The organism is Photobacterium frigidiphilum, from assembly GCF_003025615.1.
GTDB lineage: Bacteria > Pseudomonadota > Gammaproteobacteria > Enterobacterales > Vibrionaceae > Photobacterium > Photobacterium frigidiphilum.
The window spans coordinates 1-115,343 of sequence record NZ_PYMJ01000013.1 but is presented as its reverse complement, the minus strand read 5'-3'; the positions used below and the strand labels follow the sequence as shown (position 1 = coordinate 115,343).

At 40.5% G+C, this 115,343-nt stretch carries 105 protein-coding genes and 6 tRNA genes (1 of these 111 running past the window's edge); 48 read left to right on the top strand and 63 right to left on the bottom strand.

The genetic code is table 11. The features are described 5' to 3' along the window. The 4 genes from C9J12_RS14500 to C9J12_RS14485 all read right to left on the bottom strand — a co-directional run. A protein-coding gene (locus C9J12_RS14500; protein WP_107243365.1) for a cation:proton antiporter crosses the window boundary here: on the bottom strand, positions 1-352 show its start. It extends 821 nt beyond the left edge of the window; the window shows 352 of its 1,173 coding nt (coding positions 1-352); it begins with the start codon at positions 350-352; the stop codon falls past the left edge of the window. 92 nt (positions 353-444) lie between these two features. Further along, positions 445-1,368, bottom strand: coding sequence for an agmatinase (gene speB / locus C9J12_RS14495; protein WP_107243364.1), 924 nt, complete (start codon positions 1,366-1,368; stop codon positions 445-447). Between the two features lie 97 nt (positions 1,369-1,465). Next, positions 1,466-3,388: a biosynthetic arginine decarboxylase gene (gene speA, locus C9J12_RS14490; protein WP_107243381.1), complete on the bottom strand. Its 1,923-nt coding sequence runs from the start codon at positions 3,386-3,388 to the stop codon at positions 1,466-1,468. A gap of 471 nt (positions 3,389-3,859) precedes the next feature. Next, positions 3,860-4,804: a LysR substrate-binding domain-containing protein gene (locus C9J12_RS14485; protein WP_107243363.1), complete on the bottom strand. Its 945-nt coding sequence runs from the start codon at positions 4,802-4,804 to the stop codon at positions 3,860-3,862. 116 nt (positions 4,805-4,920) lie between these two features. Here C9J12_RS14485 and C9J12_RS14480 point away from each other — a divergent pair, with 116 nt between their 5' ends. Together C9J12_RS14480 and C9J12_RS14475 are read left to right on the top strand one after the other, a co-directional pair. Further along, a complete protein-coding gene (locus C9J12_RS14480; RefSeq protein WP_107243362.1) occupies positions 4,921-6,177 on the top strand; it encodes a D-amino acid dehydrogenase in 1,257 nt (418 codons plus the stop codon). 393 nt (positions 6,178-6,570) lie between these two features. Then, a complete protein-coding gene (locus C9J12_RS14475) occupies positions 6,571-7,989 on the top strand; it encodes an aminotransferase-like domain-containing protein (RefSeq protein ID WP_107243361.1) in 1,419 nt (472 codons plus the stop codon). A 314-nt stretch (positions 7,990-8,303) separates the two neighbouring features. Here C9J12_RS14475 and C9J12_RS14470 read toward each other — a convergent pair whose 3' ends face one another. After that, complete coding sequence (locus C9J12_RS14470) at positions 8,304-9,425, bottom strand: helix-turn-helix transcriptional regulator (protein ID WP_107243360.1); 1,122 nt, start codon at positions 9,423-9,425, stop codon at positions 8,304-8,306. 398 nt (positions 9,426-9,823) lie between these two features. Between C9J12_RS14470 and C9J12_RS14465 the strand changes: the two genes are divergently transcribed. Continuing rightward, entirely contained in the window at positions 9,824-10,729 is a 906-nt protein-coding gene (locus tag C9J12_RS14465) for a DUF808 domain-containing protein (RefSeq protein WP_107243359.1), read from the top strand. A 566-nt stretch (positions 10,730-11,295) separates the two neighbouring features. Then, positions 11,296-12,864 (top strand): S8 family serine peptidase, encoded by a 1,569-nt coding sequence (locus C9J12_RS14460; protein WP_107243358.1) that lies wholly within the window; start codon positions 11,296-11,298, stop codon positions 12,862-12,864. Between the two features lie 240 nt (positions 12,865-13,104). Here the strand turns inward: C9J12_RS14460 and C9J12_RS14455 are convergent, their stop codons facing one another. Genes C9J12_RS14455 through C9J12_RS14445 form a run of 3 tightly spaced genes read right to left on the bottom strand, consistent with a single transcriptional unit; the run spans position 13,105 to position 16,483 of the window. Continuing rightward, positions 13,105-14,346 carry an ABC transporter substrate-binding protein gene (locus C9J12_RS14455; RefSeq protein WP_107243357.1) on the bottom strand — a complete coding sequence of 414 codons (1,242 nt, stop codon included), beginning with the start codon at positions 14,344-14,346 and terminating at the stop codon, positions 13,105-13,107. Positions 14,347-14,349: 3 nt separating this feature from the next. Beyond that, on the bottom strand, positions 14,350-15,786 hold the full coding sequence (locus C9J12_RS14450; protein WP_107243356.1) for an ATP-binding protein: 1,437 nt from the start codon (positions 15,784-15,786) through the stop codon (positions 14,350-14,352). Further along, on the bottom strand, positions 15,776-16,483 hold the full coding sequence (locus tag C9J12_RS14445; protein WP_107243355.1) for a response regulator: 708 nt from the start codon (positions 16,481-16,483) through the stop codon (positions 15,776-15,778). The genes C9J12_RS14450 and C9J12_RS14445 overlap by 11 nt, the downstream gene beginning before the upstream one ends. Before the next feature lie 278 nt (positions 16,484-16,761). Here C9J12_RS14445 and ptsG point away from each other — a divergent pair, with 278 nt between their 5' ends. Both ptsG and C9J12_RS14435 read left to right on the top strand, forming a co-directional pair. Beyond that, positions 16,762-18,204 carry a glucose-specific PTS transporter subunit IIBC gene (ptsG, locus tag C9J12_RS14440; RefSeq protein ID WP_107243354.1) on the top strand — a complete coding sequence of 481 codons (1,443 nt, stop codon included), beginning with the start codon at positions 16,762-16,764 and terminating at the stop codon, positions 18,202-18,204. Positions 18,205-18,370: 166 nt separating this feature from the next. Then, positions 18,371-19,030: a PAS and helix-turn-helix domain-containing protein gene (locus C9J12_RS14435; RefSeq protein WP_107243353.1), complete on the top strand. Its 660-nt coding sequence runs from the start codon at positions 18,371-18,373 to the stop codon at positions 19,028-19,030. Between the two features lie 89 nt (positions 19,031-19,119). On the opposite strand, the gene C9J12_RS14430 is transcribed toward C9J12_RS14435, so the two are convergent. Continuing rightward, on the bottom strand, positions 19,120-19,842 hold the full coding sequence (locus C9J12_RS14430; RefSeq protein WP_107243352.1) for a YebC/PmpR family DNA-binding transcriptional regulator: 723 nt from the start codon (positions 19,840-19,842) through the stop codon (positions 19,120-19,122). Between the two features lie 433 nt (positions 19,843-20,275). Here C9J12_RS14430 and C9J12_RS14425 point away from each other — a divergent pair. Both C9J12_RS14425 and C9J12_RS14420 read left to right on the top strand, forming a co-directional pair. Further along, positions 20,276-20,366: transfer RNA gene (locus C9J12_RS14425), tRNA-Ser, on the top strand. Between the two features lie 41 nt (positions 20,367-20,407). Beyond that, positions 20,408-20,484, top strand: a tRNA-Asp gene (locus tag C9J12_RS14420). A gap of 189 nt (positions 20,485-20,673) precedes the next feature. Here C9J12_RS14420 and C9J12_RS14415 read toward each other — a convergent pair. Next, on the bottom strand, positions 20,674-21,570 hold the full coding sequence (locus C9J12_RS14415) for a LysR family transcriptional regulator (protein ID WP_107243351.1): 897 nt from the start codon (positions 21,568-21,570) through the stop codon (positions 20,674-20,676). A gap of 179 nt (positions 21,571-21,749) precedes the next feature. Between C9J12_RS14415 and C9J12_RS14410 the strand changes: the two genes are divergently transcribed. Beyond that, complete coding sequence (locus tag C9J12_RS14410; protein WP_107243350.1) at positions 21,750-22,190, top strand: carboxymuconolactone decarboxylase family protein; 441 nt, start codon at positions 21,750-21,752, stop codon at positions 22,188-22,190. Between the two features lie 92 nt (positions 22,191-22,282). Here C9J12_RS14410 and C9J12_RS14405 read toward each other — a convergent pair whose 3' ends face one another. The 3 genes from C9J12_RS14405 to cfa form a co-directional block, all read right to left on the bottom strand. Beyond that, the gene (locus C9J12_RS14405) at positions 22,283-22,729 is read right to left on the bottom strand and encodes a hypothetical protein (RefSeq protein WP_107243349.1); all 447 of its coding nucleotides are present in this window, start codon (positions 22,727-22,729) and stop codon (positions 22,283-22,285) included. Between the two features lie 185 nt (positions 22,730-22,914). After that, positions 22,915-23,418 (bottom strand): hypothetical protein, encoded by a 504-nt coding sequence (locus C9J12_RS14400; RefSeq protein WP_107243348.1) that lies wholly within the window; start codon positions 23,416-23,418, stop codon positions 22,915-22,917. Positions 23,419-23,701: 283 nt separating this feature from the next. Beyond that, positions 23,702-24,844: a cyclopropane fatty acyl phospholipid synthase gene (cfa, locus tag C9J12_RS14395; RefSeq protein WP_107243347.1), complete on the bottom strand. Its 1,143-nt coding sequence runs from the start codon at positions 24,842-24,844 to the stop codon at positions 23,702-23,704. Between the two features lie 620 nt (positions 24,845-25,464). Here cfa and C9J12_RS14390 point away from each other — a divergent pair. The 3 genes from C9J12_RS14390 to gfa all read left to right on the top strand — a co-directional run bounded on the left by C9J12_RS14390 (position 25,465) and on the right by gfa (position 26,933). Continuing rightward, entirely contained in the window at positions 25,465-25,776 is a 312-nt protein-coding gene (locus C9J12_RS14390; protein ID WP_107243346.1) for a hypothetical protein, read from the top strand. Positions 25,777-25,918: 142 nt separating this feature from the next. Then, positions 25,919-26,311: a cupin domain-containing protein gene (locus C9J12_RS14385; protein WP_107243345.1), complete on the top strand. Its 393-nt coding sequence runs from the start codon at positions 25,919-25,921 to the stop codon at positions 26,309-26,311. A 16-nt stretch (positions 26,312-26,327) separates the two neighbouring features. Next, a complete protein-coding gene (gfa, locus tag C9J12_RS14380; protein WP_107243344.1) occupies positions 26,328-26,933 on the top strand; it encodes an S-(hydroxymethyl)glutathione synthase in 606 nt (201 codons plus the stop codon). Between the two features lie 49 nt (positions 26,934-26,982). On the opposite strand, the gene C9J12_RS14375 is transcribed toward gfa, so the two are convergent. Then, a complete protein-coding gene (locus C9J12_RS14375; RefSeq protein ID WP_107243343.1) occupies positions 26,983-27,852 on the bottom strand; it encodes a LysR substrate-binding domain-containing protein in 870 nt (289 codons plus the stop codon). Positions 27,853-28,185: 333 nt separating this feature from the next. On the opposite strand from C9J12_RS14375, the gene fghA reads away from it, so the two are divergent. Both fghA and C9J12_RS14365 read left to right on the top strand, forming a co-directional pair. Further along, positions 28,186-29,025, top strand: coding sequence for an S-formylglutathione hydrolase (fghA, locus tag C9J12_RS14370; RefSeq protein ID WP_107243342.1), 840 nt, complete (start codon positions 28,186-28,188; stop codon positions 29,023-29,025). Between the two features lie 269 nt (positions 29,026-29,294). Further along, positions 29,295-30,527: an NAD(P)/FAD-dependent oxidoreductase gene (locus C9J12_RS14365; protein ID WP_107243380.1), complete on the top strand. Its 1,233-nt coding sequence runs from the start codon at positions 29,295-29,297 to the stop codon at positions 30,525-30,527. A 69-nt stretch (positions 30,528-30,596) separates the two neighbouring features. On the opposite strand, the gene C9J12_RS14360 is transcribed toward C9J12_RS14365, so the two are convergent. Next, positions 30,597-31,565 (bottom strand): LysR family transcriptional regulator, encoded by a 969-nt coding sequence (locus tag C9J12_RS14360; RefSeq protein WP_107243341.1) that lies wholly within the window; start codon positions 31,563-31,565, stop codon positions 30,597-30,599. A 289-nt stretch (positions 31,566-31,854) separates the two neighbouring features. On the opposite strand from C9J12_RS14360, the gene fabG reads away from it, so the two are divergent. Then, the gene (fabG, locus tag C9J12_RS14355) at positions 31,855-32,589 is read left to right on the top strand and encodes a 3-oxoacyl-ACP reductase FabG (protein WP_006229088.1); all 735 of its coding nucleotides are present in this window, start codon (positions 31,855-31,857) and stop codon (positions 32,587-32,589) included. Between the two features lie 119 nt (positions 32,590-32,708). Here fabG and C9J12_RS14350 read toward each other — a convergent pair whose 3' ends face one another. The 6 genes from C9J12_RS14350 to rbsD form a co-directional block, all read right to left on the bottom strand. Beyond that, a complete protein-coding gene (locus C9J12_RS14350; protein ID WP_107243340.1) occupies positions 32,709-33,710 on the bottom strand; it encodes a substrate-binding domain-containing protein in 1,002 nt (333 codons plus the stop codon). Positions 33,711-33,852: 142 nt separating this feature from the next. Continuing rightward, positions 33,853-34,773 carry a ribokinase gene (gene rbsK, locus C9J12_RS14345; RefSeq protein WP_107243339.1) on the bottom strand — a complete coding sequence of 307 codons (921 nt, stop codon included), beginning with the start codon at positions 34,771-34,773 and terminating at the stop codon, positions 33,853-33,855. A 155-nt stretch (positions 34,774-34,928) separates the two neighbouring features. Then, on the bottom strand, positions 34,929-35,807 hold the full coding sequence (gene rbsB / locus C9J12_RS14340; RefSeq protein ID WP_107243338.1) for a ribose ABC transporter substrate-binding protein RbsB: 879 nt from the start codon (positions 35,805-35,807) through the stop codon (positions 34,929-34,931). 99 nt (positions 35,808-35,906) lie between these two features. After that, positions 35,907-36,899 (bottom strand): ribose ABC transporter permease, encoded by a 993-nt coding sequence (rbsC, locus tag C9J12_RS14335; protein ID WP_107243337.1) that lies wholly within the window; start codon positions 36,897-36,899, stop codon positions 35,907-35,909. Next, positions 36,896-38,410, bottom strand: coding sequence for a ribose ABC transporter ATP-binding protein RbsA (gene rbsA / locus C9J12_RS14330; protein WP_107243336.1), 1,515 nt, complete (start codon positions 38,408-38,410; stop codon positions 36,896-36,898). Before rbsA ends, rbsC begins: the two co-directional genes overlap by 4 nt. A gap of 35 nt (positions 38,411-38,445) precedes the next feature. Then, a complete protein-coding gene (gene rbsD / locus C9J12_RS14325) occupies positions 38,446-38,865 on the bottom strand; it encodes a D-ribose pyranase (protein ID WP_107243335.1) in 420 nt (139 codons plus the stop codon). A gap of 473 nt (positions 38,866-39,338) precedes the next feature. On the opposite strand from rbsD, the gene C9J12_RS30960 reads away from it, so the two are divergent. Then, positions 39,339-39,602, top strand: a complete 264-nt coding sequence (locus tag C9J12_RS30960; RefSeq protein ID WP_193944671.1) for a hypothetical protein — start codon at positions 39,339-39,341, stop codon at positions 39,600-39,602. A gap of 34 nt (positions 39,603-39,636) precedes the next feature. Here C9J12_RS30960 and C9J12_RS14315 read toward each other — a convergent pair whose 3' ends face one another. Beyond that, positions 39,637-40,428 carry a TOBE domain-containing protein gene (locus C9J12_RS14315; RefSeq protein WP_107243334.1) on the bottom strand — a complete coding sequence of 264 codons (792 nt, stop codon included), beginning with the start codon at positions 40,426-40,428 and terminating at the stop codon, positions 39,637-39,639. Positions 40,429-40,563: 135 nt separating this feature from the next. Between C9J12_RS14315 and C9J12_RS14310 the strand changes: the two genes are divergently transcribed. Beyond that, positions 40,564-40,920: a DsrE/DsrF/TusD sulfur relay family protein gene (locus C9J12_RS14310; protein WP_107243333.1), complete on the top strand. Its 357-nt coding sequence runs from the start codon at positions 40,564-40,566 to the stop codon at positions 40,918-40,920. A 210-nt stretch (positions 40,921-41,130) separates the two neighbouring features. Here C9J12_RS14310 and C9J12_RS14305 read toward each other — a convergent pair whose 3' ends face one another. Then, on the bottom strand, positions 41,131-42,543 hold the full coding sequence (locus C9J12_RS14305; protein ID WP_107243332.1) for an aminopeptidase: 1,413 nt from the start codon (positions 42,541-42,543) through the stop codon (positions 41,131-41,133). Positions 42,544-43,527: 984 nt separating this feature from the next. On the opposite strand from C9J12_RS14305, the gene trxB reads away from it, so the two are divergent. The 9 genes from trxB (at position 43,528) to C9J12_RS14260 (ending at position 52,849) form a co-directional block, all read left to right on the top strand. After that, entirely contained in the window at positions 43,528-44,739 is a 1,212-nt protein-coding gene (gene trxB / locus C9J12_RS14300) for a thioredoxin-disulfide reductase (RefSeq protein ID WP_107243331.1), read from the top strand. A gap of 9 nt (positions 44,740-44,748) precedes the next feature. Beyond that, positions 44,749-45,075: a thioredoxin TrxA gene (gene trxA, locus C9J12_RS14295; RefSeq protein ID WP_107243330.1), complete on the top strand. Its 327-nt coding sequence runs from the start codon at positions 44,749-44,751 to the stop codon at positions 45,073-45,075. A 100-nt stretch (positions 45,076-45,175) separates the two neighbouring features. Beyond that, on the top strand, positions 45,176-45,661 hold the full coding sequence (gene grdA / locus C9J12_RS14290; protein WP_081450071.1) for a glycine/sarcosine/betaine reductase complex selenoprotein A: 486 nt from the start codon (positions 45,176-45,178) through the stop codon (positions 45,659-45,661). Positions 45,662-45,675: 14 nt separating this feature from the next. Next, entirely contained in the window at positions 45,676-46,140 is a 465-nt protein-coding gene (gene grdA, locus C9J12_RS14285; RefSeq protein ID WP_081450095.1) for a glycine/sarcosine/betaine reductase complex selenoprotein A, read from the top strand. Between the two features lie 105 nt (positions 46,141-46,245). After that, positions 46,246-47,781 (top strand): glycine/sarcosine/betaine reductase complex component C subunit beta, encoded by a 1,536-nt coding sequence (gene grdC / locus C9J12_RS14280; RefSeq protein WP_107243329.1) that lies wholly within the window; start codon positions 46,246-46,248, stop codon positions 47,779-47,781. Between the two features lie 12 nt (positions 47,782-47,793). Further along, positions 47,794-48,990 (top strand): glycine/sarcosine/betaine reductase complex component C subunit alpha, encoded by a 1,197-nt coding sequence (grdD, locus tag C9J12_RS14275; RefSeq protein WP_107243328.1) that lies wholly within the window; start codon positions 47,794-47,796, stop codon positions 48,988-48,990. 135 nt (positions 48,991-49,125) lie between these two features. Continuing rightward, positions 49,126-50,172, top strand: a complete 1,047-nt coding sequence (gene selD, locus C9J12_RS14270; protein WP_107243327.1) for a selenide, water dikinase SelD — start codon at positions 49,126-49,128, stop codon at positions 50,170-50,172. Positions 50,173-50,244: 72 nt separating this feature from the next. Next, entirely contained in the window at positions 50,245-51,537 is a 1,293-nt protein-coding gene (locus C9J12_RS14265) for a glycine/sarcosine/betaine reductase component B subunit (protein ID WP_107243326.1), read from the top strand. A gap of 13 nt (positions 51,538-51,550) precedes the next feature. After that, positions 51,551-52,849 (top strand): glycine/betaine/sarcosine/D-proline family reductase selenoprotein B, encoded by a 1,299-nt coding sequence (locus C9J12_RS14260; protein WP_107243325.1) that lies wholly within the window; start codon positions 51,551-51,553, stop codon positions 52,847-52,849. A gap of 103 nt (positions 52,850-52,952) precedes the next feature. Here C9J12_RS14260 and C9J12_RS14255 read toward each other — a convergent pair whose 3' ends face one another. Continuing rightward, a complete protein-coding gene (locus C9J12_RS14255) occupies positions 52,953-53,375 on the bottom strand; it encodes a GrdX family protein (protein WP_107243324.1) in 423 nt (140 codons plus the stop codon). A gap of 346 nt (positions 53,376-53,721) precedes the next feature. On the opposite strand from C9J12_RS14255, the gene C9J12_RS14250 reads away from it, so the two are divergent. From C9J12_RS14250 to selB, 3 genes are all read left to right on the top strand, one after another. Continuing rightward, a tRNA-Sec gene (locus C9J12_RS14250) sits at positions 53,722-53,813 on the top strand. A 329-nt stretch (positions 53,814-54,142) separates the two neighbouring features. After that, positions 54,143-55,570: an L-seryl-tRNA(Sec) selenium transferase gene (selA, locus tag C9J12_RS14245; protein WP_107243323.1), complete on the top strand. Its 1,428-nt coding sequence runs from the start codon at positions 54,143-54,145 to the stop codon at positions 55,568-55,570. Then, complete coding sequence (gene selB / locus C9J12_RS14240) at positions 55,567-57,387, top strand: selenocysteine-specific translation elongation factor (protein ID WP_107243322.1); 1,821 nt, start codon at positions 55,567-55,569, stop codon at positions 57,385-57,387. Before selA ends, selB begins: the two co-directional genes overlap by 4 nt. 79 nt (positions 57,388-57,466) lie before the next feature. Here selB and C9J12_RS14235 read toward each other — a convergent pair whose 3' ends face one another. Further along, the gene (locus C9J12_RS14235; protein ID WP_107243321.1) at positions 57,467-58,024 is read right to left on the bottom strand and encodes a TetR/AcrR family transcriptional regulator; all 558 of its coding nucleotides are present in this window, start codon (positions 58,022-58,024) and stop codon (positions 57,467-57,469) included. 146 nt (positions 58,025-58,170) lie between these two features. Here C9J12_RS14235 and C9J12_RS14230 point away from each other — a divergent pair, with 146 nt between their 5' ends. Further along, positions 58,171-58,764 carry a hypothetical protein gene (locus C9J12_RS14230; RefSeq protein WP_107243320.1) on the top strand — a complete coding sequence of 198 codons (594 nt, stop codon included), beginning with the start codon at positions 58,171-58,173 and terminating at the stop codon, positions 58,762-58,764. Between the two features lie 21 nt (positions 58,765-58,785). Beyond that, entirely contained in the window at positions 58,786-59,649 is an 864-nt protein-coding gene (locus C9J12_RS14225; RefSeq protein ID WP_107243319.1) for an SDR family oxidoreductase, read from the top strand. 141 nt (positions 59,650-59,790) lie between these two features. Here the strand turns inward: C9J12_RS14225 and C9J12_RS14220 are convergent, their stop codons facing one another. The 11 genes from C9J12_RS14220 to C9J12_RS14170 all read right to left on the bottom strand — a co-directional run bounded on the left by C9J12_RS14220 (position 59,791) and on the right by C9J12_RS14170 (position 72,994). Beyond that, on the bottom strand, positions 59,791-62,097 hold the full coding sequence (locus tag C9J12_RS14220; RefSeq protein WP_107243318.1) for an efflux RND transporter permease subunit: 2,307 nt from the start codon (positions 62,095-62,097) through the stop codon (positions 59,791-59,793). 5 nt (positions 62,098-62,102) lie between these two features. Continuing rightward, complete coding sequence (locus C9J12_RS14215; RefSeq protein WP_107243317.1) at positions 62,103-63,017, bottom strand: hypothetical protein; 915 nt, start codon at positions 63,015-63,017, stop codon at positions 62,103-62,105. A 12-nt stretch (positions 63,018-63,029) separates the two neighbouring features. Next, a complete protein-coding gene (locus tag C9J12_RS14210; protein WP_107243316.1) occupies positions 63,030-63,797 on the bottom strand; it encodes an SDR family NAD(P)-dependent oxidoreductase in 768 nt (255 codons plus the stop codon). Continuing rightward, positions 63,784-64,521: an AfsA-related hotdog domain-containing protein gene (locus C9J12_RS14205; protein WP_170111787.1), complete on the bottom strand. Its 738-nt coding sequence runs from the start codon at positions 64,519-64,521 to the stop codon at positions 63,784-63,786. Before C9J12_RS14205 ends, C9J12_RS14210 begins: the two co-directional genes overlap by 14 nt. A gap of 20 nt (positions 64,522-64,541) precedes the next feature. After that, a complete protein-coding gene (locus tag C9J12_RS14200) occupies positions 64,542-65,720 on the bottom strand; it encodes a hypothetical protein (RefSeq protein ID WP_107243314.1) in 1,179 nt (392 codons plus the stop codon). Positions 65,721-65,729: 9 nt separating this feature from the next. Next, on the bottom strand, positions 65,730-66,515 hold the full coding sequence (locus C9J12_RS14195) for an outer membrane lipoprotein-sorting protein (RefSeq protein ID WP_107243313.1): 786 nt from the start codon (positions 66,513-66,515) through the stop codon (positions 65,730-65,732). A gap of 38 nt (positions 66,516-66,553) precedes the next feature. Beyond that, entirely contained in the window at positions 66,554-67,261 is a 708-nt protein-coding gene (locus tag C9J12_RS14190; RefSeq protein WP_170111786.1) for a TetR/AcrR family transcriptional regulator, read from the bottom strand. Positions 67,262-68,111: 850 nt separating this feature from the next. Continuing rightward, on the bottom strand, positions 68,112-69,419 hold the full coding sequence (locus C9J12_RS14185; RefSeq protein WP_107243311.1) for a YjiH family protein: 1,308 nt from the start codon (positions 69,417-69,419) through the stop codon (positions 68,112-68,114). 265 nt (positions 69,420-69,684) lie between these two features. Further along, on the bottom strand, positions 69,685-70,782 hold the full coding sequence (locus C9J12_RS14180) for a protein kinase family protein (protein ID WP_107243310.1): 1,098 nt from the start codon (positions 70,780-70,782) through the stop codon (positions 69,685-69,687). Between the two features lie 159 nt (positions 70,783-70,941). Then, positions 70,942-71,718 carry an isochorismatase family protein gene (locus C9J12_RS14175; protein ID WP_227876366.1) on the bottom strand — a complete coding sequence of 259 codons (777 nt, stop codon included), beginning with the start codon at positions 71,716-71,718 and terminating at the stop codon, positions 70,942-70,944. A gap of 646 nt (positions 71,719-72,364) precedes the next feature. Beyond that, the gene (locus C9J12_RS14170) at positions 72,365-72,994 is read right to left on the bottom strand and encodes a hypothetical protein (protein WP_107243309.1); all 630 of its coding nucleotides are present in this window, start codon (positions 72,992-72,994) and stop codon (positions 72,365-72,367) included. An 80-nt stretch (positions 72,995-73,074) separates the two neighbouring features. Between C9J12_RS14170 and C9J12_RS30705 the strand changes: the two genes are divergently transcribed. Beyond that, a complete protein-coding gene (locus tag C9J12_RS30705) occupies positions 73,075-73,218 on the top strand; it encodes a hypothetical protein (RefSeq protein ID WP_170111785.1) in 144 nt (47 codons plus the stop codon). A 79-nt stretch (positions 73,219-73,297) separates the two neighbouring features. Here the strand turns inward: C9J12_RS30705 and C9J12_RS14165 are convergent, their stop codons facing one another. Further along, a complete protein-coding gene (locus C9J12_RS14165) occupies positions 73,298-73,720 on the bottom strand; it encodes a TIR domain-containing protein (RefSeq protein ID WP_107243308.1) in 423 nt (140 codons plus the stop codon). A 591-nt stretch (positions 73,721-74,311) separates the two neighbouring features. Between C9J12_RS14165 and C9J12_RS14160 the strand changes: the two genes are divergently transcribed. Both C9J12_RS14160 and C9J12_RS14155 read left to right on the top strand, forming a co-directional pair. Then, positions 74,312-74,626 (top strand): hypothetical protein, encoded by a 315-nt coding sequence (locus tag C9J12_RS14160; protein WP_107243307.1) that lies wholly within the window; start codon positions 74,312-74,314, stop codon positions 74,624-74,626. Between the two features lie 89 nt (positions 74,627-74,715). Further along, positions 74,716-76,791, top strand: coding sequence for an AAA family ATPase (locus C9J12_RS14155; RefSeq protein ID WP_170111784.1), 2,076 nt, complete (start codon positions 74,716-74,718; stop codon positions 76,789-76,791). Positions 76,792-77,330: 539 nt separating this feature from the next. Here C9J12_RS14155 and C9J12_RS14150 read toward each other — a convergent pair. The 7 genes from C9J12_RS14150 to C9J12_RS14120 all read right to left on the bottom strand — a co-directional run bounded on the left by C9J12_RS14150 (position 77,331) and on the right by C9J12_RS14120 (position 83,519). Then, on the bottom strand, positions 77,331-79,241 hold the full coding sequence (locus C9J12_RS14150; protein ID WP_170111788.1) for a PhoX family protein: 1,911 nt from the start codon (positions 79,239-79,241) through the stop codon (positions 77,331-77,333). A gap of 264 nt (positions 79,242-79,505) precedes the next feature. Continuing rightward, a tRNA-Gly gene (locus C9J12_RS14145) sits at positions 79,506-79,580 on the bottom strand. A gap of 8 nt (positions 79,581-79,588) precedes the next feature. Next, a tRNA-Thr gene (locus tag C9J12_RS14140) sits at positions 79,589-79,664 on the bottom strand. A 45-nt stretch (positions 79,665-79,709) separates the two neighbouring features. Then, positions 79,710-79,800 (bottom strand) — tRNA-Ser (locus C9J12_RS14135). A gap of 156 nt (positions 79,801-79,956) precedes the next feature. Further along, positions 79,957-80,745: a RecX family transcriptional regulator gene (locus C9J12_RS14130; protein ID WP_107243304.1), complete on the bottom strand. Its 789-nt coding sequence runs from the start codon at positions 80,743-80,745 to the stop codon at positions 79,957-79,959. Positions 80,746-81,034: 289 nt separating this feature from the next. Further along, positions 81,035-82,156, bottom strand: coding sequence for a permease (locus tag C9J12_RS14125; RefSeq protein WP_107243303.1), 1,122 nt, complete (start codon positions 82,154-82,156; stop codon positions 81,035-81,037). 163 nt (positions 82,157-82,319) lie between these two features. Next, complete coding sequence (locus C9J12_RS14120) at positions 82,320-83,519, bottom strand: MFS transporter (protein WP_107243302.1); 1,200 nt, start codon at positions 83,517-83,519, stop codon at positions 82,320-82,322. An 88-nt stretch (positions 83,520-83,607) separates the two neighbouring features. Between C9J12_RS14120 and soxR the strand changes: the two genes are divergently transcribed. Further along, positions 83,608-84,042: a redox-sensitive transcriptional activator SoxR gene (gene soxR / locus C9J12_RS14115; protein ID WP_107243301.1), complete on the top strand. Its 435-nt coding sequence runs from the start codon at positions 83,608-83,610 to the stop codon at positions 84,040-84,042. Between the two features lie 32 nt (positions 84,043-84,074). On the opposite strand, the gene C9J12_RS14110 is transcribed toward soxR, so the two are convergent. The 4 genes from C9J12_RS14110 to C9J12_RS14095 all read right to left on the bottom strand — a co-directional run bounded on the left by C9J12_RS14110 (position 84,075) and on the right by C9J12_RS14095 (position 86,762). Beyond that, the gene (locus C9J12_RS14110) at positions 84,075-84,374 is read right to left on the bottom strand and encodes a hypothetical protein (RefSeq protein WP_107243300.1); all 300 of its coding nucleotides are present in this window, start codon (positions 84,372-84,374) and stop codon (positions 84,075-84,077) included. Between the two features lie 332 nt (positions 84,375-84,706). Beyond that, entirely contained in the window at positions 84,707-85,057 is a 351-nt protein-coding gene (locus tag C9J12_RS14105; RefSeq protein WP_107243299.1) for a nucleotide pyrophosphohydrolase, read from the bottom strand. Between the two features lie 47 nt (positions 85,058-85,104). Continuing rightward, positions 85,105-86,007: an EamA family transporter RarD gene (rarD, locus tag C9J12_RS14100; protein ID WP_107243298.1), complete on the bottom strand. Its 903-nt coding sequence runs from the start codon at positions 86,005-86,007 to the stop codon at positions 85,105-85,107. Between the two features lie 152 nt (positions 86,008-86,159). Beyond that, complete coding sequence (locus C9J12_RS14095) at positions 86,160-86,762, bottom strand: class I SAM-dependent methyltransferase (protein ID WP_107243297.1); 603 nt, start codon at positions 86,760-86,762, stop codon at positions 86,160-86,162. A 339-nt stretch (positions 86,763-87,101) separates the two neighbouring features. Here C9J12_RS14095 and C9J12_RS14090 point away from each other — a divergent pair, with 339 nt between their 5' ends. From C9J12_RS14090 to C9J12_RS14070, 5 genes are all read left to right on the top strand, one after another. Next, positions 87,102-87,455 carry a DUF2750 domain-containing protein gene (locus C9J12_RS14090; protein WP_107243296.1) on the top strand — a complete coding sequence of 118 codons (354 nt, stop codon included), beginning with the start codon at positions 87,102-87,104 and terminating at the stop codon, positions 87,453-87,455. Positions 87,456-87,683: 228 nt separating this feature from the next. Beyond that, on the top strand, positions 87,684-87,932 hold the full coding sequence (locus C9J12_RS14085; RefSeq protein WP_107243295.1) for a hypothetical protein: 249 nt from the start codon (positions 87,684-87,686) through the stop codon (positions 87,930-87,932). 150 nt (positions 87,933-88,082) lie between these two features. Continuing rightward, the gene (locus tag C9J12_RS14080) at positions 88,083-88,433 is read left to right on the top strand and encodes a hypothetical protein (protein ID WP_107243294.1); all 351 of its coding nucleotides are present in this window, start codon (positions 88,083-88,085) and stop codon (positions 88,431-88,433) included. A gap of 216 nt (positions 88,434-88,649) precedes the next feature. Continuing rightward, positions 88,650-89,243: a TetR/AcrR family transcriptional regulator gene (locus C9J12_RS14075; protein WP_107243293.1), complete on the top strand. Its 594-nt coding sequence runs from the start codon at positions 88,650-88,652 to the stop codon at positions 89,241-89,243. A 73-nt stretch (positions 89,244-89,316) separates the two neighbouring features. Continuing rightward, complete coding sequence (locus tag C9J12_RS14070; RefSeq protein ID WP_107243292.1) at positions 89,317-90,171, top strand: alpha/beta hydrolase; 855 nt, start codon at positions 89,317-89,319, stop codon at positions 90,169-90,171. 79 nt (positions 90,172-90,250) lie between these two features. On the opposite strand, the gene C9J12_RS14065 is transcribed toward C9J12_RS14070, so the two are convergent. Together C9J12_RS14065 and C9J12_RS14060 are read right to left on the bottom strand one after the other, a co-directional pair. Then, on the bottom strand, positions 90,251-90,952 hold the full coding sequence (locus tag C9J12_RS14065) for a 1-acylglycerol-3-phosphate O-acyltransferase (RefSeq protein WP_407675682.1): 702 nt from the start codon (positions 90,950-90,952) through the stop codon (positions 90,251-90,253). 521 nt (positions 90,953-91,473) lie between these two features. Then, entirely contained in the window at positions 91,474-91,953 is a 480-nt protein-coding gene (locus C9J12_RS14060; protein ID WP_170111783.1) for a GNAT family N-acetyltransferase, read from the bottom strand. Positions 91,954-92,127: 174 nt separating this feature from the next. On the opposite strand from C9J12_RS14060, the gene C9J12_RS14055 reads away from it, so the two are divergent. Beyond that, positions 92,128-92,598, top strand: coding sequence for an NlpC/P60 family protein (locus C9J12_RS14055; protein WP_193944673.1), 471 nt, complete (start codon positions 92,128-92,130; stop codon positions 92,596-92,598). Between the two features lie 202 nt (positions 92,599-92,800). Continuing rightward, the gene (locus C9J12_RS14050; protein ID WP_107243290.1) at positions 92,801-93,319 is read left to right on the top strand and encodes an aminoacyl-tRNA deacylase; all 519 of its coding nucleotides are present in this window, start codon (positions 92,801-92,803) and stop codon (positions 93,317-93,319) included. 129 nt (positions 93,320-93,448) lie between these two features. Here the strand turns inward: C9J12_RS14050 and C9J12_RS14045 are convergent, their stop codons facing one another. From C9J12_RS14045 to C9J12_RS14035, 3 genes are all read right to left on the bottom strand, one after another. Next, on the bottom strand, positions 93,449-94,018 hold the full coding sequence (locus C9J12_RS14045) for a protein disulfide oxidoreductase (protein WP_193944670.1): 570 nt from the start codon (positions 94,016-94,018) through the stop codon (positions 93,449-93,451). Positions 94,019-94,028: 10 nt separating this feature from the next. Beyond that, a complete protein-coding gene (locus tag C9J12_RS14040; RefSeq protein ID WP_107243289.1) occupies positions 94,029-96,164 on the bottom strand; it encodes a protein-disulfide reductase DsbD family protein in 2,136 nt (711 codons plus the stop codon). A 68-nt stretch (positions 96,165-96,232) separates the two neighbouring features. After that, complete coding sequence (locus C9J12_RS14035) at positions 96,233-96,601, bottom strand: hypothetical protein (protein WP_107243374.1); 369 nt, start codon at positions 96,599-96,601, stop codon at positions 96,233-96,235. 800 nt (positions 96,602-97,401) lie between these two features. On the opposite strand from C9J12_RS14035, the gene C9J12_RS14030 reads away from it, so the two are divergent. Continuing rightward, positions 97,402-99,246 (top strand): lipoxygenase family protein, encoded by a 1,845-nt coding sequence (locus tag C9J12_RS14030; RefSeq protein WP_107243288.1) that lies wholly within the window; start codon positions 97,402-97,404, stop codon positions 99,244-99,246. Positions 99,247-99,386: 140 nt separating this feature from the next. Here C9J12_RS14030 and C9J12_RS14025 read toward each other — a convergent pair whose 3' ends face one another. From C9J12_RS14025 to maoP, 7 genes are all read right to left on the bottom strand, one after another. Further along, on the bottom strand, positions 99,387-100,805 hold the full coding sequence (locus C9J12_RS14025) for an aspartate kinase (RefSeq protein WP_107243287.1): 1,419 nt from the start codon (positions 100,803-100,805) through the stop codon (positions 99,387-99,389). 68 nt (positions 100,806-100,873) lie between these two features. Further along, complete coding sequence (locus tag C9J12_RS14020; RefSeq protein ID WP_107243286.1) at positions 100,874-101,260, bottom strand: ectoine synthase; 387 nt, start codon at positions 101,258-101,260, stop codon at positions 100,874-100,876. 11 nt (positions 101,261-101,271) lie between these two features. Then, positions 101,272-102,537, bottom strand: a complete 1,266-nt coding sequence (gene ectB / locus C9J12_RS14015; RefSeq protein WP_107243285.1) for a diaminobutyrate--2-oxoglutarate transaminase — start codon at positions 102,535-102,537, stop codon at positions 101,272-101,274. A gap of 23 nt (positions 102,538-102,560) precedes the next feature. After that, entirely contained in the window at positions 102,561-103,103 is a 543-nt protein-coding gene (gene ectA / locus C9J12_RS14010) for a diaminobutyrate acetyltransferase (RefSeq protein ID WP_107243284.1), read from the bottom strand. Positions 103,104-103,534: 431 nt separating this feature from the next. Continuing rightward, positions 103,535-105,517 carry a flavohemoglobin expression-modulating QEGLA motif protein gene (locus tag C9J12_RS14005; protein WP_107243283.1) on the bottom strand — a complete coding sequence of 661 codons (1,983 nt, stop codon included), beginning with the start codon at positions 105,515-105,517 and terminating at the stop codon, positions 103,535-103,537. Continuing rightward, positions 105,501-106,529, bottom strand: coding sequence for a glutathione synthase (gene gshB, locus C9J12_RS14000; RefSeq protein ID WP_107243282.1), 1,029 nt, complete (start codon positions 106,527-106,529; stop codon positions 105,501-105,503). Before gshB ends, C9J12_RS14005 begins: the two co-directional genes overlap by 17 nt. A 123-nt stretch (positions 106,530-106,652) precedes the next feature. Beyond that, the gene (gene maoP / locus C9J12_RS13995) at positions 106,653-107,003 is read right to left on the bottom strand and encodes a DUF413 domain-containing protein (RefSeq protein WP_107243281.1); all 351 of its coding nucleotides are present in this window, start codon (positions 107,001-107,003) and stop codon (positions 106,653-106,655) included. A 165-nt stretch (positions 107,004-107,168) separates the two neighbouring features. Between maoP and hdfR the strand changes: the two genes are divergently transcribed. Continuing rightward, entirely contained in the window at positions 107,169-108,029 is an 861-nt protein-coding gene (hdfR, locus tag C9J12_RS13990) for an HTH-type transcriptional regulator HdfR (protein WP_107243280.1), read from the top strand. Between the two features lie 316 nt (positions 108,030-108,345). Further along, positions 108,346-108,507 carry a hypothetical protein gene (locus C9J12_RS30700; protein ID WP_170111781.1) on the top strand — a complete coding sequence of 54 codons (162 nt, stop codon included), beginning with the start codon at positions 108,346-108,348 and terminating at the stop codon, positions 108,505-108,507. 344 nt (positions 108,508-108,851) lie between these two features. Here the strand turns inward: C9J12_RS30700 and C9J12_RS13985 are convergent, their stop codons facing one another. Then, the gene (locus C9J12_RS13985) at positions 108,852-109,415 is read right to left on the bottom strand and encodes a cysteine hydrolase family protein (protein WP_107243279.1); all 564 of its coding nucleotides are present in this window, start codon (positions 109,413-109,415) and stop codon (positions 108,852-108,854) included. Between the two features lie 98 nt (positions 109,416-109,513). On the opposite strand from C9J12_RS13985, the gene C9J12_RS13980 reads away from it, so the two are divergent. After that, entirely contained in the window at positions 109,514-110,437 is a 924-nt protein-coding gene (locus C9J12_RS13980; RefSeq protein WP_107243278.1) for a GlxA family transcriptional regulator, read from the top strand. Between the two features lie 165 nt (positions 110,438-110,602). On the opposite strand, the gene C9J12_RS13975 is transcribed toward C9J12_RS13980, so the two are convergent. After that, positions 110,603-111,751 carry a chemotaxis protein gene (locus C9J12_RS13975; RefSeq protein ID WP_107243277.1) on the bottom strand — a complete coding sequence of 383 codons (1,149 nt, stop codon included), beginning with the start codon at positions 111,749-111,751 and terminating at the stop codon, positions 110,603-110,605. A gap of 288 nt (positions 111,752-112,039) precedes the next feature. On the opposite strand from C9J12_RS13975, the gene C9J12_RS13970 reads away from it, so the two are divergent. Together C9J12_RS13970 and C9J12_RS13965 are read left to right on the top strand one after the other, a co-directional pair. Then, positions 112,040-112,345, top strand: a complete 306-nt coding sequence (locus C9J12_RS13970) for a DUF6916 family protein (protein ID WP_227876365.1) — start codon at positions 112,040-112,042, stop codon at positions 112,343-112,345. A gap of 164 nt (positions 112,346-112,509) precedes the next feature. Beyond that, on the top strand, positions 112,510-112,689 hold the full coding sequence (locus C9J12_RS13965; RefSeq protein WP_107243275.1) for a restriction endonuclease subunit S domain-containing protein: 180 nt from the start codon (positions 112,510-112,512) through the stop codon (positions 112,687-112,689). 618 nt (positions 112,690-113,307) lie between these two features. Here C9J12_RS13965 and brnQ read toward each other — a convergent pair. After that, entirely contained in the window at positions 113,308-114,624 is a 1,317-nt protein-coding gene (brnQ, locus tag C9J12_RS13960; RefSeq protein WP_107243274.1) for a branched-chain amino acid transport system II carrier protein, read from the bottom strand. Positions 114,625-115,343: the final 719 nt, after the last annotated feature.

The following is a 115,343-nucleotide window of genomic DNA, read 5'->3' as shown; positions in this document are numbered from 1 at the left end:
CATCATGAAGAGCGAGCTGAATGGCTAAACCAAAACCCAAAGTGCATAAAAAGAAAAAACTACACGTACCTAATGTCACCATGGCACTTTCTTTAAATAGACGAATTAACTTTCTAGGTTGAAGATTAAGCCCAAGTAAGAAAAGCAGCAAAATGACGCCAAGGTGCCCGATTTGACTCACATTTTCAGCATTATGAATCCACTCAAGCCCATGAGGTCCAATTAGCATACCCGCGGCAATATACGCCAAAATGATCGGCTGTCGGGCGTAAAGAAACACGGTGCCTAATATCGCCGTACTTATTACGATGGCACATAATTCAAAGATGATTGTATCGAGGTTGACCTGCATATCCCTCATATCCGTGGTATCGGACTCTTTAAAGGATAATACTGATCGAGATAATTAGCAGGGAAGTTGAGGCTTCCCCGCAGAAGTTGACATTAGTTTTTGTTTTGATTACTTGCCCAAAGGTGCAATAAGTCAGTGGCAATGGTTGCCGCAGCGAGCGCGGTTATTTCTGCGTGATCATAGGCAGGTGCCACTTCCACTACATCCATACCGATTAAATTAATACCGACTAGGCCTCTTAATATCTTCAGTACTTTATCAGTACTTAACCCGCCACATACTGGCGTACCAGTACCCGGTGCGTAAGCGGGATCTAAACAGTCAATATCAAAGGTAAGGTAAACAGGGCGTTCACCGACTGTTTCTTTGATTTGCTGAATAATAGATTCAACTGTTCGATCATTAGCACTTGCTGCATCAATAACGTTAAAACCGAGTGTATGGCTGTGTTCAGTACGAATACCAATCTGAACCGAATGTTTAGGATCGATTAACCCTTCATTCGGTGCATAGTAAAACATCGTACCGTGATCATACTTGCTGCCCATGTCGTAAGTATCGGTATGCGCATCAAAATGGATTAATGCCATTTCACCGTATTTTTTTGCATGTGCGCGCAATAAAGGCAAGGTAACGAAATGATCACCACCAAAACTCAGTAAGGTTTTCCCTTGCAGTATTAAGCTACTGGCATGTGCTTCAAGCCGTTCACTCATTTGGGCGGGATCACCACAATCGAAAACCAGATCACCACAATCTTCAATTTTAATGGTGTTGGTTAAGTTGAACGTCCACGGCCAGCACTTTCCTTCCCATGCAAGATTGATCGATGCTTGACGAATAGCGCCGGGACCCATTCGGCTACCTGAACGTCCTGTTGTAGCAAGGTCAAAAGGCACACCTGTAATGATCACATCAGCATCAGATTGCTGTGGTGTAAAATTTAATGGCTGCCGTAAGAACCCAAATGCATTGGAATATAATGAGTAGTCGGCGTAATTGGCGATTGTTGCCATTGTTGTCTCCTGGCAATACCCGATAGTCGGTCGGCCTAGTGGTGACTGACTATCTCGGTTTCAAAGTATGATATTGAAATATAATATGCAGTAACGACTATTTGTTGTTACGCATATCTTCTAAATAGGTATATCCGTTTAGCCCTTCAGCCAATTCACCAAGGATATCAGCGTGCTCAGATTCAGGCAGGTTCGCCTTTGCCATTAGCTCATATTGATGTAAAAATTCACGAGCATCTAAGTGTACGTAGCGCAATACATCACCGACTGAATCACCGCGTTCGATATGCTCGATTTCGTAGTGACCAGCGCCATCACATCGTACAACTGCTGTATCAGTGTCACCAAATAAATTATGCATATCGCCTAGAATTTCTTGATATGCACCGACTAAAAAGAACCCGACACGATAGGGATTTTCATCATCCCATTTTGGTACGGCTAACGTACTTTCAATGCCTTGGCCTTCAACATATTGATCGATAGCACCATCAGAATCACAGGTGATGTCTAAAATAACTGCGCGACTTTCAGGTGCTTTATCCAATTGCGATAGAGGCAATACAGGGAAAACCTGATCGATTCCCCAAGCATCAGGTAATGATTGAAAAAGCGAAAAATTCACAAATAATTTATCGGCTAAGCGTTCATGTAATTCATCTAATAAAGGACGATGTGCACGGTTCTTGGCTGATAATAGTTTTTCTAATTGATAGCACAGGCGTAAGCTAACTTGCTCTGCCCAAGCGCGATCAATGAAGCTGATTAATCCCATGCTGAAAGACGTATGTACTTCAGATAAATCACTTTGGCTATCATGGAAAATTTCCACCAGTGAACGATGATCACTTGATTCCGATAGCTCTTTCCAAGAGCGCCACATATTATGCAAGATCTGTGGTGCGTCGTCTGTTGGTGCTGAAATATCTTCAGCTTTATAGCCTTCAACACCAATCACATCGGTAATTAATACAGCATGATGGGCTGTTAGGTTGCGCCCCGATTCTGAAATAATACGTGGCATCGCAATGTCGTATTCGACACAAACATCGCCCAAGGTGTAAACCACATTATTAGCGTATTCACTCAGGCTGTAATTCATCGAGCAACTGCTTTGGCTACGTGTACCCTCGTAGTCAATCGCTAAACCACCGCCTACATCGACCGTTGTAATACCCACACCCATTTTTTTGAGCTCGGCATAGATACGACCTGCTTCACCTACGCCATTTCTCACATCACGAATGTTGGCTAGCTGAGAGCCAAGGTGAAAGTGCAACAATTGCAGGCATCCCAACATGTCGCGTTCACGTAACGATTCAATTACGGTTAAGACTTGTGAAGCACATAAGCCGAATTTGGATTTTTCACCACCGCTTGATTGCCACTTACCTTTGCCTTGAGAGGCTAAACGTGCACGTAAGCCTAAACGCGGAGTGACACCAAGTTGTTTCGCTTCTTCAAGAATAATGTTCAGCTCAGACATTTTTTCAAGCACGATATATACTTCGTGGCCAAGCTTTTCACCAATAAGCGCAAGACGAATATATTCGCGGTCTTTATAGCCATTACACACAATCACTGAGCTGGCTTCTTGCGCCATGGCTAATACGGCCATGAGTTCTGGTTTACTGCCAGCTTCTAAGCCCAGTTGACGCTGTTGTTTGGCGTATTGGCTTTTTAGAATTTCACTGACAACGGCTTGCTGTTGGTTCACTTTAATCGGATAAACAGCAAGGTAACCATTTTGATAATCATAAGATTCGATCGACTGATTAAATGCGCTGCAAAGGCTGTCTACGCGATTTTGCAGAATATCAGGGAATCGAACCAGTACAGGTAGCGAAGCTCCTGCAGCAATTAACTCATCGGCTAATTTAGACAGAACAATGGCATTCGTTGGGTCATTTTTATCTGGGCAAGCAACAACAGAACCTTGCGCATTAATATCGAAGTAACCTTGGCTCCAGTAAGGCGTGTTATACATTTCACGCGCATCATGAATTGACCAATTACTCATTCTCACATCACTCTTTTGATGATAACGACTATTACTGTGGGGCCACAGCAACACTTTTATATAAGCCAAGGCGTTGAAAATACATTCAACTTCGTCAATCTGCGTTAGAGCAGACACCGTTTTGTGCAGCATCAATAATTTGCTGACAACCTTGGTAATACACGGATTTAAAAGGTTTTCTTTTTATCTAGGAGATATAAAGAAAGGTCGTAGATGTGTGGCTTGCTGGGCAGTATTAGCGACGGTATTCCTAGTGTTATTTATGGAATATAAGCACGTAAAGGGTTCATGACTGATAACGTACTTATTAAGTGTTGGGTGAATTAAACAATTGATGGATCGTCTTTGCAAATAAAAAAGTTTTATCGTGAAGTGAAGTATTTCTTGTTGGAAATATAATGATGAAAGTGATAACTGGCATTGTTGGGGGTTTATCACTTTCATCTACTGCTTATGCCTGTTGCGTTTCTTTTATGTGTTAGAGGTATTAATTTGCTGCCTTAACCATGCTTTAAAGCATTCAATGGCGGGAGAGTGGTGGTGCTGTATTAGGTAATAGCCCGCCTTTGCATCAAGGGGCTCGAAAGGTGAAACTAGATTGCCTTTCGAAAAGTCTTCTTCCACAAGTGCACAGCGAGCCAAAGCAACACCTAACCCTGCTGCTGCGGCAGCCATCGCCATGTCGGTACGATTAAAATAATGCCCATGCTGACGACTCGTGTTTAAGTTGAGTGGCGTTAACCCATTTTCCTTAAACCAAAAACACCATTCATCATCTTTAGCAGCATGTCGCCATGGCATTGCATCGTGAAGTAATCTGACTTTTTCCCAGATATTTTGACTTGTATCTTGTGGGTTATTCCAGTCAAACTTTTTCATGTAATCAGGGCTCATTACGGGCAGGAGTTTTTCTGCCATTAATAATGAGATCTGGCTTTTATTACGTGTTTGTATATAGGGGGTTTGCCCATAATCAATTGCTAAATCAAAATTGGTATCGTTGTGATCGACAAGTGCCCCTTCAGCGAAGGTATGTATTTTAATATCGGGGTATTGAGTATAGAAATCGTGAAGGCGAGGCACTAACCACTTAAAAGCAAATGAAGGGGTCAGCTTTAGGTGTATTTCACCATCTGCATGATGCGCTTTTTGAATTTGATTAATCACATCCCTAATATCAGCCAGACTTTGGTTTACTACGCGATAAAGTTGGTTACCTTCATTGGTTAAACGAATTCCTCGAGAGTGTCTTTCAAACAGCACAAAGCTTAGCTCTTGTTCTAAATGACTGATTTGTTGGCTAATCGCACCTGTTGTAATGTGCAGGTGTTCGGCAGCTTGTGTAAAGCTACCAAAACGCGCGACTGTTTCAAATGTAGCTAACCCTGCTAATACATTACCTTTTAATCGAATCATGCTTTTGACCAGTCTTTAGAAATACTAAACACAGATATTAATATTTATCGATTGTTAAGCAAATGTAAATCGCACATTCTGCACGTATTATTTTATTATCAATAAAGTCAGTATGTATGGAAGTTATCGTATTAGGTTGTGGTGTGATTGGATTAACGTCAGCTTGGTATCTTGCTGAGGCGGGTCATGATGTTACCGTTATTGATCGCCAGCCAAAAAGTGCAGAAGAAACGAGTTTTGCGAATGCTGGGCAAATATCATATGGGTATTCATCGCCATGGGCAGCCCCCGGTATTCCAGTTAAAGCATTAAAATGGCTAGCGCAAAAACATGCACCTTTAAAAATTAAACCAAGTTTGTCGCCCGATCTGTATGTATGGGCATCGAAAATGCTGGCGAACTGCAATCAAGAACGTTACCAAGTGAATAAAGCACGTATGTTACGCGTGGCGAATTATAGCCGCGATTGTTTAATTGATTTGAGAAAGCATCAGCCCATCAATTATGAAGGGCGTCAGCAGGGTACATTGCAAGTATTTAGAAATGCAGCACAAATCGAAGCTGTCGTAAAAGACATTCAAGTTTTAGCAGAAAGTGGTACACGGTATGAAGAACTAGACGTGGCAGGTTGTATTGCAGCCGAGCCGGGTTTAGAAAATGTAAAAGATAAGCTTGTAGGCGGGTTGCGACTACCCGATGATGAAACGGGTGATTGTTATCAGTTTTGCCAGCAACTTACTGAATTAGCGATAAAGGCAGGCGTGAAATTTCATTTCAATGTTGACGTACAGAAGCTAAACCAGACGCAGGGTAAAGTTAGCTCTGTATCAACCAGCATGGGGGAGTTGAAAGCCGATGCGTACGTAATGGCAATGGGGTCTTACTCTTCTTCGTTGCTCTCACCATTGGGGTTATCTATTCCTGTTTATCCAGTAAAAGGCTACTCATTAACGATACCAGTGACCGACGAGACACAAGCGCCGGTTTCAACGGTAATGGATGAGACCTATAAAGTGGCTATGACACGCTTTGATCAACGTATTCGTGTAGCAGGAACCGCTGAGCTCGCTGGTTATGATTTAGATTTAAGTGAGCAACGCAAAGCAACTATCGCTATGGTGGTGCAAGATTTATTTCCAAATGGCGGTGATATGAGTAAGGCGGAATACTGGACAGGGCTGCGTCCAATGACACCCGATGGTACGCCGATTATTGGAAAAACCCCTTTTTCTAATTTATTCACAAATACTGGGCATGGGACGTTAGGCTGGACAATGGCTTGTGGCTCTGCACGATTACTCGCTGATGTCATCAGTGGTGTAACACCGGATATTGATCCTGATGGATTAAGCATAGCTCGTTACCATGCCTAAAGTTTTTTGTAACCTCAGATCGAAAGGCTGGGGTCATCGATAACAATAGTACAATTTCCACTTTTTTATCATTTATGGTAACTGTTACAGCCTGTAAGTCTGCTGGTTGTATTACCCTGTAAGTGTCTTAGCCGTGTTCAAATTAGCCTTAGTTAAATCGTATTAAGATGAACGTAAGGCGGAAAAATGAATATCAAACAATTAACAGAAGATCAAAAGTGCCTAAGCTTTGCCGTGTGCATGGTATTGGGAATTGAAGGCTATATTTTCTTTTGGGCAAGTAGCATTATTTTTCAAGGGTAGGCCGTTATTTAAACAACATAACATTAACCTGAATTAGGTATAATCTCTTCAGACAAGATAATATTTCTATTCTTTAAGGTTGATGGAAAAATGGCACCCCAACAGACTCGCTACCATGCTGTAGCAACGGAAATACAACAGCAAATAGAACAGCGAATTTGGTTGCCTGGCGATCGTATCCCTTCCATTCGAGCCATGAGTAAGAAACACAGTATTAGTCCTATGACTGTGCTTAAAGCCTATGAGTTGTTAGAAACAGAAGGGTGGATTTATGCCAAACCTAAATCAGGTTATTTTGTTACTGCTCATTTAAATCGTTTAGCTGAACCACAGCAAATGATGCCTCAAGTTGTGAATCGCTCAATTAAAATAAACGCACATATCTTTGATGTACTAACGGCTTGTAAGCGACCTGATGTGATGCCATTTGGATCGGCTTTTCCAGACCCTGATTTATTTCCTCTTAAACAACTTGGTCGAGCATTGGCACAAACCATGAAAACAATGCCCGCACAGAGTACTGTGACAGATTTGCCGCCGGGTAATATTGCGTTACGTCGTGCGATTGCCAAACGTTACATTCGAGATGGTATTGATGTATCGATCAATGACATTGTGATCACTTCTGGTGCTATGGAGTCATTAGGATTGAGTTTGATGGCAGTAACGCAACCCGGCGATACTGTGGCGATTGAATCGCCCGCTTTTTATGGTGCCCTACAAGCAGTAGAACGGTTACGTTTAAAAGCGGTAGAAATAGCGACACACCCCCGAACGGGGATGTCAGTTAATGCATTAGAAGCTGCAATCAAAACACACGATATTAAAGCCTGCTGGTTGATGAGCAAATATCAAAACCCGCTAGGGGCTTCGATGCCAGATGAAAATAAGATCGCGATTAATAACCTGCTGATGAAAAACACGATTCCGCTCATTGAAGATGATGTGTATAACGAGCTGTATTTTTCAGAGTCGAAACCAACACCGATTAAAGCCTATGACAATAGAAGGATGGTCCTGCATTGTGGATCATTTTCTAAATGCTTAGCCCCAGGTTTTCGAGTGGGCTGGGTAGTGGCGGGTCAATATGCCAAGCAAATTGAGCAGCTTCAATTAATGTCGACTTTATCTACTGCGGTTCCTAATCAGTTAGCACTCGCACAATATGTCTTACATGGTGGTTATGATATTCATTTACGACGATTAAGACGCCAGTTGAAAGCACGACAACAACAAATGTTAGATGCCATTGAGCAATATTTCCCACGGGAAACACAGATTACCCGACCAGAAGGCGGGTACTTTTTATGGGTAGTATTACCAAAGCACATTAATACGTCTGATTTACTTCAACAGTTATTGGATGTGCATAATATAAGTATTGCGCCGGGGTCATTATTTGCGAGTGATGATAGGTATAAAAACTGTATGCGAATTAATTGCTCATATCCGTGGAATGAACGGACTCAGCAGGCATTAAAAACGGTAGCCAATTGTATTAAAGCATAAAAAAAGGCCACTTTACGTGGCCATAAAATCCGCACCAATCATGGCTCGTGCGAAATTATCGGATGTCACAAAAAAAATTTGAGATGATATTAGCTTCTTTTCTTCGTATTCATTAAGTCTATGTATAGTCATAAATCAATATCAAATAAATCAACCACCTAGCCAGGTTACGTTGTTTGAATATTAATGGGACGTCAAATAGAGACTAATTTAAGTCACTCAATTTATATGCTGTAGATTAATTGAATTGACAGAAAATAAATGTCCCCATTTGGGGACACTAAGATGCTTTTGTAGACTAGCTTACACTTTATTTATACCTTTGAAGGCGAAGTGATAGGGTAAAAAGCAGGGCTGGACATTAATTTAGCAACCAGTTCATTTTGTCGGCTAGTCTGTGTTTTTTTCATTATGCGCTTAATATAGGTTCTAACTGTCTCGTATGAGAGGTAGTGTAAATCAGCAATTTCAGCGGGAGATCGTCCATTGACTAATTCACAACAGACCTTTCCTTCTTTGTCAGATAAATTAAATAAGTCATGCAATATTTGTAAATCAAGGTTAGGTGCTTGTTCACTATTGTAAATAAAAATAGCGATACCATCTTCAATGCTGTTATTTTCTTTAACCAAAGGAGCAAAAGTAAGTGCCAATACGTGGTTATCTTTCGTTTTAATATGGACTGTTTGTGTGCTTTTATTTGTTCTACACGCATTAATAGCCAGATCAATTTCAGTATTTTTATTCGTTTTAATACTTTGAAGTTTTCTATTTATGATTTTTAATGGCATGCTTTTAGATAAAAACGCATTCGCTTTTTGGTTACAGTGGCAAACATTATTGGCGTTATCTAACAGAATGACAGGCTGCTGTATTTGATCAAATAAAAGCTGTGAAAGTAAGCGCTGCTTATCTTGATCCACCTTTATATGATGTAGGTGCATAGCATGCTGCATGTGGGGAATAAGCTGTTTCAGCATATCCATTTCATCAGGTAAAAACATGCCTTGATCATGGCGTCGTTGAAACACCATTTGGCTAACCCAACCATCTTCAATGGTTAATACCGCACCAGCCGCGTAATGAATATCAAGCTCGCAAATCCAATCATGATAGAATTCGGGTTCATTAATTCTGGCGTCTTCTCGCGTTGCATCTCCTGCGATGATTAACGAACCAGGAGCTGCTTTCACTAATTTTTCGATTAATGGGTCTTTACGATCTAAACGCTCCATGAATAATTGAAGGTTTTCTAGTTCAAGGCCTTCCATCCAGATGATATTTACATCTCTTGTCTCCATATTCGCCATGATTAAAGCACCAGAGCGAAAATTACATTGTTCTATGAGTTTTGATAAAAAAGGCTTAAATCCATCAGGATCAATCAAAGAGCCATAAAGTGATTTTATTAAATCGTCAAAATTAAACTTGGTCATGCTTGTCCGTTATTATTTATATTATAAGCCTCGTTAAAAACGATGCTTAATCAAATTTTGTCTGTAAAATTGGACATACGTACCAATGAAATAATCAATACACCTCCCGAATCTACTACATATAGGCACAATGTTGATATAAGAAACTAGTTGAATCCAATGAATTGGTCAATAATATTGGTTTTATGATTAAATGGTAATGGGAAATATCTCTATTTTTGATTGAAATTCGCTAAAATGTGTAAGGCATTAGGTGATGCAGAATGTACATTATATAACCATTTGTATGATTTTCTTGTCAAGAGTATAGGTGCTAGGAGCTGAAGCGGTAAATCTAGGTCTATGCTGGAAAGATGTTCTTATTTATTCGCCGTTGAATCTTTACAAGGAGTGTTCTAGTGGCTGGTGCAAGTTTATTGACCTTACTTGACGATATAGCAACCGTTTTAGATGACGTTGCCTTGATGACAAAAGTTGCGGCACGAAAAACGGCAGGGGTGCTTGGTGATGATCTAGCGTTGAATGCACAGCAGGTCTCAGGTGTACGGGCTGAACGTGAAATCCCTGTGGTGTGGGCCGTTGCAAAAGGGTCGTTTAAAAATAAGCTAATTTTAGTCCCCGCGGCATTATTAATCAGTGCCGTTGCGCCTTGGCTAATTACCCCAATGCTTTTACTCGGTGGATTATTTTTGTGTTTTGAAGGTGCAGAAAAGATCACTCATAAGTTCTTACACGATAAAGAGGAATTAGAAACACCAGAGCTGCTGGAAGATGAAAATATTGATTTAGTTGCGTTTGAGCAAGAAAAAATAAAAGGGGCAATACGCACAGATTTTATTCTATCTGCTGAAATTATTGTCATTGCTTTAGGCACAGTACAAACCCACCCATTTCCCACCCAATTAATGGTAGTCAGTTTGATTGCAGTGGTAATGACGGCCGGTGTTTATGGGCTGGTGGCGGGCATTGTGAAATTGGACGATGCAGGTTTGTATTTGGTAAGAAACAGTGAAGAAAAAACCATTAAACGTGCATTTGGCACTTTTCTTGTGAATGCAGCCCCTTATTTAATGAAATTTTTAGCAGTGGTTGGCACGATAGCAATGTTCTTAGTCGGGGGAGGTATTGTTGTTCATAGCGTACCGAACTCTCACGATATAGTGCATGCGATTACAGAGTCGGTCGCCACTATTCCTACCGCTGATGTAATAGCGCCTACTTTGTTTAACGGTGTAGTTGGAGTTGTGGCTGGTGTGATTGTTTTAGTGGTAGTCACTGCCGTACAGAAAGTACGTGGTAAATAGCGAGTAAGCTAACTTTTTACTATATCTGATCTCGCATTATTATAGTCTTGCACATATTACCCTTGTCTACGACGAGGGCTTTTTCTATCTAATTAATTACCTGAAGACGCAATTGCAATCATGCGTCGAATTATCGCTTTGCTGTCAAGGGGGGGAGAACAGATGGAAAAGTTCGTTATTGATAGCTTGTTGCGCTTTATTAAATTTACTTCGAAATGTTTTATCAGCAAGTGTATAGCTTATCATTCGATGTGAATAACAATTTCCGCATCCGCATCCGCATCCGCATCCGCATCCGCATCCGCAAAATGGTTCTCTAATGTCTGACATACCGCATTAATATCATGTATTTTTTGTCTCTGGCCAGCCCTCATATAATGCAATAAGTATTAATTATTTCCTTCTAAAGAACTATCGATCGCACGAATGAAAGAAGGTTGTGTACATAAGAATTCTATATGATACAAGGTTCTTATTGGCATCTCAGTGAAATGAGTTTGCTCGTCATACTTCATGTTATTAAGTGTCGTAACCCATAAGCGTCAATAATAAAGAAGGAATAATAAATGAAGCATATTCAACGTTCATTCATGTGTTTAGGGATAGTTACAGCATTGAGCTTTAACTGTGCTTTGGCAAATCAAGTTGATGAAAATGAAAATAATAATTTCATCGAAACCAACCGAGTTATTATCAAATATAAACCCGTTAAACGTGATGTGTTAAATATTGACATGCAAGAATTTAGGCAACTAGATACTGCAGCAGTATTAAGTTCAGCGACAGGAAGTAAGAGCAAATATATTCGTACTCTTTCAACCGGAGAAGAAGTTTACGAACTTGATGAGTGGAAAAATAGTGAAGAGTTGGACTTGATTCTAAACAGTTTAGAAGGCGATCCTCAGGTAGAGTATGCTGAACCAGATTTGATTCTACACCCATTAGAAATGCCAAATGACACTCGTATTTCTGAACTATGGGGAGTTGGTAAACATTATGCAGGAATAAATGTTGCGGCAGTTTGGCCAAAATACAGTGGTAAAAGTACGACAGTAGCGGTGGTTGATACGGGTTACGCGCTTCATTCTGATCTAGAATCAAATATGCTACCAGGTTGGGATTTTATTACAGATCCAATGATGGGAAATGATGGCGATGGTCGTGATAATGATGCGTCTGATCCTGGTGATTGGGTACTAAAAAACCAGTGTAAACAGAATTCACCAGCACGTAATTCATCGTGGCATGGTACTCATGTTGCTGGAACAATTGCTGCTGTTGCCAATAATAGTAAAGGGATTGCTGGGGTCGCATATGACGCAAAAGTTGTTCCAGTTAGAGTGCTAGGGCGCTGTGGTGGATATACTTCTGATATCGCTGATGGAATCATCTGGGCATCTGGTGGCGATGTACCTGGGGCGAATATTAATCGTAATCCTGCACAGGTGATTAATATGTCTTTAGGTGGTCAAGGTAGCTGTTCTCGTACGACTCAAAATGCAATTGACCTTGCCCGATCAAATGGTTCTACGATTGTAGTAGCGGCAGGAAATAGTAATCGTAATGCCTATAATTACACTCCTGCCAGTTGCGCTAATGTTATTACCGTCGCAGCGGTTAATAATGTCGGTAGTCGTTCTTATTATTCAAATTTCGGTGCTGTGGTTGATATAGCAGCTCCCGGAGGTGAATACACTCAAGTTGGGAAAACAGCGGCGATTCTGTCTACCATTAACAATGGTCAAAAACAGCCGACAACTGAGGGGTATGGGTATTATCAAGGAACAAGCATGGCAGCTCCTCATGTCGCAGGGCTTGCCGCTCTATTATACCAAGCGGATCCTATGATCACCCCAGAGAAAGTAGAAAAAATTATTAAGCAGTCTTCACGCCAATTTCCGAATCCAAACCAATGTATAGGTTGTGGTTCTGGGTTGGCTGATGCTGACGCCGCAATTAAGTTGCTTCAAATAGGAGAGCTACCGAAACCTATATTAGAGCAATGGAATGCAAGTAAAGTATATTTAAAAGGTGATGAAGTCTCATATAACAATCTTCGATTCTTAGCAAAATGGTGGAATACGAATGAAGAACCTGGAAAGGATCAATGGGGGCCTTGGCAGGAAAGTAAATAACCCTTAAACATGATGAACTCATGTTGGGTTTAATGCTCACCATTAACTTGAAGGTGTAGGCTTGATATCTGAAAGTTATCGTTAGGATTGTGTCGCAGCTGAGTGATGACTTTCAGCAGCACTCCAGTTTGCGACACAGCCGTTAAATATCCCACAGCCGTTAAATACCCCAATACTTCTTGGTGGGTTATTTTATGTTTTGAAGGTACCGAAAAAATCACTCATCATTAAAATATCCAATTAATTATCTGAAGACGCAATTGCAATAATGCGTCGAATTACTGCCTTACTGTCAATGGAATCATTTTTAAAAAATTGAAACAGTTCGTTATTAATTGCTTGCTGTTTTATGGGGTTGACCGCCATGGAATCTGTCATGCTTGGAACTGCTAATTTATGAATCAGCGCAAACTCTAAATCTTGACTAGCTTGTTGTTGGCATACATTAAAGCCCGATAAATCAATATCATTGCGTACAGGGATAGCCCCTTTTACTTTATTAAATTGACTTTGAAATGTTTTATCGGCCAATACGTTGGCGAGGTCATTAGCTTGTTGAACGGTGAAATCAGGGCGAGACATAAAAATGAAACTGTCCATATTATAAAGAAAAACGCCTTGAGTTTGCGGTGCAACATAGCACCCAATTTTTTTGGGGACATCAATATTCAGAGCGATTAATTCACCCAAAATCCAATCTCCTCCGATTTGAAATAAGGCTTTATCTTGTGCTAAATATTGAGTTGCAGTTTCCCATTTATGATCCGCTAATTGCTCTCCTACCAATAGACTAAGACGGCGGAATTGTTTGAATATCTCCTGCATTTCCTGTGATGAGATGGCCGTTTTATCTAAGTTCACCATGGCTTGTTGGTAAAAATCGACACCGCCATAGGCAATAACAAGGCTTTCAAAAAGTTGAGCTATTTGCCACGGTTGTTTTCCTATTGCTAATGGTTCTATGTGGTGGCGCTTTGCTTTATCCATCGCAATAAATAATTCAGGCCACGTAACAGGTACATCTAATGCAAGCTGTGTTAATAGGTCATGATTTACCCAAAGCCAATTCATCCTATGTAAAGTAAGAGGGAGGGCCACGTAACCATTTTCAGTTTGATTGATTTCTTTAGCCAAAGGATTAAGTGTCTCATTCCATTGGTGTTTTTTTGCGGTGTTATTCAAATTATGTAAAATCCCTATTGCATCCCAAGCTTTAATACTTGGTCCTTCAATTTGTGCAATGTTTGGGGTGTTTCCGGCGAGAGCTCTGGCTTGCAATACGGTTGTTGCGGTGTCACCACCACCGCCTATAACTGAGGTGCTGACCATCTGATAATCATGATCATTTAGTTGTTTTTTAATTGTGTTAAGCGCCTTTATTTCACCTTTCGATGTCCACCAATGTAGTAGTTCAATCTCGGCCCTTACTGGAGTGAAATGTAATAATGTTGTGAGCAGCGCTGTTTTTATAATCCAATGCATAACTTAATCTCTAGGAAAAATGAGCAACGCACACAGCCCACCAGTATCGGTTATTGAAAGCTCTAATTTACCGCCGTGTGCTTTAGCGATACTTTGTGAGATGGTTAGGCCAAGCCCATTACCTTGTATTTCATTGTTTGGATTCATTCTGAAATACGGTTCAAATAATTTATCTAAGGTTTCTTTATCAACGCCTTCGCCGTGATCAGTAATGGCAAGTTGTAAGCATTCTGGGTTATCAAATAATTCAATATCCACTTTGTTTCCATATTTAATGCCGTTATCTATTAGATTTTGAATGCAACGTTTTATTGCCAAAGGTTTACCGATATACGGTTGGCTTTGAGTATTAATAAGGGTGATGCGATCACTTGGGCCGCCGAAGGCCGTTTTGGTGTGCTCAAGTAATGCAATGATATCAATCGGTTCTATTTCTTCATGAATATCCGTTTCTTTGATGCACTGTAATGCCCCTTTTACCATAAGATCTAAATCGTTAATTATTCGAGTAAAGCGTTCGCGTTCGTTATCGTCATCAAGCATTTCAGCTCGAAGTTTTAAACAAGCAATGGGGGTTTTCAGATCGTGAGAAATTGCACCAAACAGCATTTCTCTGTCATTAATGTGGCTTTTAATTCGACGATTCATTTTATTAAACGCGTGAATGGCTGCGCGTAATTCAGCACTGCCTTCTTCTTTCACTTCAGGCACTTTTAAACGGCTGGTCATTAATGTTGCGGCTTTAGCTAAATTGCGAATAGGACGAATTTCTTTTCTTACAATCAGGCTGGTACAAGCTAATAGAAACAGAGCAGAAAAAAACAATGTTACCCATTCACGTAAATCAAAATAACTGGTTTCTAAATTGACATAGGGTGCAGGCAGCACCGCTGCAAGGTAAAACCACTCATCTTGAGCGACTTCAATTTGCATAACTAAAATAGGTGGATTTAAATCGCCTAGCGAGAGGGAGTAATGTGCCCACAACAAAGGCAACTCATCAATAGAGAGTTCTTTGTTAAAGACTTTGAGATCTTTTCTTAAGGTAAAATCGACATCCATATTTGGCAATGTACCGAGCTCTTTTTCAAGTACGCTCGTGACTTCATTGATGACCAAATTTTTACGTTCACTATTAGGTAAGGTGTTAAGTGTGATCTTATGACTATTGAGTGAAACAAAAAAACGGGTGCCTCCCATACTTCGTAGTTGATTGAGTATCAAATGTCGATATTCTGAAGGTAGAGTTTGAAAGAAAGCAACCGTTGAAGAGGCGCTCATGGCAAGGCTATTGACACTGGTAATAAGCCCTTGCTTGTCTTTTTCACTCGAATGTTGATACCAAATAAAGCCTGAAAGTAGCTGAGCAAGCATGATCACCATTAATAAAAATAGACTGGTGCGAGCAGCTAATGAGGTTGGCCACAGTTTAACGTTCATATTGAACGCCTGTGGTTAGCATATATCCTTGATTTCTTACGGTAAGGATCAAGGTGCGATCTTTGTCTTCAAGATGGTGGCGTAAACGGCTTATTTGAACGTCGATCCCTCTTTCAAATGGATCGGCCTCTCTTCCCCAAATCTCACGGGCGATATCATCACGGCTTAAAATGGATTCGGCTTTGGTAATGAATAAAGCCAGTAAAGATAAATCTGAGCCAGATAGTTGTTTCGTTGTTTTAGATGGAAGGTGTGTCAACTGACGGGTAACCGTATCTAGCTGCCATTCCCCTAGTGTGACTTTTCTCGCTAATTGAGTGGAATGGGATGAGTGGCTGCGTCTTAAAATGGTTTTTATACGAGCAAGCAACTCCCTAGGGCTAAAGGATTTTGTTATGTAATCATCAGCCCCCATTTCTAACCCTGCGACTCTGTCTGCTTCTTCTGTGACAGCAGTAAGCATGATGATGGGGGTATCAGAGGTACGGCGCAATTTTTGGCATAAGGTAAAGCCATCATCACCCGGCATCATAATGTCTAAAATAATGAGATCAGGGCTATTAAATTCAAGCAATTTCCACATTGCTACCCCGTTTTCTGCGCCGATAACGCTAAATCCTGCACGCCCTAGATATTCAGTTAATGCATCACGTAATTCAAAGTTATCATCCACCACTAAAATCTGTTTTTGTTCCATGGTCATCCTTCCTCTTTTTATCCTAGCTATTTTTATCCTTTATAGCTGCTAGTTATGATGCGCTTTTCTTTATAGAGGCACAATTCAGCCATTCGTAATTTGTCGCTTACAAAGGTGTTTTTTTGTAAGTGAATTCTTACAAAGTCATTGCCATTTGTAACCTTGAGCTTTGCAATAAAGAATAATCTAAATGGGATTTAATTTTAAGCGAAACGAGAAGCGACTTTGGTGCAAATCAGAGTAAATAATCAAAAACCATTCTCCAATTAGGAGGGAATATGTTTGGTAAAGCATTTGGACAATTACAAAAAATAGGCCGCTCATTAATGTTGCCTGTAGCAGTGTTACCTGTTGCTGGGTTGATGCTCGGTTTGGGTAATGCAGGGTTTGCTTTCATACCTGAAGCCTTAAGTAAGGTGATGCTTGCTGCGGGTGATGGTGTCTTTAGCAATATGCAGTTAATGTTTGCTGTTGGTGTTGCACTAGGGCTATCAAAAGGAAATGACGGTGCGGCGGCACTGGCTGGGGTTGTGGGCTTAATTATCATGAACGCATCATTAGGGGTTGTAACAGGGCTACGCGGCTTTGAAACTGATGCGACAATCATGGGGGTGAATACACTGCAAACGGGTGTATTTGGAGGGATCATTATGGGTGCGGTTGCAGCTCTAATGTTTAACCGATTTTACAATATACGTTTGCCAGAATATTTAGGGTTCTTTGCCGGTAAACGATTTGTGCCAATCATCACAGGGCTCCTTGCTATTGTTGTTGGGGCTTTCTTAGCGTTTGCATGGCCACCTGTAGGGCAATTATTGGATGCCTTCTCTCATTGGGCCGCTTACCAAAATCCTGTACTTGCATGGTCTATTTATGGTGCGGGTGAGCGTTCGTTACTTCCTGTTGGTCTTCATCATATTTGGAACGCGCCATTCTTTTTCGAAGTGGGTAGTTATACTGATCCTGAAACAGGAAAAGTAATCACCGGCGAGTTAAGCCGATTCTTTGCTGGAGACAAAACAGCAGGTTATCTCTCTGGTGGCTTTATGTATTCAATGTGGGCATTGCCTGCGGCTGCATTAGCGATTTACCATTGTGCTACGCCTTCTCGTAAAAAAGTGGTAGGTGGTTTAATGGCTTCAGCGGCATTAACCTCTTGGCTAACAGGCATCACAGAACCGATTGAATTTACTTTCTTATTTGTTGCTCCAGTGCTGTATGTGATTCATGTGTTTTTAACCGGGATTGCCTTTGCGATTACTGCTTTTCTGGATATTAAACACAGTACAGACTTTGCGCACGGGGCGATTCAATTCTTCCTATATTACCCAATGTCGAATAACGCATGGATGTTCGTTATTATCGGCCCAATTTGGGCGGCTCTGTACTATGGTTTATTCCGCTTCTTAATTGTGAAATTAGATCTTAAAACGCCAGGGCGTGAGAGTGACCCTGTTAAGGTTGAAATGGCAGGAGCGCCAGATGAAATAGCAACGGATATTGTGATGGCACTTGGTGGGAAGCCAAACATTAAATCAGTGGATGCGTGTATTACACGATTAAGAGTGACAGTAAAAGATATCAATGAGGTAGACATTGTAAAGCTTAAACAGCTAGGTGCCCATGATGTGTTGGTGATTGGCGATAACCTACAAGCTATTTTTGGTACTCAATCCGATAATATTAAAACAGAAATTAATGGTGTGTTAGCGACGATTTAACTTTATCTCCCCCCTATGCAGAATAAGTATGCCAACTCTATAGTGGAGTTGGCTTTATTTAAATAACGACTAAAAGGGTAGTTTCTACTACTTTTTTAGCATGACTATTTGTTAAACTAGCGGCGTGAATTTAGATCAAACTACATACTTATCCGTCCTAATTCACATGCTAGACACAACCCCGACTCCAGCAGGCCTTAAATCTAAAGGTGGGCAATTTGTTTTTGCGAATGAAGCCTATCGACAGTTGGTGAATGCTCCGAAGGAGATAGAGGGGCTATTTGATTGTGACCTACCATGTGACACAGCCCAATTTGCATCCATCTTTGCCCAACAAGATAGACATGTAATGCTAAGTAATAAGACAGTTAGCACCATCGATATTCATAACTATGCGCATGGTTACGATGCATTTTCATTCAATAAGCGACCAGTTGTCATTAACGGTGAAACGTGGGGAGTGCAATTTAATGCAGTTAATCTTAAAGAACTGATCTGTGTCGAAGCTTTTGCTGAAATCATGACGTTCGACAAATCCCATAAATCATTTAGTTCTGTACGGCTGGGGGAAATGCAACTTACACCTTCTCAGGAAATTGTACTGTTTTGGTTGCTACGTGGTCGCCAGACAAAGCAAATTGCGTTGATGATCCATCGCACACCCAAAGCGGTAGAAAAGCAAATTGCTAATCTAATCGTCCGGTTTGCCATATTTGGTGTCACTAATCGTGCGTCGCTGATTGATTATGCCCGCTGTAACGGATGGCTATCAGTTATTCCTGATCAGCTATTAAAGCAACCAGTCTCGATTATGATTAATGAATAACGACGAGTAAAAAAAGTACTGGGTCCAGAAAACAAAAAGCCCTGAATCAGTAATGATTCAGGGCTTTTAAATGCAATGAATAAAATGGATTATTCAGCAATTTCCGCATTGTGGTAAATATTCTGTACATCATCACAGTCATTTAACACGTCTAAGAATTTCTCGAATGCAGCTACGTCGTCGCCGCTGATTTCAGTCATTGTTTGAGGAACAAAAGAAATTTCTTCAACGTCAACAGCTACATCTGGCATCGTTGCTGCAAGTGCATTTTTCACTTTGAAAAATTCTGTATGAGGAGCATAAACGGTAATAATGCCGTCTTCGCACTCGATGTCAGTTACGTCAACATCTTCCATCATTAGGTTTTCAAGAACCATTTCTTCGTCGTCACCAGCGAACTGGAATACAGCTTGGTGTTCGAACATGTGACCAACAGTACCTGGTCCACCGATTTTCGCATGGTTCTTAACAAACGCTTGGCGAACATCCATGAAAGTACGGTTGTTGTTGTCTGTTAAACAGTCAACGATAACCATGCAGTTTCCTGGTCCAAAACCTTCGTAGCGCGCAGTAGCAAAATCTTCACCGGCACCACCTTTGGCCTTATCGATCGCTTTCTCGATGACATGGCTTGGCACCTGATCTTTTTTTGCTTTTTCGATCAAGCGCTTGAGTGAAAGGTTGCTGTCTGGGTCTAGACTACCGTTCTTAGCACAGACGTAGATCTCTTTACCGTATTTTGAGTAAACCTTGATCTTTGCGCCAGCCGTTTTTGCCATCGACAATTTGCGTACTTCGAATTTTCTTCCCATGAGGAATCACTCTCTTTAATCAGTGTTTGGGGCTTTGATGGTCCGAATTTTACCAGTTAGCAGGGTATGTAGGCTAGTGTCATCTTGTTGTCTTTTGTCTGAATACTCGACATTTATGGGTTTATTTTCTTTTTTTAACATCGATAACGACATTCTGAGTCACTCTCTTAACGGCTATCTTACCTTTTGTATAAATAATCTGATTGTATCCATTAATGGCAGCTTTATGAAATTTTCATGGAAAGCGTATTCTTTAACACGTCAATCTGACTGCGATTATGATGAATAATGAGCATATCGGTTAATAAATATCACCTGTTTACTACTGATTTCATTAGAAATAAAAAAACATGACGATTTAGGTCAAAAAACAAGCATTCGATGCAGTTTAGGGTTTACAGTCGAATCTCCGATGCGTATTATTCACCGCACTGGAGAGATGGCTGAGTGGTCGAAAGCACCGGTCTTGAAAACCGGCAAGGGTTTATAGCCCTTCTAGGGTTCAAATCCCTATCTCTCCGCCATATTCTAGATATTTGATTTACTTCGAATGTCATACAGAATTGGAGCGGTAGTTCAGTTGGTTAGAATACCGGCCTGTCACGCCGGGGGTCGCGGGTTCGAGTCCCGTCCGCTCCGCCAACACAACGAAGCCTCAGCAGAAATGCTGGGGCTTTTTTGCATCTGCAGTTTGCCAAACTTGTTAATCAAGAATATGAACAAAAGGAAAACAATGTACCAATTAATGATCTCTGATCTTGATGGCACCTTGTGAAGATGAAGTTGTTGCTTTATATATTTCGGATCGTGCTCACTACATGCCGCGCACGGTCATTGAGCAGCAATATGATCCACTAGATAATCTATAAAAGCCCTGAGCTGTGGTTTGGGGTATTTGCCACCACGATAAACGGCATAAATCTCAATACCTGCATGTTCATGTGGTGAAGCAGTCCAATCTGGCAATACTTTTTGTAGTTCCCCATCTTTTATAGAGTCAGATACCATCCAGCTTGAAAGTAGCAATAGGCCTGTCCCGCCCAGTGCTGCAGACATTAATGGAGACCCGCCTCTTGAATATAAATTCCCCTTAACTGCAACTTTCTTGTGCTGTTTCTTATTGGAAAAATGCCAGTAGTTACGTTTTCTGTCACGGCTTAGTAGCAAGCAGTTGTGTTGGCTTACTTCTTCTGGAGTAGTCGGTGTACCGCAACGCTCAAGGTAGCTTGGAGAAGCACACAGAATTGTATGGTTCGGCATCAGCATTCTAGCATTCAGGCTGCTATCGGCAGGGCGGCCAATTCGGATACCTAAGTCGATATTCTCAGCATTCATATCGACCATTCTATCGTCTAGTTCAATATCAACGGTAACGTTAGGGTAGCGTTTGAGAAAGTCAGGCAAAATAGGGTTGATACACAGGTTTCCGAAGCTTTCGAAAACAGAGATCCGCAAGGTGCCACTCGGTACATCGTTTGTTTTATCCATAGAACGAATGAGTTGATCGGCATCTTCCATTAGCTTACTGGCACCAACAAGGAAATACTGACCCTCTTCGGTGAGTAATAATTGGCGTGTACTGCGCTTAAATAGGGTTACTCGAAGCTGTTTTTCAAGATTATCGATATTTCTGGCCACAGAAGAGGGTGCCATGTGCAGAGCATGCCCCGCCTTAGAGAAACTGCCGGACTCAACGACCTGGGTAAACACTCGTACAAGATCTAACATTCAGCTCACCTTTGCATTTTACGCAAAACTATTGCAGATAATAGCGGCATTCTATCTCTCAGTCGAATTCTGCACAATGTCCTTATTGAATCAGCAGGGGAGCTCAACAAGAGGCCTGTCTGCGAAAATATTTGACCGTTTACATATCTAAAAGAGTGTAACCAATTGAGGAGATAAGAATGCAAAAGCGTATTGATATTAGTGGATTACAAACAAAAGCAATTGAAGCGATGATGGGGTTAGAAAACTATGTGTCAGGCTCTGAACTGCCTACTACCTTGAAAGAACTGATTAAACTGCGCACATCGATGATCAATAACTGCGCCTATTGTATTCAAATGCACACTCCTGTTGCTCAAAAAAGTGGTATCGACGTACAGCGTTTAATGGCATTAGCCGCATGGCAAGAATCGCCGTTGTTTAGTGATGTAGAATGTGCGGTATTGGCAATGACTGACGAGATGACGTTAATTGCCGATCAGGGTTTGCCTGAAGCTACTTATAATCGCTGTATTGAATTACTGGGCGAGACTGCGACCGCACAGTGTATGATGCAAATTGTCACTATCAATGCTTGGAACCGAATAGCGATATCGACCAAGATGGAGCATGCCAGCTGAGTTTCTTTCACCTTGATGAAGAATTTACAATATTTTCCACCATGATAAATGGCTCACCAATCTTTATTAGTAAGCCATGAGAAAGCCTTGAATCAGTAATGGTTTGAGGCTTTTTCGATATGACCGACTAAGTGACTAACGCAACCAAGAGGGCGAGCTTGTGTCGATTCACCAATAACTGCTTTTTTAATTCGTGAATATTCCCGGATTCGATTATGCGCTCTATTAATCTTTCCGGGTAATGGTCGCGCTGCACGGTATGGTCGTGTGCCCCAATAAAATTCGTAGAAGGTTTCAAAACACCTTGCTAGTTTATTGCTGGTTGATTCCTTGCGACAGCCTTGTACCACCTTGAATGCTAGTCCGTTAGGGTTTAAAGATGGTAACATTTTGATGAAATAAGCTTCTAACCAGCGCCCTCGGTTAAGCGGTTTATTCAGACTGACTCCGATGGCAGCATGAGACAAGATGCTCATCAACTCGTCGGTATTCGCATCTATGTCTTGCTGCGTTTCTAAAATTATTATTAAAGGGCTCATTGTTCGCGTCCTCATTGTGGCATTTTCCCAAAGGGGGGCGATGCTCCGTTTGGATAATGAATGTCAGCTGATGAACTAATCTCTACTTCTTTTATTTTCAATTTTGATCGCCACGCTGGCAGCAATAATGATGAAAAAGGCAGCCATTAAAAAGTAATGCATTACGTCCATAAACGAATGGAAAGTCATACGATAACCCTCGCCGTCATATAGACACTAGAGAACTCATTGAGCTCGATCTCTGATGGCATTTTCTCAGTTTCTTTATCTATAAGAGTTATTTCGAAGTCTTTAATGTCTGGTTTATGTGTTCTAAGCGACATCAGGGCAATATCTCGGGCTTTTACCGCGTGACTCGCTGAGTACTCATGGCCGACACCAGCGACCTCGACATAGTAAGAGAACCCGTGCTTATTACGTTCGGCTTCAACAGCGACATCAATGAATGCAGGAAGATAACTAACATAGATTGTAAATTCAGTATGATCGCCTGATTGCTCTCGGACTTGGATATCCTTAAGAATCACTGAGCCTTTCGCGGCAATGTTGCTTAATGTTAGTAATTCATCGATAGCGCTATAGCGGGACTGTTTTAAATGAGTATTAAGCTTGTGGGTTCTAGTACTCACATTCGTTGAATAAATCGCTGAGTTTCCTAGCTCGACTAACAGTACAACGGTCGATTCCATGGCGTTTCTTCCTCAAATTTATTATTTAGGCAGGGCTTCTGTGAGGCGACAACGCATCGAACCGACACACTTAATAGCAATATTAAGGTTTACTGTTAGCGTTTTTCGCCCCTTTTTCTCTTATACCAATCTAGACAAGTATCTGATCATTCTTGCTGGTTAAAACTGCTTCTAACTACGTTAGAAATTTTATAATTAGAATAACTAGTTACTTCAATTTCTGCCTTGTTATTATCAATTTTTCCTGCGCAATTATCTGACCATTTACTTATCCAGAATGGTATTACACGGCTCTGGCGTATTGCGGTAATTCGGCCCCTTCTTTCGTTAAGACCATTTGCCATACACTTAAGCTACGGCTACGGAACGCCCCCGCACACGATAGTAAGTAGTAACGCCACATTCGATAGAATGTTTCATCGTACCTATGTGAAATTTCTCCCCATCTTTCTTCAAAGTTATGGCACCAAGCGACCAATGTTTTATCATAGTCAGGCCCTATGTTGTGCAAGTCTTCAACGTTAAACTTATTTTCCATAGCGGAACTTAATTGAGTGATTGATGGGATCACGCCATTGGGAAATATGTACTTATCAATCCAAGGATCCGTTTCGTTTTGAGATTTTGGGGTGCCGATGGTATGGAGTAAGAATGCTCCGTCGTCTTTAAGGAATCGGTTTGCACACGTGAAAAATTCTTTGTAATTCTCAGGGCCGACATGCTCAATCATGCCAATAGACACAACACGATCGTATGAAATGTCTGGCGAGTAGGTTCGGTAATCTTGAAGAATGAAATTAACAGGCAATCGCTTGTCACGTACCTTTTTCATACCCAGAACCATTTGTTCTTTAGAAAGGGTTAAACCATGGCATATAACACCATAATGCTCAGCGGCGTAGTTCATGAAGCTTCCCCACCCACAACCAATGTCTAATACATGCATACCAGGTTCTAGCCCCATTTTACGGCAAACCAAATCGAGCTTCGATTCTTGGGCTTCGTTGAGATCTTCCGCATGTTTCCAGTAACCGCACGTGTACGTCATTCGATCATCTAACATCGTTTGGAATAAATCATTGCCTAGGTCATAATGAAAGGGCACATCTTTACTACATCGCGTTACACTTTGCTTATTAAATAAACTTACAACCTTATTTCGCCCAAGATGAGCACCTAGCCATAGCTTGGCTTTAAGGCCTAATTTACCTTCTAAATCGTGCTTGGTGATACGACTGATTAATTCATCAATTTTGTCGCAATCCCATAAACCATCCATGTAAGTTTCACCTAACCCTAATGAACCATCCACAAGAATCCTATCTAGTGCAGCCTCGTCATGAAGCCTGATATCCCAATCACGTTTACCGTTGATTTGAATATCGGCTGGGCTTAATAGTTCATTGAAAAGTTTTAAATTGGACATAACTTACCTGCTATATAAAACAAGAAACACTTCGAGACCTAAAAAAAATAGCACTTTATGGAATGACATTATGTTCATTTTTATTAAACACCATGCTTAGAATTATTAACGTGAAAAGTTTGATGTTTTGTGTATAGGAAGCACGTTCTTAATATTAGAGATAGAATTGAACGAAATTTATACTGCGATTTAACAATGTTATTATTTGTCGTAGTTTGTTGCTCTCTTTACTGCTTTGTGCTGCCGAAAGTTAAATTTTTTATTACATGCAGCTATTAATAATGATGCTGATGAATGATTTTGTACTATTTGAATGTTTCGCTATATAGGCTAAGTCTGTGTTTATCACCATGTTTATCGACATTATTACATTATGGTAAAAGTCATTTATCTAAAAGGTAGATTATCACTAATGATGGAATGAAGCATAATCGCTCCATCAAAACGAAGAGCATAAATAAACGCTCTGATGTTTATTTAATAGTAATGCAATATGCATATTAATTCTGTCTACTGTAATGCTGAACAAGATCGACAAATTCTATGATATATAGATTTGATGTCGAAGGTGATTCGTAATGCATTAAGTGCTAGACACCACTTTATAATTAAGGTAAATAATGAAAAAGTTAAATGTTTCTATTTCTACGTTGTTGGTTTTATTTTCAGCGGCAACGTTAGCTGATATTAATATCGTAGATACAAAAAATGGTTCGTGGGTTACGGTATCTAAAAATGGTGTAGCAGAAGAGAATGCAGTAGTTACAACTCCTAAGTTGACTCAACTAAATCAATCATTTAGCACTGATGAAAATGGGCGTGTATTTATTCCATTACCATTAAATAGCTCACGTTCTATTCAATATAAAGCTGTAACCGTTGATGGTGCTGAATTTTCACGCAGTGCGTTCCACGGTGTGAGTAATCGCTAAAGATTACGTACTTATACCCAAGTTAAAAGTATTGCTCAATATTTGAATAGTGTTCCGTTTAGGGACTTCATGAAAATACCAATCACATAATATTATTATTTTTCTCTATGGTTGGTATAAAGCATAAATAAAGGAACAAAAAATGACGGCTCTATCTGATAAACCGGGTATCACTCTATTAAAATCAGGTTCATTTAAACTGAATGATTTAAGTAAACTTCTTGAAGTTGATGGCTTAAAAAGCGAAATGGCTGAAGTTGCAGTGACAAATAACTCAAATGCATTAACGATTGGTCACTTCATTATGGAACCAGGCATTGAGTTTGAATATCTTTATGATTCTGTAGAATATAAAGTGGTCACAAAAGGCAAAATTGTAATGCGTGATCAACAAGGTAATAAATATATTGCTGAAGTTGGTGATGTTATTTTATTTTCTCCTAATGTATCTGTTATTTTTGACGCTGAAAGTGATGGTGAAGCAATTTATACCGCTCACCGAAAAGCAGCTCCTGAATTTGCACCACAAGCATAATATTTAAGGTATTACCATGATAAATAAAATAGTTAATAAATATAAAGCGGCATTCTGCTCTTCGAATGGTGTGCATATTCATCCTAATGTTGATAACGGCATCCAACCAACATCAGATAATTTTGAGGGCGGCGTTTTAAAATGCCATTGTCGTTCAAATACAGTTACTGTTGAGATAAAAGGGCAAAGTGCTCATAACCATGTTTGTGGTTGCTCTAAGTGTTGGAAGCCTAACGATAGTTTGTTCTCACAGGTTGCAGTAATACCAAGAGATAACCTGAAAGTGACCAATAATGAGTCGAAACTTCAGGTTGTTGACGAGAGTGCAGCCATTAAGCGATTTGCTTGTAAGGATTGTGGTGTGCACATGTATGGTCGAATTGACAATACCGATCACCCGTTCTTTGGCTTAGACTTTATTCATACTGAACTATCAGCAGAAAAAGGTTGGTCAGCACCTGAGTTCGCAGCGTTTGTATCATCAATTATAGAAACAGGAACAAACCCTGAAGATATGGGGGCAATACGTAAGCAATTACAATCGCAAGGTTTAGAACCTTATGATTGTCTTTCTCCTGTATTAATGGATGCAATCGCAACACATATTGCGAATAGCAAATAATAAAAAAGGCTCTTTGGAGCCTTTTTTTGATTAGTCCAATTTTACGCTGTTAGTTTAGTTGCTCGCTCAGGAAATCAACCAGCATACGTACTTTAGGTGATAGGTGACGGTTATGTGGGTAGAGCGCCCAGATCCCATCATCACTCTCGGTAAATTGGGTCAACAATGGTATGAGCTGTTGATTGTCGATATATTCTTGTACGTAATAGTCAGGCAGTTGAACAATACCAAGTCCTTTTAGGGCTGCATCAGTTAGTGCATGGCCACTGTTACAACGAAGGTTGCCTTTAATTCGAATATTACGGTGTTTGCCATTTTCTTGAAAACGCCAATAGTCGAGTGTTCCTTGAAGGCAATTATGATGATTGAGTTCAGATAATGAATAAGGGACACCATGGGTCGAGAGATATTTTTCTGAAGCACAAACATATTGGGTACGAGATCCCAGCCTTTTGGCCATCATAGAAGAATTTTCCAGTTGACCAAGGCGAATCGCTAAATCATATCCTTCGTCGATTAAGTCAACTTTTTGATTTGATAGTTGTAGGTTAACCTCAAGATCGGGATATTGAAGAGTGAAATCGTTTATTAACGGTGCAACAGTACCTTCACCATAGGTAATGGGAGCCGTAATTTTTAATTTCCCTTGAGGCGAGCTTTGCAAATTACTGATTGCTCTTTCAGCTTCATCTAACCCGTCTAGAACTTGTCGACAGTGCTGGTAATAAACGCGACCAACATCGGTTACAGACACTTTTCGGGTAGTACGGTAAAACAGTTTAGCAGATAATCTTTTTTCTAACGCACTGATTTGACGACTAACTTGGGCTGTTGAAATCCCCAGTCGTTTTGATGCTGCGGTAAAGCTTTCAGTCTCAGTAACAGCGACAAACTCACTGACTCCTTCCCAGTTAAACATTATTACTACCACGTAAAAATAATTCAATATTGATTGGATTATCGTCTTCATTGAAATAAAAGCAAGCAATTTTACGCGGAAAAATTACTGAAGCGGATCGTTCTCCTTGTTCAAACTGTGAAGATAAAACCAGTTATTATTATTACCTGATAGTAAAAGTAATTTGTTTTTTTAGCCGATTATCATCTTTAGTGAAAGTAATATAATGAGTCCTATTGAAACAGGACATATAACTTCCTTTGAATTCACATCGGTAAAGTAACCGCTTTTGGTTTTTAAGTTCCTTTTACTCTATGAGACGAGAGGGACAACTCAGTGCAAAGAGATAGAAAAATGACAATTGAAAATATTAGTGTAAATAAGTCTTTTGGTGGTTGGCATAAACAATACAGCCATTACTCAAATATCTTAAATTGCACTATGCAGTTTGCCATTTTTTTGCCACCACAGGTTGTATGTGGAAAAAAGGTACCAGTGATTTACTGGCTTTCTGATGTGTCCTGCACTGACGAAAATTTTATGCAAAAAGCGGGTGTACAGCGCCTTGCTGCCGAACTTGGGGTCGCCATTGTGGCACCGGATACGAGCCCAAGAGGTGATGATATTGTCGATGATGTAGATCATGGCTTAGGTCAGGGGGCTGGCTTTTATGTTAACGCAACGCAGGCACCATGGAATCGACATTATCAGATGTATGATTATGTGGTTGATGAACTGCCAGAATTGATTGAAACACATTTTCCGATAAATGAAAAAAGTGCGATTTCCGGTCACTCAATGGGAGGGCATGGAGCACTGGTAATAGCAATGCGCAATCCAGAACGCTATCAGTCAGTATCTGCATTTAGTCCGATCAGTAACCCGATGGATGTGCCTTGGGGACAAAAAGCATTTACGGCTTATCTTGGTCAAGATCGTGAAAGCTGGGCGAGCTATGATACTTGTGCTTTGATGCGTAAAGCCAAACATTTTGTGCCAGCACGGGTTGACCAAGGCGAGAGCGATGGCTTCCTTGACGATCAGCTCACGTCCAAGAAATTGTCTGATGCCGCTAAAGCAAGTGGATACCCACTAGAGTTAAATCAACATGTAGACTATGACCATAGTTACTACTTGATCAGTAGCTTTATTGAACAGCATTTACGTTTTCATGCGAGTCACCTAAATCAGTAAAGCCTTTCATATTGCTATGTACTAACTTTTATCCCGCCGGGTGTATGCCCGGCGGGATTTTTTATTTGTATTTCTATTTATTGCTGATTGCTTTTTATACTTTGTTCTTTAGCATTGTTTCATTTTGGTAATAGTCATTTGATGAAACAGCGGATTATCATTTCATTTGGTATCAATATAATACCCACATCACATAATTGCTCGTTGTTATGACGAGTTATCAGATTTCCAAACGCCAACAGACTGGCGTTAAAATGGTAGAGCATACTATGTCAAAAATTGTTGTTGTGGGAGGCGGTGCCGCAGGTCTAGAGCTGGTAACTCGTCTAGGTAGAAGCTTTGGTCGTCGCGATACTCATGAAATTATTCTGGTTGAACCTTCCACTCACCACTATTGGAAGCCTCGTCTACATGAAATCGCTGCGGGTACCTTTGATGCTGAACTGGATGCGGTAAGTTACTTACAGCATGCCCGTTGTAATGACTATCAGTATGTTCAAGCTGCGATGTCAAGTTTAGACCGAACAACGAAGACACTCCAATTACGCAATGAAAATGGTGCAGAATCTTTGCTTGATTATGATTATCTAGTGATTGCTGTTGGGGCTGTGAGTAACGACTTTAAAACACCAGGTGTAAGTGATCACTGTCTGTTTCTTGATTCCTCGTTGCAAGCTCAACTTGCTTGGGAGCAAATTAATCCGTTACTCAGGGCGGAAGGTAAGCACCATTTATCTATTGTTGGTGCGGGTGCTACAGGGGTGGAGCTAGCGGCAGAGTTGGCTAAAGTCAGTGCTAAGTTGCAACGCTATCGTCATGGCTCAGAGCTAGCTATTACCTTAATAGAAGCATCTGATCGAGTATTGCCTGCTGGTCCTGAATGTATGTCAGAAAAAGTGCAAAAAGCGCTCGAAAAGCAAGGGATAACAGTGCGTACTAATACCCGAGTGCAACGTGCAGAAGCTGGAAAATTAGTGACTGCAGAAGGGGAAATAATTGTCGCTGATCTACAAATGTGGGCGGCAGGGATCAAGTGTGCTGAGTGGTTAACTCAGTTAGATGGACTCGAAACCAATCGCTTAAATCAGCTCAAAGTTGATGCTAACCTGCAATCGACACTTGATGATGCAATCTTCGTGTTGGGTGATAGTGCGGAATGTCCACAAGCGGATGGCTCGTTTGTACCACCACGAGCACAGGCAGCGAATCAAGCTGCAGGACATCTGGCACGCCAGTTTAAGCGTTTATTAAAAGGGAAGGCGCTAAAACCTTTTATTTTTAACGATGGTGGTATGGTGATTGCGGTAGGGCACGATTACGCCGTGGGCAGCTTGATGAATAATAAACTGATCTTACGTGGCCGATTTGTTCGCAATCTTTACGATACGATTTTCCGCCTGCACCAACAGATCTTATTTGGCTGGGGGCGTGTAACGGCTTTAGTTTTACTAAAACGTATCAAGTGCGCGTTGAATCCTTATTACAAAGGAAATATTTCCTAAGGCTACTTTAATACTGCTTTAATTATTGATGGCAGCGTCTAAAAGCCAGAATACGTCATTCTGGCTTTCTCATATAATCTGTGTGCTTAAACTGCAGTTTGACTCTGCTTTCTTATTTGCTTCCTTTTCTTTCTTTTCGAGAGAGATCTCTTCAACTCGTTGAATCAAAAAATCTTTAAAGTTTGCACAACGGGCGGGCATATGCTTTCTGGGTTTAAAATATAAACTTAATTCAAATTCGCTGCTGATATAATTATTCAAAATGGGGACTAACTTTCCCTGTGCAACAGAACGCTGAATTAGGCTGTAAGGTAAATACGCAATTCCTCCGCCTGCGAGTGCAATATTTTTAAGTATTTCGCTGTCGTCAGCTTCTACTGTTTGCGATATTTCAACCGTGTTATATTCCCCATCTTGTTCAAAAAACCATTTATTACCCCCTACTAGCGTGGTGGCATACAAGCATAAATGTTTTGTTAAATCATGGGGGTAAATAGGTTCGCCGTACTTTTTGATATAGCTTGGAGAGCAACAAACGGTAAGAGGTTCACGTAATAAGGTGCGTTTAACCAGTAAACTATCTTTATTTTGAAAGCCACGATAAGTTGCGTTTGCACGAATCGCGAAATCGACATCATGTACATGATCGACATCGAAAGCTGTTTCAATTACAACAAAATTAATAAAAGGGTTCTCATGAACATATTCACCAATAATCTGGCTTAAAAAATGTTTTGCAAATAGGGGAGTACTTGCAATTTTAATTGTCCCTTTATCTTCATTACTTAAATTTTGAACTTCATTGAAAACATCATTAATTTGGTTGTTTATGGTGCTAAATTGCTCAAACAAGTGCAGACCTGCCTGAGTTGGGCTTATTTTTCGTGTAGTACGTTTTACTAAGCCTACGCCCATTTTTTCTTCGAGTTCATTTAACCATCGGCTTCCTGCTGATGCTGAAATACCATACTGCTTTGCCGCTTCACTTAGTGACCCACTTCTGACGACATGCAAAAAAAAGACAACCTTGTTGAGCATTTAACATCCTGTTTAGTAATGGTACTGAGATCAATTTATTTGTATGTACTATGTATATACTTATATCAAATTTATTCTATGCACGCTATTGCAGATGTGTTGCGCTATTCAGTTTCGATATTGCAAAGCAGTTTTGCACCTTTGGTGGTAATCATTTGGATTTAATCATTTAAAATGAACCAAAAGGATCTTTAGTGCATAGGCACTTACTGTGTTGTTAGATTTCGTTGTGTATACCAAAGTGTGCATCAACAATGCTTTTTGATTGATATTAAAAGGGAATAAAATCATGTTAACTAATAAAGTTTGTATAGTGACTGGTGGTGCTCAAGGAATTGGACGTAGTATTGTAGAAACCTTCGCACAAAATGATGCAAAAATGGTTTTTGCATGCGATATGAATGCGTCAGTAATGGCAGATCTTGAATCAGCATACAACAATGTGCGTGCTTTAGAGCTCAATGTATGTGATAGAAAATCTATCGGTGTGGCAATAGCAAGTATTAAGGCCGAATTTGGTCATATTGATGTGCTGGTAAATAATGCAGGTATAACGCGTGATAACCTTATTGATAAAATGACCGAAGAAGAATGGGATATGGTGGCTGATGTGAACCTGAAAGGGGTTTTCAATATGACACAAGCTATTGCGCCCATTATGATTGAAAATGGTATTGGTTCTATTATTACTATGTCTTCAGTTGTGGGTACTGATGGCAATATTGGTCAGAGTAACTATGCGGCAACCAAAGGTGGTGTTATCGCCATGACGAAAGGTTGGTCGAAAGAATTTTCTCGTAAAGGGGCTCAGGTTCGCGCTAACTGCATAGCACCTGGCTTTATCGAAACGCCAATGACCAAAGATTTACCAGAAAAAGTCTTGGATTACATGACAAATAAAACGCCACTTAAACGAATGGGCAAACCAACAGATATAGCGGAAGGGGCATTGTTCCTTGCGAGTGAACGTTCATCATTTATCACAGGGCAAACCTTGAAGATCGATGGTGGCCTAGTGATTTAATAATAATAAAAGTAACGATGTGCTAAAACTTTAAGCAGGCTTATCACCATAAACCTGCTTTTTTTATATCTAAAAAATGAAGAATATACTATTTGTTACTAATCATAAGCAGAAACTGGCTACATCTTTTTGACACTGTCTCGTTCTACTAATGTGGGCTCAAGTTGGATAATTAGGTTAGTTTCACGTTGGCTTTGAATTTTATCAAGTAACGTATCGACGGCTTGTTGACCCAACCGGTGCTTGGGCTGATGAATAGTTGTTAACGATGGCGTTATGTATTTAGCCAGCTTGATATCATCGTAACCCACAATGGAGATATCGCTAGGTACAGAAATACCTTTTTTATTGGCAGTATTAATGACGCCCATTGCCATCATATCGTTACAAACGAAAAGTGCTGTCGGTAAACGGCCTCTTGCGTAGAGATCTTCAAATGCTTTTTCACCACCTTCACATTCGAAATTACCCGATGCTATCCAACTTTTGTTGATTGTTAATCCAGCTTCTTCCATTGCTTGAACAAAACCAGACAAGCGTTGCTGAGCCGGTAATTTGTCTAATGGGCCGGTTAAACAGCCAATTTGAGTGTGACCTTGAGCAATAAGATGACGGGTTGCTAAATAGCCACCGTGATGTGAGTTGTCTTGAATTTTATCACTTGGAAAATCAATAGGGCCCCAGTCCATGACAACGGTCGGTACTGGCTGGTGACGAGCGAATAAATTGAATTCTTCATTGTCGACTTCGCTGCACATTAAAAGCAGACCATCTACCCGCTTTTGTAGCAGGGTATCAAGGTTGGAATGCATGCGAGCTATATCGCCTTCGGTATTACAGAGAATCAGGTTATAGCCGTGTTCATAGCACCGACGTTCAACACCTTTGACTACTTCACCAAAAAATGGATTTGTTGAGGTGGTGACGAGCATACCAAAAGTACGTGTATTTTTTACTTTTAAACTACGAGCCAGCGCAGAAGGTGCGTAGTTCAGCTCGTCTACTGCGGCTAATACGCGAGTCGATATATCTTCACTGACAAAGCGTGTTTTGTTGAGTACGTGGCTGACTGTTGAAGTAGAAACCCCCACATGTTTTGCAACATCTTTAATTGTCGCCATTAAACTCTCCCTGACTCAATGTCTGATCGCAGCTTACTACTTAAAACATAAACTTAACGTAATACCAACCTAAATAAGTTTATGAGCATTTACTTATCCAAGTTGGTATAAATACGCGCTGCGATTCAGATTTAATTGCTATTTAGCTGTGCTCAGTAAGAAATCGTTCTACTTCACTTAAGTGTGGAATAGATGTTTGAGCACCCATACGTGTTACTGAAATTGCAGCGGCTGCATGTGCAAAACGGATTGCGTCATCCATTTTACGACCTGCTTGTAAACCAGTTAATAAAGCACCATTGAATGTATCGCCAGCACCAGTTGTATCTGTAGCATCAACACGGAAACCTTCAACTTGTTGGCCTTTACCGTCTTGGCTAATCCAAACCCCTTTACTGCCCAATGTGATCATTACACATTTGATCCCTTTGGCATGAAGTGCATCAGCCGCTTGTTGCGCAGATGCCATGTCTTCGACTTTTATGCCTGTTAGCAGTTCAGCTTCAGTTTCATTGGGCGTAATCATATCAACAAGTTGCAATAAGTCATCTGTTAATGGTTGCGCTGGTGCAGGGTTTAATACTACTTTTGTACCAGATTGTTTCGCAATTGTGGCTGCAGCTTCAATGGTTTCTATTGGTGTTTCTAATTGCATGAGTAACGTATTAGCATTGGCAATTAAGGCGTGATGAGGCTTAATACGTTCAGCGGTTAAGCACGCATTTGCTTCAGCTGAAATACAAATGCTGTTCTCACCCGTAGCTGCAACTTGAATCATCGCAATACCTGTCGGCATGTTTTCTTCAACCATTACTGCTTCGGTATTCATCCCTTCATTGGCAAATGCTTCTAACATTTGGTGACCAAAACTGTCGTCACCGACACTCGCGATAAAGGCAATGTCTGCGCCTAAACGAGCAGCAGCAACGGCTTGGTTTGCCCCTTTGCCGCCAGGAATAACACAATAGCTGTGACCGTGTAACGTTTCGCCTGGGCGAGGAAAAGAAGCAACCTGAAGAACATGATCAGCGTTAACGCTACCTAGAACAACTAACTTATTCATACAAAACCTTTCTTATTGTGTTCTTTACCAAAATATATGGGTTAATACTGCAATATCAGGCAGACATTAAACGATGTATTCTGTTCTGTGGGGAAGTAAGTGTAAGAAAGAAGAGTATCTAGAAACGCATTCCTAGATACTCACCATGGTATTGATTACTCAGTAATCACTTTTAGAGGTACAGGAATGCTTTTCTCAACTGATTCCCCTTTTAGTACCTTGACGGCTGTTTCGACACCAAGAGCACCAATTAGACTTGGCTGTTGGGCAATTGTCGCGCCAAGCATTCCGCGTTTAACCGCAGCAAGGCCATCTTCAGTACCATCAAAACCAACAATCAGGATATCTTTACCAGACGCTTGAACAGCACGCAGTGCACCGAGTGCCATTTCATCATTTTGTGCAAATACCGCTTGAACATCAGGGTTTGCTGCTAGCAAGTTTTCCATAACGTTAAGACCTTTAGTACGGTCAAAATCAGCAGGCTGGCTACTTAGCAGATCCATTTTGTAGGTATCTACAGCTTGCATGAAGCCTTGACCACGTTCACGTGCTGCAGACGTACCAGCGATGCCTTCAAGTTGGATAACGCGCGCTTTTTCGCCCACTTTTTCCATGATGTATTTACCCGCCATTTCACCACCAGCAACGTTATCAGATGCAATGTGGCTTACGACTTCACCACGGCTTGCACCACGGTCAAGTGTTAGTACTGGGATATTTGAACGGTTCGCCATACGAATCGCGTTCGATACAGCATCTGAATCGGTTGGGTTAATCAAAATGGCTTTCACGCCACGAACCGTCAGATCTTCAACGTTAGACAGTTCTTTGCTTGGGTCATTCTGAGAATCAAGAACAATCAGGTTGTAGCCCAGCTCTTTTGCTTTCGCTTCAGCGCCTTCTTTCATGGTGACGAAAAATGGGTTATTAAGCGTAGAAACAACCATTGCCATAGTGTCTTGCGCAGATGCAGTCGTACTGAAAGAGGCCGAAAGAACAGCAGCAGAGATTAGGGTTGCTAACTTTTTCATTCTATATTCCTTATATATTTCGGGTCAGTTTGTTAGGCACAATAAACAAAGGGTTGGGGGTGTTTATTGTGCCAATACTCAGAGGTTTATGTTTTCGAATTACTTATTTTTATTATCTACCAGTACCGCAAGCAAGATTACCACTGCTTTTGCAATCATTTGGTAGTATGAAGACACGTCTAACAGGTTTAGTGCATTGTTTAAGAAGCCGATAATAAGCGCACCAACCAGTGTGCCCATAATGCGACCTTTACCACCAGCAAGGCTGGTACCACCCAATACTACAGCAGCAATCGCATCCAGTTCGTATCCCATGCCAGCGGTTGGCTGAGCAGATGAAAGACGAGAGGTTACAATGATGCCAGCAAGGGCTGCTAACAGGCCACAGATAGCGTAGACGCCAATCTTGACGCGATCTACGTTAATGCCTGATAAGCGAGTTGCTGATTCATTACCGCCCAGTGCGTAGATGTAACGACCGAAGCGAGTGTGATTCAATAAATACCAGATTGAAGCGAATACAATAACCATTAGCCAGATAGGAACAGGAATACCCATTGCGTAACCTGTACCGAACCATGCAAAGCCATCTGCTACCTCTGTAAAGCCAGTAGAAATAGGGCGACCATCGGTGTAAACCATGGTGACACCACGCAGTAATGTCATGGTTACTAAGGTGGCAATAAACGCTTGTACCTTACCTTTGGCTATAATGACCCCGCTGATAGCACCTAAAGCAGCACCTGCTAGTAGGGCTGTAGGTACAGCAATGATGGCTGGAATTTCAAGACCAATCATAGTGGCGGCAAATGCACCACAAAGTGCTAATACAGACCCCACACTGAGGTCGATACCTGCGGTCAAAATAACCAGCGTCATACCTACTGCGATAATGGCATTGACTGAGGTTTGGCGAAGAATATTTAAAATGTTGTCGACAGTAAAGAAGTTGGGGTTAAGAAAAGACACAACAACAATCAATAAGATCAATGCGATCAGTGACTTTTGTTCAATTAACCATTCTTTAGTGAACAGCTTTTTACCTAGTTTGTTTTTTGGATCGTCTGTTTTGGTCATCGCGTTGCTGCTCATGCTGCTACCTCGTTGTTCTGCTCGATGGTTTTACCTACCGCGCAGGCCAGTAATTTTTCTTGATCGGCATCGGTTGCCATAAATTCACCGCTGATACGGCCTTCATGCATCACCATGATGCGGTCACTCATTCCCAGTACTTCTGGCATTTCAGAAGAAACTAAGATGATGCTCATGCCTTCAGCTTTAAATTGGTTGATGAGTTGATAAATCTCTTTCTTTGCCCCTACATCAACACCACGGGTTGGCTCATCCAAAATTAAGACTTTCGGACGGGTCATTAACCCTTTGGCGATGGCGACTTTCTGTTGGTTACCACCAGAGAGGTTGCCAATGATTTGATCACGGGTTGGGGTTTTGATGTTGAATAAGCGGATGAAATCTTCCACCGCTGTCACTTCTTCGTAATGATTCAGCTGAACACCTTTAGAGAGCTGCTCGAGTGAACATAACGACATGTTCTCTTTTACCGATAATCCAAGTACCAGCCCATCACCTTTACGGTCTTCCGATATATACGCAATTCCGTTCGCTAAGCCATCTTGTGGGGTTACAGGGTTAATGGTTTTACCGTTAAGTTTTATATCGCCTGATTCTCGCTTTAGGGCACCGTAAATCACTTTCATTAATTCGGTACGACCGGCACCCATTAAGCCTGATACACCTAAAATTTCACCGCGATCCAGTTTGAAGCTGACATTATTGACACCAGCACCAGTCAGATTTGTTACTTCAAGGCAGGTTTCACCGTGGCGCACATCAATACGAGGGTATTGCTCATCTAAGCGACGGCCTACCATCATTTCGATCAAGCCATCTTCATCGGTATCGGCTACAGCGCGTTCACCAATGAATTTTCCGTCTCGTAATACGGTAATGTCGTCGCAGATTTCGAAGATTTCTTTTAAGCGGTGCGAGATATAGACAATGCCACAACCTTCGTCACGCAACTCATTAATCACTTTAAACAGCGATTCAGTTTCGGTATCTGTTAGTGCATCGGTTGGCTCATCCATAATGATGACTTGAGATTTGAAAGATAAGGCTTTCGCAATCTCGACCATTTGCTGCTCACCAAGGCTTAACTCTCCCAATAACTGGCGGGAGTGGTGTTTTACGTTCAAGCGCTTAAGTAGAGCATCGGCTTCACTGAACATTTCTGTCCATTTAATGCCACCAAATGCATTGGTTTTTTCTCGGCCAAGAAAGATATTCTCAGCAATGGTTAATTCAGGGATCAGGTTTAGTTCTTGGTGAATAATACTGATACCAGCTTCTTGAGAGTGGCGAGGACCATCAAAGTTAACGACTTTTCCTTGATAGCGAATTTCACCCGCATCCATCGCATAGATTCCAGTTAAGGACTTCATAAGCGTCGACTTACCGGCACCATTTTCACCCATTAAAGCCATTACCTTGCCTGGGTAAACATTCAAACAAGCATTATCTAGCGCTTTTACACCAGGGAATGCTTTTTCAATGCCTTTAAGTTCTAAAATTGGCTGGTTCATGTCAGTTCCTTGCGATTATTCCGAGAGTAGGTGTGTTAAAAGACAACACCTGATTGGAAAATTACGTTCGCATAAGGTGTACATTCACCTGTGCGAATTACAGCTTTACTATCTTGCGTATGCACTTTAAATGCTTCGTGGCTCACGTAAGACAAGGTGATTTTTTTACCGCATAACAATTCTTCATTACGAATCAGTGTAACCAAGGCTTGGTGTAGGTCTGGGCTTACTTGAGCAAATTCTTCGGCCATAACAACGCCTTCGATTTGCATTTCGCCCAATACCGCCTTAACGGTATCGATGAAAGTTGGCACGCCAGGTATTAAAGCCAAATCGATACGCTGCGCTTCATCAGGAATCGGTAAGCCAGCATCACAAATTGTGATCTCATCAGTATGGCCGAGAGTGGCAACAACGTAAGACAATTCAGCGTTGATGAGTGCGTTTTTTTTCATGGGTTACGCCTTAATTATTCGTCATGGTGATGCTTAAAGTATGTTGCCAGCCTTGGCGGTAAATCCTTTTCAATCGCGTTTTTTGTTCATCGAAACGATTACGCAAACGTTTCGATGAGTGAAATGTAGAGTTAAATTGGATGTTTTGCACTTTTGTTTGTTACAAAATGTGATTCAGATCAGAACAAATATGCTTAAACTGAATAAATGGAGTTATGGATCACACGCGTTGATTCTGTAAGGGGAGATAAGTGCATCAGAAATGGCTATAACGGGTTATTAGATCGGTTTTATATCAAATGAGGTATGGTCAAAAGAAGAACGGAAGTTGTCACTATTACGTTACAAGATGGCGATGAATGTAGATTCATCTTTGTCAGTGTTTTGTAAAGCTTTGCAAAAAAACACGAATACCTTTGAATTCATAGATGGAAAAGACTTACCATCACAATCCTTAACAGTTCTTGAATGGAATGCAGTTTGTCATGATCGCTTTGTCGATGAATACATGGTTTTTTCTATTATCGCTTGCTCCTGTGTCTGTCATCGCATTTTTATTCTCGTTGAAGACAAAAAAGAAATGGTTAATGCGCATTTCTATGGTCGGTATGCTTATCTCTGTGGTGCTGTTAGGTATTTTGCAATATGAAGACTACAAGCATTTTACCGACTGCCTATTGGAAGGCAAAAACTACAGCCCACCGTTGCAAATGTGTGTTTTAGAGTTCCCTAATTAATACCAAGCTGGATAAGTTAATGCTCCACTGAGCATTAACACATGGTGGCAATAATCACTTGAGTTGAATGGAAGCATGCATAGATCTGCGTATTGATGTTTGTGTTTGTTTCAATGAGGTTATCATTATCGACTAATGCACATACTTCATCAGACTCACCTAAACCAACCGTAATTTCTGCTGATGTCTTATCCCGGTTAATCGCTTTTATAGTGCCTTTCAACTGATTATCGTAATCAAGTTTTGATGCTTGCTCGTTAAAAACAGTGATGGATGGCCCCTTGATCAGCGCAACCACATCTTTCCCAATAGCTAACTGTAGCCTCACTGTACTGCCATGCGTGATCGTGGCAGAAATACGATGCTTACCAGCGAGTTGAATAATGACTAAATCATGTAATTCATAGCGTTGAATATCACAGATTGTGCCAAACAATTGATTTCGAGCGCTCGTTTGCAAAGAAAACTTCGACATAATACCCAGCAAACTATGGAGTGGGGCATTTTCATCGTTGAGTGCTTTTAAGCCCATATCTTGAATCTTATCGAGCAACTCATACATTTGTACTAATCGTTCTCCAAAATGCGTTAAGGCAGCCCCACCACCACCTTTTCCCCCTTTCTCACTGGTGACCAGTGGTTCTTGCGATCGACTATTCATGTCTTTAATCGCATCGAAAGCGGCTTTATAACTGATACCTGCTTGTTTAGCTCCTTGGCTAATTGAACCTGTAGCGTGCACTGCCTTGAGCAAAGCCACACGTCGGGGATTGGCAAAGGTTTTACCGTTTGTAGAAAGGGTAAGAAGCGCGTCAAAATCCATCATTGCTAAATGTGTACCTTTGATTAAAAACTAGAGCTAAATCAGAACGCTAAGGTTCAACTTGGCGTAAAGTATACCGCACAATGTATAAAGCAATTATTGTTTTATGTCTAAGCTACCTTTTAGCGAGTAACAACCATGCAAAATATTCTCTTTATTCTGAATGAAGCGCCGTACGGTTCAGAACGTTCTTTCAATGCATTACGGTTAGCAATCAATTTAAACGAACAAGAGTATGAAGCAATACAATTGCAGATTTTTCTTATGTCAGATTCTGTAAGCTGCGCGTTAGTGAAGCAGAAGCCAAGTGAAGGTTACAATATTCAGCAAATGCTGGATATTTTATTGGCGCAAGGTGCACAAGTAAAACTGTGTAAAACATGTACCGATGCGCGTGGTATGACTGATTTACCTTTGCTCGAAGGGGCAGAAATTGGCACGCTGGATGATTTGTCTTTATGGACATTGAATGCCGATAAAGTGGTTAGTTTTTAAAAGAAAAGCCTCAAAGCATTTTGCAATGCAATGAGGCTATCTTTTTAGCTTCTTGTTTCTAATTATGTTTTTGTTTACTTTTTTGAGCGTGACTTTATTTTTCTTATCAATTACTTGCTTATCAATTTACCGCTTATCAATTCTTCTTTTATCAATTCACTGTTTATTAATAGATTAGTAGGCACCTTGGCTTAACAATCTATGTCATTTTTAATATTCAGTTGGCTTTATTGAATCAATAAAGAAAACTTTATAGGCTTTGTAGAGCTCATGAATGTCAAACTTAGAGGAAAGTTCAAACGGTGAATGCATTGAAAGCAGTGCCGCTCCTGCATCTATGGTATTAATGCCATAATGCGCCAGATATTTAGCCACGGTACCGCCACCACCTTCGTCGACTTTGCCTAATAAGCCTGATTGCCACTTGATTTCTTTATCATCAAACATGCGGCGTAATGCAGCGACATACTCGGCATCAGCATCGTTTGAACCCGCTTTACCACCGTGACCTGTGTATTTGGTTAAAACCAAGCCATAGCCTAGCTTCGAGGCATTTTGTACATCATGAACCGATTCAAATAATGGATTTAAGCCAGCATTTACATCTGAAGAAAGAGCATAAGATTGCCATAAACAACGACGCATCATTTGATCGTTATATTGATTACCAAGTTGGCGTATAAGAAGTTCGCCAGTAAAGTATTCAAGATAGCGAGATTCGAGCCCTGTTGAACCTGACGAGCCAATTTCTTCTTTATCCACTAAGAAGCAGACTGCAGTTTGTTCTGGTACTGCAATATCGAAAATCGCTTCTAATGATGTAAAAGCACAAATACGATCATCTTGGCCGTACGCGCCTAATAAGCCCCCATCGATACCGACATCGCGAGCTTCACCTGCGGGTACAAGCATTAGTTCAGCAGAGATAAAATCTGGTTCTGAAATTTCATATTTTTCAAATAACTTGGTTAAAATATGATGCTTCACTTTGTCTTTAATTTTGTCGTCATTCACTTCCATTGGTATAGAACCAACAATAATCTGCAGTTCTTCACCTTTTAGGACTTCTGCTGCTGTACGCTCGCGCTGTACTTTTTTATCGAGGTGAGGCAATAAATCTGGAATGGTAAAGACAGGATCTTGAGGATCCTCACCGATGACGATATCGACATTTCGTCCTGACTTGGTTGCAACAATGCCATGCAATGCAAGAGGGCGTGAGGCCCATTGGTATTTCTTGATCCCGCCATAATAATGGGTACGCATTAACGCGAGTTCACTCTTTTCATATATCGGGCTAGGTTTTAAATCTAAACGAGGTGAATCAATATGAGAAACTACATAACGAATACCATCACTGATTGGTTGTTTACCTACAACAACTAATGCGACGTTCTTTTTACGGTTTACGAAGTAGACTTTATCGCCAGGGTTTAATTGTTTGAATTCAGAGATGGGACGAAATCCCTTTTCTTCGGCCTGTTTAACACAGAGTGCGACGCATTGACGCTCAGTTTTTCCTTTATTCAGGAAATGTTTATAGTCTTCACAAAATTGATTGATCTCATTAATACGATCTTCATTGAGGTTAAGCCAGCCATTGGTATATTGCAGCGTTTCCATTGCTTCACTCCGAAAGTTATCGATGTTTTCGGTGGGGAGGTTAGCATTAAGGAATAAATTTAAAGTGTGAGCATTATCGTTTTATTTAATAAAAAAGCACACTTTTAAAGTGACTTGTTTATCAATAGTGAAATATTGCTTTTTATAACCAGGTTAATTAAAGCTTAAGCTTTTAATTTACATCCAAATAGATATTTACAAGCATTAACTGCGCTGTGAATAAGGCATTTATTGGAATGTTGACAGCGTAAAGATGTACATCAAGTCTGATCAATATCATGAGTTATGATGATGTTTTAATCTTTTATTTCATGTTTCACTGGTTTTTATTTTCCTCTCTATATCTCTTTTTATATTAGGGTATATTTTTTAATTTTTGGTATTAGTAAATCTAATCCAAAAGTGTGAGGTTTTAATTTTGGACATTAAAAATTAGTAAGCTTAAAAAAACAAACAAAGTCATTTCTAATTTTAGAATTATATTCTATCGCATTTATGCATAAACCCATTAACAAAAATAACACATAACTAACTATAAATTAAGGGGTTATGAAACATATAGTGTGAAGGTATGTATATCGTTATGCGCTGAATGTCATATTTTTTGTCTTTTTATAGGGTTTTATTCTGGAGTCGGATTTTGGTCACAAAAAAACAGTGATTACTATTTATAATCACAATTCTTGGTAAGAGGTTGGTGTGTAGTCAATAAAATCGATACGAAATTAATATTAAAGCTAGAGGGATATCGTTAGGTGTTAGTAACGTTTTCTTATGTGTATTGAATATTATTCTTCGTTTTGAATATTGTGTGAAATATTATTCACCAGTTTTAATTTCGGGTTGTATTTAATGGTTAGCTTAATGTCATGTCGAATGCTACTACCAATACTTATTTTTTTGATGATCGAATTCGGTGAAGTCATTAAGCAAAAAACTTAATGCTTCTATTAAATTAGGCTTTAAATTAAAACCGGTGAAGGTATGTCTGAGCTTTATGATGTAATTATTATTGGCGGTGGTGCTGGCGGAATGTCAGCCGGTGTTTATGCTGCTCGTGGCAAAATGAAAACGCTTATTATTGAAGAAAAACGTAAAGCGGGTGGTCAAGCAGCAACAACTGATGAGGTGGAAAACTATCCGGGTATTCTGTCTGCTACGGGCCCAGAGTTAATGGATGCATTCCGTGCTCACTGTGACAAATTCGGCGTTGAATTCACTAAAGGTATTGTGAATAAAATTGACGTTGCTGATGATGGTTACCTAAAAACCTTAACCACCACTAAGGGTGAAGTATTTCAGGCAAAAAGCATCATTATTGCCACTGGTGCCTCGCCATTGATTCTTGGTGTACCGGGTGAAAATGAATTCCGTGGTAAAGGTGTATCGTATTGCGCAACCTGTGATGCTGACTTCTTCGAAGAACTGGATATTGTGGTTGTTGGCTCGGGTAATACCGCTGTTGAAGAATCCCTTTTCCTCACCAAGTTTGTCAATAAAATCACCATGATTGTACGTCGTGATCACGGTATTTTAGCAGCAGATCGCACCGCTCAAGAACAAGCTTTTGCTAACGATAAAATCAATTTTGTATGGAATTCAGTATTAGACGAAATCACTGGCGACGAGCTAGTGAATGGCGTCAATGTGAAGAACATTAAAACTGGTGAGATCAGCCATATCGAATCTGATGGTGTATTCATGTTTGTCGGTACAGTGCCTAAAACTGACTTCATTAAAGGGCAGGTTGACTTGAATTCTCATGGTTACATTGTGACCAATGATAAGCAAGAGACCAATATTCCCGGTATTTATGCTGTCGGTGATGTGACTGAAAAATTCTTGCGACAGGTCGTTACTGCTGCGGGTGATGGTGCAGTAGCTGCTGTTGCTGCCGACCGTTACATTGAAGAAGAAGATAACTGGCGTAAAGCAGTTGTCGATTTTGATGGCACCGCATTGGTTGCATTCTGGGCGCCACAAAACCAAGACAGTATTGATGTTATCAATCAGCTAGAGACACACAATAAAGGTCAAGCTGGTAAGAACGTTGTCACAATCGATATCTTCAAAAATCAGAAAATTGCTAAGCAGTTTAATGTATCTGAAATACCGGTTGTTATTCGATTCGACGCTGGGCAGGAAGCCAAGCGTGTAAATGTTAAGGATCTAAATGAGTTAGAAACTTTGTATTAAGGAAAAGCAATGATCGAACTTACCAAAGAGAATTTCGATTCTGAAGTCAATGTCGATGGCATTGTGATGGTCGATTTCTGGAGCGAAAGCTGCGTACGTTGTAAAGAGCTAATGCCCGATGTGGTTGAAATGGAAGCGAAATACAGCGAGCAAATGAAGTTCTGTAAATTGAACATTCAAGGTAATCGTCGTTTGGCTATGGCACAGAAAGTGATGGGTTTACCTTCGTTTGTGTTTTACAAAAATGGTGAGAAACAAACGCACCTTTCTGGTGAAGAATTAGAAGTTGAAGATATTGTGAATGCTATTGAAAGCTTTGTTTGTGAACAAGCATAGTCAGTAATAACTCATAAAATCAGCAGCTTGTAAAAATGGGGTTGTATCAAGCAATTGACTACAACGTAAGTTAGTAATCTGTAATCCTTCGGAGTTAACGATGCTCAAAGATAAGAAAGTTATTATCTTAGGAGACAGAGATGGAATACCAGGACAGGCAATCGAAGCTTGTATTAAGTCTGCTGGTGCCCATGTTTTGTTCTCTACTACCGAGTGTTTCGTCTGAACCAGCGCAGGTGCTATGGATCTGGAAAACCAGAAGAGGATCAAAGGTTTTGCTGAAGAGTTTGGTGCAGAAAATATTCTCATCGTACTTGGCGGCGCAGAAGCGGAAGCTTCAGGCCTTGCTTGTGAAACCGTAACCAACGGTGATCCTACTTTTGCCGGTCCGTTAGCCGGAGTCCAGTTAGGACTCTCTTGTTATCATGTGGTTGAGCCGGAAATAAAAAATAATGTTGATGCTGACGTCTATGACGAGCAGATAGGCATGATGGAAATGGTACTTGATGTTGATGCAATCATTGCAGAGATCAAAGGGTATCGTGAGCAATTTGGGAAGTATGTTTTAGCAGAAGCTGAGGTGTAATTGTGAATAAAGAAGTGTTTGCTACCAAAACAGCGATCATTCTTGGAGACCGCGACGGCATACCTGGTCAAGCAATTGAAGCTTGTATAAAGACCACCGGTGCTCATGTTGCTTTCTCTACAACAGAATGTTTCGTCTGAACTAGCGCAGGCGCAATGGATCTTGAAAATCAAAAACGGATTAAAGCACTCGCCGACGAGTTCGGCGCCGAGAATGTAATAGTTATTCTTGGTGGTGCAGAAGCAGAAGCTTCTGGGCTCGCGTGTGAAACTGTCACCACAGGTGATCCGACTTTTGCAGGACCATTGGCGGGAGTCCAGTTAGGACTTTCTTGTTACCACGTGGTTGAAGACGCAATAAAAGAAGCTGTCGACCCAGCTGTTTATGAAGAACAGATTGGGATGATGGAAATGGTACTGGATGTAGATGCGATTAAAGCGGAAATGCAACAATACCGCGAAGAACCCGTAGAAGCATAAAGGCCACATCGAGCTGATAAGTCAGCTTGATATCTTCTCATCAATACCGATTCGAGTCTGACGACAGGCTCGAATCTCATATCCGGCTCGGATGCAGGAGTGACAATGGGATACGCAGTTATTAAAGGGGTGAGCTATGTATTGGCTCATACACCTGATATCTTGATTAACAATGGCTCAGCACAAGTTGCTGCTCGTGCTAAAAATGATCCTCAAGATAATTATTTAACCAATATAGGTACACACCTTCGTCCATTTTCTGACGTCGTGAGTTACCCCGCAAACCAATGTTATATCGGCAATATTACTCCCCAACAATTATCTGATTTACCTCAGCCTTGGTTTGATATTAAAGAATCAACAGCTGCAGAAGGCAAATACGGCGAAATTTACTCGCAAGAACATTTCTACGCCATGTTAAGCCACGTTGATGTGTTTAATTTGGTGTGCTTTACCGCTGAATTTATTGAAAAGTACCACAGCCAAGTTTGTCATCACGCCTTATACGGCGATACTGATTTATTAGCGGGTCATCAGCTGATTACGCGTGATGAAGTACTTGCTTTACATGAATCTCACCAAGCTGAAGTGTTAATGCTTAATGGTGAAATTATCGGTTGTGTGAAAGCTGCACACGATGAAGATGAAAACCTTTCTGCCCATATCATGCTTGAAAATCTATGTACCAAAGCATCAGGTGTCATGTCTGCAATGAACCTGAAACGCCAAGGCATTGATGTGGCTGACATCGACTACATTATCGAATGTTCAGAAGAAGCATGTGGCGATATCAACCAACGTGGTGGCGGTAACTTTGCTAAAGCGATTGGTGAAAGCGCGGGTTGTGTTTTGGCAACGGGCTCAGATGTGCGTGGTTTCTGCGCAGCACCTGCTCATGCAATGACATTGGCCGCTGCACTCGTGAAAGCGGGTATTTTCAAAAATGTCATGGTTGTTGCTGGTGGTGCTGTTGCCAAATTGGGCATGAACGGCCGTGACCATGTGAAAAATAACATGCCAGTGCTAGAAGATTGCCTTGCCGGTTTTGCTTGTGTCGTCAGTGAAAATGACGGTGTTAGCCCAATGATCAATACCGACATTGTTGGTCGCCATCAGATTGGTACGGGTTCATCACCGCAAGCTGTGATGACTGCATTGATTGCTAAACCGTTGAAAGATGCGGGCATGGCAATGACAGATATCGATAAATATTCTGTTGAAATGCAAAACCCAGAAATTACCAAACCCGCAGGCGCAGGTAATGTACCTGAGTCTAATTACAAAATGATTGCCGCGTTAGCTGTGAAAGAAGGACAGCTAGAGCGTACGCAGTTACTTGATTTTGTAAAAGAGCATGGCATGACAGGTTTCGCACCTACACAAGGTCATATTCCATCGGGCGTGCCTTTCTTAGGCTTCGGTCGTGACATGATCATGAGCGGCGAAATTAATAACTTCATGATGGTTGGTAAAGGTAGCTTGTTCTTAGGTCGTATGACCAACTTGTTCGATGGCTTGAGCTTTGTGGTTCAGAAAAACACTGGCAAACAAGCTGCGCAATTCGATGAAGCACAAGTGAAGCAAATTGTGGCGCAAGCAATGCGTGACGTTGCAGAAAACTTACTTAACGCTAATAAGTGATTGGAGGTTGTTATGCAAAATGCCAATCAACAAGGCAATCAAAACATAAACCAACAACTTTCCGATACCTTTAGTGCGATGGCTGATGGCTTATTGTCTGGGCAATGTGATCGTAAAACCCGTATTGGCTTAACGCTTATTGGTAGCGAGTTAGGTGAAGCTGAATTGCTTCATGGTGCGCAACTTGTATCACGTCAATATAGCGATATCGAGCTTGTCTTAATTGGTGGTGATCAAGCGGGTGCGTTTGAACATCATCCAGCAAGTAATTTAACTGAATGTCATCAAGTGATGGAACAGTTATTTAGCGATAAACAAATTGATGGTTGTGTGACGCTTCATTATGCCTTCCCGTTAGGGGTGAGCACGATGGGCAAAGTTGTTACACCTGGTACTGGTCGTGAAATGTTTATCGCTTCAACTACCGGTACATCAGACACGAATCGCCAAGCTGCGTTGTTAAAAAATACTATTTACGGTATTGCATTAGCGAAAGCGAGTGGTATTGAAAAACCAAGTGTTGGTGTGTTGAATATTGACGGTGCAGCCCAGTGTGAACGTGGCTTAAAAGAGCTGCAACAGGCTGGTTATGATATTCATTTTGCTGACTCGTCTAGGGCTGATGGTGGTATTGCAATGCGTGGTAATGATTTATTACGCGGCACACCGGATGTCATGGTTACAGACAGCTTAACCGGCAACTTACTGATGAAGATGTTCTCATCTTTTACCACTGGCGGTAGCTTTGAAGCTTCTGGCTTTGGTTATGGACCAGGGCTGAGCAAAGATGGCTGTGCTGATGGGCAATTAGTTAGCATTATTTCACGCGCTTCTGGTGCTCCTGTTGTTGCTGGCGCAATCCGCTTATGCGCAGATGCAGCAAAGGGAGAGGTAATGAAGCGAGTGAATGAGGAATGGGAAGCTGCATCATTAGCTGGCATTAATAACTTAGTTAATAAATACAAGCAACCTGTTGCTACTGACACTAAATCAGATGTTAAGGCTGATGTTATTGCCCCACCTGAAAAAGTGACAGATACCGATATTGGCGGCATTGATATTTTAGAGATTGAAGATGCTTGTCAGGTGTTATGGAAAATGAACATTTTTGCCCGTACGGGTATGGGATGTACAGGCCCCATTATTCTGGTCGCCAAAGAAGATAAAGAAGCCGCTAAAGCCAAATTGGTAGAAGCGAAATATTTATAAGGCTTTATTTAGCGATAAACACACTAGATAAAGCATTAGATAAAACGCGATAAGAATCAAAACATACGCTGAGCGCAAAACATTGATTGAATTAACGGTATGCGCTCTTACCGTCCACTTCTAAGGAAATTAGAGATGACAGATAAAGCTGTGCGTCTAACGCAGATGACCAAAAAAGCAGGGTGAGCGGCCAAAATAGGCCCTAAGGCCATGGCGCAGGTTCTGCAGACCATTTCACCCCTGTTTCCCGAACAAGATTACCCTAACTTAATGGTTGGGCTGGCGGTAAGTGACGATGCTGCCGTTTATAAAATCAACGATGATGTTGCGGTTATTCAAACATTGGATTTCTTTACTCCAATTGTTGATGACCCTTACGACTTTGGTGCGATTGCTGCGGCAAATGCATTAAGTGATGTGTACGCCATGGGCGGACAAGTAACATTAGCGATGAATATTTTTTGCGTCCCAGTCGATCTTCCACAAGAGGTTGTTGGCCAGATACTGAAAGGCGGTGCGGATAAAGTCCGTGAAGCTGGAGCAGTACTGGTTGGTGGCCACACAGTGGAAGACGATGAACCAAAATTTGGTTTATCGGTTATGGGTATGATTCATCCATCAAAAGTGCAAACCAAAGCCGCTGTTGAAAGCGGAGATGTATTAGTACTGACGAAACCTTTAGGTACTGGCGTAATTTCTACCGCAGCCAAACGAGGCAAAGCGAGCCAAGAGTCGATTCAAACGTCAACCGACAGTATGAAAAAACTCAATCGCAATGCGGCTCAGATTTTTGTTAAGTACCCGATTAAAGCATGTACTGATATAACCGGTTATTCATTGCTAGGCCACGCCCTAGAAATGGCAGAAAAAAGCGATGTATGCATGCATTTCATTGCTGACCAAGTGCCGTTTTTATTGGGGGCAGAAGATTACGCAGCACAAGGTATTTTCCCTGGTGGCGCTAACCGTAACCTTGAAGCCTATAAAGATGATATTGAGTTTGCACCTGAATTAGATGAAAGCTGGCAACAAAAATTATGCTGCCCAGAAACCTCTGGCGGTTTGCTAGCAACAGTACCCAAAGATTGTCTCGAATCCTTATTACTTGAATTTAGCAATACTGGAGAATCATGTTGGGTGGTTGGATACGCCGAATCAGGAAGTGGCATCAAAGTTTCTTGATGTACCGCTTTTTGATACACAGATTGTGAAGGCGACAGACTTCCCCCAATGGACGCTTGTTTGGAGAAACAAATGAAACTCGAATTAGGCAATATTAATATTCGCGATTTGGCTTTTGGGTCAACCAGTGAAATTAAAGAAAACACGGTCGTAATTGATGAGCACGCACTGAAAGGTTACTTGTGTGAATTAGACCACCGTATTCGTTCTATAGAGCTAAGCATTGCAAAACCTGGTGATAGTACCCGTATTATGCCAGTGAAAGATGCCATTGAACCTCGTGTAAAAGTGTCTGGCGGTGGTGAGATTTTCCCAGGTCGTCATCTGGGTGAAGAAACCATGGTTGGTGAAGGTCGTACCCATGTATTAAAAGGTATGGCAGTGGTAACAACGGGTGAAATCGTTGGTTTCCAAGAAGGCATCATCGACATGAGCGGTCCGGGTGCAGAATTCACCCCTTTCTCAAGAACATTGAACCTAGTTATTCAATGTGAAGTGGAAGAAAGCTGTAACCAGTATGATCATGAAGCCGTTGTTCGTCTTGTTGGGTTAGAAGCAGGGCGTTGGATTGGTAAGTTGGGTGAGCACATTACACCTGATGAAATCGAAACGTACGAAACCAAGCCATTGCTAGAGCAAGCGGCACAACATCCTACATTGCCTAAAGTCGGTTACGTGTACATGCTACAAAGCCAAGGCTTACTGCATGATACCTACTACTACGGCGTAGATGTGAAAGGTATTTTACCAACATTGATGTACCCAACTGAAGTCATGGATGGGGCAATCATCAGCGGTAACTGTGTATCGGCTTGTGATAAAAACACCAGTTATGTACACCAGAACAGCCCAGTAATTTATGATTTATATCGCCACCATGGTGTTGATTACAACTTCATGGGTGTGATTGTGACTAACGAAAATGTCACATTACGTGACAAAGAACGCTCCTCTAACTTTGTGGTTAAGCTTGCTAAGCAAATGGGTTGGGATGCAGCAATCGTCAGTGAAGAAGGCTTTGGTAACCCAGATGCTGACTTAATGATGAACTGTTCAAAACTTGAAGCAGCAGGAATCCAAACTGTACTGTTAACCGATGAATACGCAGGACAAAACGGTGAAAGCCAATCACTTGCTGATTCACATAAGAGTGCAGATGCTGTTATAACAAACGGTAATGCTAACCAGCTAATTACGTTGCCAGCGATGAACCGTGTTATCGGTTATGATCGCTATGCAGATATCGTTGCTGGTGGCTTTAACGGAAGCTTACAAGAAGATGGTTCGATTACGGTTGAACTTCAAGCCATTATCGGCGCGACAAGCGAGTTAGGTTTCCATTTCCTAACAACCAAAGCCTGTTAAAGAGGATAGTCAGATGACACTTAGAGTTGTTTATTATTTGAACCAGTTTTTTGCCCAAAAGGGTGGCGAAGAAATGGCCCACATTCCAATGGAAGTGGTTGAAGGTTCTGTGGGTGTTGGTTCTCAAATCAATACGATGTTGAAAGACAAAGCAGAAGTCACGCATACCATTATTTGCGGTGATTCATACCTAAACGAAAATGAAAGCCTTTGCTGCCACAGCTTGAAAGAAATTTTGACGCAACTAAAGCCAGATCTTGTTGTTGCTGGTCCTGCCTTTAACGCCGGTCGTTATGGTATGGCTTGTGGTACGGTAGCGAAAGTTGCTCATGAAATGGGTATAAAAACTATTTCAGGCATGTACGTTGAAAACCCAGGCTACGAGTTATTTGGTCAATATGCTTATATTGCGGAAACAGGTAACAGCGCAGCAAGTATGCGCCAAGCTATTCCTGCAATGGTGAAATTGATCAATCGCTTTATTGAAACCGACGGTGAGTTAGGCGATCCTGCGGATGAAGGCTACATGCCTCGCGGTATTCGTGTGAACTACTTTGCTGAAAAGCGTGGTGCAACGCGAGCGGTTGATTTATTGATTGCTAAACTTGCGGGTCCTGAGTTTACGACAGAATACCCAATGCCGGTATTCGACCGTGTAGACCCTCAACCAGCAATTGGGCTATTAAGCCAAGCTAAAATTGCCTTGGTGACATCGGGTGGTGTGGTACCAAAAGGTAACCCTGACCATATCGAATCATCAAGTGCATCAAAGTACGGTGAGTACAGCATTGAAGGGTTAGACACAATAACGTGTGCAACACATGAAACAGCACATGGTGGTTATGACCCTGTTGCATGTAACGATAACCCGAACCGTGTTTTACCTGTTGATGTATTACGCGATATGGAACGCGAAGGTGTTATTGGTAGCCTGCACAACATATTCTACAGCACCGTCGGTAACGGTACTGCGGTTGCTAAGTCAAAAGAATATGGCGCAGAAATTGCGATGAAACTACAACAAGCAGGGGTGACTGCCGCTATATTCACCTCCACTTGAGGCACTTGCACACGTTGCGGCGCAACGATGGTTAAAGAAATCGAAAAAGTAATGCCTGTAGTTCACATAGCAACAGTAGTTCCTATCTCTAAAACAGTAGGTGCTAACCGTATTGTTCCAGCAATTGCGATCCCATATCCATTGGGTAACCCAGCGATGCAACCTGAAGAAGAGTTGTATAATCGCCGTCAAATTGTTGAGAAATCATTAGTGGCACTTCAAACTGAGATTTCAGAACAAACTGTGTTCTAAGTAAATGTAAATTATACAGTAGATAAAAAAAGACCTGCAGCTGCAGGTCTTTTTGTAGGTGTAGATTAAGAAAAAAAACATTCAAATCATAAAATGAAAAGACTTAGTCCAGATGTAAACCAAATGAACTCAAGCTTGATTTGATCAGCTGGCAATCAATAAGCTGGAAATCATTGCGTTTCTTTTCCTCGTAACGCTCAACAATGTTTGCTGATGTCTGTGTTAAATGATCGGGGTTGTTTTTACACAGCACTTGGTAGCGCTCAATCGCTTGTTCAAGCGTATTCAGTGATTGGAAATCAAGTTCGTCACTGGAATTACTTAATATAATACTTCGATAAGGCGTTTCATGCGGCTTTACGCTGCCAGCTAATGGGTGTGAAATTATTTTGGCACCAAGATGAATACGATCTCTAGCGACAGTTAACACATCATACAATGTGTTTTCTTGAGTATGATTGATACGACTGATCGTTTTGCAAACTAAAGGGTTGTTCGTAATTATTTCAAACTTATCTAATCGCAAGATTATACTCCTAATATATAAGTAACTTACCTTTAATTATAAAATATACGACGAGATATGTTGTGTTGTCATGTCTTGTTTTATATAAAATCGACGGATTTACACGCTGTTTTTTTAATGTGGTAACTATAATGATTGCTATGTGTTAATGGCTTGTTTTTGACAGTTTAAATCGGTGTTTATATGCAATGGCGAGTACATTAAGTCGCACATTAAAAATGTTACTCAGTAGGCTAAAATAGAAATAAAATCAGGCATTTACTATCTTTGGCTATGAAGTCACGGTTTTGTGTTTTATATCTTCTAAATCATCAGCTTAGTCTGTATATTTACCTCATCGAAATACGGAAGTGGATGGGGTCTGGTGGCCCTCCCGGTCTTCAAAACCGACGTGAGCTGAATAGGCTTTGGCAGGTTCGATTCCTGCTCCTTCCGCCAAATTTTTATAGTTTTAATTTTTACTATTTAAATAAAAAACCAATCAATTATTAAAATACGCATAGAGTAAAAATTATGTATATTTTATTCTTCCTAAAGAGGAGAGGTGGCATGGTGTAGTCTTAAATGACACCGTTCACAGTCTTCGATTCAGTATTATATCGTCTATTTTAAATACTGTTTTCTTCGCTTCTGTCTTCGCACCGATTATGAATTACTTCATATAAAAATACCTATTAACATTTAAGGCTAGGTTAATGTTTGTTCAGTGAGTCTTATTAAATAACTATCAATAGTTATTTAATGTGATTAATGAAACAGGTTTAATTATGACTATAAACGCCTTATCTGCGATACCTCAAATTGGTAAAATGTTAGAGCAACCCTTTCTATCGCCATATATCGAGCGCTTGAGTCAACCTGTTGTGGCTGACCTTGTCAGAGAGCAAGTAAATGGATATAAAAAAGACCATTTACGTAATCCTGAACACGTCCCTTTTTCTCTTGAAACCCTTTATAGCCGAATTGAACGTGCATGCTGGCAAGTTAATCAGCAGCGTTTACAGCGTGTTATTAATGGTACGGGTGTGATTGTTCACACAAACTTAGGGCGTTCGCCGCTAGATGCTGATGTATGGCAAGCGGTAACCGAAGTGAATACGCATTATAGTAATTTAGAAATAGATTTAACCACGGGTAAGCGCGGTAAACGTAAAGGGCTTTTGCAGCAATTAATGCACTATTTAGTCAAAGGTGAAGATACGTTAGTCGTTAATAACAATGCGTCTTCCATTTATTTAATGTTGCATGAAATAGCGAAAGGCAAAGAAGTTATTGTGTCACGTGGTGAGCAAATTCAAATAGGTGGCGGTTTTCGTATTCCCGATATTCTAGCGCTATCGGGTGCCAAGCTGGTGGAAGTGGGTACAACCAATATCACCACTGTTGATGATTACCTTGATGCAGTGACAGAGAATACCGCGATGGTGCTCATTGTTCATACTTCCAACTTTAAGATCCGTGGTTTTACACAGTCGCCAGACATTAAAGATCTTGCCGATCTGCTACCTGATCATGTGGTACTAGCCGTTGATCAGGGATCAGGTACCACAACAGAAAACTTGCCCGATGAACCCAGCGTGATGAGCTACATAAAAGCGGGGGCTGATTTAGTTTGTTTCTCTGGCGATAAAATTATTGGTGGTCCACAAGCGGGTATGGTCACAGGTAAGCAATCGTTAATTAAACGTCTAGAGAAAAACCCGATGATGCGTGCTTTCAGACCAAGCCGTATCGTCTATTCCTTGTTAGAAGAACTGGCTGTACGTAAATTAAATCAGCTTAAAACGGGTCAAGGTATTGCTGAACGCTCTATTACCCAAGCAGAAGTTACGCTTGACAATAAAGCCCAACAGTTGGCGGAAGGTTTTGGTGAACGATTACGTATAGTGCGATCTGAAATGACGGTTGGCGGGGGATCGTTACCTGATCAACAAAGCCCATCGTCGTCGGTAGAAGTGAATGCGCTCAGCTTATCTGCTGATAAATTGTTAGAGATTATGCGTAATTGGCCACTGCCTGTCATCGGGGTTATTAAGCACGATAGGGTACAACTAAATCTTGCCACAATCAGTGATGATGAAATCACATATCTTCGTCAGCAATTAGCGGCACTGTTCGATCTTCAGCTCGAGATGGATCTAAGAGGATCTTGCTCTAACGTAACAGATGCGAAGAAAGTGGAGGCTGCAATATGAGTTATGTCGTAGGTACTGCTGGCCATGTCGATCATGGTAAATCAGCACTGATCAAAGCCCTTACTGGTATTGAAACGGCCCATTTACCGCAAGAAAAGAAACGCGGTATGACTATCGATCTCGGCTTTGCTTTTTTCAAGCATAATAATGGTGAAGCAGTTGGGGTTATTGATGTTCCGGGTCATGAACGTTTTATCCGCAACATGGTAGCAGGTGTGTGGAGCCTAGACATGGTGCTGTTTGTTGTGGCTGCCGATGAAGGCTGGATGCCAATGTCGACTGATCACCTTAAAGTTATTACCGCAATGGGGATAGACAATGTCACCCTTGTGATAACCAAGTCTGATTTAGTCGATAAAGATATGCTCGCGTTAGTGGAAGAAGAAGCGTTAGAGCAGTTTTTAGACATTGGTGGCTTCATTCCTGATTCACTCAGTGTGTCGGCCCACCAATCACTGGGTATCGATGCGCTTAAGCACCATATTTGCAAAAAATTAGACACGCTTTCTCGCCCTGTTTTAGATTCATCAGCTACAGCGCTTCAAGATCGCCAGCAGAACGTGAGCCAGCAACAAGCAGGGCGCCTCTACATTGACCGTGTATTTACCGTTAATGGTGTGGGTACAACGGTAACAGGCAGTTTGTGTGGTGGCGAATTTCATGTGGGCCAAAAATTGGTCATGCAGCCGTCTGGCACTGAAGTACAAGTGAAGAGCTTGCAGTCATACCATCAGAATATCCAAACGGCATCTCCTGTATCACGTGTCGCGATTGGCTTGAAAGGAATAAAGAAAAAGGATGTACAACGCGGTTTCTGTTTATTGGAATCTAAAGAAGGTGCCTTTGTTGCCGATGAACTCATTGTTCGGTTAGACGCATTACCTGAACGCGGGAAATGTCGAAACAACAGCGAAGTGGAAGTCGCATTTGGTACGTTTAATACGTTAGCCACCATCTTCGTATTTAAAGGAACAAACCTTGCGCGGTTACGCTTAAAAGACCCCGCTTGCTGTTTTTGGAATCAACGTTTATTGCTGATCCAACATGGCGGCAGTAATATTGTAAATAGTGGCGGAATTTTATGGACAGGAGCAGTTTCTAAACCACTACGTAATAAGCTCTATGACTTACTGATGAACTTACCTGAAAACCCAGAATGGCGTGATTATGTCACACTCAACATGGCACTTTACGGGTATGCGAAAAAGGGCGGTCTAGCAGATAAAGAGCAATATCAAATATGTGGCGAATGGCTATTTACGCAAGAGTGTTATCAAAGCAGTTTCGAGCATATTGTTGCGACCCTTGAACACGAGAAAATCGATCTATCGGTAAATGAACTCAGTGGTAAAGTGCAGATGTCAGTGCCTGTTCTTAGTGACTTGTTAAAGCAATTAGTTGTCGATGGTAAGTTAAGACAAAATGACGATCTGTATTCACTAGGCAACGGGCGTAATGAAGCCGAGCTTTCTTCTATTGCTAAACAGATCTTAAATAAGATGGTGGAAGCCCAAAAACAAGGCTTTGAAGCGGAAAAAGAAAAATTACCAGGCGCTCAGAAAGAGCTACGCAATCTGGTTCGATTAGGTTTTGCAGTACCATTAGAAGGTAAAATCTATTTTGAAAAAAACTTATACGACAGTTTAGTGACGGGCATTATTCAAGGTCGCCAAATTGATGATCGCTTCGATATTGCAGAAGCAAGAGAGTGTGCGGGCTTATCCAGAAAATACATGATTCCAGTATTGAATCGGATGGAATCTGATGGCTGGATTAAGCGTGACAACAACGTGCGCCAAGTACTTCGGTTGCAATAGTTCTGCAGCAGTAACGATATCAACAAAAAAGTATATGCAGGGCTTACTAGACATAGTGAGCCCTTTCTCTTAGTCGATTTTACTGATGGGGTTCACCCAAATATCTCTTAACCTGTGCTGACACATATTCCTTGCCTAGTTCTTTTCCCATCATAAGCTGATGGCTTAGCAACCCAAGCATAAGTGTATATAGTTCACAGCTATGGTCGGCAGAGACATAGCTAGCTAGCATCACCGTATATTTTTGATTGGCGAGCACCATACAAGGATCATCGGCGATATTCTCTAAGCCAATGACTTGGATATAGTCTGAGACTAGCTGCATTTCTTGAAAATATCGTGGCGCCACTTGTTGAAAAATCAAAACAAAGTTCTCGACTCGTTGCTCGAATGAAGCCTCAGCAACTAAGGGCTGGTGTGCAAGAGCGCCTGCATCGAAGTTAACAATAGCCTCAGTCGCGGCACGAAATAGTTCATCTTTACTTTTGTAGTAATAATAAACCGCACTTTTACTCATTCCGAGTTGCTCGCAAAGCTGCCTCATACCGACATTCTTATAGCCATATTCAAGAAAAACCTCTGTTGCCTTCAGGGCAATCTCTTCACGTCTTTTATCGTGATCAACGATCTTTGGCATGTCACTTTCTCTGCTGTACCCAATAGTGTGGACAGAATTATATCACAAGAACCTCTATATAGACCAAGTGGACTAAAAAAGTCTTTACCTCTAAATAAAAGCACGCTACCTTAAAAGACCAACTGGTCGGAAAAGAAGTGTTAGCTATGAAAATTGATTGGAATATACCACCTGCAAGAAAGGGATTCTTTTATGGGATTGATAAGCTAATTGGTCCGGGGGCAACCAAAGCGGAGAAAAACTTACAGCTCTATATACCGTTTATTGCTGGTTTTATCATGGTTGCTTATGCGTACTATTGGCAGCTTGGCTGGGGATGGGCGCAATACCTTATTGCGGGATTGCTAACGGTGGATATCGTTGGTGGCATTATCACTAACTCGACGTCCAGTGCCAAAAGATGGTTCCACCGTGAAGGGCAAGGATTTAAGCAACACATGGGCTTTATTGGCACGCACTTTGTTCAGCTATCGCTGTTTAGCTGGGCGTTTCTTGATTTCGACATGATGTGGATTGTATTAGTTGGCGGCTACATGGTGGTTGCTTGTGTAACTATTCTTCAAACGCCGCTCTATTTACAGCGGCCAGTTGCCATAACGTTCTATGCATTGAGCATTGTTCTTGCCACTTATTCTTTTGAAGCTCCACAAGGATTGGATTGGTTTTTGCCGTTATTCTATCTAAAACTATTGATTAGTCATGTCTTACGTGAAGAGCCATATCGACCAGAATACGAATAGACCATGAGAGAGGTACATCAAATGAAAACACGCCCTCGCATCTTAATTGCTGGTTCAACGGGCTATCTTGGCTCGCACATTGTTAAGAAATTGATGACAGAGAACGTTGCGTTTAAGGCAATAGCAAGAAACAAACCTAAGTTGCTTTCTCTTGGTGCTAGTGACGATCAGGTTATCGAAGCGCAGGTGACTGAACCTGAGGAGTTACACGGCATCTGCGATGAGATTGATGTTGTGATCTCATGCTTGGGTATCACCAGACAGCGTGACGGATTGGGTTACATGGACGTTGATTACCAAGCCAACCTTAATTTACTGCAAGAGGCAGAACGAGCAGGTGTTAGTAAATTTATTTATGTCTCTGCGTTTAGTGCTGATAAGTACCCTTCTGTTAGGCTGTTAAAAGCGAAAGAGCGTTTCGCTCTGCGTTTGTTGGGTTCAGAAAATCTCACACCTTGTGTGATAAGACCAAATGGATTTTTCTCAGACTTAGAGGAGATTTATCAGATGGCAAAATCTGGACGAGTCTATTTGTTTGGGGCTGGCGACGTCAAAATGAACCCGATTCACGGCGAAGATCTTGCCAAGTTCTGCCTTGAGGCGATAGATAGGGATGAACGGGAACTCGATGTGGGTGGGCCGGAGGTTCTATCAGGCAAGGACATTGCGAAGCTCGCCTTTCTTGCGCAAAACAAACCAGAGAAAATCACCTGTTTACCTGATTTGCTGCGAGGTTTGATACTGAGTGTTGTAAAAAGACTTCCTGAAAAATGGGGTGGTCCTGCGGAGTTTTTTTTAACGGTCATGGGGGAGGATGCTATTGCTCCTAGGTATGGCATAAATAGGCTCGGGGACTACTTTGCGAAGTTGACGGATAATAGATAAGAGTGAATTTTTGCAATAACCCCATAATTAATGGAATTGGTATTATTAATCTCAGATAAATATAAAATATTGGCAAAACAGATTTCCCTAGTTATCAAGATCGACTAGGGAAATGCGTAGCGATTAACGTTACAAATGCGGTTAACCCCTAAGACTATTTAGCCTCATTTCATTCTGGCGGCTGGAGTTGCCAAACCATATAAGTAATTGCGGCAAGATAAACAAATTGGTAAGCAACGCCAGCACAATCACTATGGTGGTGACAGCCCCCATTCCCGAATTAAACTTAAAATTTGACATCAATAGAATAGAGAAACCAGCACACAGAACAACGGTTGTAACCGAAATCGGGACAAGTACCTTACTATAGGCATACTGCAGGGCTGCAATAGACGTTTCTCCCGCTTTAATTTGCTGAGAGTAGCGACTGGCAATATGGACACAAAAATCGACAATGATCCCAAAGGTCATTGAGCACACCATAGATATTCCCATATTTACTTCGCCATTAATGATCCCCCATAGCCCAAATCCTGCAGCGGCTGGTAAAATTGTCGGAACGAGTAGAACTGCACCAAGTCGCCATGAGCGAAGCGATATCCCTACCAATGCCGAGATGATTATCAAGGACAAGACACTAGCATAGAGCATCGCTGTCATATTATTTTCACCTACGTGTGAAAACATCAGAGCGGCACTGGCAATCTTGGTCTGATATTTAGGGGCATGTTGCTCCAGCCAAGCGCGGCTTCGTACTTCAAGGGCAACAGTTTTGGCACTGCCAATGTTTTCGAAAGTGGCAATCACACGGGTTGCAGACTTGTCTAAGTTCACCTGGTTGGTCAGGTCAAGCCCAAAAGGTAATGATAATTCATAAAGCAGTAAATATTGCGCAGCCAATTCACGTTGTTGAGGGAGCTTGTAATAGGCTAGGTTGTCATCATGAATGTTCATGTTGAGGCGCTTAAAGGTATCACTAAGGCTGTAGACATGGTTGGTTTCTGGCTGCAGACGTAGCCAGGCAGTGAAGTCAGCAACCGTTTGGATAAACTCAGGTTCGTTAATCCCCCCAGCTTCCCCTGCGACGATCGAATATTCGATGGTCGTAAGCCCAGAAATCTTCTCGGCAAAATAATCTGTCGTTTGGCGAAATTCGGTTTTTGATGAAAAATATTGAACAAGATCGTTATTAACATGATTCTTTGGCAAGGCTGTGATCAACCCTAGCATAAGAAGAGAGCAACCAAAGAATAGTGGGCGACGGTAACGGATTAAGCAATTCACGGCAGGCGCGATCCGATCTCTCGACTGTTTTGATGGTAATATAGAACAAAGCTGAATCAAGCATGGCAATAAAACTACCGCCACTACAAAGGCAACAATCATTCCTATGGCGACAATATTACCAAAACTGCGGATCGGCGGTGAGTTTGAAAAGTTTAGTGTCAGGAAGCCTACAGATGTTGTCAAGCTGGTAATCAACAAAGGCATAAAGTTGCTGCTGATGGCATAACGCAATGCCTTAGTTTTATCCTCTTTTCGTCGGTATTGACTGTGAAAACTGTTGAAAATATGAATACAATCTGCGACGGAAAGCGTCAAAATCAATGTCGTGGTGTTAGCGGTAGCGGAGTTAATAGAGATACCCAGCCAACCAGCAATACCCTGCAGCATAAGCAGGGTAAAAAACAACACAATCATGATAAGTCCCGCCTCTTTCAGCGAGCGCTGGATCAGAGCCAATGCTAGAAAGATAATACCAAGCATCGCTGGAACAAGAGTTACCATATCTTCGAGGGCGCTTTCATTGAAGCTATGGTTCAGCATGGCAAAACCTGTAATGCCTACTGAGAGTGACGGATGCTCAGCTTCAACATTAGCTTTTAAAGTACGAGCGAAACGGGCAATATCGGCATAAGCCTGAGATTGATCAGCTAAAGGAATTGACAGGGTGACATTGATCCCTGTTACATCTGGTGCATCACTTACTAAACGCGACATCAAAGTCGGCTCATTGCGTGCAATCGTTTTCACCTGATCGGGCGTAAAGAGGGTATCATCGGGGTCATAAAGGTCCATTACCATCAAGTCGCCACGCTCAGAAAAGCTGTATTGGTAGTTGGTTATGGAGTCGACTCGAGTGGAATAGGGCATTTTCCAAGCATCATTGGTAATACTGGCAATGGCTATTAAATTTTCCTGCGTATAGATGTCTCCTTCATTACTGGTAACAACTAAGATAATGTTATCGGACTTACTATAAGTATTTTCCATAGTATCAATTGCTTGGATATAGTCGCTTCCAGGGTTAAACCAGATACGGTAGTCACCTTCAAAAAAAAGATACTGAAGTCCTGCACCAAGGAGAAAAAGGAAACCGATACATGCAAATAATGTCTGCTTCGGCTTTTGAATTGAGTATAGGATTGCGTTTAATAGCCAATGCATCAGGATTATCCTTGTTCTGCCATCGTTATTAGGGCTTGCTTGATTTCAAGCAGAGCTGTGCTTTTAGGGATTGGGGCAAAAAGTACACCGATCTTTTTTTTGTCATCTCGAGAAGGAATATCTGCTACTTTTTCGATAATCACTGGTATCGCTTGACTATCTTCGACTTGCTGAATCAATGATTGAGTAGAGCGATCGCCTCGGTTTGAGCAGATAATCCATACTTCATCAAGACGGTGGCTTTGGCATTTATCTTCCACCTCTTCAAACAGACCTTGTTTTGTCCATAAGCAGAGCGTTTTTTTATAATTATGAAGATGATGTTCCTGATTGGGGTATTCTTGCAAAATGAAGTCTGCCATCGCTTCGATATCTGTTCGCCTGAACACGGTATAACTAAGTAAAGAAAGAGGGCGTGATAATTTAAGATGACAAATACGTTCTTTGAAATTTTGAGGCTGTACGATAATGGCATCTGAGGGGATCAGGTTTTTGAAACAGTCGTATACCATATGATTTTCATCAATCACAAGTACCATCTGGTAACTCTCATTGTCAAAGCTGAGGATCTGATCGCGAAGCTTTCTGACCCAAGGGCAGGGACGATCAATAACGGGGACGCCATCGGCTTTTAATTGCTGCAGCTCTGCATAATCAGCATCATACCCAGTAACAAACACCCCAGCCCCTTCGGGAAGATCTGCGACAGTTGGCACTACATTTACACCTAGTTCTTCTAACATTTTCGGATTAGCTCCGCGATTTTTACGCTGTAACCACTCCAATATGATATAGAAAGTCACTGCTTTTCCTTCAAACTCAGTTTCGTCGTACAGATATAGAGGGAAAACGTCAGAAATCTCTTTGCTAATCCACCGGCAATCCTGATCTTTTTCAAAAAAAATAATATTATTGTTCATGTGAAACTCCTTTTATCCTGAGATTGAAAAACCACCATCGACCATTAACGTGTGGCCGACGACAAATGATGAGAGATCAGAGCATAGCCACAGCGCCGCTTCAGCGACCTCGCTAGGCTGGCCTATACGACCGATAGGGTGTGCCTGATGATATTTGGCAATTAATTGGGGATCTTTCTGAGTACTTCTTTCAAAGATTGGGGTATCGATAGCACCGGGGGCAACGGCGTTAACGCGCACTCCTTGCTTGGCATATTCAACCGCAGCACTTCGCGTTAACCCTAGAACCGCATGTCGGCTCGTGTTGTAAGCAGCACGGTTAGGGCGAGCAAGCACACTACAGATGGATGCCATATTAACGATAGTGCCATGGCCTTGTTTTGACATGATAGAAAGCTGGCGATTCAACATATTCCAAGTACCATTGAGGTTGGTATTAATGATTTGATTCCATATTTCATCACTGGTTTCTGATATGGGTTGCTTGCTGCCATCTATCCCAGCGTTGTTAAACGCACAGTCAATACCACCAAACTCAGCCATCGTCTGCTCGAATACACGATCGACCTGATCTGTCTGAGTAATATCGGCTTTTATAAACAAAGTGGGATACTGTGCGTTTAGCTCTTCAGCCAACATCTGCCCTTTGTTCTCATTTCGGGCTACGAGTACCAGCGATGCACCTTGCTGGGAAAACAGTCTGGCGGTAGCTTCGCCAATACCACTGGTAATACCCGAAATAAGAGCAACTTTGCCAGCCAATAGTTTATCTCTCTGCATTAATTACCTCCTTTTCTTGATGCTGATTTTTATAAGTGCCAATTTGTTTTTTTATGGCTTTCTGTGCTGATTTTTTTTCAAATAATGAAAATCGTTTTTTTTCATGAATGGTAAATGCGGCTTTGGAGTGCACAATCGTTTTGTCATTTTGACTAAAACTAATGGTTATCAGATATTGATTTGTTTTTTCACAGATTAAAGCAAGGTGTGCCTGTGCTTTCGTATCTATTGGGAATGCAAAACCTAAATATGAAGAGCTGATTTCGTTTAGTACGAAATAGACATCATCTTCATCTGGCTGAACATAAATATGAAAGATAGACATGGCTATTTGACGGGTAGCCTCAATAAATACAAGTCCGGGAATATGTACACCATTAACATGGTCTAATAAAAATTCATTTCTTCCATCTAGACATAAGTCTGCGGTGTATTCTTCATTCCCTTTCTGAAATAAATGCTTCACCAAAATATTTTCGTCTCTATGCTTATGTGTAGGGTGATTATTATCTTTTGTATACTCCTTAGAAATAAATCCTGATTTTTGATTGGATGATATAAAGTTAGTGTGTTTTTCAATATGGTTTAATTCATCCTTATTCAGGCCAAAACCATTACTGTAAATTAGTGAATGTTCATTATTTTTGATATCCTTTATATCAATGCAGTTTTCTATTTCACAAAGTGATCTAAATCTCTCTCCAATAGCAAGTTTGTGTTGCACCTTATATTTCCTTATATAAATTACAAGTGATACGTTAAGTTAAATTGAAAATAGTCTTCATTCTGATAGGCCGCGAGTTGAGGTTGATTTTCTACCTTATAAAATAACCACCCATCTAACGAGAGACTTATAGACTCGTTAATCCTGTGTTGAGCATTAATATAAATAGTGCTGTCATTTCCTTCTATACCATGGATAAGAGTAAGAAGTGCATTAGTCGAGCTGTCATTATTCGCATCCCAGCGAAGTCCTGACATGATATGTTGAGTAAAAGGAAGCAGGTTACTATCTTTGTTATTGGAATAAAGACCTTCTAACAACAGGCTGATATCTTGACTCGAATCGACAATATTATAGATACCGTACTCAAATCCCCCGACCCATGCATACTGCGATGACAGTGAGTTAGGTGACTCATAAACTATTTCTCCTTTGAACAGCCAGCTTTCATAGGTATATTGCAGATCAATACTCCACTGCTGGGTTTGATAATAGAAGGGGGTCAGCGCCAATTGCGAAGAGTTATGGTGAAGCTCATAAATAGGATTTCTTTGCGTACCGCGAAAATAACCAAACCCGTAGTCAATGTCATCAATAAAGCCACTCAAACGCACAGCCCAGTCAACATGCTTTTGTTCACGAGAGGACTCATACATGGCCTTGTCATTAATAGGCAGCCCTCTCCATGGCCGGCTATTACTTTCAGGAGTATATTGCTCGCGAAAATAAGGAAGGTAATAAAGGTCAACAGTATGGTTATCAATAAACCAAGAGGCTCCAATCATTGGCTGACCTAGCTTTGCTTCCCGTTTAGGATCTGCGACAATATTTACTTGGTTGATGATATCAACTAAGTGGTAACTTTCGGTCACCCCCCAGAAGACCGTATCTATGCCGTAAAAAATCTGCGCCGTATCGAAATAGTGAGTAAGCAGAAGCTGTTGAATATCAGCGTACTGCAAGGCATCATCATTACTGATAGAAACTAAAGGTTCAAAACCCAAGCTAACGTTTTCCCACTCATAACCTATTTCGCCTTTGATGAGGGCCGTTGTATAAGCATTATGCTGCGATACCTGAGTGTTGTTGTGAGTAAACAGCCGTTGCTGTAACTCTATTGATAAAGATTGGGCATAAACAACAGGCATGACAAAATAGCTTGCAACTAAAATAAGCAGCAAGTAAATAACATTACTCATAGTCGTCTCTTAAATATTACGTCTTAATATGGCTGGAGTGAAATCATTGTCAGAGAAGTTATTAGTAAAAGTATACTCTCCCCAGTTCAACGTTGTACTTTTACCTGTTTGAATATTTATCATTTCTAATTTATGAGCACGCCAGAACTTATTTAAATACTTCTGATAATTATTTAGCGATAATGTTTTTAAGTGCGTATCTTTTCGATCATAAAAGTCAATTTTAGTGAAAATCAAATCCTTTTCGTCAACCCAAACAATTTGTTTACTATAACCAGAGTTAGAAAAGGTAGGGATACGTTCAATAATAAGCTGAGGTTTTCCATCAAGTATATCTTCACCTAAATATTGATATGTGTATTTTTCAATCTCTTGAGATGAGAGATCTTCATAGGCAAATTCACTACCGACAAATGGACCAGATTTGTTTTTTGATGAGATTCGTTTGGTTCGTTTAAGAGCCGGTAAGTATAACCATTGTTCATCAGATTCGAGAGCATGAGTCCAGGACAGTAATTTGGTGTTGCGGATGTCCTTTGGAGTATCGAAAACAATAATAGATTTATCACCATCATTTTCAACTTCCAAAGTTTTAATACTAAGCTGCCGAGTACTTTCATTTCCAGCAGCATTTCTTAGTATCATTGTAGCGCTGACCCATGTGCCATTAAAACCTTTTTCTTGATCTTTGACTTGCTGGGCAATTTTTTGTCCTTTTTGTTGGCTCTCCTGTGCCAATAAAGAAGAAGATAAAAGTAATGAAAGAGATAGAAGTGGAACTAAGTATTTCTTCATGATGATTACCTGTCAGTATGCTCGACTGACAGGAAGCGTCAGCCAATAGATTTACATAATATTAAAACTTTTTCATAAAGTGCGTTTTCGTCGTATTGATGACTTAGAGGCTCCCAGGCCAAGGCATCGAAGCTAGTCGAAATTAGCTTAATAAGTCCGACCTCTGTAACCTCAGGACACAGACTTTGTGTTTTATTGGCGGAAAGAGCATTTAAAAATGTCGCACCAAAGGCAAAGGCCCATACCGAGCCAAAAATATCGTCAGCAGTAATATTATTCTTAAGCTGTAGCTTTTGCGTATTGATAGCCTGATGAATGACATCATAGACGCTACCTACTAACTTGCTATATAAGCTATGGTGCTCTGATAATGTTGCGGCACTGGCTTTCGATTGACATTCCTCTGATTGAACGAATTTAAGCAATTCCAGTTGGCTTCGCTGTTGACCGTTCATAATCTGATAAGCAAAGATTATCGCAATCAACTTTTCTCGCAAAGATAACGATAAACTATCTATAGCACCAATGGCAGTTAGCTGCTTATCCAGAGAAGTGTTACTGACCGATAACAACAAATCTTCGCGCCCTGTAAAATGCTGATAGATTGTACCTTTGGAATATTCCGTCAATTGTGCCAGCCGTTCCATTCTCACTGAAGAAATACCCTCAGCATGAATGAGCTCGATACTTTGGTCCAAAATCAATTGATGCCGTTGGGCTAATTCGCGTTGTTTTCTTGTTTTCACTCTGTTCACCATTAATATGCAATCAGTATAATTAAATAGTCGCACGCAATCAACTTGTCACTTTATGACGCAGTGTCAAAAAATGACTTTAAGTAGATATTATCGGCACACTTCACAATTCCGTTTGAAAAATAATCTTGGACAGTGCTTGTTTGTGAGTTATCTCAAGCTAGCAGATAGGTTATCTGAACTAAGAAATTTCGAGCGCTGTGTCTTCGGGTTCGATTATAGTCATTTCTATATGTTCAATGCAGAGCGTTATGCTCAACTTCTTGACACCAACATTCAGAAAATGAACATATTACCCAGATATCCCAAACAAAAAACAGTTCCAAGCATGATGGTTAAAATCTGATACGTTTGATGCATTATAGATTGAGTTTCTATTATAATTCCTAAAAGATCACTAACTACCTAATCGTAATCAATAATCCATTCATAAATATAGCCTTATTTACTCCCTATCGAATATCCAACGCTATGTGATGAGTATTTATAAGCGTCAAGAATCGATGGCGCCATAAGAAAGCGGTATTTTTGTCCACACCATATATACCCAAGTTACCTCAAGATGCTCGTTTCAGCGAGAATTTGTTGGGCTATAGACAAGGCGCTTATTTATAGACCTAGTCGTTCTACGTTGAAAATAAGTAACACCCACCGCATAGAGCCCAACAAAACTCGCCCTTTGGGAGTGATTCAGCGTATCTACTTCTGTGTCAAATGTGTTTGAAAGAGAATGCTATTCTTACACACATTTTCCTGAATTAAATACGCTGATATCACTCTGAATCCTGCATCTTGAGGTAGCTTGGGAATACAACAACTTGCTCAGACATAGCCTTTTGTTTTAGCTAAAGAGTAATAATGCTGTAGGGATAGCGAGCATTAGACTTAGGAAGGTACGAATAAACCAAACAATAACAAGTTGACCGATATTTAAAGGGATTCGTGTCGATAGAATGCAGGGTATTGAGGCAGAGAAAAAGAGAATAGATGATACGCAAACAACACCAGCAGAAAACCTTGAAATAATATCAGCGTCTTTCATTAATAAGGCAGGTAAAAACATTTCTGCTAAGCCTGCGGCACTGGCTTTTGCTAATTCCATTCCATTTTCTAAGCCCCATAACCAAGTCACTGGATAGAATAAATAACCAACCCAATCAAAAATAGGCGTGTACTTCGCAGCAAGTAACCCTATAACGCCGACTGACATTATTGATGGCAAGATACTGATTGTCATAATGAAACCATCTTTTAGGTTTTCGAGTACGTTCTTCCCAACTGAAGGGGCTTTATCTGCAACTTCAAGTCCATTTTGTATTGCTGTTTTAATTCTATGGCCTGTTTCGCATTCCGGTTCTCTATACTTTGCTTCATTACTGATTCTAGAAAGAGGAGGTAAACGAACAGTAATCGCTGTTACAACGAAGGTAATAAGCAGTGTGAGCCAAAAGTATAGATTCCAGTATTCCATCAAATTTAGTGTCTTTGCGACAATGATCATGAAGGTTGCCGAAACAGTCGAAAAACCGGTTGCAATGATGGCTGCTTCACGCGGTGAATAATGCCCTGCGAGGTACACACGATTTGTAATCAGCAAACCAATAGAATAGCTACCAACAAATGAAGCTACGGCATCTATTGCTGAGCGGCCAGGTGTTCGCCAAATAGGTTGCATCAGCCTTTGCAGCAAAATACCAATCGTTTCTAATAACCCGTAGCTTACTAGGAATGCGAGGAAAACGGATCCAACGGGTACAATTAAGCCAACAGATATTACTAGTTTTTCAAACAGAAAAGGAAGCATATCTGGTGTTTGTAACTGGGCGGGACCTGTTTTAGTTATAGCAAGAATGGCTGCAATAACACCGAGCCATTTGAGAAAAAGAAACACTTTCTCTGTCAGGTTATTTCGCCAATTACCCGTAATGATAGGGTACATAGCACCAGCGATAATCATGAACAGTGCATACCATGAAGCGCCATCACCTAACCCACTTCTAATCCAACTTACGATGTGATCGAGCGGAATACTCTGCTTATCATTAATAGTTATCGGAATGAAAAAGATAAAAATACCAATACTGCTCAAACCAATCAGTCGGCACCAAACATTAAATAGTGGTTGGTTAGATTCTGTAAGTTGATTCATGTCACCTCCATGTTGTGTAATTGTTAATATATATACAAATAACACGGATTGGAAAGCTATAGCTGAATAAAATGTGATCAATTTGGCTTTATTGTTAATGCTTTGTGACTTATATCTTCATTGTGAAAGAAATATTTATTCAATTATATATACAATAAATGTATCGAATGAATAGCAGACAAATGGCTTATTGATAGGTAAGACAAAAGGGAGAGGTTAACGCCGTACTTTGAAGCATCTATTCATTGTACGGCTTATTTTTGTGTTATTTATTCAGCTGAAAGCGTTGGGCATCTACTCGTAATTCCTTGTATTTTGCAATCAGATCGCTTTTGCTTAACGTTTCATCACCAAAGAAAAACCCGTTCTGTGATTGTATGATTTCAAAGTATTGGTCAATTAAGCTCAATGCTAAATCGGCTTTTCTTAGGGTGTAAGGGCTACAAGATTGACCGTGTAAATCATCAAGTAGGTCGAGCACATTCGAACGGTAACGTTCAACCAGATATAAGGTTTGTAACTCTTCGTCATTTGTTAGTGCATTTTGCCAGCGGTGATTAATTGCTTGCTGCCATGTGATTACGTTTGTGTCGGCATTCCGAACAATAAGTTGTTGTAACTTATGCTGGTAGGCTTCTAGGGCACATTGCTTTTCAAGTTTGTATAAATCAAACAGTGCTTCTGTACTCAAATTATTCGTATTTTTTAGTAAACAATCAAAAAAGAAACGCGTTTCAAAACGTTCGACACCATGAAATAGCGGTGTATCGAGACCATTGTTATTAAAGTGAATGCTAGAATTAAATTGATACATATAACCAAAGTCGAACAGTGTTATCTCGCCTTGGCTATTTAATAAGATATTGCCTGGGCAGAAATCCCATTCGAATAAACCGTGTAGCTCAAGGTTTACTATGGCGGTAAAAATCTGTTGGAATACGTCATGATTCAAGGTGGAAAGGGGCTCACCTTCAATCCATGGAGACAAAATAATTCCGTCGTTGAATGACGCAAATTGAGTATCGACGATGTGCTTAAAGCTTTCAGATTCGCGTTGCTTCAGGTTTGTAAGATCACGCCTGCGCTGCACTTCATTTAAAAACGATGTTTGACCGTCAATATTATTGACTAAGCTCACTGCTCTTTTTTGTTTCAACGTCCAGCTTTTACCATCAATTTGCAGGTGAAAAACAACAGCAGTAAGACCAGAATTGAAGGTTTCGACAACATAATTTGAGTCAGCCGTTGTATTTTTCAGTTGCTCCAGCGTTATCGATATACCCTCTAAAGTGCCGACAACGATATTCTCCCCGCTGTCGACAAACGCTTGTTGAGCTCGTTGGCGTTGCTGTTCCAGATTCATTTCTGGCTTCCTTTTCATTGAAATAATACGGCTGGTGAATATATAGGGGGGGATGCCTTACATACTGTGATAAAGGTATTAAATTTCACATTTTATGCCCCTCTGAACGCATAATGCCACTGGTCCTCAAACAAGTGGCATTATGATAATAGCGTTGCGTTACAGCTCTTTGTTTATCTGTACCAATACTTCTTCTGTGGTTCTAACGCCGTTCGCGATCATACGAGAGTTGGTCATTGCCGCTGCATAACCATCCATATCAGGTAATTGTGCAGCCGCCGTTGCATCTTTCACAACTAATACCTCAAAGCCTTGCTCCATAAATTCTCTTAAATGGGACTCTGTACAGAGATTTGCAGACATCCCTGCCAGAATTATTTTACTCACGTTGCGTTTACGTAGCTGAAGGACAGTGTCGTTCGTTTCTGGGCCATACACTTTATGAGGGTTCGCCACTGCGGTTTTTCCGTTATTGATGTATTTTTTGTATTGCGGCATAAAGTCTGGACCTGTACTGGGTTTAAAGCCTGCTTGATCAAGGCGCTCATCACTTTCAAACATCTTTATTCCGTGCATCGCATGCTCTAGTGCACCACCATGCTTAAAGGTCAAATCTTGCGGAGCGTAAAAGTGAGGAGAGATCACAAGAAGTATGTCTTTCTCGCCCGCAATTTTCATTAGTTTTTCAATGTTTTCAACGGTGCCATTCTTAGTTACGCTTTTCCCTACTAACGGCCATGCCACACCATCGGGAGATAAAAAGTCAATTTGTGGGTCTGTAATGACGATAGCTGTTTGGCCTTTGACAAAAACCACACCAGGATCAGGGAGCCCGTCTCCGCCTTTCTTCTCCCCGTCAGCAGCGTGGGCTGCTACTCCGGAAAAAAATAGTGCGGTACATGAAGCTATTAAAATAATGAGATTTTTCATATTCATAACATTCAACTCCAACTTTAAGTGACACTTGGGTAACTAAATACTTGCAATGTTATCGTTTACGTTTAAACACAAGTAAAATAAAGATAGGTATAAAGGGCACTTTGTCAAGATACTAGCCCTGTTCCAGCAAGGCTGGATATTTCTTAAACTGCATAACGAAGCTTCACTAAGTTTAGATGATGTGGCGTTTTCTGATTACCTTGAACCGTTGGTGTTGATTGCGATGAATACTGGGTTACGCAGAGGTGAGCTGTTGAACTTTGCTTGGGCTGACATTTCTTTTCAGGTCGATACTTAACGGTTTGTGCTAGAAATGCTAAATCGAAAGAAGGGCGAATCGTCTCCCCTTAATAACGAAGTGTTTTCGACGTGGAAAGTTGGCGACAGCAAAATCCAGATTCCCTCTATATATATGAGGGAAAAATAGGGGTGCCATTATCAGCTAACTTATATTTGCCCCTTTATTGTTTAGAGTGGACGCTCATTTACGGGCCGTAAATACTGTTTAGCAATAAATTTTCTAATGTCGATGGCTGGGTAGACCTTCTGCATTGTTCATAGAGCGTGTGTTATGTTCAATTAAGCTAGGGGCTCTTTTTTAGTGGTTGGATAAGAATTATGACGGAGTAGTTCAATCATTAAATTAACGGCATATATTACTCAGTGAAGTTTTCAGCTCAGATAGTTTAGTTTGAACATCTTCTAGCTCAGTACGACAGCTTTTTTCTAACTTAGAAGACTCTTTAAGTGCCGGTAACTGACTATGCCACTTTGCGGTAAATGGTCGCAACTCCTTATCCAACACCTCGCTCACCAACTGATAATACTGCCTACAATTAAACCCGTGCGTGTGAGCGGTTTGGCGATGAAAAGTAAATAATGACGCGAGGCTTGCTAGTGCGGTTTCGAGAACCCCCCCTTTTAGCTGCTGTGTGGCAATACGACTATCAAGCTCAATGAACATATCCCACGCTGCTTGTTTATCAGCATAGGTGTACTTACCGTCGGCACGAAACTTGTCAAAAAAGTAAGAGTGATAGACTTTAATACGTTCTAGAGAACGGGTATCAGTGGCACTAATCACTTTCTTAAAGCGGTCATGATGAGCTGCTAGATCATTTTCATTGGCGCCGAGGTTGACTTCGTTTTGATAATAATCATCTGAGAACTTTCGTTGATTTAACAGCTCATGTTCTGCAAGCTCGCTTTTCAATTCGGCTGCCAATTTATTGTAAATTTCTTGATTAGAAGGCTCTTTCCCTGTTTTCGACATACTTTCCCTTTCTCCTTCCCTTCAGTACACCCACAATTTCAATTAGATTAAAAATACACAAACAACACAAGGAAAACCTCATGAGTGGCTTTAGCCAAGATTACGAACCAACACAAGATGACTTAGATAATCACAGCAATCAACTTAATGATAACAACGATGCCTACTGGCAATCACGTGACTATGATGAACGACCAAGTGACTGGGAGAGTAGAGATGAGTAAATCTAAAGTCCCTAATCTCCCTAGTCAGACGGGCAGACCATCTGGTAAAGGCCGTGGCAACTGTCCACCCCAAAAGTAATTAGCTTGCCCACTGAGCTATACGGTTGAGATCCCAAGCGTATAGCTCAAACTCTTGCACGCCCTTGGGTGCACCTGAGTAAATGTTATCAGGTGTCCGCATGACTAATATATTACGTTCACTGTTGTGCTTTTTAAACTGTCCTATTTCCCACTCAACCCACAACTTGCTGTGAGTATCCTTGCCCACAAGTACTAATAGCTTATGCGACCCACCCAATAACTTAGCAATAACTTCTCGCACTGGCTCTGAACGCATATCTGATGGTGGGCGACGATTGGTATGGCCATGTTCGTTACATATCGCCTCAGCCAAGGATCTATCTTCAAATGTTAATGGGTGATTTGGATTCTGTCGGATTGATTTAATTTGTTCAATGCAGTGATTGTCTTGATGATTGTGGCTAATGAAAACTGTTGTCATGTTATTTATCCTTATATGGTTTGTTTAATGACATGGTTGCTCACTACAAAAATAACAATTATTTATTGAGGCATACTTCACTAAGTGCGAAAACAGTCACAGATATCATGTAATATGCTTTCTCTTATCATCGCTAGTTTTAGCTCAAAGGCACCGCCCAAGGGCAAGTCAAGAGGGCATCGTGTAACTCATCCTTGCCCCATTATCAGCTAGTGAAAAGCCTCATTAACTTTCTGTTAATGAGGTTTTTCCCTAATAGAAGTTATCCATGTTGTTATATCAGTTGTGCGAACCCCGTGATGTATCACGGGGGTAAAAAACGAGTTGGCCGAGTTTACTGTAGTTCATGCTATGTGTTGTGAATATAGCGGCATAAACGAATTGGTTTTAGAACAATGTTTAAATGATATAGACCGAGTTTTGTTTTTAGTCGCCATCTCTCAAAAGGTCCATTTTCAACGTCAGTTATCTGATCGACCTATCAAATAAAAGATAAAAACTATCAGCTCAAATATGCAACTTGATCTATAACATAATGCATTCTTTATAACTGTGATTATATGGTATGACATTGCATAAAAGGACATGGTTATGCCAAAAGTACAGTTTATTAGCTCAATACACGATAAGAAAAAGATAAAACTGACGTTTTTTTCAAAGGAAGATGGCAGAAAAATAACACGGTTATGCGCTCCTATGGATTTTGGGCCTAGCCGTCGAACTAAAAACCAAGATGACCGTTTTCATCTTTGGGATTATGAGAGTGATCAAAAGAACCACGTATTATCGTTATTACCAAATCAAGTTGAAACAATGGAGTTTTTGAATACAGACTTCTGCCCAAGTGATTTTGTTACTTGGAAAGCTAATTGGATTGTAAAGCGAGATTGGGGTATTCATAGCTAACTTGTAAATTAGCTTAACTTTAAATGATGGGAGTCCGTCTCGCCGACAAAGGCTCCCTACTTTCCACTTTCACCTATACGAATTTCAAGATGCAATTAACTATTTCGAACTGTAATAGCATTCAACACGCTAGCGTTACTTTGGAAGAAGGCAAGTTAAACATTAAACATGGCGTTAATGGAACCGGCAAAAGTACCATTGCTAAAGCTATAGAACTTGACTTAACTAACGCCAAAGATCTTTCTCAACTTTTGCCGTTTAAGTTCATCGAAAACAACCCTGATGAGATTTCGCCTTCGATATCAGGCTTACCTGAAGATGCTAATATAGCTATTTTTAATGAAAGCTATGTAGAGCAATTTGTATTCCAAGAAAATGAATTGTTAAAAGATAGTTTTGATATTTTTATTAAGAGTCCTGAATATCAAACAAAATCTAACACAATAAATGGCTTCATCTCATCTTTAAAAGAAACATTGTCTACAAATGAGCAGCTTAAAAGTTTTATCTCAGATTTAACAACTCTTACTGGGAGCTTTGGGAGTAGAACCGATCAGATAGTAAAATCGAGCCAAATAACTAAGGCTCTTGGTTCTGGCAATCTGATTCACCACATCCCGCCAGGTTATGAGAATTTCGGCCAGTTCTTGAATCTCGACCAAAATTTCAAGTGGTTGAAATGGCATTTTGATGGCGAAAACCATAGTGAAGACTCGAGTTGTTGTCCCTACTGTACTCAGGATATAGCTGATACCAAAGAGCATATTGAGAATTTAAAGAGTCACTATAACGCTAAAAATATTGAACATTTGAACAATCTCACTTTGGTGATTCAAGATTTAGAACAGTATTTCGTCAACAGTACTTTTTTAACGCTTCAGCAAATTATTGGCAATAGCACTACGCCATCGAGTGACCAAATTACCTTTCTAACGGAAGTTCGAGCTCACATAGGTCAGTTATTAAGTAAATTGATTGCAATTAGAGACTTATCTTTCGTTGACCTAAGAGACTCGAGCAATGTGCGCGATACGATCCTCAATTTAAAAATTGATTTAGATTGCTTCGTTCACGTAAACAGTCCTCAGACTAAAGTGTTTGTCGATAGCATCAATGAAGAACTCGATAGCGTATTTAACTCTGTAGGATTACTTCAGGGACAAATTGCAATGCAAAAACGAGGGATCGACAAGACTATTCAGGATAATCAGAAGGATATAAATAACTTCCTTCAATACGCGGGTTACAATTATAAGGTATCAATTGATAGTCAAGGAGATACATACGCTTTAAGGCTATCTCATGTCGATGCAGCTAGTCGAAAAATCAATAAAGGTAGTCAACACCTCAGCTATGGTGAAAAAAACGCCTTTGCTCTGGTGCTTTTTATGTATCAGTGTATAGCAAATAATCCAGACATTATCATCTTGGATGACCCTATCTCATCGTTTGATAGAAATAAAAAATTTGCCATCATGGATAGGCTTTTCAGAGGCCAAAAGTCTTTGAAAAATATGACTGTATTGATGCTTACTCATGATTTGGAACCGATTATCGATGTGGTCAAAAACCTTGCACATACTTTTGATCCTGTTCCAAATGCAACTTACTTACGTAACTGCGAAGGTTCTGTTACGGAAATCGCAATAACTAAAAATGACATAAAGACCTTTACTCAAGTCTGTACCGAGAATATCTCGATTTCGTCACATGATGTTATTAAGTTAATTTACTTGCGTAGATATTACGAAACCTTGGATGACAAAGGCTTAGAGTATCAACTCATTTCTAGCTTATTAAAGAAGCGGGACAACCCAACATTTCAAGACCCACAAGTAAATTCTCGAGATATGATTACGGTAGAAATCATTGAAGCCACAAACACTATTCGCGAAAACTATATAGAAAATTTCGACTATCAAACAATACTGGCCCAGCTAAAACAACCCGGCTATCTCAAGGCTACGTATCTGGCTTGTTCATCAGGGTATGAAAAGATTCAAATATTTCGAGTTGCAAATGGCAATCATGAAAATAGCGTTTTGAGGAAGTTCATAAACGAAGCGTTCCACATTGAAAACGAATATCTATGTCAACTTAACCCATCGAAGTATGACAATGTTCCTGATTTTATAATCAATGAGTGTGATGCTGCTTTCAATTAATACAAAGGCCACAATCGTGGTCTTTTTTTCGTGCGATAGCTTTACCTTACAAAAGGTAATTCATGGACTACTAATTTAGTAAAACCTCTGACACATTCTGTCCAAAGGTAAGTTTCGGTGCTCATCTGTTTGGTGTGATCACCAAGCGATTCTGTCGTATCTTAATTACCAAGCGACTTTGTTTGGTCAATCAAAATAGTCTGATTTTTGGCGTTTCTGTAACTCACAATAGGGGCGAAAGCGTTATAGAGCGGCTTTTACTTTTTGGTGGTGGGGTAATCAACCCAAGCTATCACGAAACGACGGTAAAACGTATTGGCTTGAACCTATCATGTTGTTTGGGTTTGGTAATACTTCAAAGTAGGACTATAGTTTGCTACATATATTCTACTCAGGATTCAGAAATGCAAAAGGCCGAAGTGGTTACTAACCGCTTCGGCCTTTCTATATCTGGTGGCCCCTGTCTGACTTGAACAAACGTCCAGGAATATTGAGTCACTGGACGCTTTAGACTGCATTACTATGAATGGCGCTAACGATTAGCTACCAATTACGCTTCCGTCTTTCTTGGTGATCATCACAATAGATGAACGCGGTGTGCTGTTACCGCCATCTGGCCAATGTGAAGGTTCTAGCTCTTCACCTGGGTGCTGAATACCGATAAACATCGTTTTGTAATCTGGGCTGAACGTAAGCCCTGTTACTTCACATGCGATGGGGCCCGTCATAAAGCGGCGAATCTCACCAGTTTTAGGGTCACCACAAAACATGGAGTTGTTGCCCATGCCTGCGTAATCACCTTTGTTCGAATATTTACCGTCAGTTTGAATCCATAGACGACCAGCAGCATCAAAGCCTAAACCATCAGGGCTGTTGAACATATTCTCGTTATTGATGTTTTTGCTTCCTGCATACAAGGTACCTTTATGTACTTCAGGGTTTCCTGCTATTACATACAGATCCCAGGCGAAGGTAGGGTGAGCATGATCATCGTTGACTTGACGCCAACGTAAGATTTGACCGTAATTATTTGCTGCGCGAGGGTTAGGTCCGCCAACAGGTTGACCTTCTTTAACACCGCGATTTTTGTTATTGGTAAGAGTACAGAATACGTATTCTTGATTGGGATGAACGGCGATCCATTCAGGGCGGTCCATTGTTGTTGCGCCAACTTGTGTTGCTGCTAGGCGAGTATATAAGTGGATATATTCTTGGTTTGGAAAGCCATTCTCTTTCGTTAAACCATTCTTACCATGAGTAAGAGCGATCCATTGACCTGTGCCACCAATTTTACCATCCTCTGTACTGAATTTTGCGACGTAAATAGTGCCTTCTTCAAGCAGTTGACGGTTTTCTGTATCGTTACCTTCAATATATTTGTTTTTAGAAACGAAGCGATATAAATGTTCACCACGCTCATCATCACCCATGTAGGCGACGATATGACCGTCTTTGTTGATAACAATGGCGACATTTTCGTGCTTAAAACGACCCATCGCTGTGCGCTTCATTGGCGTTGACGTAGGATCCATCGGGTCGATTTCTACAACCCAGCCATGACGGTTCGCTTCATTCGGATTTTTCGCTATATCAAAACGATCATCATGCTGGAACCAGTGATAGCCTGAGTCTTCTTCATTTACACCGTAACGTTTTTGTTCTTTGTTTACCTTAACCGCATTCTTTGAGCCAAAGTAACCATTAAAGTTTTCTTCACACGTTAGGTAAGTACCCCAAGGGGTAAAGCCATTTGCACAGTTGCCGAACGTGCCTAATGCTTTTTTACCCGCTTTGTCTGCTGCAGTTTTGACGTCTGGATGCCCTGCAACAAGGCCGGTGATTTCCATTTCAGTATTGGCGGTAATACGGCGGTTATATTTTGAATCTATAACCAGTTCCCAGTTGTTATCGTCAGTGCGTTTTACTTCGAAAATCGAGATGCCATGAGCTGCTTGTGATTTTTTCACATCATCTGCAGTCATTTTGTTGCCCTGGTGTGAGAATAAGTACTCGTTGTTGCAGTACTCATTGTTTACCGCAAATACACCATGATCATCAGACAGTGGGAAAAAAGTCATACCATCGGTGTTATCACCAAATTGCACTTCTTGGTGCGATGACGGTGCATTACCTGTTGGGTCGAATTGAGGTGCAGTAGGGAACAACCCGTCTCCCCAGCGAATAAGTACTTTAGCATTGTAGCCATCAGGCACAACAACGGTATCATCAGTGCTTACTGGTACAGCATTAAAGCCCATTAGTTTACTGTTTGCTTGCACATTACTTGCTAATGTAGAAACTGGCATTCCCGCCATAAATGCACCCGCAGTCATAACAGATGCAGCACCAATAAAATTGCGACGTGACATGCTGGCATCAATCATTGTCGTTAATTGTGATGCTTCATTTCGTGGTTCAATATCGTTTTCACGGCGTTCAAATGGGCTCATTCGGGTTGTCATTGACTTTATCCTGTGTCGTATAAGTATTGTTATGCGCACATTTGACACTGGTTTTATTACGGCTAGTTTACTGTTTTGTTACAGTAACGTGAATTGTAACTATATGTATCGTTTGTTTTCTTAACTGCCTGAAAGGAAAGGTTATTGTGTTTAGATTAGAGAGGGGGAGAGTAAACTGGTGCAGTTATGGGGACATATGGTTTTGTTTTTTAGACACAAAAAAGCCGCTCGATGAGCGGCTTTTTTGTTGTTTGGAGCGTGCAGCGGGAATCGAACCCGCATCATCAGCTTGGAAGGCTGAGGTAATAGCCATTATACGATGCACGCAAAATAAGTGGTGCCGACTACCGGAGTCGAACTGGTGACCTACTGATTACAAGTCAGTTGCTCTACCTACTGAGCTAAGTCGGCACAATTTATTCTGTTTGTATTCACGCTTGCGCCTAAATACCAATATGGCGGAGAGATAGGGATTTGAACCCTAGAAGGGCTATAAACCCTTGCCGGTTTTCAAGACCGGTGCTTTCGACCACTCAGCCATCTCTCCTGAGTGCGAAGAATAATAATGAATACCGAACACGATGTAAAGCGCTATTTTTCTAACTGGTGAATATATAAACGATTGAATCTAATATAGATATTAATCGGTATTTTTATAGCGATACGGATGAAAAGTGTGCATTAATTATATCTGTCTTCGTCTTTAAATGTCTTCTAGGTGGTGTTCAATGGCATAGTTGGCTTCAGAAAAGCTAAAACCTTTACGGACAAGAAAGGCTGTTGCCTTCTTTTTCTCTGCAAAATCAGCCAATCGCGTTTTATATTTCTTATTTAACTGCTCTAACGCTTTGTGTTGGTCATCTTCCACCACGTCATCTTCTGATTCTTCGCTGAACAGTTCGTCAATGGTGTCTTGGCTTATCCCTTCACTTCGAAGCTTCTGCAGCAATCCGCTGCGGCCCATTTTTTTTGCGTGCTTATTAATGATACGTGTTGCTAGCTGAGATTCATGCTCTGTGTCGATGTTGGAATTCAATACGGATTGAATACGGGCATCGTCAATCCCTTCGCTTTTGAGTCGCATGGTAATATCGCGAATACTTTTTTTACCCGTGTACTTAGTAATCACCCGAGAAATTAACTCGTCAGTATCTGAGTCATCAATAGTACAGAGTGCGTGTTCTATATCAGTCGTGCCCACACCCTGTAATTTAAGTTTTTGAGTTAAGACTTTAGGGCCGTAAAGTCGACAGCGTGACTGAACAAATGTCTCTGCAAATCGCTGGTCTGATAAATAGCCTTGGTCCAGTAATTTTTCTATAACACTAGCGATCCATTCATGGTTATCCGTTTTTCGGATTAGCTTTTCTTTCAGCTTCATTACCGAATAACTACGCTGATTTAACCACCAAACCGCATATTCATATACTTGTTCAACCTTTTGAGCGGGTTTTGGTCCTGCTTTTTTCGTAGATTTGTATTCTGAAGGCATATTTATCCCAAACCGTTAGTCGTTATTTTTTGCGGCTGCGTTGATAACGTTGAGTACGTGTTGTTTCATCAACACTTTTACTTTTACTTAGATGTCACAATGTCTGGTTGGTTGTGATATTGCAAGGGTGAATGCTAATCGCTTTTATGGGGAAATATAGTGGTGGCAGCATATAACAACAAAAGGGCCACTAAAAAGTGACCCTTTTGTTATGATATTAAAGAGTTCGAGCCGCTGTTAAGTGCACTGTAATGGCATAATTAATTTGGCTATCTGCTATAAATCGCGATTAAGCAAAGATGAAGGTATATAAGTAACCAGCGCCAATTGCCATCGTTATGATTACGGTTAAAAACGCTGCAATCATTTGGTTTTTGAAGATAGATTTAAGCAAAATAACTTCAGTTAAACTTGCACCAGCACTACCAATGATCAAAGCCATTACTGATCCCATCGCCATCCCTTTCGCCACTAAAGCTGAACTAAGTGGAATAACCGCTTCAGCACGAATATACAGTGGAATACCAATAACAGCCGCAACAGGAATTGCATACCATTTCCCTTCACCTGCATACTGCACGATTAAATCTGTTGGAATAAAGCCGTAAATGAATGAACCCAACAAGATACCGAGTAATAAGTACGGTAATACTTGTTTAAAGTCTTTCCATGTTGCATTCCAAATACGCATCCAACGGTTTTCTGCTTTGGTCTCTTTTGCTGCACCACACGATGATGACGTTGCAGATCCAGCTGTTGAACCACATGCAGAACTCGCCGTAGAATTATTTGCCCCACAGGTTGCTGTCGCCAGTGCGGGTTTACCTACACCGCATGTTGCCATTAAAGGTGTTTCAACAACCGCTTCTTTTTGAGTGCTGCAGCAAGATGTTGTTTCAACTTTTGGCTTTGAATCACCGCACGTTGTGCCACATGAAGAGGCTGAATCAGCCGCTTCGTAGGCTTCTGGTTTTACGTATCGTTCAAAACCCAGTTTTTCAAGCACAATTCCCGATGTTACCGACACAATCATCGCTGTTAGGAAGTAAAATACCGCAACTTTAACCCCAAACGTAACCACGAATAAGCCAATAATAATAGGGTTTAAAAGTGGGCTAGAGAATAAGAACACCATCATTGGGCCAAACCCTGCACGTGCTCGTAATAAACCTTTTAAAAAAGGGATAGTAGAGCATGAACAGAACGGTGTAATTGCACCGAGTAATGCAGCAATGAAGTAACCTTTACCATTACGTGAGCTTAAAATGGATTGAATTTTTGCGGGTGTTAGAAACTCTTGCAAAATACCAACAAGGTAACTCACGACCAAGAATAGAATAACTAATTCTGTGGCAAGAAACGCAAACATGTTAGCGGCTTCTTTTGCCATACCGATAATTTCAGGACTCATAATATTGCCTTAAATTGATTCATTGTTTCTGGAAGTGTCGAAATAATAAGCCTCGCTCAGTTTGCTGTCAATTATATATTTCGATAAAGGTGGAAATGAATTTTAGTGTTATGATTTGTTAGGCTTTTTATTTTATTTCGTATAGGGGGGATATGTTTAATACTTAACGCTCAATGGCAAACTCAGGCTTTGTCTCGATCTTATTCCCAAGAACCATCATCCAACAGCTCGCGAATAAGACGACTAAACCCACGATGAGAAAACCGTATTCGATAGCATTAACATGTGCGAGAAGTGCGATTAACACATAGCTAAGGCTTTGGACTAGCGTTGCAAACATGGCTAACCCACCGTCTACACGACCACGTTGTGACATTGGAATTGTATGGTGCATCCAGTTGGTTCTTGCAATTCTATTTAGTGCATTAAAGAAGCCAAAAAAAAGTATTAAAACAATAATATACAATGGCTGCATCATTCCACTCATCGCCAATAATGTTAACGCGAGAATGATCATCGAATACTGCATAATATATCGATGGGATACCAGCGCGAGTATTCGTGAAACCAGCAAGCCTGTCATTAAAGAACCAAGACCGAATGCAATATTATACCAAGCAACCCAATTGCCTGAAATATGTAATTCAGCAAACCAAATAGGCACTAATTTGCCTAAAAAGGTAAGGATAGGGTAAGACAAACAAGAAATTAATAAGAACCCATAGAATGTTGGATTTTGGGTGCAAATGTCTTTGCTCTCTTTAAGCTGCTTTATGAATGACGTTTTAAAAGATGGCCTAACTTGGCGATGATAAGGGGTGATTACATAACTGAAGGCTGCAATTCCCGAAGCTACCGCTGCAAATGCCGCAAACTCAACGATTCCCCACATTTCAAGTAGAATTATACCTAATGCTCCCGCTCCCAGTGTTGTGCTTTGCATTACAACTTCCTGATACCCAGATATTTTTGCATATTCATGCTGAGCGTAATTTTCTTGCGTGAAGGCATTGTTAGCATTCCAAGCTATATTGCTTGATACCCAAAAAACTAATTGTGAAAACGCTAATAGCCATTGAGAGCCTAAGTCAAACCAATAAGCGATGCCGACTAACATTGCGGTAATTGATTGGATGATTTGCACCAAAATTAAAATAACTTTTCTTGAATGTCTATCCGTCATGATCGAGAAAAATGGCGTACATAAAAAGGATAATGTTGTACAAACAAGGGCAGTAAGCGCCACAAATGTACCCATATTCGGCTCTTTCAACATGATCCAAGGTAATGCCATCATGAATAAACCCGAGCTGATGCCATCAAAAAATCGTCCTGATAAATAAGGAAAAGTTTTATTTTTCATTGTTCATTCCGTGTGATGTAAACTATTCACTGCTACTCTAGTTCCTCAGGTTAACTTGAGGTCAATGACTTTTTATAGGAGCTTTCATATGGATATGAGCGTGGGGCAAGTTGCTAAACGTGCAGGCGTTACCGTCGCAACTCTTCATTTTTATGAAGAAAAAGGTTTGATTTTTAGCGCTAGAAATCCAGCGAATCAACGGAGATATGAGCGCCAAATCTTGAGAAGAATTGCAGTGATTAAAGCAGCACAGAATGTAGGTTTAACGTTGCAAGAAATATCTGTAGCACTTGAACATCTGCCCAAGCATAAAGCACCGAATAAAGGTGAATGGGAGCAGCTAGCAAAAGAATGGAATCACAAGCTAGAAGAGAAAATTCAAAGCCTGAAAAGCCTACAATCTCAACTAGGAAGTTGTATTCAATGTGGCTGTTTATCGCTGGAAAAATGTGCGTTATATAATCCAGAAGACTCGCGGGGAATCCAACAATCTGGTGCTAAGTTAAGTCAGCCAGAAGCCTAGAGTGGCTTGAGATTACAGCTCGAAAGGCGGGTTTATATTGTTGATGGGGTAACCGAGTATGATTGATCCCCTGACTCATTTTTAGGGTTCCAACTCTTGAATGTCGTATCTCCGCATCGATATTCTGCGAACATAGGGTAGCCCTGTACATTGATTTTATGTTCGATTAACACCGTGCAGCCTTCATCCATCATTTGCTGCTGAAAATCGGTATAGCTAGACACTTTTTCATTGTTTAAACTTTTGGCTACCGTATTGGCTTGTGGCCAAAAGGTTAATATAACTGCAAATGTGACTATTAAAGCACTTACTGTAGTTGCTAATTTTTTCATTCTTACCATACCACCGTGTAAAATTTTAGGACGCCTTTTGAAAGGCAATTTACTTAACCAATACTGTTGTCTTTTGTTTTGGTTATTTGCGATGGGAGTAGTTTAACAATTACCGATAAGCTAACAATACGGTTAAAAAGTAAAACACTGTTGTCATATGGTAATAGTGAGTGAATACTCAGAGATCGCAGTGTCTCTGTAGCTGAGAGCTGGCATGAGCACCACACTCGAGAAAGATAACTGATAGCTCAACAAGTGGTAATAGTGCAGTTAAAATAACAGGGATGAGGTTATTTTTAACTGCACTAATACAGATGGTGCTTAATTCTCAGTTAGAGTTCATTGTACTTTTTAGCAGAACCAAAGCATTTATCTGCAGGGTATTTTGCTTTGTTTTTGATTAGCTTTTTATGGCATGCATCAATAATGTCTACCTCACATTTATCGGCAAGCCTTAATAAGTACATCATTACATCGGCTAACTCTTCTTCTAAGTGTTCTTGTTTGTTTTCTGGTAATGATAGACTTTGCTCTGGTGTTAACCATTGAAATATTTCAGTTAACTCGCCAACCTCACCATTGAGTGCCATCACAAGATTTTTTGGGGTATGAAATTTCTCCCAATCACGCTCTTGTGCAAATTCTGTCAGGGTGCGCTGTAATTGCTTTATTTCAGTCGACATTATTTATCTTTCCAATTGGTATATCCCCAAGTCACCTCAAGGGATAATTACTGCGCACGTAATCGATGCTTATTTTTAAATCCACGGGTTAGCGCTTCAAGTGTACATAATAATAGCCCAAGCCAGATAAAGCCAAAGCTCACCAGTTTCACTTCATCAAATATCTCACCGAATAAGAAGACTGCGAGTAAAAACTGCAGACTAGGTTCAATATATTGCATTAAACCGACCATGGTTAAACTGGTACGGTTGATAGCAAGTGCAAAGAAAATCAGAGGTGCTAACGTTACAGGCGCAGAGCCCATATAGAGTAATAGTGTTTGTATATCTGATGATAATGCAACGCTGCTACCTTGTAGGTATTGCCATAACATAAAGGCAATAGCAAAAGGTGCAAGAACAACCGATTCAATTGTGACAGATGTTAGTGCGTTATATTTAATGAACTTTTTACACAACCCATATAGGGCAAAAAAGCTGCCCATAATTAGTGCAATCCAAGGCAGTTCGCCATAGCTCCATACTTGGTAGCTGATGCCTGCAATGCCCAAAACGACGGCTGCAATTTGCGCATTAGATAAACGCTCTTTTAAAAAGAACACACCAAATGCGATAGCAAATAGCGGATTAATAAAAAAGCCAAGGCTAGCGGCAAGCACTTGTCCATGAGTTAATGCCCAGGTAAAGGCATACCATGATATGCACATGATTACACTGGCTATAACAGTGAATATCAAAGAACGCTTATCATTGATAACCGCGCGATATGACGGTAACGGTTGTCGTAACATCATGATTATTAGAAGCATAACCGGTACCGAGAAGATGATTCTCGAGGCTAAAAGTTCATTGGTGTTAGCTTGTGGCAAGAAGTGGTAATAAAGAGGCAAAATACCCCAGAGCACAAACGAAAAAGCAGCTAAGGCATTTCCAGCGCGATGTGATTGCATAGCGAAACCTAACGATAAAAAAAGTAGTAAGGGATAGGGGATATCCTGAAATTTCCGCTATTCTGTCACTTTATGATGTAGGCGAAAAGCTTTTTATGTGAGTTTGTATACGTATTCATAGGTAAGCGATATTTTGATTAAAAATCAAGGTGTTATTTCTTCATTGCGATTAATGTATTAACCAACCAGCGTTGTTTTTTATTGGTGAGTTGTGCTGAATACTCTTTTTTTACTTTCCAAGAGATAATGTAATATTTTTTAAGTAGCATTTCGATATCTTCATGGCTGTGAGTCAATATTGGCTGGTCAGTGTGCGCATCAACATCAGTGTTATTTGTTCCAAGGAAGTGGCCACAAAAAATACCATTAACGTCTAATGCAGCATCAATGTTGTGCCAGAGTATTGAAAACTCATTTGGTTTGCAGAAAAAGAGACAAGCACTGGCATTGATCATATTGGCTTTTGGAAAGGGGTATTCCTCAAACAAACTTAACTGCAAATCTAAACTGGGGTTAGAGCATGCCAAAGGGTGAGTAGAAAGACGCTCTAAACTACTAATATCTTTATCAAAAGCATACACTTGATACCCCTTTTCAAGTAGGTATAGCGTGTCTCGTCCTGTACCACAAGCAATATCAACAGCGACCTTGTTACGACCGTTATCACCTAGAAATAGGTGCGCATCGACGACGTGTGGCCGAGGTGGTAGCAGTACTTGTGTACTGATATAGCGTCGCCAATCTGAAATGGCCATTCCAAGATGCCCTTATTATCAATGATGAACGAGAACTGATATTTCCAGCTAACATCAAGATGCTCGCTTGGGTATAAGTATAAAAAAAACTGTTTGATACTTTTGTTCAAAGCTTGGAATTCGAGTGATAAATATTCGATAAGGCTTATCGTACTTAGACTAACGCCAGAATAATGATTAAAAAGGTGCTGGTTTACTTATATGTGGCTTATCTACATTATTCATGAAGATTTAATCGTGCGAATGGTATTTTTTTTGATAAAATAATCGCACTATGTGGCTGCAATAATGACTGACAGTCACATCAAGCCGAAAAGGCACTTTTAAAGAGAGAAAAGAATGACAAAGTTAACGGCAGATATTCAAGCTAACAAAGATCTATTTATTGCTGAAACGCAAGAAACCCGCATTGTTTGGGGTCTTTGTAACGTAGATGGTGATTGGTTATCTGTTGAGTCTTCAGAATTTGAAGAGTCAGAAGTTATGCCATTCTGGTCTACTGAAGCTGATGCTAAAGTGCAATGTGAAGAAGAGTGGGCTGAATTCACTCCAACTCAAATTCCACTTGATGTTTTCCTAGAAGATTGGATGATCACTTTATCTGAAGATGAAGTGCTTGTTGGCTTGAACTGGAACTCTAGCCTTGAAGGCACAGAGACAGAAGCAACAAACGTTGCAAAACTGTATCTTTAATTGATACTTCAAAGTCGCATCGATTGATGCGACTTTGCGCTCCTTTTCTAACGCGCCCTTCTACTTTACTGTCCTTTTGTCTAACACTTCCCATCCATCGCTATATTCTGTTCATTCATATTGTTCACATAAAGTTACCCTACTACATATCGCACAATGCTGTTGATGGTTTTATCAATTGATGAATATTGACTATATTTATAGTAAATCAGAAGTGAGGAATGGATTATGGTTCTTTCAGAATGTAAGCGATTATTTGCCGATCAAACCTTGGTTGAAGCACGTGTGATACATGATTTTTTGAGCTCAGGTTGGAGTATAAATTTTGTAGATAAATTAGGTAATGATAATCCTCTTACCGATATCTATGGTATATCATGTAGTTACGATTCATTAGAACAAGCTGAAGAAAAGGTTCACCAAATAGCGAATTGCCCAATATCAATCGATAACTTATTTCGTTTTACTGATCGTTAGCGATAACGAATCATCTAGCTTAATAAGCATGCATTTTACCTTATTCTTTTCGGGGAAGGTAAGCTGCGGGTGAAACACCCTGTAATCAGGGTGAAATTTTAGAAGGCTTACTGATACAATATTGGCATTAGACTATCGAGTTGAACAATCATGCAACAAGAAGAATTTGAAACACTAGTAAAAGATCTATGCCAAAAAGAAACGCTACCTGAAGTACTTGAAGCGCTTAAAGCCAGTGAAGAGCAGGAAGTCGTTGATGCCGCTGTATCATTGACGGGTCAATTCCAGTTAGCTGAAATTGATAATGAAAAGCGTATTTATCACGTTTTCACCCAAGAAAATGATGATGGCAAAGAAGAAGAGTATGTTGAATGGGTAATGAATGATGGTGATGAAATGCTAAAATTTGTTGCATGGTTCTTCTACATTATGTTTGAAATTAAGCATAAAGATACATACCAAGTTGTAGGTCGTACTTACCTACAACAAAAGCGTAGCTAATCGTTACTACGAATTAGAACATATAACAATGCCAGTTTATGACTGGCATTTTACTTATATAGATCTTAAAAAAATAGTAACGAACTCTGCTGTTATCATTTGCTTGCATAAGAAAGCGGTTGCCTATGACTCATGATCAAAAATTAAGGGTTGCTAAAAAGAACGTTCGTGCTAAATTCACAGAAGGTTAACATGTGATGATAAAATTGAGCATTGATGAGTAAAGGTCGAGTAACACGCGAGCATATACTGAGTACAGCTTTTGAATTAGCAAGTAAGGATGGCTTAGACAGTTTAACGATAGGGCTATTGGCGAAAGCGTCTGGTATGTCAAAAAGTGGGTTATTCGCACATTTCAATTCAAAAGAAAATCTGCAGGTTGCCGTGCTGGAATATGCGGGTGATTATTTCTCGTTGCATGTTATTCAACCTGCAAGGTTGGCTGAACCAGAGAATATTGAAAAGAAACTACGATTACTGCTAACAAATTGGTTAAGTTGGAATCAATCGTTTCAAGGTAGTTGCATGTTCCTCGATGCGCGTAAAGAGGGTAGGCAAGGCAATGAGATTATTCAAACAACCTTAGATAAGATTACGCGACGTTGGTTAGATTATCTTTGCCATCAAATAGAAAAAGGGAAGCAAAGCGGTGAGCTAAAAGCTGATCTGGATGCGTGGCAATCGGTATACCGTCTATACGGTATTTACTTAAGCAGCCATCTGTTTCTATCGTTAGCGTTAGAAACCCCTGAGCGAGACAGATTTTGGTTAGGAATTGAAGACTTATTATCAGAATGGAGAGCTAAGTAAGCTCGGTATTTTTGTATCTTCTGTCCCATTATTTACAATAAAAAAGCACGTTCGTTCTATTATGGAGAAGACGATGAGCAGCAAAATTTATTTTAGTCAAAGTAAGCGGTTTAATGTACGTAAAAGCATGGTAAACATGACAACGCGTTTGCATCATGTGCTTGCCCCAAAACATGCGAAAAAAACAGCTAGAAAGATTTTGCTGACGCCTGTTCGTAGCCATCAACCAAGCTCTTTACCTGAGAACTTACTTAAGAAACTGGTAGAAACATCTGAAGGAAAAATGATGACTTATCAGCTAGGTTCTGGCCCTATCTGGGTGCTTGGACATGGCTGGTCTGGTTCGGCGAGTCAGTTCTTTCCTTTAATGGAGCACATTGCAGCATCTGGCTATATGGCCATTGCTTTTGATAATCCTGCTCATGGTCAAAGTGAAGGTATCTATGGGCACTTACCGGGCTTTATAAAAGCATTTGATGACGTACTGGATGCGTTAGAAGAACCTATTGCGGGTGTGGTTGCACACAGCATGGGGGGCGCGATGATTTTAGAAAGCCGACATAGCGCTTTAGAAGGTAAACCTGTTTTACTTGTAGCGCCAGTGCTGAATTACACGGAAAATTTAGTCACCATGGTTGAGCGCTCTGGGTATTCAAGTAAGTTATTCAATGAGCTGATTGATGATATTGCTGTTGAATATCAATGCCCATTTGATTCTATCAACCCTTTTGTTCGTTTGGAAAGCCGCCAATCATCAGCGATTATTGTGCATGACAAAGCGGATAAGTTTGCTTCTTTTGAACTGTCACAACAAGCCAGTGAAATGAAGCATGTACAGTTGTTTGCGACAGAAGGGCTAGGGCATGGTCGTATTTTGAAAAGCCCTCCTTTGCTCGCGGCGTTTGATAAAATAACTCAAAGTGCTTAGTTATCTAATGGTTAAACAGTGCTAGAAACAAAAAGAGCACCTCGAAGGTGCTCTTTTTATATACGTGTATGAAGCGACATTAATTTGTTTTTGCAGGTACTTCTACTTTACTCATTGCAAATCGCTCTACTTCAACATCTAATTCTGCAATTTTCTCAGCCATAAGTGTGTGACAGTGGTCTGCTAACTCTCGTGCATTTTTAAACTGTGTGACATCAATAGGCGCTAACATTTCTGTAATTGCAATGCCGTTGTCACGACGATTTAAGTCTATTTTGTTATGTGTTGTACTGGTACACATCGGCACAATTGGTACGCCAGCTTCAATCGCCATGCGAAATGCCCCTGTTTTAAAAGGCAGTAAGCCTCTACCTTTGCTACGTGTACCTTCAGGGTACATCCACACCGATAGGTTACGGTTACGAATAGCTTCAGCAACCTGCTGAATGGTGTTTCTTGCTTTAGATTTATTTTCACGATCGAGCAGAATGTTACCTGTGATCCAATATAGCTGACCAAAGAAAGGAACCCACAGTAGGCTCTTTTTACCAATCGTAACTGTTCGGGGTCTTAACATGCCAGGATCAGTAACAAAATCAAATACACTTTGGTGGTTAGAAATATAAACACTGTTACCTACATTGTCAGCGTTTTCTACACCACGTGTTTCAACGCGTAGACCAACAATTTTTTGTATTTGATTAAACCAACGGCAAAAGAAATACACATGCTTTGGATTGCGAGGAGTAAATATGCAATAAACCAAAGCAAAAAGTGTCATAAAAATAATAAAGATTGCCGCAGTAAATAGACGGATGAAAGACAGCACAGAAACTCCTTTGTATCAAACAGTTACTTCGATATGTTGTGAATGGCAAATGTCATTCAAATGTTATACTTTACAGAATAGGTCTAAAAAGCGATTGATTCAATTTCACAAAAATACAACAAATCAAAACTAAATTCAAAATTGGTGTAGAAAAACGGCAGCTATTAATCATTTATTTCAGATATTGATCAATAGCAAACTATCGTTTCAAAAACATACGGCATTATGAATGGTATTCGATTAGATAGCTAGCTATGAGGTTGCTCGCTTAATAAATCAGTTTTTTTTGAGTGGTATATGAGCGAGTTAGTATTTCTACTCTAGAGCAAAGGTTAACATCATCCTAAAAATGACCTTAATGAAGAGACGAATGGGTTAATTAATCATCGCAAGTTTAGCTATGGTTAGAGTATCGCCGAGGCGGTTTGCAAAAGTAAAGCAGATAGATTTTTTGTGCTTAATTTCAGCAGAACCTATATGAATATTTTAACCATGTTGTAGCGCTCAAATTCAATGCCATTTCTCAGTGATATTTCAGTATCTATGACTTCAAAACCCAGTTTCTCGAATAACCTTTTAGATATTTTACTCGCAGTCACACTTAAACATTTCTGTTGATTATCTTGCGCGATATTTTCTAGCTGCTTATAGATCGTTGTTCCAACTCCTGCACGTGAAAATTCCGGTAACACATACAATAAAGTAACGTAGTCTGTAGGGTAAAGCTGACCAAACCCGAGGATCTCACCGCAATCAGATATTGCTACATACGTATCTCCATTGGAAAGCATGGTTGTAAACTCATCAAAATATTGAACAGGGTAATCTGCCCACATCTGTACTTGTTGTTCGGTGTACTGTTTTTTACCCAAAATCAGTGCTGCTTGTGCGTATATATGGGCTAATCTTTTTGTATCTGTGGGGTTATATGGGCGTAAAGTGACTGTCGTCATACATACCTACCATCTTGATGAATAGAGCGTTATCGATAGCACTAATGGCTAATCTATTCCATAATATCATCCAAAAATAGATGCTTAAAATAATAATTATGCACGATAAAATTTTAATATAAAGGTTTGGGATAAATCGTGAAGAGTCGCTATTACACAATATTTATAGGCGTGATGCTGACCACGATCGTGGGGTGTTCTTCGTCTGATACAACAAAAGTAGGTCAATCAACATCTAATCTAGATTCTGTTATGGCAAAACACACAGCTAAAGTTGATGCCAACGACATTGATTTTACGAATGTTTATGATGTTTGGAAAGGCACGCCATATAGGCTAGGTGGCAATACTAAACGTGGAATTGATTGTTCTGCGTTTGTACAGGTCGGGTATTCTTCTGTGTATGAAAAGATGTTACCTCGTACAACCTCAGAGCAGGTAAAACTGGGTCGCTATGTTGCTGTCGCGAATGCAAAAGAAGGCGACTTAGTCTTTTTTAAGACCGGATATACAACACGTCATGTAGGTATCTATTTGGGGGGCGCTGAATTTTTACATGCCTCTACATCGCGAGGGGTTATCATCTCTCGATTAGATAATCCGTACTGGAGCCGCAAGTTCTGGCAAATACGACGTATTAATTAAGTTATAGTCAAGATGCCTAACAAGCTCAAATTTTTTGGCGTAGCATTGATAAAGCCCAGCCTAAAAATTGGATAATTAATTCGCGAAAAAGCGGCTCAGCCTCCATACTTTCCCTGTGACCAGAATACTGAGCATTACTAATTATCTTGGCATCAATTAAGCAGGGTAAAATAGCGCCAGTATATATTCTGAGGAGGTAATCATGGCCATGGCAATCTCTATCGGGCAATTTCTCAATAGTCGTAATATTGACTTTAGCCTTACACATCATCGTCATACTGATACGTCTTTTAGCTCTGCTGTTTCAGCGCATGTGCCTACAACACAAGTCGCAAAGGCTGTTATGCTAATCGATCAAAATAACGAATATTTGATGGCAGTTGTTCCTTCAAATCGTCGAGTAATGATTGATAAGATTAACCGTATGACAGGTAAGCAGTATTTACTTGTAAGTGAACATGAGTTATCAAATGTTTTCCAAGATTGCGAACCAGGTGCTGTACCCACATTGGGTCAAGCATACCAAGTGGGTATGTTGATTGATGATATGTTGTTAGAGCAAGATGAGATTTATTTAGAATCGGGTGATCATGAAAACTTGATTCATTTAGATCGTAAGCAGTTTCATAAAGCGATGCAAAATGTTCAGCACCAAAATATTAGCGGTTATCGTATGATACCGTCTCAAGAGCATGATAGTCGTCATTGGGATTGGGAGTGAATATTGAACGGTATTATTCTCTGAATCTTATTTATAACAACTGACCTGACTTGCAATAAAAAACACCCGATAAACGACACGTTTACCGGGTGTTGTTGTATTAAAACGCAGTGATTACTGTCAAAACAGCTACGCTAATAGCATCCGTAACCACAATCCTGGTGGTGTTGACACCCCTGTTGCGATAAATGATATTTCGCCGTCTTTAATGATAACGATACTTGGCGTTGCTGATACTCCCCAAGCTCGGCTTATGTTTCCTTTATTATCGTTAATAACGGGGAAGCTGTATTCACTGTTATCCATAAATGCATTTATCCGGCGATTCTCACCCGATGTTATGGCGACGGATACTACATTAAAATGATCACTCATCCAGTTTACGGTGGGGGATACAAATTTACATGCCGGACACCATGTCGCCCAGAAATACAGCAATACTGGCTTCTCGTAACTCATCGCTTTTAAATCGATAGTTTCATCGTTAATGGTTTGAGCAATCAGTTCAGGTATTTCATTTGATGGCATGTCGCCACTGCGCCAAATGTCTAGCCCTGTACTGAAAATAGTCAATATCGCAATAAACATAACAGCTTCTTTTAGCCAGTGGCGTATCCCTTTCGCTTTCTTTTTCTTGTCTTTATTCTCAGTTTTTTTCTGAGGTATTTTAGGTGATGTGTTTCCGTTCAATTCTGACATGTATTCACCTTTACCCATTATTCGCCTGAGCTGAAACCACGGCATTAGATGAACCACTCGCGACACGAATGGCATTTAATACATCATCTGAATTTAAAATCACAGGTAATTGGATCCCTAGTGGTGCACCTGGGCCATAAACAATATTAAATGGCACACCAAAGCGACCGTAAGACTGCAAGAAACCTGTTACATAATCTGATGGCTTCGTCCAATCACCGCGCATTAACAGCATGTTATCTGCGCCAAGTGTTGAATAAACTGGCTCTTGAAGTAATACACCAATCTTGTTGGCTTTACAGGTAATACACCAGTCGGCAGTTACATCGACAAAAACGGTTTTACCTTGGCTAACAGCACGTGCTATTTCATCTGTTTGCAACGGCACCCATGCATGATCTGCAGGCAGTGGCGTCGCCCAATGATCTGCAGTTACGCTGCCTAGAAGCATACCGCCAGCAGAACCAAAGATTAAGAAGGCGAGCGTGAAGATAACAGGCTTGCGTCCTTTCACGTTTCCTAAGCGCCATAACAACAGTACGATTAAACTAAGACCGATTAACCAAACGAGACTTGTACTTATGAAACTGGTCATCAAAGTGAGTAACCAAATGCTGGTGGCTAGCATCATCAAACCAAACACGGTTTTTACTTTGTCCATCCACTTGCCGGGCCTTGGCATCATTTGAGCCAATCGTGGGAACAAAGCAATCAGCAACCAAGGGGCTGCCATACCAATTGCAAGAGCGGTAAAGATAGCAAATAGGGTGATGTAATTAGCCCCTAGTGCAAACGCAACGGCAGTGCCTAAGAAAGGCGCACTACATGGGGTGGCGAGTAAGGTTGCAAACATACCTTGAACGAAATGTCCGGTATGTGAGTTATCACCACGAGTTGCTAACCATGTATTCGCATTACTCGATAAGCGAATTTCAAATAGCCCCAACATGTTTGCAGCGAACAAACCCGTGATGAGGATCATGGCACCAATAAAGTACGGATTTTGAAACTGGATACCCCAGCCTAAAGCTTGACCTGATATTTTTAGTATTACGAGAAAGCCTGCAATTAACCAGAAGGACGTTAGAATACCTGCTGCTGATGCTAAAAATTGCGTACGAATTTGGCGTTTTTGTAGCCCTTCAGCTGATATTACACTACTCAGTTTCATGCCTAAAACGGGCAGTACGCATGGCATGATGTTAAGAATCAATCCACCTAATAAGGCGATGCCAATAATTTTGAGTAGGCTGGTATTGGCAGCTATCGGTACAATTTGATTGGTTGCTATTGCTGAAAGTTCAACGGCCATATTCTCATCACTGATTGTGACAGCCATCTCTTCATTGAGTAATTCCGGATCTCCAAACCAGCTTGATGCACTCATTGTCGCGATCATTTGATTATCGTTAATGGCAATCTTTGGGGCTAAAAACGACGTGTCTTTTACATTCTGAGATTGGCCATCAATAAATACATCTGGTTTGTTCCAGCCTGCTGTATTCGTTGCTACAACAGTAAGTTCTTTCTTTGCTTGGTTCCATGAAATCATGTCTAGAGACACGGCTTGTGATGTCTTTGGAACTTGGCTCATACCTTGATTAAAGACATGCATTGCGTTGGTTGATAACGGTAAATTAGCTGGCGTGAAATCCAATACCAACTCGTAATCTGTTAGAACACAAATGCTGGTACATGATGACATAGTCAATTTACCCGAGAGGAAAACAGGCTTGTTCATATCATCAATATGGAAAGTCATCGGAAAGATAACGTGTTCTTTATAACCAAGCGTTTCAACGCCCAAAAATTCATAGCGTTTTGGCATTGGCCATTGCCAATCTACAGTATCGAGGTTATTGGATAGTTCCCAATCAACCTTTGGCGCTATGCCTCCTTCACCAGGAGAACGCCAATAGGTTTTCCAATCGTTAGCAAGTTTGACTTCTAAAAAGCCTTCCACTGTTTTTGCTTCAAGATCTTTTTGCCCTGTAAGCATTAAGCGAACTTCAAGCGGGGGATGCATAGGGTTCACTAACCAACCAGTGCTTTCATCTGATGCATTGGCTGTAAGTGAGAAAAGTGCGAGAAACGACGCACTGATCAATATGAACAGTGAAACGTAAGAGTTGAATATTTTTTTCAAGGTGGATCTCCAATAAACGCTAAAACAAATCATGTTGGCTTTTGCCAGATGTAGAAATGCTTGAGGGTTTATTCTCGAAAAACACACAAGGTTAAATGAAGCCGTCGGGTAGGGGGGATCGGTTCAGTTAAAACGGGAATGCGGTATTGCATCGTACTCAGCCAAGCGAGCACAACGATCAATAGTGATATAAAGATGAGGGCATGTTCAAAAGAGTGTTGATGAACTTGAAGCAGGTGATCTGTCATGTCACATTGCTTGTCAGTTGCTCCATCAATGCTGCTATCACTTGTATTCGCTGTTGATACAAGTTCTGCGTTGGCATGTTGGTCATTGAAAAGCGATGCTTCAGATGAACGGTTATCAGCACTCATTGGGCACGACGATATAAAACCAGCCCGTTGTCCTAAACAGACAACGATAACTAGCCAAACCATAACCAGTGACCATTTTGCAATGTGGTGATTTCTCACCCCAAAAGACATACTGATAGCGAACCTTTCATCTTTGATTAGCGATAACGTAATTTACAGGCTTTAAATAATAGTAAAAGCCGTATTATATTTCATAATGTTCATCTGACCATAAAACAGCAGCATTTGTTTCAATTATTTTGAAATAATCTATATACCCAAGTTACCTCAAGATGCTCGTTTCAGCGAGAATTTATTAGGCTTTAGGCAAGGCGCTAATTTATAGACCTAGTGGTTCTACGTTGAAAATTAGCAACGCCGTATAAAGCCCAATAAAACTCGCCCTTTGGGAGTGACTCAACGTGTCTACTTCTGTGTCAAATGTGTTTGAAAGGGAATGCCATTCCCACACACACTTTCCTTGAATTAAACACGTTGAGGTCACTCTGAATCCTGCATTTTGAGGTGACTTGGGTATAACCCCCCTATTTTATGCGATGCGCATTGTCAGTATTTTATACGTGAATCTCAAGTTATTTTTGTAAGTATATGAGCCGAGTCGTTGGTGATGTAGCAGTCAACACAAAAAAGCAACGGCGCACATTTAGAGAGAAAGCTCACATTATTGCACATGATATGCAACTAGTTTTATTTGTTGCTGGTTTATTTCTATTCCTGACCTATCTTTTCAGCACATATCATCGAATGGGCGTTCGTGGTACTACACATGATATTCGATGGAGTGATGTCAATGGCCATTCTTTCAACTTTTGCTTGTAATGGTCACTTTTGTGTATCCATATACCAATAAGAAAGGATTCATCATGTTTAACTTATTTCCACGTAAACATCCGTCACTTCCGCAAAATGACAGCCAACGACAGCAAGAAAAGCGTCATAAACAACTGGATAATACACAAGGAAAATATGTTTGGGATCTTGAGCACCCCAATGTGGCGCCTGTACCAATGGTAAAAGAAGTGCCTAAAGAAGCTGATCCTACTTTAATTTGGGGGATCACTGTATTGAAGGTTTTAGTGCCTATTGTGGAGAATCTCGTTGCCAACGTAAAAGATGCTGCTGAACTGGTAGATATCAAAGATGGTTTGGGCGAAGTTTCAGAAGCGATAGGGAATTTGAAGCCAGGACAGCAGTGGACTTTAATCACTAACACAACTGAGATGCTGAAATCATTAGTCGACTTATATCTTAGGTTGGTTCGTTCTGAGGTGAAGGAATACCGTGAAGATGCAGGATTAGAAGCCTATAAAGATCTGTTCAAAAAGATCCCATTACCGGCAGTTGCTGAGGTTTTCCAACAAAATGACGTCTTCGCTCGTTATCGGGTTGCAGGGCAAAACCCAATGCTAATAAAAGGAGTTTCCAGCCTGCCGGATAACTTTCCGGTTAGCGAAATGGGGTATCAAAAAGTGATGGGGGCGGACGACACGTTAGTAGAGGCTTTGGCTGAAAAGCGGATATACCTTTTGGATTACTATGAATTAGAGATACTTGTAGATAACCCTCAAGGGCCAGAGAAACAAGTATTCGCCCCAATTGCACTATTTGCAATTCCCAAGGGTGATAAATCACTGACTCCAGTTGCCATTCAGGGTGGTCAAAACAAGGATGATTTTTCGATCAGCTATGCAATTGATAGTAATGATAATTCTCCAGAGTACTGGCAGTGGCAAGCCGCTATGTCTTTGGTTCAAGTGGCTGATGGTAATTATCACGAACTTTTTGTACACCTCGGTCGTACGCACTTGATTATTGAAGCGTTTACCATCGCAACGAACCGCTGTCTTGCTGAATCACATCCGATTAATGTGTTACTGCTTCCCCATTTCGAAGGAACCTTATTTATTAACAATAGCGCTGCAGGTTCTTTGATTGCTTCGGGTGGACCTATTGATGATATTTTTGGTGGGAAAATTGAATCGACACAGCTAGCAGCAGGAACAGACCGGCTTGAACTCGATTTCTATGGTTATATGTTGCCAAATGATTTGGCTACACGCCAAGTGGATAACAAAGATTTCTTGCCAGACTATCCGTATCGTGACGATGCCCTTTTGATTTGGGATGCGATTCAGAGTTGGACGACGGAATATATCGATGTTTATTACGCTAATGATGCAGCAGTAACTGACGATTATGAATTAACGGCATGGACAGAGTCATTAATGGCGGAAGGATCGATCAAAGGATTTAAACCTATCACAACTCGAGAGCAGCTCTCGGAAGTGCTTACTATGGTCATTTTCACTTCCAGCGCACAACATGCAGCCGTCAATTTCCCTCAAAGTTTTTTGATGAGCTTTGCTCCTGCTGTAACCGGAGCTATTTGGGGTAAGGATCCGACAAACGTTCAGACAAAGGAAGCTTGGCTACAAAACTTTCCTCCAATGCGAGAGTCTCTAGAGCAGCTTTCATTGCTGCAAATATTAGGAGGCGTTTATTATCGACAACTAGGTGAGTACCGTACTAATAACTTCCCGTATTTGGATTGGTTTGAGGATGATAAGATCACTGATGAAGGCGGACCGTTGAGTCAGTTCCAAGCCTCTTTAGCCGATATCGAAAAAACGATTAATCTCCAGAATGAAACTCGTCAAGAATATAGTTTCTTATTACCAAGTAAAATTCCACCAAGTATTAATATTTAAGTAAGCCTTAAGTCGGTAAAGGCGAGAGGTAAACTCTCGCCGTCATAACCATAAACTTCAGGCCGCCTTTTTGCCGTTGTGAGCAGCATTTTCTTTGTGAGTAGTATTGCCAGGTTGGGGGGAGCTTTCCTTAAAAGAAGCTAAGCAATTTTGCGCGTTGTATTTTCAGATTGGTTGATAAACTCGGCGTGAAGAGCACATATCGCCGCTTTGTAATATTTGTCTTCCACAACAAACTGTACGTTAACATTACGCATGGAAGAGTGGGCAGCTATTGGTGAAATCTGCTTGTCTGTTAAGGCGAGTATGCCTTTGCTTAAAGCAGTATTGGTATTGATAGAGGCTCCAATAATTGAAATTAGTGCGACCATGCAGCCTGTAATCGTCGAATTTGGGTAGCGTTTTTCTGCTTTGTAGAGCAATTTGTTTAAGATTTCTGTGCCACCACTTAAATAGTAGGTAATAGAGTTGGCGTTCATCTCTTTACCAATTAATTTCACTCTGGCATCTGAGATGATCTCCATCAGCTCGTAGCTTACATTATCTACCTTGCCCACCATGGCCTGGTCAAAAATGTGTAGGGCAAAGACTTTACTTTTACCTGCAATGATTTCCACTCTTTCAGCGTCAGGTAGGTAATTCTGTGAAATCAGTGTGCCCTGATGTTCGGGTTCAAAGGTGTTTTTGATACGTAATTCAATGTTTTGTTGGCGTAGCCCAGACGCTGCATTGGGGTGGATCGCCTCCATTCCTAAATTGGCCAGTTGATCGGCAACATCAAAGTTGGTATGTCCCATAGGAAATACGTTTTCTGGACCGACGACGCGAGGGTCAGCACTGCTTAGGTGATATTCCTTATGGATGATGGCCTGAGTAGCGTGCGTTAAACAGGCAATACGACTAAAGGTAATTTCGCTGTAGCCGCGATCATAGGTTTTCATCAATCCTTCATCACAGTAGGCATAACCTGTGACTATAGGCAGCTCTTTAGTGACATCAATATTGGCAAATGCGCGTTTGATGACGTCATCTAGGCTGCCATAGCTTTTGTTATCCCAACCGGACAAATCAACAAACGTGGCGTTAATACCAAGGGTTTTTAATTTTAGGGCAGTATTATAGGCACTGTGTGCCTCACCGAGCGACGATAGGAATTCTCTGATTTGAGGCAAATAATGACGCAAAGAGAATTGGCCGTACTGACAAGTTTCTATAATGTTAGTGATACAGCTTACTGCATCAGTAATCCTTGACTTGATAAATTTATCTGCACGTCTGCGATTAAGGGGATCGGCAAACATATTTTCGTTGACGAGTAGCATACGCATTTCTAAATCAGCGACAGCTTTTAGCCATGTTTCATCGCGCTTGGCAATATACTGATAAATTCCGGGTTTTCCAGAACGTTTGCACTCTAGCAGCGCATCGGTGATACCGCTGTAAGCGGATACCACAAAAACGCGATTATAGGGAGATTTAGGGCGTAGCATTATGTTATCTAAGATCGCATCGAATGCTGACATTGATGTACCGCCGATTTTCTCTACGGTATAACTCATGAGGGAATCCTTTACTCATTTGATTACATCTGGGAAAAGGGGGCATTGATTGCCCCTTGGGAAGAAGGTTATTCCACTAACGGATATACGCCATTTTCGTTATGGACCTCTGCACCAGTAATGGGTGGGTTAAACACACAGGCCATTACCATCTCTTTGCCTTTATAAGCTCGTAAGTAATGTTCATCATTCTTATCTAAGATATATAATGTCCCTGGATTAATTGGGTAGGTTTTATCGCCGATCACTTCGATCTCACCTTCGCCGGAAATACAGTAAACTGACTCTAAGTGGTTCTGGTAATGAATATGTGTTTCGGTGTTGTCATAGATGGTGGTGATGTGGAATGAAAACCCCATCTTGTCGTCTTTTAATAGCATACGGATACTTTCCCAGTTGTCCGACACTATACGGCGTTCGCTGTTTTTACACTCTTCCAGAGTTCTTACAATCATGTTTAAGGTCCTTAAGAAGCTTTCTTGATCAGTTTAGTGGCGACGATATCTGCTGCCTGTTCGAAAATATGCAATCCTTGCTCAAGCTCGGACTCACTAATAGTGAGGGGACAGAAGAACTTAACGATTTCGTCATCTGGGCCTGCGGTTTCAATTATCATACCTTTGTCGAAACATGTTCTGGCGATGGCAGATGAAATAGAGCCGCTCTTGCACTCGATACCTTGCATCAAACCTCTGCCTTTACCGCGGATAAATAATGACGGATAACGGCGCAGGGTGCGTTGAATTGCGGTGTTGACTTGGTTTGCACGCTGGTCGATATGCTGTTCAAATTCACCGTTTGCCCAGTAAGTTGTGATGGCTTTAGTTGCGGTAACAAAGGCATGGTTATTACCACGGAAAGTACCGTTATGTTCACCTGGTTGCCATATGTCGAGTTCAGGCTTAAGTAGAACTAGCGCCATCGGTAATCCATATCCACTGATTGATTTGGACAAAGTAACGATGTCTGGCTTGATACCTGAAGGTTCAAAACTAAAAAAGGTGCCGGTGCGGCCGCAGCCGGCTTGAATATCGTCGACAATCAGTAGAATTTTGTGCTGCTTACAAATGCTGCTCAGTCGTTTCAGCCATTCAGTAGAGGCAACATTCAATCCACCTTCACCTTGTACCGTTTCAAGTAATACTGCTGCGGGCTTGTCTAAACCACTTGAGTTATCGTTCAGCATTGTTTCGAACAAAGCCAGACCATCAACGCCAGCGTAGCCTTCGTACGGAAGACGTGAAGTGCCTATCAGAGGCATACCAGCACCGCCGCGGTGGTGCTGGTTCCCTGTTGCAGACAGTGCACCGATGGTACAACCGTGAAAGCCGTTGGTGAAAGTGACGATATTAATGCGGCCAGTTACTTTTCGTGCGAGCTTCATTGCCGCTTCTACGGCATTTGTGCCAGTAGGACCGGTGAACTGCACTTTGTAATCAAGATTTCGGGGGGAGAATATGTGATTACGAAGTGCGGTTAAAAATTCCGCCTTGGCTTGTGAGTGCATATCTAGGCCGTGGGTAATACCATCACAATCGATATAATCAAGTAGTGCTTGTTTTAGTACGTCATTGTTATGGCCATAGTTCAACGAACCAGCGCCAGCAAGGAAGTCGAGGTAACGTTTACCATTATTGGTGTGTAGCCAACACCCTTTTGCAGATGAAAAAATAACAGGGAAGTTATTCGCATATGATTGCACATTTGATTCTTGTTTTTTGAAGATATCCATATTGGGACCGTTTTTTCAATGAATTAAAGAGTTTTGGTAAGAGGGATGTGATACAGGTATTCGGTATCGTGTTTACCTTTAAAGTGTTTGTGCTCGTCCAGAAAAGTTGTCACTGAACCAAGGTTATTATTTTCCTCGTCCAGTTTCTTGAATAGGTTCCAAGAGCCTTGATTGTCTTTGGTGATTGTTGTTTCAATTGCCTTAATGTGTTCCAGGTTGTCGCGTATTAAAAGCTCTTTTAGCATATGAAATGCAAGCCCTTTCCCTCTGTGCTTGGGGGCTACGGCAACTTGCCAAATAAACAATTCGTTATTATTTTCTGGCTTGAGGTAGCTAGATATAAAACCTGCTATTTCATCATTGAATTCTGCAATGATGCAGGTTTGTTTGAAGTGAGTAGATTGCAGAAAGTTACAGTAAGACGAATTCATATCCAGAGGGGGGCATGACGCGATAAGCTTATGCGCTTGGTCACCATCGCCAATATTTGGTGTTCTAAATACCCACTTGTTTTCATCTTTGGCTAATATTGTCGGGCATACAATCCAAGGTGCTGTCGTAATCATTTTGCATCCATAATCTTTAGTGGTCTAAACAATCATAGCGCAATCATTACACTCCACAATGAATATATCAAGTGTATACATGAATAATACCCATTCCAATTATCTTATTGTGTTGATTTATATCTAGAAAATTTACTTTCCAGTATGCTGCTTAATGTTTTGTGTTCTAATTATTTGTCGGGTTGGTGACTTAAGCTGTTGAGCAATTGCTTGTTGATCTTAATTGACAAAAGCATTCGAGATTAACCTTGTTCGTTGCAATGATACTTGCTTAAATGAGGGGGGGGGGAACCTTGCGAATACAGCGTCGTTTTCAGGTGAAATGCAATCAAATTGTTCACAAGGTCGCTTGTATCGTGAATTATGGATGGGGTATCGTTTGATTTTTATGACAGATAAAAAAAAGCGACCGAAGTCGCTTTAAATTGGCATTATTTGATGGAATTTATTAAGAAATTCATCACAGGATCGGGCTCTTTTTTGATGGTCAGCGCTTTCGGTATATATGTCGGCTTTTTCAAGATTTCTCGTGCAATCAGCTCATCTAATAAAGACTTCGATTCGAAGCCTGTTTTACCGACAAATAGCGAGGTTAAATCCCCTTGCTTATGAGCATTAATAGCATCTTTTAAGCCGCGTAAATATAAGAAATCTTTAGTGAAGCCACCACCACGATACGCACGCGTTGTAATGGTAAAGGCATCATCATCTGAGAGCTTATGAACATGCTTTAAGGCATTAAATGTTGTACCAAAACTGTCACCATTTACCATCATATCAACAGCAATTACGCGCAATGCGAGTGTTTTAAGGCGATGTAATGGGAAGCTACCTGATAAAAACTCACATAAGATAGCTAAGCCTTCTTGTGTATGTGTATTGCCAGGTAATCCGAGTTTCAATACCTTAAGCGGCTGTGCATCTGCGTTCACCGAAGTGACTAAGTGAACGCCTAATTCGTGATGAATTAATGCGTCTAAGTCTCTTTGTGAGAACATACAGCCTGTGTTTACCTTTATACTGCGTCCACTCACCATTGCTCTGGCAATCAGTTGCTTCGAGCCAACCACTTTACAGGTTATACCGTAATCATCTGCGGCATCTTTAAATGCTTGAATAGCTTCTGCTGCACTAATCGTTGCTTCTGGTGGTTCTTGGTACTCGCAAGCATGAAGAATGAAATTTGCATTCGCAATATCTCGTTCGTCTGGCTGACCATAGTAGCGTAAAGAGTTATATAAGAACTCCTCAGTACCAATGTTGGTTAGCAAGTCGATACGAATGGCTAACTGGTCAATTACTTTGCGATACATTTTCTGGATATCCGCATCGCGAATATCTTCAACAGGTAAACGGTATAGTTGTTCACGAAACTTGTACGGATCCAAATCCAGCTGGCGATAGGTAAATTGTGGCTGGTATGAATACGGATTATGCAAGAAGCGACGTTTTTCTTGCTTCAAGTTTGTTGGGTTTATATAGCTTAATGTATTGATACCACGAGATATCGCATAAAGTTGACGATCAAGTTTGATCACTTCACGCGGTAGCTTAGAGGCCAATATATTGCTGCCAGTTAAACGCTTTACTTTTGTTCGACGCAAAATGGTAGAAGCGGCGTGCTTCGTGATAACCGTTTTCATCGATTCATTCATTTTTTCAATCACAAGAGGAAAGCTTCCACCGCCCAATTCGCTCATATACACTTTCTTGATTTCAATCGGTAAAATCAATGTATTGTTGAAATGCTGACTAATGAATGTTGCTTGATACCCCATACCTTTGAAAATATCATTTTCTTTAGCTGTTACGGCAATATTAGGCAGTTCAATGTTGCTTAAACCAGTTAACAGTTCATTAATTTCTTTACGCCAACGACGTGCATTGACTTGTTTTGTACCTACATTGAATGTAGGTGTTTCATTCTCAACGCGCTGATAGTTGTATGAATGAATATCATACAATAAACACAAGCCAAACTTGTTTTCTAACGTTGCGACTAAGCATTTAAGAATACGGTAATAACATGCATGTTTGTCATGAGATGTTGCTTTTTCAGCATCCGTTAACGGTGTCGACCAAACGTTTTTCCCCCACGCATCTTGATAAATACAGTGTTCAGGTGATCGGTTTAAGTCATATTCATAGCGCGAGTCATCACCTTGTAACACGATAGGTAAAGACGAAATGAAATCACCAGTAAACGGATCTTCTTCGAAGTATCGTTCTTCTTCTGTTAATTCGCACTTTGTCATTAACTCGCCACGTAGGCGGCTGCCGTTATGTATCGCTGTTGCAATGTACGGTTGATACTCACTGATACGAATAGTTAAACTACCGTCGTTTAGTTGTCCTTCAAAAGGAACGAGATGCTGGATCTTATCCAGCACCTCCTGCTCAGTTAGCTGTAGCATCTTCAATTACTTTGCTGAATGCATTTTTACGCGCGATGCTAGAGTGTTTTGCTTTTACTACCGTTTCAACGAAATCAATCACTTCAGACTGAAGTTTGGTTCGATTTAAACGGTTAATACGTGTGATGCCGCCAGGGCTGAGTACGTTAACTTCAACTAACTTGCCACTGATTACATCAAGCCCGACAAAGAATAAACCATCACGGACTAATTTCGGACCAATGTGCTTACATAAACGCAGCTCTTGCTTTGTTAATGTGTGTTTTACTTCTTTTCCACCTGCGTGAATATTCGAGCGAACATCGCCATCTGCTGGTACACGACGCATAGCCCCAATAGGCTCGCCGTTTAGCATCATGATACGTACATCGCCTTTTTCAGCGCCTTCAATATAATCTTGTAAGATCACGTAGTTTTGGTCGGCACCGATATAGAAATCAAGCAAGGATTTAACGCTCGACTTTGCACTTTTCTCGACCAAAATAACGCCGCTACCACCGTAACCGTCTAGCGGTTTCATGATCATACGATCGTTAGGACTTTCTTCTAGTACACGCTCTAGGTATTCACGATTTTTAGAAACATGAGTAACAGGAATAAACTCGTTATTTGGATCCGGTAAAGACGCGGTATACAGCTTATTATTTGCAACGCGCAGTCCGTTAATATCATTCATGATGAAGGTGTCATCACGAACTGAATCAAGGAAATTCAATGCCATTGTGTCTAGCGGTGGGTTTGCTCGCATAATGATTGCGTCAAAACCCGCTAAAGGTAGCTGCGCTTTACGAAATTCAGCTTTACGGTAAAAGCTTGGTATATTGTTAGAAATGTCTGACTTTTTTAAAACGCTACAGAATGCGATTGCCATGCTATCACGCATTGTCAAATTATTTGGCGTTGTAATGGCTACCGTGTGCCCTCTACTAGCGACTTCGTGAATCATACGTAAGGTAGAGTCAGATTCTGGTTCTACTTTATCCCACGGGTACATAACAAAACAGATTTTCATACATATTACCAAGTTACATTGCTTAGCTTTTTTCTAAGCGCAAAAAGAAATAAGCCATCGTTCTTTAGACGATGGCTTGTCGTTATAATTAAATTAAAGGGTGACGAGTGGCGTTAAAGCAGTTTAATAATCAATACTATTGTCATCTGAGCCGTTGCCATCATCGTAGTCGTATAAGCCTTTAGGCTTACGTGGTGAATCACACAATGTATAGCGGCGTTCTTTTGTCGTTGTTCGATTTAAATACTTAGTCCAACAACGTCCGAATTCAGATATGACATCTTGTTGTCCATTAACCTCAGCTAGAAATTGACCTTCAGATTCATCAATGGGAGCAACTGAGCCATCTTGTAAGCCGCGCATAGTGCGACCATAATTTTCTAACATGCTGGCTTCATTGATGGTGAATACACCTGAACGATTAAAGCCTCGAGGGAAATTTTTATCGTCGTAAAATTTGCCTAAAATTCTCATTAATTTATATTCCTGCTGAGGTTTTCGCAGATAATCATGCAGAGAGTCAAACTTGTAAAACGAGTAATTTTCGCCATAACGATTAAAATTTTTTATCGATCCTTTTTGAGTGATTCGGTGTAATATCCAAACTAATTAATGTCGTTCTTTATGAGAGCAAGCCTTGTGGATACAGAATTACTTAAAACGTTTTTAGAGGTGACCAAAACACGTCATTTCGGCCGTGCGGCAGATAATTTATTTCTAACGCAATCAGCGGTTAGCTTTCGAATTCGACAGCTAGAATCGCAGCTAGGCAACCCTTTATTTTCAAGGCAGCGCGGTAATGTGCATTTAACGGCAGCGGGGGAACGTTTACAGCCGTATGCTGAAGCCATATTGCAAACGTGGGGACGAGCGAAGCAAGATGTTGCATTATCTGAAACGTTAAACACTCAGATAGCGATAGGTGCATCTGCACTTTTTTGGGAATTTGATGGTATTTCAGATTGGATAAACCGCATATATGGTTCGATACCCGGATTAGCATTGCGCTTAGAGTCTGTGCCTCGTCAGAGCATGTCGAAGCGATTACTTGATAAGACGATTGATGTAGCGATTACCAGTGAAGCGCCAAGAATTGAAAACCTACAAGTAACAAAAGTGCGAGACTATCAGTTACAATTGGTTGTACATAAACCAAACTGTACAATGGAAAATGTACGAGATATCCCATTGGTATATCTTGATTGGGGAACACGTTTCTCTGTTGAGCATAGCCGGATTCATGAGCTACAACGTACGCCAATTTTACATACTCATTCAAGCCGTATGGCGTTAGATTATATTTTGGGTAGTGGTGGAGTGGGGTATTTACCATCACCTGTGGTTGCACAAAGTGTTGATGAAGGTCTATTGCATGTCGTGGAAGGTGCTCCTGTGATGGAGCAGTCACTGTATTTGATTTCTCGTGAAGATAATGAAAAATCAGAAATGATTGAAGCGATGTTAGCGGTACCTTTTAATAATGTTATTGAATCTGTCTAATATAAAGAGTTGCCTATTTTAGTGCATGTTGCTCATAAATGTTAACGAGTTCACAGCGTATCGAGACATTGGTATATTTTTTGTTTTTAATGAAAAATAACAATGGTGACGATAAGAAAATCTTGTTGTACACAGCTTCTGTGATTCGATTAGTCTTAGGAAACGAATATTTACATTGTCATAATGATGGATTTAACAGTCTCATCATCTGTCGTAATTTCGACATAGAATATTCGTAATTTTGTCATAATAGAGCATTAATATTGCCAGTGTTCTATTATTAATCACTCACACTGGATGTATTTCAGGAAATAACATGGCTAAGTTAGATCAAAAATTTCATAAAAATGCTAAAGCTAAATCAAAGTTAGATTTTGGTGACGAATCTCAAGATTATATTCAAGATGATCGTAAAAAGAAACGTCGTATAGTTAAGCAACGTTACGACAGCTCTGAGCATAGTGAGTTCGATTATTGATAAAGAAAAGGCGTACATCGTTAATCGCGAGTACGCCTTTTTAGTCTCTAGATATTAATTCGTTACCGCTCGTAGTGGTTACCCTTCGTTGAGCTTAAATATTATCAATTACTTCATAGGTTATGATTTTAGGTGCTTGAATAAGGACGCTCAGTAATAGAGAGAAATCGCCATTACTTTCTCTCCAATTAAGGTACTCTGCTATATTTTCTTCTTTTTCCCAATAAGAAATAATAATAAATTCATTCTCTGATAAACGAGAAACCTCAGCGTTGTCATTACCTGGGAAAGTTCTTGCTGATTAACTGGTATTGCTATTATTTAGAATCAAAGGGGCAATGCCTTTAACGAACTAATTCGACTAATTTGTCAGTACTGTCCACATTACAATAACCAAACTTTAATGCAGCCATAAATGCATTATGAACATGAACTGCGGGTACCGCTACACCATTGAATTCTAGATCTAGCGTTGCACAAGCATCATGAGCGATATGACATTCATAGCCAAAATCAACGGCTGCACGAGTAACAGCATCTATACACATATGGCTCATTGCTCCGACAATAACGAGCCTTTCCACACAAAGGTTCTTCAAAATACGATTTAATTCTGTATCTCGAAAGCTGTTTATTTGATGTTTCAAAATGACTGGCTCATCGTCTTGTGGGGCAACACTGACGTGAATCTTTGCTCCTTCTGATTCAGGTAAAAAGAACGGAGCATCATTTGAAGGAAACTCATGACGGACATGAATAACTGGTAACCCTTTATTTCTAAATTCGGTTAACAGAATAGCCGCATTTGATGCTGCTGCTTCAGTACCTGATAGTGCCCATTTAGCACTTGTGTATGTAGGGTAGTAGTCGTTTTGAAAATCAATCAATAATAAAGCTGTAATTGGCATAATAATCTCTCTGCGTTGTTTCAATGATTTAATGAGGCTATTATGCAAAATACAAATCAATCACACCCATGGCGTAACTGCCATAAATCAGTGCAAAAATGACAAAATCTATCCGTGTAGTAATTATCGATTATCCTCATGCACTTCAAAGCGCAGTGCTTGGGTTTAAAGAATTGTTTATATTAGCAAATAAGGTCATTGTAGATCATAACCATGATATGCAGTTTGTAATTAGAATTGTGCAACCTGATAAAATGTCAGAGAGTGTAAGTTCAAGTGACATTGTGATTATTCCTCCCAACCTAGAGGGGAGTTATTTCAAAGCACCGTCGTCAAAATTATTGATGTTTCTTAAGGATGCTCACCGAATGGGAGCTATATTATGCTCTGCTTGTGCTGGCACATTTATACTTGCCCAAACGGGGTTACTCGATAATAGATCAGCGACGACGCATTGGCAGTTAGCTGACGAGTTCAATGAGCAATACCCCAAAGTATCACTTAAAGTTGAAAGTTTGCTGATTAATGATGGCGACATAATTAGTGCTGGAGGGCTCATGTCATGGATTGATTTAGGGTTAGAGATAGTTGCACAATTCACTCGACCACACATAATGCGCACACTTGGGAAATACCTTATTGTCGATACTGGTCGAAGAGAGCAGCGCTATTATAGTAGCTTCTCGCCCAAATTCAGTCATGGAAATGAGCAAATACTACAAGCGCAGCATTATATACAAGCGAATTATAATCAATCATTGAATATAGTTATGCTAGCTGCTTTGGCCTGCATGAGTGAGCGAACATTTTTACGCCAATTTACCAATGCGACTACGTTTAAACCTATACAGTATATTCAGAGGGTTCGAGTACAAAAAGCATGTGAACTATTAGAATCAACGACGCAGAGTTTTGAGCAAATTACGCTAAATATAGGCTATGATGATGTAAATAGTTTTCGTAAAGTTTTCATTAAAATTATAGGGTTAAGCCCATCGGCATTTAAAGCGAGGTTTGTTTAGACCGTTGCCGATTATCAGTCGGTGTGCCTTGGGGTTTTTAATGAAACTTTCCAATATTGCTGTTTATCAGATTCGTTTATAACTTCTCTTTTGTTGAGAAGCTATAAACGAAATCTAGTTATATGGGGTGTGATAGCTAATTCAACACTCACCTAGATATTAGTATTATGCTTTTGTTTTATGGGTTTTACGCCCAACAATAAAACCTAATCCAAAGGGTGCAAAGAAAATAACCAGAACAAACAGTATTAGGTAAATCAGAATGTCTGACAGCATCACTGTTAATTGTTCGATGGCTTTTTTGACAACATTTTGTGCGATACCATCTAAATCTGTGGTTATATTTGCACGCTCTTTCGTTACCATTTGACCAATAGCAATACGTTCACGCTCAACCATTATTTCTAACGCGATACGTTCTTGCGTAATAACATTTAACTTTTCACCTGCTTTTTTATCGAAATCATTCAGCAATGGTTGTAGCTCTTTCCCCATTTCAGAGGCTAACAGGCGCATATATTCAGGGTTGTTATCGATAAACTCTTGGAATTTTAATGATGTATTATTGATATTTGACAGTGTTTGGCTTAACTGTTCACCATTCACTCTGCTGTTACGCGCAACTAACTCTGCTTTCCATGATAATAACTTGGGTGTCTGATTTGACATTAAGCTGAGTCTATCTGATAGATCGCTTAGCGCTTCAGGCATTGTACCGAATGTTGTTATCGCTTCTGATTCATCAATACCGTTAAAGGTTAGCCAATCTTTAAATGCGGGCGTTCTATTAAATGCAAGGTTTTCAAAAGGATGTTGTTGACTGAACTGGGCGACAAAACGCTGAGCTGTTAAATAGTCGGCTTTTTTTAATAAGTTAAACGCGAGTGTGTCTGCGTCTTTAACCAATTTCTGGCTGGCTGATGTTGCTATATATTGCTGTTCTACAAATATATTTTTACCCGCACCTGTCGTGAAATAATCATTCATCTGGTAGGTAAATACCCAACTGTCGATTAAGCTCGCTAACGGAGATGCCTGATATACCGACTGCTGAAGTCCTTCTTCACTGTGAATTTTCCAAAGCAACGTATAAGAATATTGCGCGTTATCGTCGAGGTTAGCTTGGGCAATGTTATCTGCCGCTTCTTCAATAGTCTTAAAAAAAGTGATGCTGTAATCACGAGACAACAGTCTAATGTTGAGCTCTTGGGTGGTGAGCGGGGTTGTTTGTGAGTCGAGTTTAATTTCAAGCAAAGAGCAAGAAGAAACAAGAAAAACGATAGCTATAAAAAATAAAGAACGAAAGAGAGTCATGATGACAATTATCTGCTAATGGTTATTGGGTATTAATTCGAAGAATTTTAAGAAGATAGCCAGATGATGTCTATTGAAAAGTTATTATTAATATCGATAAAAACTAAAAGATCCTAAAATCGATACGTCGGTATGATTAGACCAGCCTTTTTGTATATTCATTATATGAAATTAAATAACCAATCAATACATATTATGGATAGTTGTAGGCCAAGCTATAATTATTGGAAGGTGATGAACTAAACGCACCTGATGGTAAAGATATTAGACATATACAGTGGGGTAGCTATGAATCCATTATCAATGAAAAATATTGAAAAACTGGTTGGTGAACATGTATTTTTGTTTGATAAATCTGATGTATTAGGCACATTTAGCGTGAAGTCGGTTACGCAATTAGAGCGCCATGGCATGGATGATTTAGGGCGTTCGATAGAACATTTCACGATCGACTTTCAAGGTGATGGTAGTACTCACTTTCCTGATGGACACTATCATTTTAAGCATCCTAAGTTAGGCGAAATTGAATTGTATCTTATCCATAAAAAAGAACATGATTATGAAGTGATGATTGATAGCCAAAATACGTGGTGAGTTTCTATTGAGTCAAGAGGAATGAAAGCATGGAATTTTATAGAGAAAGTTTGATTATTAAGCAGTTGAACAAGTAAAAAAACAACGGCGGTTATGATCAAGTTTTCTGCCTAGGGTTTGTTGTATACTGATCGCAGTGATTGAATCTAATGAAGAGATTAAACATGCAAGATGATCTAAACCTGAGTGTCCCTGAAAACCTTACGCAAGAGCCTGAGTTACCGATTCCTTCTCTTGATGACCAAAAGCTAATTGTGGCAGAGCTAAAGCGTCTAGAAGACGCTGGTGAACTAACGCCAGAGATTCTTGAAGAGTTCATGACTGGTAAGCGCAAGCCAGAGTAAGCCTCTTTTTTTGTTTTATTTAACAGACCTTATTTAGAGGTCTGTTAAATCATTTAGCTGTTAGCTTGGATTAATAGCGCCGACATAAATACTCACGCTGTCATAAAGGTTTAATTGCGAACACTTCAAATAGTGAAGCTCTCTCTATGTAACAATGATTTTTAAATCGTTAACTCGACCGCATGATTATTTTTTGACATCAATGAAATAGTATAAATAGAGGTATCTTCACCGTATTCAATTATTTACTACGACTTTATTATGAGACTTCAGATGGCGATAACTAGCTTTAATAAGAAATTTAAAGTGGTAAAACAAAGTGAGTGTTATTATTTATATGTTCGAAAGTTCTACTTTTTATGGGTAACTAATGGTGTTGGCTATCAGTCACGCTCAGAAGCCGTTTCTTATATCCCCTATGAAAGATAGAGCTAATATAGGCTCCATGTTTTCGGTATATGTAATGGCAACTAACCGCTACGTTGTTACCTCTAAAGGTACTTTTCAAGAGAACGCAACTCTAGAGATAACAACCAGCAAGAATATTTACACTGTCTCGTCCTAAATAAAAGTTATCAATGCTATTTTTAAGTTGAGTTTGTAATGCTTAAGTCAATCTTAATTAATTATATCAACAGACATAGGTTTTTTAATCGCTTTTAGATAGCTTCCCCCTAATATAAGTAAACAAGGTAACAACCAGCTGGCATGCGCGTTATACAATGGCAATGCTTGTAGAAATAGTGAATGAATGTTATCAGGCGTCTTTTCCAAAATATTGAGGGCATCAATTCCACCAAAGAATAAAGCGGTAAATAAAACCATAACATGAGTAAATGATTTTTCTTTTTTATTCGATAATGTAAGAGAAGGCAATACAAAAGAAGATAGAACAAGCGCAATGGCAACAGGACACAGAACTAAGATAGCTGGAAGACTAACGGTTAATATTTGCTCTAAACCTAAATTTGCAATGATAGCAGTAAGTGTTACGACGATTATTGCGGTTACTGGAAAGCGTGTTTTAAAGGTTTGCTTGTAATATTCAGCACAAGCATTGGTTAATCCTACTGTTGTTGTTAAGCAAGCCATTACAATGATTGTAGCCAGTAGCCACTGACCATAAATACCAAATTGCCCCGCAACATATTTAGCTAAGATTTCGCCTCCATTTGTTGCATTAGCTGCAACAGGTGCAGATGTTGCGCCAACATAACCCATTGCGACATAACATCCTGTCATTAGCACGGCATAAATAATGGCGACTTTACATGCTGTATTAGCGACAGCTCTAGGCTCGGTAATCCCTTTTGCATTTATTGCTTGAATAATTACCCAACCAAATCCGACCGCAGCAATAGCATCCATGGTCATGTAACCTTGGATCAATCCATGAGTAATGGCATCTTGTTGGTAATCGAAAGAAGGAGCTTGTGGTATGCCTAAAGGCGAGAATATAGCGGCACATGCAAGTGCGACTAACATAAGAATGAGCAATGGTGTCATTACCTTTCCAATGTAATCAACTAAATGACCGGGTTTAAAAGCAAGCAGTAACGTTACTGCAGAAAAGATGATTGAGAAAAGTAATAGATGGTCACTATTAACAAAAGGCTTTATTCCTATCTCATATGCAACAGTAATAGCACGAGGCATACCAAAAGCCGGACCTATTGCCGTAAACAGCAATATCCAAAAGGTACGGGCTAACCATTTAGGTAGTGGATTGGTTAAGTTCTGAGTGCTACTGAGTCGACCTAAAACAACCAGTGTTAGAGCGGGTAAACCAACAGCTGTAATAAGAAATCCAACCATTGCAGGAAAAAGGTTTGTGCCAGCTTCTAGACCTAAAGAAGGTGGAAAAATGAGATTTCCAGCGCCAAGAAAAAGGGCGAATGTCATTAAACCAATGGCAAGTAAGTCGTGTGTTTTCAATGGACATGTCCTGTATTGTTTCTATTAGGACCGTCAGATAGGCTGAAAAAGATGAAGGGAAAACTATATCCTCCGTCAGCCAGGCTGACGGAAGTAACCGCCAGCCTAGTTAATAATAACTAGAATAATGGCGATGATAATGTTCGTTGCACGCAATACAGCACGATTTAGTACTTTCATTGAAGTCATAAATTGTTGGGCTGTATGAGAAAGCATAATTAAACCTAGTCGTTTATATTGGCAACACACTCAACATATAAGTATTAAGCTGGGATGTAAATGGTTTTTTAGCGTATTGATTTTACTTTTAAACAATTGTTGGTGTTAAACACTGCCATTTTATGCCATTGGTGCCGCTTGAATACCAATATGTTTGATGATGCCCAGAACCGTAAGTTGAAGAAGTTGGCACCCAGCTTATGAGTAAACTGGGTGCCATCTTGTTATGCGAAGTGTCTAGATGAACTTTATGCGGGAATCATTTTTTCAGAGCGAAATGATAGCAACTTAGAGATGGCGATTGTGATGAATACTGGCACTAACCAGCTCATGTGTGCTGAGTAAAATGGTAACCACTTAGTGAGCGGCTCAATTGCATATTTTCATCCATCCCGATCGCTCAATAACACTGATGCCGATCAGCCAATACCATTCATGGCGATCACCTAATAACATCGATGCCGATCACTTTGGTTAAAAATGTTATTGAGCGATCGACT

Excerpts from the sequence above, each read along its gene's own strand:
- speB (WP_107243364.1), bottom strand. The coding sequence starts at position 1,368 with ATGGCAACAATCGCCAATTACGCCGACTACTCATTATATTCCAATGCA.
- C9J12_RS14375 (WP_107243343.1), bottom strand. The coding sequence starts at position 27,852 with ATGTTTAACTGGGAAGGAGTCAGTGAGTTTGTCGCTGTTACTGAGACT.
- C9J12_RS14305 (WP_107243332.1), bottom strand. The coding sequence starts at position 42,543 with ATGGAAACGCTGCAATATACCAATGGCTGGCTTAACCTCAATGAAGAT.
- C9J12_RS14080 (WP_107243294.1), top strand. The coding sequence starts at position 88,083 with ATGCAACAAGAAGAATTTGAAACACTAGTAAAAGATCTATGCCAAAAA.
- C9J12_RS14060 (WP_170111783.1), bottom strand. The coding sequence starts at position 91,953 with ATGACGACAGTCACTTTACGCCCATATAACCCCACAGATACAAAAAGA.
- C9J12_RS14150 (WP_170111788.1), bottom strand. The coding sequence starts at position 79,241 with ATGAGCCCATTTGAACGCCGTGAAAACGATATTGAACCACGAAATGAA.
- C9J12_RS14090 (WP_107243296.1), top strand. The coding sequence starts at position 87,102 with ATGACAAAGTTAACGGCAGATATTCAAGCTAACAAAGATCTATTTATT.
- rbsB (WP_107243338.1), bottom strand. The coding sequence starts at position 35,807 with ATGAAAAAGTTAGCAACCCTAATCTCTGCTGCTGTTCTTTCGGCCTCT.
- C9J12_RS14385 (WP_107243345.1), top strand. The coding sequence starts at position 25,919 with ATGACGGCTCTATCTGATAAACCGGGTATCACTCTATTAAAATCAGGT.
- C9J12_RS14220 (WP_107243318.1), bottom strand. The coding sequence starts at position 62,097 with ATGCATTGGCTATTAAACGCAATCCTATACTCAATTCAAAAGCCGAAG.
- C9J12_RS14365 (WP_107243380.1), top strand. The coding sequence starts at position 29,295 with ATGTCAAAAATTGTTGTTGTGGGAGGCGGTGCCGCAGGTCTAGAGCTG.
- C9J12_RS14310 (WP_107243333.1), top strand. The coding sequence starts at position 40,564 with ATGCAAAATATTCTCTTTATTCTGAATGAAGCGCCGTACGGTTCAGAA.
- C9J12_RS14170 (WP_107243309.1), bottom strand. The coding sequence starts at position 72,994 with ATGTCGAAAACAGGGAAAGAGCCTTCTAATCAAGAAATTTACAATAAA.
- C9J12_RS14095 (WP_107243297.1), bottom strand. The coding sequence starts at position 86,762 with ATGGCCATTTCAGATTGGCGACGCTATATCAGTACACAAGTACTGCTA.
- C9J12_RS30705 (WP_170111785.1), top strand. The coding sequence starts at position 73,075 with ATGAGTGGCTTTAGCCAAGATTACGAACCAACACAAGATGACTTAGAT.
- C9J12_RS14315 (WP_107243334.1), bottom strand. The coding sequence starts at position 40,428 with ATGATGGATTTTGACGCGCTTCTTACCCTTTCTACAAACGGTAAAACC.
- C9J12_RS14225 (WP_107243319.1), top strand. The coding sequence starts at position 58,786 with ATGAAAACACGCCCTCGCATCTTAATTGCTGGTTCAACGGGCTATCTT.
- rbsA (WP_107243336.1), bottom strand. The coding sequence starts at position 38,410 with ATGAACCAGCCAATTTTAGAACTTAAAGGCATTGAAAAAGCATTCCCT.
- C9J12_RS14005 (WP_107243283.1), bottom strand. The coding sequence starts at position 105,517 with ATGCTACAGCTAACTGAGCAGGAGGTGCTGGATAAGATCCAGCATCTC.
- C9J12_RS14185 (WP_107243311.1), bottom strand. The coding sequence starts at position 69,419 with ATGAATCAACTTACAGAATCTAACCAACCACTATTTAATGTTTGGTGC.
- C9J12_RS14025 (WP_107243287.1), bottom strand. The coding sequence starts at position 100,805 with ATGAGTTATACCGTAGAGAAAATCGGCGGTACATCAATGTCAGCATTC.
- C9J12_RS14125 (WP_107243303.1), bottom strand. The coding sequence starts at position 82,156 with ATGAGTCCTGAAATTATCGGTATGGCAAAAGAAGCCGCTAACATGTTT.
- C9J12_RS14415 (WP_107243351.1), bottom strand. The coding sequence starts at position 21,570 with ATGTTAGATCTTGTACGAGTGTTTACCCAGGTCGTTGAGTCCGGCAGT.
- C9J12_RS14200 (WP_107243314.1), bottom strand. The coding sequence starts at position 65,720 with ATGAGTAATGTTATTTACTTGCTGCTTATTTTAGTTGCAAGCTATTTT.
- C9J12_RS14475 (WP_107243361.1), top strand. The coding sequence starts at position 6,571 with ATGGCACCCCAACAGACTCGCTACCATGCTGTAGCAACGGAAATACAA.
- C9J12_RS30700 (WP_170111781.1), top strand. The coding sequence starts at position 108,346 with ATGGCTAAGTTAGATCAAAAATTTCATAAAAATGCTAAAGCTAAATCA.
- C9J12_RS14130 (WP_107243304.1), bottom strand. The coding sequence starts at position 80,745 with ATGCCTTCAGAATACAAATCTACGAAAAAAGCAGGACCAAAACCCGCT.
- rbsC (WP_107243337.1), bottom strand. The coding sequence starts at position 36,899 with ATGAGCAGCAACGCGATGACCAAAACAGACGATCCAAAAAACAAACTA.
- soxR (WP_107243301.1), top strand. The coding sequence starts at position 83,608 with ATGGATATGAGCGTGGGGCAAGTTGCTAAACGTGCAGGCGTTACCGTC.
- gshB (WP_107243282.1), bottom strand. The coding sequence starts at position 106,529 with ATGAAAATCTGTTTTGTTATGTACCCGTGGGATAAAGTAGAACCAGAA.
- C9J12_RS14045 (WP_193944670.1), bottom strand. The coding sequence starts at position 94,018 with ATGTCAGAATTGAACGGAAACACATCACCTAAAATACCTCAGAAAAAA.
- ptsG (WP_107243354.1), top strand. The coding sequence starts at position 16,762 with ATGTTTGGTAAAGCATTTGGACAATTACAAAAAATAGGCCGCTCATTA.
- maoP (WP_107243281.1), bottom strand. The coding sequence starts at position 107,003 with ATGAGAATTTTAGGCAAATTTTACGACGATAAAAATTTCCCTCGAGGC.
- C9J12_RS14155 (WP_170111784.1), top strand. The coding sequence starts at position 74,716 with ATGCAATTAACTATTTCGAACTGTAATAGCATTCAACACGCTAGCGTT.
- C9J12_RS14085 (WP_107243295.1), top strand. The coding sequence starts at position 87,684 with ATGGTTCTTTCAGAATGTAAGCGATTATTTGCCGATCAAACCTTGGTT.
- C9J12_RS14360 (WP_107243341.1), bottom strand. The coding sequence starts at position 31,565 with ATGCTCAACAAGGTTGTCTTTTTTTTGCATGTCGTCAGAAGTGGGTCA.
- C9J12_RS14165 (WP_107243308.1), bottom strand. The coding sequence starts at position 73,720 with ATGACAACAGTTTTCATTAGCCACAATCATCAAGACAATCACTGCATT.
- C9J12_RS13965 (WP_107243275.1), top strand. The coding sequence starts at position 112,510 with ATGCAAGATGATCTAAACCTGAGTGTCCCTGAAAACCTTACGCAAGAG.
- fabG (WP_006229088.1), top strand. The coding sequence starts at position 31,855 with ATGTTAACTAATAAAGTTTGTATAGTGACTGGTGGTGCTCAAGGAATT.
- grdC (WP_107243329.1), top strand. The coding sequence starts at position 46,246 with ATGGGATACGCAGTTATTAAAGGGGTGAGCTATGTATTGGCTCATACA.
- ectA (WP_107243284.1), bottom strand. The coding sequence starts at position 103,103 with ATGATTACGACAGCACCTTGGATTGTATGCCCGACAATATTAGCCAAA.
- C9J12_RS14435 (WP_107243353.1), top strand. The coding sequence starts at position 18,371 with ATGCTAGACACAACCCCGACTCCAGCAGGCCTTAAATCTAAAGGTGGG.
- speA (WP_107243381.1), bottom strand. The coding sequence starts at position 3,388 with ATGAGTAATTGGTCAATTCATGATGCGCGTGAAATGTATAACACGCCT.
- grdD (WP_107243328.1), top strand. The coding sequence starts at position 47,794 with ATGCAAAATGCCAATCAACAAGGCAATCAAAACATAAACCAACAACTT.
- C9J12_RS14265 (WP_107243326.1), top strand. The coding sequence starts at position 50,245 with ATGAAACTCGAATTAGGCAATATTAATATTCGCGATTTGGCTTTTGGG.
- selB (WP_107243322.1), top strand. The coding sequence starts at position 55,567 with ATGAGTTATGTCGTAGGTACTGCTGGCCATGTCGATCATGGTAAATCA.
- rarD (WP_107243298.1), bottom strand. The coding sequence starts at position 86,007 with ATGCAATCACATCGCGCTGGAAATGCCTTAGCTGCTTTTTCGTTTGTG.
- C9J12_RS14485 (WP_107243363.1), bottom strand. The coding sequence starts at position 4,804 with ATGATTCGATTAAAAGGTAATGTATTAGCAGGGTTAGCTACATTTGAA.
- C9J12_RS14405 (WP_107243349.1), bottom strand. The coding sequence starts at position 22,729 with ATGAGCCCTTTAATAATAATTTTAGAAACGCAGCAAGACATAGATGCG.
- C9J12_RS14350 (WP_107243340.1), bottom strand. The coding sequence starts at position 33,710 with ATGGCGACAATTAAAGATGTTGCAAAACATGTGGGGGTTTCTACTTCA.
- C9J12_RS14410 (WP_107243350.1), top strand. The coding sequence starts at position 21,750 with ATGCAAAAGCGTATTGATATTAGTGGATTACAAACAAAAGCAATTGAA.
- C9J12_RS13970 (WP_227876365.1), top strand. The coding sequence starts at position 112,040 with ATGAATCCATTATCAATGAAAAATATTGAAAAACTGGTTGGTGAACAT.
- C9J12_RS30960 (WP_193944671.1), top strand. The coding sequence starts at position 39,339 with ATGCAGTTTGTCATGATCGCTTTGTCGATGAATACATGGTTTTTTCTA.
- cfa (WP_107243347.1), bottom strand. The coding sequence starts at position 24,844 with ATGTCCAATTTAAAACTTTTCAATGAACTATTAAGCCCAGCCGATATT.
- C9J12_RS13985 (WP_107243279.1), bottom strand. The coding sequence starts at position 109,415 with ATGCCAATTACAGCTTTATTATTGATTGATTTTCAAAACGACTACTAC.
- C9J12_RS14050 (WP_107243290.1), top strand. The coding sequence starts at position 92,801 with ATGGCCATGGCAATCTCTATCGGGCAATTTCTCAATAGTCGTAATATT.
- C9J12_RS14065 (WP_407675682.1), bottom strand. The coding sequence starts at position 90,952 with ATGACACTTTTTGCTTTGGTTTATTGCATATTTACTCCTCGCAATCCA.
- C9J12_RS14390 (WP_107243346.1), top strand. The coding sequence starts at position 25,465 with ATGAAAAAGTTAAATGTTTCTATTTCTACGTTGTTGGTTTTATTTTCA.
- C9J12_RS14215 (WP_107243317.1), bottom strand. The coding sequence starts at position 63,017 with ATGAACAATAATATTATTTTTTTTGAAAAAGATCAGGATTGCCGGTGG.
- C9J12_RS14105 (WP_107243299.1), bottom strand. The coding sequence starts at position 85,057 with ATGTCGACTGAAATAAAGCAATTACAGCGCACCCTGACAGAATTTGCA.
- C9J12_RS14400 (WP_107243348.1), bottom strand. The coding sequence starts at position 23,418 with ATGGAATCGACCGTTGTACTGTTAGTCGAGCTAGGAAACTCAGCGATT.
- fghA (WP_107243342.1), top strand. The coding sequence starts at position 28,186 with ATGACAATTGAAAATATTAGTGTAAATAAGTCTTTTGGTGGTTGGCAT.
- trxA (WP_107243330.1), top strand. The coding sequence starts at position 44,749 with ATGATCGAACTTACCAAAGAGAATTTCGATTCTGAAGTCAATGTCGAT.
- ectB (WP_107243285.1), bottom strand. The coding sequence starts at position 102,537 with ATGGATATCTTCAAAAAACAAGAATCAAATGTGCAATCATATGCGAAT.
- C9J12_RS14230 (WP_107243320.1), top strand. The coding sequence starts at position 58,171 with ATGAAAATTGATTGGAATATACCACCTGCAAGAAAGGGATTCTTTTAT.
- C9J12_RS14020 (WP_107243286.1), bottom strand. The coding sequence starts at position 101,260 with ATGATTGTAAGAACTCTGGAAGAGTGTAAAAACAGCGAACGCCGTATA.
- C9J12_RS13980 (WP_107243278.1), top strand. The coding sequence starts at position 109,514 with ATGACAAAATCTATCCGTGTAGTAATTATCGATTATCCTCATGCACTT.
- C9J12_RS14035 (WP_107243374.1), bottom strand. The coding sequence starts at position 96,601 with ATGGTTTGGCTAGTTATCGTTGTCTGTTTAGGACAACGGGCTGGTTTT.
- C9J12_RS14210 (WP_107243316.1), bottom strand. The coding sequence starts at position 63,797 with ATGCAGAGAGATAAACTATTGGCTGGCAAAGTTGCTCTTATTTCGGGT.
- C9J12_RS14055 (WP_193944673.1), top strand. The coding sequence starts at position 92,128 with ATGCTGACCACGATCGTGGGGTGTTCTTCGTCTGATACAACAAAAGTA.
- C9J12_RS14480 (WP_107243362.1), top strand. The coding sequence starts at position 4,921 with ATGGAAGTTATCGTATTAGGTTGTGGTGTGATTGGATTAACGTCAGCT.
- selA (WP_107243323.1), top strand. The coding sequence starts at position 54,143 with ATGACTATAAACGCCTTATCTGCGATACCTCAAATTGGTAAAATGTTA.
- C9J12_RS14455 (WP_107243357.1), bottom strand. The coding sequence starts at position 14,346 with ATGCATTGGATTATAAAAACAGCGCTGCTCACAACATTATTACATTTC.
- rbsK (WP_107243339.1), bottom strand. The coding sequence starts at position 34,773 with ATGAATAAGTTAGTTGTTCTAGGTAGCGTTAACGCTGATCATGTTCTT.
- C9J12_RS14175 (WP_227876366.1), bottom strand. The coding sequence starts at position 71,718 with ATGAATATGAAAAATCTCATTATTTTAATAGCTTCATGTACCGCACTA.
- C9J12_RS14195 (WP_107243313.1), bottom strand. The coding sequence starts at position 66,515 with ATGAAGAAATACTTAGTTCCACTTCTATCTCTTTCATTACTTTTATCT.
- rbsD (WP_107243335.1), bottom strand. The coding sequence starts at position 38,865 with ATGAAAAAAAACGCACTCATCAACGCTGAATTGTCTTACGTTGTTGCC.
- gfa (WP_107243344.1), top strand. The coding sequence starts at position 26,328 with ATGATAAATAAAATAGTTAATAAATATAAAGCGGCATTCTGCTCTTCG.
- C9J12_RS14430 (WP_107243352.1), bottom strand. The coding sequence starts at position 19,842 with ATGGGAAGAAAATTCGAAGTACGCAAATTGTCGATGGCAAAAACGGCT.
- C9J12_RS14235 (WP_107243321.1), bottom strand. The coding sequence starts at position 58,024 with ATGCCAAAGATCGTTGATCACGATAAAAGACGTGAAGAGATTGCCCTG.
- trxB (WP_107243331.1), top strand. The coding sequence starts at position 43,528 with ATGTCTGAGCTTTATGATGTAATTATTATTGGCGGTGGTGCTGGCGGA.
- C9J12_RS14470 (WP_107243360.1), bottom strand. The coding sequence starts at position 9,425 with ATGACCAAGTTTAATTTTGACGATTTAATAAAATCACTTTATGGCTCT.
- C9J12_RS14070 (WP_107243292.1), top strand. The coding sequence starts at position 89,317 with ATGAGCAGCAAAATTTATTTTAGTCAAAGTAAGCGGTTTAATGTACGT.
- C9J12_RS14110 (WP_107243300.1), bottom strand. The coding sequence starts at position 84,374 with ATGAAAAAATTAGCAACTACAGTAAGTGCTTTAATAGTCACATTTGCA.
- C9J12_RS14445 (WP_107243355.1), bottom strand. The coding sequence starts at position 16,483 with ATGGAACAAAAACAGATTTTAGTGGTGGATGATAACTTTGAATTACGT.
- C9J12_RS14450 (WP_107243356.1), bottom strand. The coding sequence starts at position 15,786 with ATGAACGTTAAACTGTGGCCAACCTCATTAGCTGCTCGCACCAGTCTA.
- C9J12_RS14160 (WP_107243307.1), top strand. The coding sequence starts at position 74,312 with ATGCCAAAAGTACAGTTTATTAGCTCAATACACGATAAGAAAAAGATA.
- C9J12_RS14120 (WP_107243302.1), bottom strand. The coding sequence starts at position 83,519 with ATGAAAAATAAAACTTTTCCTTATTTATCAGGACGATTTTTTGATGGC.
- C9J12_RS14075 (WP_107243293.1), top strand. The coding sequence starts at position 88,650 with ATGAGTAAAGGTCGAGTAACACGCGAGCATATACTGAGTACAGCTTTT.
- C9J12_RS14460 (WP_107243358.1), top strand. The coding sequence starts at position 11,296 with ATGAAGCATATTCAACGTTCATTCATGTGTTTAGGGATAGTTACAGCA.
- C9J12_RS14030 (WP_107243288.1), top strand. The coding sequence starts at position 97,402 with ATGTTTAACTTATTTCCACGTAAACATCCGTCACTTCCGCAAAATGAC.
- C9J12_RS13975 (WP_107243277.1), bottom strand. The coding sequence starts at position 111,751 with ATGACTCTCTTTCGTTCTTTATTTTTTATAGCTATCGTTTTTCTTGTT.
- C9J12_RS14180 (WP_107243310.1), bottom strand. The coding sequence starts at position 70,782 with ATGAATCTGGAACAGCAACGCCAACGAGCTCAACAAGCGTTTGTCGAC.